Origin of the sequence: Paenibacillus sp. HGF5 (assembly GCF_000204455.1) — a bacterium.
GTDB classification, from domain to species: Bacteria; Bacillota; Bacilli; order Paenibacillales; family Paenibacillaceae; genus Paenibacillus_AQ; species Paenibacillus_AQ lautus_A.
The window spans coordinates 1-99,642 of the sequence record NZ_AEXS01000038.1 but is presented as its reverse complement, the minus strand read 5'-3'; the positions used below and the strand labels follow the sequence as shown (position 1 = coordinate 99,642).

At 50.8% G+C, this 99,642-nt stretch carries 96 protein-coding genes, 1 tRNA gene and 1 pseudogene; 69 read left to right on the top strand and 29 right to left on the bottom strand.

Going from position 1 to position 99,642, the window contains the following annotated elements:
- The 4 genes and pseudogenes from HMPREF9412_RS07085 to HMPREF9412_RS07070 all read left to right on the top strand — a co-directional run.
- Window positions 1-458, top strand: a pseudogene (locus HMPREF9412_RS07085) (ABC transporter ATP-binding protein); the annotation flags it as partial.
- The gene (locus HMPREF9412_RS07080) at window positions 455-1,186 is read left to right on the top strand and encodes a hypothetical protein (protein WP_009590692.1); all 732 of its coding nucleotides are present in this window, start codon (window positions 455-457) and stop codon (window positions 1,184-1,186) included. The pseudogene HMPREF9412_RS07085 and the gene HMPREF9412_RS07080, both read left to right, overlap by 4 nt.
- Before the next feature lie 79 nt (window positions 1,187-1,265).
- Window positions 1,266-1,730, top strand: coding sequence for a hypothetical protein (locus tag HMPREF9412_RS07075; protein ID WP_009590626.1), 465 nt, complete (start codon window positions 1,266-1,268; stop codon window positions 1,728-1,730).
- Window positions 1,731-1,797: 67 nt separating this feature from the next.
- Window positions 1,798-2,724: an S-layer homology domain-containing protein gene (locus HMPREF9412_RS07070; protein ID WP_009590661.1), complete on the top strand. Its 927-nt coding sequence runs from the start codon at window positions 1,798-1,800 to the stop codon at window positions 2,722-2,724.
- Between the two features lie 199 nt (window positions 2,725-2,923).
- On the opposite strand, the gene HMPREF9412_RS07065 is transcribed toward HMPREF9412_RS07070, so the two are convergent.
- Together HMPREF9412_RS07065 and HMPREF9412_RS07060 are read right to left on the bottom strand one after the other, a co-directional pair.
- Complete coding sequence (locus HMPREF9412_RS07065; RefSeq protein ID WP_009590657.1) at window positions 2,924-5,029, bottom strand: ABC transporter ATP-binding protein; 2,106 nt, start codon at window positions 5,027-5,029, stop codon at window positions 2,924-2,926.
- On the bottom strand, window positions 5,030-6,787 hold the full coding sequence (locus HMPREF9412_RS07060) for an ABC transporter ATP-binding protein (protein ID WP_009590643.1): 1,758 nt from the start codon (window positions 6,785-6,787) through the stop codon (window positions 5,030-5,032).
- A 584-nt stretch (window positions 6,788-7,371) separates the two neighbouring features.
- Here HMPREF9412_RS07060 and HMPREF9412_RS07055 point away from each other — a divergent pair.
- Both HMPREF9412_RS07055 and HMPREF9412_RS07050 read left to right on the top strand, forming a co-directional pair.
- Window positions 7,372-7,677, top strand: coding sequence for a HesB/YadR/YfhF family protein (locus tag HMPREF9412_RS07055; protein ID WP_009590696.1), 306 nt, complete (start codon window positions 7,372-7,374; stop codon window positions 7,675-7,677).
- Window positions 7,678-7,723: 46 nt separating this feature from the next.
- Window positions 7,724-8,173 carry an NUDIX domain-containing protein gene (locus HMPREF9412_RS07050; protein ID WP_009590665.1) on the top strand — a complete coding sequence of 150 codons (450 nt, stop codon included), beginning with the start codon at window positions 7,724-7,726 and terminating at the stop codon, window positions 8,171-8,173.
- A 139-nt stretch (window positions 8,174-8,312) separates the two neighbouring features.
- Here HMPREF9412_RS07050 and HMPREF9412_RS07045 read toward each other — a convergent pair whose 3' ends face one another.
- Window positions 8,313-8,825, bottom strand: coding sequence for a hypothetical protein (locus tag HMPREF9412_RS07045; RefSeq protein WP_009590651.1), 513 nt, complete (start codon window positions 8,823-8,825; stop codon window positions 8,313-8,315).
- 250 nt (window positions 8,826-9,075) lie between these two features.
- Between HMPREF9412_RS07045 and HMPREF9412_RS07040 the strand changes: the two genes are divergently transcribed.
- On the top strand, window positions 9,076-10,821 hold the full coding sequence (locus HMPREF9412_RS07040; RefSeq protein ID WP_009590722.1) for an ABC transporter ATP-binding protein: 1,746 nt from the start codon (window positions 9,076-9,078) through the stop codon (window positions 10,819-10,821).
- A gap of 80 nt (window positions 10,822-10,901) precedes the next feature.
- Here HMPREF9412_RS07040 and HMPREF9412_RS07035 read toward each other — a convergent pair whose 3' ends face one another.
- The 7 genes from HMPREF9412_RS07035 to HMPREF9412_RS07005 all read right to left on the bottom strand — a co-directional run bounded on the left by HMPREF9412_RS07035 (window position 10,902) and on the right by HMPREF9412_RS07005 (window position 16,235).
- Window positions 10,902-12,194 (bottom strand): DUF6080 domain-containing protein, encoded by a 1,293-nt coding sequence (locus HMPREF9412_RS07035; protein ID WP_009590676.1) that lies wholly within the window; start codon window positions 12,192-12,194, stop codon window positions 10,902-10,904.
- Between the two features lie 60 nt (window positions 12,195-12,254).
- Window positions 12,255-12,575, bottom strand: coding sequence for an EamA family transporter (locus HMPREF9412_RS07030; protein WP_036671549.1), 321 nt, complete (start codon window positions 12,573-12,575; stop codon window positions 12,255-12,257).
- A complete protein-coding gene (locus tag HMPREF9412_RS07025) occupies window positions 12,565-12,906 on the bottom strand; it encodes an EamA family transporter (RefSeq protein WP_009590672.1) in 342 nt (113 codons plus the stop codon). Before HMPREF9412_RS07025 ends, HMPREF9412_RS07030 begins: the two co-directional genes overlap by 11 nt.
- On the bottom strand, window positions 12,894-13,526 hold the full coding sequence (locus HMPREF9412_RS07020; RefSeq protein WP_009590646.1) for an HAD-IB family hydrolase: 633 nt from the start codon (window positions 13,524-13,526) through the stop codon (window positions 12,894-12,896). The genes HMPREF9412_RS07025 and HMPREF9412_RS07020 overlap by 13 nt, the downstream gene beginning before the upstream one ends.
- A 29-nt stretch (window positions 13,527-13,555) precedes the next feature.
- A complete protein-coding gene (locus HMPREF9412_RS07015) occupies window positions 13,556-14,482 on the bottom strand; it encodes a decaprenyl-phosphate phosphoribosyltransferase (protein WP_175320745.1) in 927 nt (308 codons plus the stop codon).
- Window positions 14,483-14,685: 203 nt separating this feature from the next.
- The gene (locus HMPREF9412_RS07010) at window positions 14,686-15,129 is read right to left on the bottom strand and encodes a DUF441 domain-containing protein (RefSeq protein WP_009590654.1); all 444 of its coding nucleotides are present in this window, start codon (window positions 15,127-15,129) and stop codon (window positions 14,686-14,688) included.
- Window positions 15,130-15,257: 128 nt separating this feature from the next.
- On the bottom strand, window positions 15,258-16,235 hold the full coding sequence (locus tag HMPREF9412_RS07005) for a YpdA family putative bacillithiol disulfide reductase (RefSeq protein ID WP_009590683.1): 978 nt from the start codon (window positions 16,233-16,235) through the stop codon (window positions 15,258-15,260).
- A 219-nt stretch (window positions 16,236-16,454) separates the two neighbouring features.
- On the opposite strand from HMPREF9412_RS07005, the gene HMPREF9412_RS07000 reads away from it, so the two are divergent.
- Window positions 16,455-16,760: a DUF2087 domain-containing protein gene (locus HMPREF9412_RS07000; RefSeq protein ID WP_009590655.1), complete on the top strand. Its 306-nt coding sequence runs from the start codon at window positions 16,455-16,457 to the stop codon at window positions 16,758-16,760.
- Between the two features lie 88 nt (window positions 16,761-16,848).
- On the opposite strand, the gene HMPREF9412_RS06995 is transcribed toward HMPREF9412_RS07000, so the two are convergent.
- From HMPREF9412_RS06995 to HMPREF9412_RS06980, 4 genes are all read right to left on the bottom strand, one after another.
- Entirely contained in the window at window positions 16,849-17,475 is a 627-nt protein-coding gene (locus HMPREF9412_RS06995; RefSeq protein ID WP_009590690.1) for an FMN-dependent NADH-azoreductase, read from the bottom strand.
- 78 nt (window positions 17,476-17,553) lie between these two features.
- On the bottom strand, window positions 17,554-18,402 hold the full coding sequence (locus HMPREF9412_RS06990; protein ID WP_175320744.1) for a DUF4097 family beta strand repeat-containing protein: 849 nt from the start codon (window positions 18,400-18,402) through the stop codon (window positions 17,554-17,556).
- The gene (locus HMPREF9412_RS06985; RefSeq protein WP_009590652.1) at window positions 18,399-18,959 is read right to left on the bottom strand and encodes a DUF1700 domain-containing protein; all 561 of its coding nucleotides are present in this window, start codon (window positions 18,957-18,959) and stop codon (window positions 18,399-18,401) included. Before HMPREF9412_RS06985 ends, HMPREF9412_RS06990 begins: the two co-directional genes overlap by 4 nt.
- On the bottom strand, window positions 18,952-19,281 hold the full coding sequence (locus HMPREF9412_RS06980; protein WP_009590638.1) for a PadR family transcriptional regulator: 330 nt from the start codon (window positions 19,279-19,281) through the stop codon (window positions 18,952-18,954). Before HMPREF9412_RS06980 ends, HMPREF9412_RS06985 begins: the two co-directional genes overlap by 8 nt.
- Window positions 19,282-19,549: 268 nt before the next feature.
- On the opposite strand from HMPREF9412_RS06980, the gene HMPREF9412_RS33570 reads away from it, so the two are divergent.
- Window positions 19,550-19,684 carry a hypothetical protein gene (locus HMPREF9412_RS33570; protein ID WP_009590662.1) on the top strand — a complete coding sequence of 45 codons (135 nt, stop codon included), beginning with the start codon at window positions 19,550-19,552 and terminating at the stop codon, window positions 19,682-19,684.
- A gap of 38 nt (window positions 19,685-19,722) precedes the next feature.
- Here HMPREF9412_RS33570 and HMPREF9412_RS06975 read toward each other — a convergent pair whose 3' ends face one another.
- A complete protein-coding gene (locus HMPREF9412_RS06975) occupies window positions 19,723-19,962 on the bottom strand; it encodes a hypothetical protein (RefSeq protein ID WP_006211206.1) in 240 nt (79 codons plus the stop codon).
- 364 nt (window positions 19,963-20,326) lie between these two features.
- Between HMPREF9412_RS06975 and HMPREF9412_RS06970 the strand changes: the two genes are divergently transcribed.
- From HMPREF9412_RS06970 to HMPREF9412_RS06910, 13 genes are all read left to right on the top strand, one after another.
- Window positions 20,327-20,638: a hypothetical protein gene (locus HMPREF9412_RS06970; RefSeq protein ID WP_009590697.1), complete on the top strand. Its 312-nt coding sequence runs from the start codon at window positions 20,327-20,329 to the stop codon at window positions 20,636-20,638.
- A gap of 89 nt (window positions 20,639-20,727) precedes the next feature.
- Window positions 20,728-24,711, top strand: coding sequence for a type VII secretion protein EssC (gene essC / locus HMPREF9412_RS06965; RefSeq protein ID WP_009590679.1), 3,984 nt, complete (start codon window positions 20,728-20,730; stop codon window positions 24,709-24,711).
- A gap of 16 nt (window positions 24,712-24,727) precedes the next feature.
- Window positions 24,728-25,534, top strand: coding sequence for a hypothetical protein (locus tag HMPREF9412_RS06960; RefSeq protein ID WP_009590693.1), 807 nt, complete (start codon window positions 24,728-24,730; stop codon window positions 25,532-25,534).
- Between the two features lie 27 nt (window positions 25,535-25,561).
- Window positions 25,562-26,074 (top strand): WXG100 family type VII secretion target, encoded by a 513-nt coding sequence (locus HMPREF9412_RS06955; protein ID WP_009590694.1) that lies wholly within the window; start codon window positions 25,562-25,564, stop codon window positions 26,072-26,074.
- Between the two features lie 166 nt (window positions 26,075-26,240).
- Window positions 26,241-26,516 carry a WXG100 family type VII secretion target gene (locus HMPREF9412_RS06950; RefSeq protein WP_006211202.1) on the top strand — a complete coding sequence of 92 codons (276 nt, stop codon included), beginning with the start codon at window positions 26,241-26,243 and terminating at the stop codon, window positions 26,514-26,516.
- Window positions 26,517-26,705: 189 nt separating this feature from the next.
- Window positions 26,706-28,781 (top strand): membrane protein, encoded by a 2,076-nt coding sequence (locus HMPREF9412_RS06945; RefSeq protein ID WP_036671544.1) that lies wholly within the window; start codon window positions 26,706-26,708, stop codon window positions 28,779-28,781.
- 42 nt (window positions 28,782-28,823) lie between these two features.
- Window positions 28,824-29,576 carry a vWA domain-containing protein gene (locus HMPREF9412_RS06940; RefSeq protein ID WP_036661656.1) on the top strand — a complete coding sequence of 251 codons (753 nt, stop codon included), beginning with the start codon at window positions 28,824-28,826 and terminating at the stop codon, window positions 29,574-29,576.
- An 11-nt stretch (window positions 29,577-29,587) separates the two neighbouring features.
- The gene (locus HMPREF9412_RS06935; protein ID WP_036671541.1) at window positions 29,588-30,430 is read left to right on the top strand and encodes a hypothetical protein; all 843 of its coding nucleotides are present in this window, start codon (window positions 29,588-29,590) and stop codon (window positions 30,428-30,430) included.
- A 196-nt stretch (window positions 30,431-30,626) separates the two neighbouring features.
- Window positions 30,627-31,010 (top strand): GntR family transcriptional regulator, encoded by a 384-nt coding sequence (locus HMPREF9412_RS06930; protein WP_009590704.1) that lies wholly within the window; start codon window positions 30,627-30,629, stop codon window positions 31,008-31,010.
- Window positions 31,007-31,927, top strand: a complete 921-nt coding sequence (locus HMPREF9412_RS06925) for an ABC transporter ATP-binding protein (protein WP_009590673.1) — start codon at window positions 31,007-31,009, stop codon at window positions 31,925-31,927. The genes HMPREF9412_RS06930 and HMPREF9412_RS06925 overlap by 4 nt, the downstream gene beginning before the upstream one ends.
- Window positions 31,899-32,492, top strand: coding sequence for an ABC-2 transporter permease (locus tag HMPREF9412_RS06920; RefSeq protein ID WP_009590634.1), 594 nt, complete (start codon window positions 31,899-31,901; stop codon window positions 32,490-32,492). The genes HMPREF9412_RS06925 and HMPREF9412_RS06920 overlap by 29 nt, the downstream gene beginning before the upstream one ends.
- Before the next feature lie 113 nt (window positions 32,493-32,605).
- Window positions 32,606-33,403, top strand: a complete 798-nt coding sequence (locus HMPREF9412_RS06915) for an SDR family oxidoreductase (RefSeq protein ID WP_009590728.1) — start codon at window positions 32,606-32,608, stop codon at window positions 33,401-33,403.
- Window positions 33,404-33,515: 112 nt separating this feature from the next.
- Window positions 33,516-33,896: a DnaJ family domain-containing protein gene (locus tag HMPREF9412_RS06910; protein ID WP_009590658.1), complete on the top strand. Its 381-nt coding sequence runs from the start codon at window positions 33,516-33,518 to the stop codon at window positions 33,894-33,896.
- A gap of 69 nt (window positions 33,897-33,965) precedes the next feature.
- Here the strand turns inward: HMPREF9412_RS06910 and gluQRS are convergent, their stop codons facing one another.
- Complete coding sequence (gene gluQRS, locus HMPREF9412_RS06905; RefSeq protein WP_009590630.1) at window positions 33,966-34,943, bottom strand: tRNA glutamyl-Q(34) synthetase GluQRS; 978 nt, start codon at window positions 34,941-34,943, stop codon at window positions 33,966-33,968.
- A gap of 169 nt (window positions 34,944-35,112) precedes the next feature.
- Here gluQRS and hrpB point away from each other — a divergent pair, with 169 nt between their 5' ends.
- From hrpB to HMPREF9412_RS06870, 7 genes are all read left to right on the top strand, one after another.
- Complete coding sequence (hrpB, locus tag HMPREF9412_RS06900; RefSeq protein ID WP_009590720.1) at window positions 35,113-37,623, top strand: ATP-dependent helicase HrpB; 2,511 nt, start codon at window positions 35,113-35,115, stop codon at window positions 37,621-37,623.
- A gap of 78 nt (window positions 37,624-37,701) precedes the next feature.
- Window positions 37,702-38,253, top strand: a complete 552-nt coding sequence (locus HMPREF9412_RS06895; RefSeq protein ID WP_009590725.1) for a general stress protein — start codon at window positions 37,702-37,704, stop codon at window positions 38,251-38,253.
- Between the two features lie 286 nt (window positions 38,254-38,539).
- Window positions 38,540-39,736 (top strand): acyltransferase, encoded by a 1,197-nt coding sequence (locus tag HMPREF9412_RS06890; protein ID WP_009590678.1) that lies wholly within the window; start codon window positions 38,540-38,542, stop codon window positions 39,734-39,736.
- 322 nt (window positions 39,737-40,058) lie between these two features.
- Window positions 40,059-40,418 (top strand): helix-turn-helix transcriptional regulator, encoded by a 360-nt coding sequence (locus tag HMPREF9412_RS06885; RefSeq protein WP_009590710.1) that lies wholly within the window; start codon window positions 40,059-40,061, stop codon window positions 40,416-40,418.
- A 38-nt stretch (window positions 40,419-40,456) separates the two neighbouring features.
- Complete coding sequence (locus HMPREF9412_RS06880) at window positions 40,457-41,461, top strand: Gfo/Idh/MocA family protein (RefSeq protein ID WP_009590716.1); 1,005 nt, start codon at window positions 40,457-40,459, stop codon at window positions 41,459-41,461.
- Between the two features lie 189 nt (window positions 41,462-41,650).
- On the top strand, window positions 41,651-42,916 hold the full coding sequence (locus tag HMPREF9412_RS06875; RefSeq protein WP_009590702.1) for an MFS transporter: 1,266 nt from the start codon (window positions 41,651-41,653) through the stop codon (window positions 42,914-42,916).
- Between the two features lie 82 nt (window positions 42,917-42,998).
- Entirely contained in the window at window positions 42,999-43,559 is a 561-nt protein-coding gene (locus tag HMPREF9412_RS06870) for a winged helix-turn-helix domain-containing protein (protein WP_009590708.1), read from the top strand.
- A gap of 66 nt (window positions 43,560-43,625) precedes the next feature.
- On the opposite strand, the gene HMPREF9412_RS06865 is transcribed toward HMPREF9412_RS06870, so the two are convergent.
- A complete protein-coding gene (locus HMPREF9412_RS06865) occupies window positions 43,626-44,189 on the bottom strand; it encodes a TraR/DksA C4-type zinc finger protein (RefSeq protein WP_009590691.1) in 564 nt (187 codons plus the stop codon).
- A gap of 234 nt (window positions 44,190-44,423) precedes the next feature.
- Between HMPREF9412_RS06865 and HMPREF9412_RS06860 the strand changes: the two genes are divergently transcribed.
- Complete coding sequence (locus HMPREF9412_RS06860; protein ID WP_009590687.1) at window positions 44,424-44,801, top strand: DivIVA domain-containing protein; 378 nt, start codon at window positions 44,424-44,426, stop codon at window positions 44,799-44,801.
- A gap of 67 nt (window positions 44,802-44,868) precedes the next feature.
- Here HMPREF9412_RS06860 and HMPREF9412_RS06855 read toward each other — a convergent pair whose 3' ends face one another.
- Entirely contained in the window at window positions 44,869-45,369 is a 501-nt protein-coding gene (locus tag HMPREF9412_RS06855) for a cupin domain-containing protein (protein WP_009590724.1), read from the bottom strand.
- Between the two features lie 314 nt (window positions 45,370-45,683).
- Between HMPREF9412_RS06855 and HMPREF9412_RS06850 the strand changes: the two genes are divergently transcribed.
- The 4 genes from HMPREF9412_RS06850 (at window position 45,684) to nagE (ending at window position 51,860) form a co-directional block, all read left to right on the top strand.
- Window positions 45,684-48,365, top strand: coding sequence for a CHASE3 domain-containing protein (locus HMPREF9412_RS06850; protein ID WP_009590707.1), 2,682 nt, complete (start codon window positions 45,684-45,686; stop codon window positions 48,363-48,365).
- A gap of 279 nt (window positions 48,366-48,644) precedes the next feature.
- Window positions 48,645-49,532 carry a PRD domain-containing protein gene (locus tag HMPREF9412_RS06845; RefSeq protein ID WP_009590629.1) on the top strand — a complete coding sequence of 296 codons (888 nt, stop codon included), beginning with the start codon at window positions 48,645-48,647 and terminating at the stop codon, window positions 49,530-49,532.
- A gap of 1 nt (window position 49,533) precedes the next feature.
- A complete protein-coding gene (locus tag HMPREF9412_RS06840; RefSeq protein ID WP_009590645.1) occupies window positions 49,534-50,031 on the top strand; it encodes a PTS sugar transporter subunit IIA in 498 nt (165 codons plus the stop codon).
- A 359-nt stretch (window positions 50,032-50,390) separates the two neighbouring features.
- Window positions 50,391-51,860 carry an N-acetylglucosamine-specific PTS transporter subunit IIBC gene (gene nagE, locus HMPREF9412_RS06835; RefSeq protein ID WP_009590698.1) on the top strand — a complete coding sequence of 490 codons (1,470 nt, stop codon included), beginning with the start codon at window positions 50,391-50,393 and terminating at the stop codon, window positions 51,858-51,860.
- 78 nt (window positions 51,861-51,938) lie between these two features.
- Here the strand turns inward: nagE and HMPREF9412_RS06830 are convergent, their stop codons facing one another.
- The 3 genes from HMPREF9412_RS06830 to HMPREF9412_RS06820 are packed head-to-tail and all read right to left on the bottom strand — an operon-like array spanning window position 51,939 to window position 55,590.
- Window positions 51,939-53,078: a Ger(x)C family spore germination protein gene (locus HMPREF9412_RS06830; protein WP_009590647.1), complete on the bottom strand. Its 1,140-nt coding sequence runs from the start codon at window positions 53,076-53,078 to the stop codon at window positions 51,939-51,941.
- Window positions 53,075-54,481 carry a spore germination protein gene (locus tag HMPREF9412_RS06825; protein ID WP_009590659.1) on the bottom strand — a complete coding sequence of 469 codons (1,407 nt, stop codon included), beginning with the start codon at window positions 54,479-54,481 and terminating at the stop codon, window positions 53,075-53,077. The genes HMPREF9412_RS06830 and HMPREF9412_RS06825 overlap by 4 nt, the downstream gene beginning before the upstream one ends.
- Complete coding sequence (locus tag HMPREF9412_RS06820) at window positions 54,478-55,590, bottom strand: GerAB/ArcD/ProY family transporter (RefSeq protein WP_036671535.1); 1,113 nt, start codon at window positions 55,588-55,590, stop codon at window positions 54,478-54,480. The genes HMPREF9412_RS06825 and HMPREF9412_RS06820 overlap by 4 nt, the downstream gene beginning before the upstream one ends.
- Window positions 55,591-55,815: 225 nt before the next feature.
- On the opposite strand from HMPREF9412_RS06820, the gene HMPREF9412_RS06815 reads away from it, so the two are divergent.
- Window positions 55,816-57,204 (top strand): amino acid permease, encoded by a 1,389-nt coding sequence (locus tag HMPREF9412_RS06815; RefSeq protein ID WP_009590640.1) that lies wholly within the window; start codon window positions 55,816-55,818, stop codon window positions 57,202-57,204.
- Here HMPREF9412_RS06815 and HMPREF9412_RS06810 read toward each other — a convergent pair.
- Window positions 57,201-57,836 carry a LysE family transporter gene (locus HMPREF9412_RS06810; protein WP_009590653.1) on the bottom strand — a complete coding sequence of 212 codons (636 nt, stop codon included), beginning with the start codon at window positions 57,834-57,836 and terminating at the stop codon, window positions 57,201-57,203. The genes HMPREF9412_RS06815 and HMPREF9412_RS06810 overlap by 4 nt on opposite strands.
- 243 nt (window positions 57,837-58,079) lie before the next feature.
- On the opposite strand from HMPREF9412_RS06810, the gene HMPREF9412_RS06805 reads away from it, so the two are divergent.
- From HMPREF9412_RS06805 to odhB, 4 genes are all read left to right on the top strand, one after another.
- A complete protein-coding gene (locus tag HMPREF9412_RS06805) occupies window positions 58,080-58,589 on the top strand; it encodes a metallophosphoesterase family protein (protein WP_009590649.1) in 510 nt (169 codons plus the stop codon).
- 116 nt (window positions 58,590-58,705) lie between these two features.
- Window positions 58,706-59,605, top strand: coding sequence for a DUF72 domain-containing protein (locus HMPREF9412_RS06800; protein ID WP_139083892.1), 900 nt, complete (start codon window positions 58,706-58,708; stop codon window positions 59,603-59,605).
- Window positions 59,606-59,852: 247 nt separating this feature from the next.
- The gene (locus HMPREF9412_RS06795; protein WP_009590622.1) at window positions 59,853-62,729 is read left to right on the top strand and encodes a 2-oxoglutarate dehydrogenase E1 component; all 2,877 of its coding nucleotides are present in this window, start codon (window positions 59,853-59,855) and stop codon (window positions 62,727-62,729) included.
- Between the two features lie 5 nt (window positions 62,730-62,734).
- A complete protein-coding gene (odhB, locus tag HMPREF9412_RS06790) occupies window positions 62,735-64,009 on the top strand; it encodes a 2-oxoglutarate dehydrogenase complex dihydrolipoyllysine-residue succinyltransferase (protein ID WP_009590700.1) in 1,275 nt (424 codons plus the stop codon).
- A 77-nt stretch (window positions 64,010-64,086) separates the two neighbouring features.
- On the opposite strand, the gene HMPREF9412_RS32830 is transcribed toward odhB, so the two are convergent.
- A complete protein-coding gene (locus HMPREF9412_RS32830; protein WP_009590731.1) occupies window positions 64,087-64,254 on the bottom strand; it encodes a hypothetical protein in 168 nt (55 codons plus the stop codon).
- 174 nt (window positions 64,255-64,428) lie between these two features.
- Between HMPREF9412_RS32830 and HMPREF9412_RS06785 the strand changes: the two genes are divergently transcribed.
- The 3 genes from HMPREF9412_RS06785 (at window position 64,429) to HMPREF9412_RS06775 (ending at window position 66,892) form a co-directional block, all read left to right on the top strand.
- Entirely contained in the window at window positions 64,429-65,511 is a 1,083-nt protein-coding gene (locus tag HMPREF9412_RS06785) for a lactonase family protein (RefSeq protein ID WP_009590712.1), read from the top strand.
- 241 nt (window positions 65,512-65,752) lie between these two features.
- The gene (locus HMPREF9412_RS06780) at window positions 65,753-66,544 is read left to right on the top strand and encodes an SDR family oxidoreductase (RefSeq protein ID WP_009590730.1); all 792 of its coding nucleotides are present in this window, start codon (window positions 65,753-65,755) and stop codon (window positions 66,542-66,544) included.
- 99 nt (window positions 66,545-66,643) lie between these two features.
- Window positions 66,644-66,892, top strand: coding sequence for a DUF1450 domain-containing protein (locus HMPREF9412_RS06775; RefSeq protein WP_015736210.1), 249 nt, complete (start codon window positions 66,644-66,646; stop codon window positions 66,890-66,892).
- Between the two features lie 98 nt (window positions 66,893-66,990).
- Here HMPREF9412_RS06775 and trhO read toward each other — a convergent pair whose 3' ends face one another.
- Window positions 66,991-67,896 carry an oxygen-dependent tRNA uridine(34) hydroxylase TrhO gene (trhO, locus tag HMPREF9412_RS06770; protein WP_009590706.1) on the bottom strand — a complete coding sequence of 302 codons (906 nt, stop codon included), beginning with the start codon at window positions 67,894-67,896 and terminating at the stop codon, window positions 66,991-66,993.
- Window positions 67,897-68,096: 200 nt separating this feature from the next.
- Here trhO and HMPREF9412_RS06765 point away from each other — a divergent pair, with 200 nt between their 5' ends.
- The 9 genes from HMPREF9412_RS06765 to HMPREF9412_RS06725 all read left to right on the top strand — a co-directional run bounded on the left by HMPREF9412_RS06765 (window position 68,097) and on the right by HMPREF9412_RS06725 (window position 79,203).
- The gene (locus HMPREF9412_RS06765; protein ID WP_009590714.1) at window positions 68,097-68,735 is read left to right on the top strand and encodes an SGNH/GDSL hydrolase family protein; all 639 of its coding nucleotides are present in this window, start codon (window positions 68,097-68,099) and stop codon (window positions 68,733-68,735) included.
- Window positions 68,736-69,018: 283 nt separating this feature from the next.
- A complete protein-coding gene (locus HMPREF9412_RS06760; protein WP_036671557.1) occupies window positions 69,019-70,059 on the top strand; it encodes an ABC transporter substrate-binding protein in 1,041 nt (346 codons plus the stop codon).
- Between the two features lie 60 nt (window positions 70,060-70,119).
- Entirely contained in the window at window positions 70,120-71,040 is a 921-nt protein-coding gene (locus HMPREF9412_RS06755; protein WP_009590699.1) for an ABC transporter permease, read from the top strand.
- Window positions 71,040-71,834: an ABC transporter ATP-binding protein gene (locus tag HMPREF9412_RS06750; RefSeq protein WP_009590664.1), complete on the top strand. Its 795-nt coding sequence runs from the start codon at window positions 71,040-71,042 to the stop codon at window positions 71,832-71,834. Before HMPREF9412_RS06755 ends, HMPREF9412_RS06750 begins: the two co-directional genes overlap by 1 nt.
- Window positions 71,835-72,137: 303 nt before the next feature.
- Window positions 72,138-73,526, top strand: coding sequence for a helix-turn-helix domain-containing protein (locus tag HMPREF9412_RS06745; protein ID WP_009590688.1), 1,389 nt, complete (start codon window positions 72,138-72,140; stop codon window positions 73,524-73,526).
- Window positions 73,527-73,828: 302 nt separating this feature from the next.
- The gene (locus HMPREF9412_RS06740) at window positions 73,829-75,208 is read left to right on the top strand and encodes a helix-turn-helix domain-containing protein (protein WP_009590726.1); all 1,380 of its coding nucleotides are present in this window, start codon (window positions 73,829-73,831) and stop codon (window positions 75,206-75,208) included.
- A gap of 421 nt (window positions 75,209-75,629) precedes the next feature.
- Entirely contained in the window at window positions 75,630-76,583 is a 954-nt protein-coding gene (locus HMPREF9412_RS06735) for a CynX/NimT family MFS transporter (protein WP_254664012.1), read from the top strand.
- A gap of 286 nt (window positions 76,584-76,869) precedes the next feature.
- Entirely contained in the window at window positions 76,870-78,099 is a 1,230-nt protein-coding gene (locus HMPREF9412_RS06730) for a chromate transporter (protein WP_009590732.1), read from the top strand.
- Window positions 78,100-78,270: 171 nt separating this feature from the next.
- Window positions 78,271-79,203: an NAD(P)/FAD-dependent oxidoreductase gene (locus HMPREF9412_RS06725; RefSeq protein ID WP_009590648.1), complete on the top strand. Its 933-nt coding sequence runs from the start codon at window positions 78,271-78,273 to the stop codon at window positions 79,201-79,203.
- Window positions 79,204-79,366: 163 nt separating this feature from the next.
- Here the strand turns inward: HMPREF9412_RS06725 and HMPREF9412_RS06720 are convergent, their stop codons facing one another.
- Window positions 79,367-79,669: a hypothetical protein gene (locus HMPREF9412_RS06720; RefSeq protein ID WP_009590635.1), complete on the bottom strand. Its 303-nt coding sequence runs from the start codon at window positions 79,667-79,669 to the stop codon at window positions 79,367-79,369.
- Window positions 79,670-79,817: 148 nt separating this feature from the next.
- Between HMPREF9412_RS06720 and HMPREF9412_RS06715 the strand changes: the two genes are divergently transcribed.
- The 8 genes from HMPREF9412_RS06715 (at window position 79,818) to HMPREF9412_RS06680 (ending at window position 88,601) form a co-directional block, all read left to right on the top strand.
- Entirely contained in the window at window positions 79,818-80,204 is a 387-nt protein-coding gene (locus HMPREF9412_RS06715; RefSeq protein WP_009590632.1) for an antibiotic biosynthesis monooxygenase family protein, read from the top strand.
- A gap of 224 nt (window positions 80,205-80,428) precedes the next feature.
- Window positions 80,429-81,409 carry an AAA family ATPase gene (locus HMPREF9412_RS06710; RefSeq protein ID WP_009590729.1) on the top strand — a complete coding sequence of 327 codons (981 nt, stop codon included), beginning with the start codon at window positions 80,429-80,431 and terminating at the stop codon, window positions 81,407-81,409.
- 12 nt (window positions 81,410-81,421) lie between these two features.
- The gene (locus tag HMPREF9412_RS06705) at window positions 81,422-82,528 is read left to right on the top strand and encodes a DUF58 domain-containing protein (protein WP_009590621.1); all 1,107 of its coding nucleotides are present in this window, start codon (window positions 81,422-81,424) and stop codon (window positions 82,526-82,528) included.
- Window positions 82,525-83,829 (top strand): DUF4129 domain-containing protein, encoded by a 1,305-nt coding sequence (locus HMPREF9412_RS06700; RefSeq protein ID WP_009590639.1) that lies wholly within the window; start codon window positions 82,525-82,527, stop codon window positions 83,827-83,829. Before HMPREF9412_RS06705 ends, HMPREF9412_RS06700 begins: the two co-directional genes overlap by 4 nt.
- 12 nt (window positions 83,830-83,841) lie before the next feature.
- The gene (pulA, locus tag HMPREF9412_RS06695) at window positions 83,842-85,794 is read left to right on the top strand and encodes a type I pullulanase (RefSeq protein WP_009590624.1); all 1,953 of its coding nucleotides are present in this window, start codon (window positions 83,842-83,844) and stop codon (window positions 85,792-85,794) included.
- A gap of 100 nt (window positions 85,795-85,894) precedes the next feature.
- Window positions 85,895-87,499, top strand: a complete 1,605-nt coding sequence (locus HMPREF9412_RS06690) for an S-layer homology domain-containing protein (RefSeq protein ID WP_009590666.1) — start codon at window positions 85,895-85,897, stop codon at window positions 87,497-87,499.
- A gap of 128 nt (window positions 87,500-87,627) precedes the next feature.
- Entirely contained in the window at window positions 87,628-88,083 is a 456-nt protein-coding gene (locus HMPREF9412_RS06685; protein ID WP_009590671.1) for a RidA family protein, read from the top strand.
- 2 nt (window positions 88,084-88,085) lie between these two features.
- Window positions 88,086-88,601 carry a GNAT family N-acetyltransferase gene (locus HMPREF9412_RS06680; protein WP_009590718.1) on the top strand — a complete coding sequence of 172 codons (516 nt, stop codon included), beginning with the start codon at window positions 88,086-88,088 and terminating at the stop codon, window positions 88,599-88,601.
- Window positions 88,602-88,644: 43 nt separating this feature from the next.
- Here the strand turns inward: HMPREF9412_RS06680 and HMPREF9412_RS06675 are convergent, their stop codons facing one another.
- On the bottom strand, window positions 88,645-89,496 hold the full coding sequence (locus tag HMPREF9412_RS06675; protein ID WP_009590677.1) for an alpha/beta hydrolase family protein: 852 nt from the start codon (window positions 89,494-89,496) through the stop codon (window positions 88,645-88,647).
- A gap of 194 nt (window positions 89,497-89,690) precedes the next feature.
- Between HMPREF9412_RS06675 and HMPREF9412_RS06670 the strand changes: the two genes are divergently transcribed.
- The 9 genes from HMPREF9412_RS06670 to HMPREF9412_RS06630 all read left to right on the top strand — a co-directional run bounded on the left by HMPREF9412_RS06670 (window position 89,691) and on the right by HMPREF9412_RS06630 (window position 94,825).
- Window positions 89,691-89,763 (top strand) — tRNA-His (locus HMPREF9412_RS06670).
- Between the two features lie 128 nt (window positions 89,764-89,891).
- The gene (locus tag HMPREF9412_RS06665; RefSeq protein ID WP_009590668.1) at window positions 89,892-90,152 is read left to right on the top strand and encodes a YqkE family protein; all 261 of its coding nucleotides are present in this window, start codon (window positions 89,892-89,894) and stop codon (window positions 90,150-90,152) included.
- 135 nt (window positions 90,153-90,287) lie between these two features.
- Complete coding sequence (locus HMPREF9412_RS06660) at window positions 90,288-90,869, top strand: AAA family ATPase (protein WP_009590685.1); 582 nt, start codon at window positions 90,288-90,290, stop codon at window positions 90,867-90,869.
- Window positions 90,870-91,001: 132 nt separating this feature from the next.
- On the top strand, window positions 91,002-91,721 hold the full coding sequence (locus HMPREF9412_RS06655; protein WP_009590684.1) for a DsbA family oxidoreductase: 720 nt from the start codon (window positions 91,002-91,004) through the stop codon (window positions 91,719-91,721).
- Window positions 91,722-91,824: 103 nt separating this feature from the next.
- Entirely contained in the window at window positions 91,825-92,652 is an 828-nt protein-coding gene (locus HMPREF9412_RS06650) for a GNAT family N-acetyltransferase (RefSeq protein WP_009590723.1), read from the top strand.
- Between the two features lie 18 nt (window positions 92,653-92,670).
- A complete protein-coding gene (locus tag HMPREF9412_RS06645) occupies window positions 92,671-93,270 on the top strand; it encodes a DUF4269 domain-containing protein (RefSeq protein WP_009590680.1) in 600 nt (199 codons plus the stop codon).
- Window positions 93,263-93,733 (top strand): DinB family protein, encoded by a 471-nt coding sequence (locus tag HMPREF9412_RS06640; RefSeq protein WP_009590689.1) that lies wholly within the window; start codon window positions 93,263-93,265, stop codon window positions 93,731-93,733. Before HMPREF9412_RS06645 ends, HMPREF9412_RS06640 begins: the two co-directional genes overlap by 8 nt.
- A gap of 25 nt (window positions 93,734-93,758) precedes the next feature.
- Window positions 93,759-94,403: a TVP38/TMEM64 family protein gene (locus HMPREF9412_RS06635; protein ID WP_083829912.1), complete on the top strand. Its 645-nt coding sequence runs from the start codon at window positions 93,759-93,761 to the stop codon at window positions 94,401-94,403.
- A gap of 104 nt (window positions 94,404-94,507) precedes the next feature.
- A complete protein-coding gene (locus HMPREF9412_RS06630) occupies window positions 94,508-94,825 on the top strand; it encodes a hypothetical protein (RefSeq protein WP_009590644.1) in 318 nt (105 codons plus the stop codon).
- 104 nt (window positions 94,826-94,929) lie between these two features.
- Here the strand turns inward: HMPREF9412_RS06630 and HMPREF9412_RS06625 are convergent, their stop codons facing one another.
- Genes HMPREF9412_RS06625 through HMPREF9412_RS06615 form a run of 3 tightly spaced genes read right to left on the bottom strand, consistent with a single transcriptional unit; the run spans window position 94,930 to window position 98,400 of the window.
- Complete coding sequence (locus HMPREF9412_RS06625) at window positions 94,930-96,954, bottom strand: CotH kinase family protein (protein ID WP_009590636.1); 2,025 nt, start codon at window positions 96,952-96,954, stop codon at window positions 94,930-94,932.
- A gap of 18 nt (window positions 96,955-96,972) precedes the next feature.
- Window positions 96,973-97,683: a DUF4956 domain-containing protein gene (locus HMPREF9412_RS06620; RefSeq protein ID WP_009590663.1), complete on the bottom strand. Its 711-nt coding sequence runs from the start codon at window positions 97,681-97,683 to the stop codon at window positions 96,973-96,975.
- A gap of 3 nt (window positions 97,684-97,686) precedes the next feature.
- Window positions 97,687-98,400, bottom strand: a complete 714-nt coding sequence (locus tag HMPREF9412_RS06615; protein WP_009590686.1) for a polyphosphate polymerase domain-containing protein — start codon at window positions 98,398-98,400, stop codon at window positions 97,687-97,689.
- A gap of 267 nt (window positions 98,401-98,667) precedes the next feature.
- On the opposite strand from HMPREF9412_RS06615, the gene HMPREF9412_RS06610 reads away from it, so the two are divergent.
- Window positions 98,668-99,642 (top strand): histidine kinase N-terminal 7TM domain-containing protein (locus tag HMPREF9412_RS06610; RefSeq protein ID WP_009590670.1); only part of this gene is annotated, 975 nt, incomplete at its 3' end.

Below are 99,642 nucleotides of genomic sequence, written 5' to 3'. Positions count from 1 at the left end.
TTCTGGATGAGCCGCTTTCGGGATTGGACGAGTCCTCCCAGATGGAGATGATCGGCATTCTGACCGAGATCAAAAGACAAGGAACGGCTATCGTGATGTCCGTTCACGAGCCGCTGCTTATTGCTTCGCTGGCTGACCGGGAGACGCGGCTGCGGCAGGGGCGGATCGAGCGGGACGGATTGCTTGAAAGGAGTCCGCATTTAGAGCGGATGAAGCTGGAATTCACGCGCGTTTCGCCAGACAACATGCTGGAGCTTGAACGCCGCCCCGGGTTTCTCTATTGGATATCCAGAGGCAACCCGGCATCGATGATGGTTACGCGGCAGGCAACGGACGACATGCTGCTGGATATTTTGCAGTCTGGCGGTTCGCTGATACGGCTTGAGCCTTGGCGCGGGGAGATGAAAGAGCCCGATCACCCCGGTTCGGGCAAGCCTATGGAGGGGGAGGGAGCATGATGGGATCCCTGATTCGTTACTTGCTTGCCAGTTACACAAGATCTTATCGATACTTCGCTCCGATTGCATTCATGCTGATCTCGGTGGTGTTCCTCTACTCCTACCGGCCTAACCCGATCATGGACAGTTATGCCGTGACGGCAGCCTTTCTGTTTGTCGGCTCAGCTTGGCTGGGGTTGAATTTCCACAATCACGATCAAGGGCGTCAAACGATGCTCCTTATTGTTCACAGCGGCAAGGCCCTACGATTTTATGCTGCCCAATATATCACGGTAAGTCTTCTGTCCATCCTATTCAGTGCATTCGCTGTCCTTTATCCCGTCGTGTTCGGGATGTTCGATAAGCCGATTACATTCTACGAGCTTGCACTTGGTTATGTGGGACATGCCGCAATGTCCTTGCTGGGCATTTCGCTGTCCTTATTCTTTCAGTTCGGCTTCATGGAGAACCAGGGAAGAGCGGCAGGGTTACTATTCATCGTGATCATTGTTTCCTTGGCCGGTCAATCCATTGTCCAGTTCGATCATGCTTATTGGGGAGTCATCCCTTACTTGCTGCCGCCTGTCTCCGTCATGATGGACCTGTTCATGCATGCCGACGAGCGGTCACCGGCCGTCAAACTCCTGACAATCGCCTATTCCTTCATCTACGGATTTATTTTACTGGCTGTTTATCTATGGACGGCCTCCCGCAAGGATGCAGCCTCCATGATCCGAAAAGTAGGTTGAAGTAGGAGGAGTCTTCCTTTACCATAGGAATATACACAAATAGAAACGGTAAAGACAGCCAATACTAGAGGAGGATACCATGAAACAAACTCGACTGCTGGACAGTGACCACTCCAAAGAGCTGTTTGCCTATTTCGGATTAGCGGTGTATTATTCACAGGCCCTTGAGCAGCAGCTCGCGAATTTGTTGATGCTGATCAAGCTTTCTCAAGGAAATGTGCCTTCAGAGGAAGATTTCACCGAATTATATCAGCGGAAACTAAGCAGCTCCCTGGGCCAGCTGGTCCATGAGATCCAGCATTACTTTCCGTTCTCCGAGGAAGAGACGCTTCAATTAAAAGAAGTATGGAAGCAGCGAAACTATATCGTTCATGATTATTTCAAAGAACGGATCCATGAGACGTTTAGCCCGGCCGGCCGTTCCCGAATGATACGGGAGCTGACGGCATTTAAGGACCAAGCCCAAGCGCTGGAGCAGAAGCTTCAGGGTTACTCCCGCGAGATGTACGTAAAGCTGGGCCTGGATAGCGAAAAAAGCGTGTAGAAGAAAATGCGCTTCAGATGAAACATATTCCAGCACCTCTGCGTCAGGAATAATAGGAGGTGTAACTATGAAAAAAACAACCAAATTATTAACCGCTATGCTTGTCACTTCGTCATTGCTCGGTGCCGGCGCCGCCTCTGCTTTTACGGATATACAAGAGGAGAAGCCATTGCAAATGGTGAAGGAACTGCAATCGAAAGGGATTATCCAGGGCATCAGCGCCGACAAATTCGCTCCGTCCAAGACGATAACGACCGCTCAGGCAGTGCAGATGGTCGTGAATGCAGCCGGCCTGGAGGTGCAGCCGAACTTTACGGGCCGCTCGTTCGACAGTGTTCCGAAGGATGCTTGGTTTGCCGAAGCCGTGAACATTGCGGCTCAGAACGGATTGTCGGTATCCGCGGACATGAAATGGAATGAGCCGATCACGCGAGAAGGGTTCGCGACATTGCTCTCGGAAGCGATTCAGAAGACCGGGAATTATCCCGTGATCATGATGTATTTGCATGTGGCCGACGAGGATCTGATGAAAGAGGAGAGCCGCGGGGCCGTGCAATTCCTGCTGTTAACCAAAATCGCGAAGCTGGACGCGAACGACAAGTTCCATCCGACGAAGAGTTTATCGCGAATCGAAGCGGCAGAGCTCGTATACAATTCCATTCGATTCATTGAGGAGCATCAAAAGAACATGATACCCGAAAAGCCGGACCAATCTGAACCGGATGTAAGCACAAGCGTCGTCAAGGTGGACGAATCGCAGAATAAAGTCACGGTAACCAAGGAAGATCTGCCGAATCCGGGTTATGGCATTAAAATTACTTCGGTCGACTATGTTAGCGACACCGAAGCCGTAATCTACTTCAAGGTTGTGCAACCCGATCCGGACAAAATGTACCCGCAAGTCATCTCAAAATCGTCCGATGACGTACTCGTGCCGTCCAAGTACACCAAAATCACGGTCAAAGCAGCCGGTACTCTTGATTCGGCAAAGTAATTCTTGTTATGTACCTGCAGAATACGATGTAAAAAAGAAGGCTGTCCCCAAGCGAATGTTACATTCGACAGGGGACAGCCTTTTTAAAGTGTCAGAAAGTATAAACTTACAAGCCTGGACCTTCCGGATATCGCAAGAAAAACTACGATTTAACCGCGGTCTGTCTTCATATGACTGCGTTAGCTTCGCCTTACGTGGTCTATAAATGCCCTCCGGCCAAGTTGCTGTTGGAAGCGGCCAGCACCGTTTCCTTATTCTCTGGAACCGAAGCCGAGCTTCCTTGCTGGAGCTGGTACATTTTAAAGTACCTTCCGCCCAAGGCCATCAATTCGTCATGGGAACCCTGTTCCACGATTTCTCCGCGGTGAAGAACCAGAATCTGATCGGCGCTGCGGATCGTGGATAAGCGGTGAGCGATGATAAACGTTGTACGTCCACGCTTCAGAACCTCCAGCGCGTCTTGGATCAAGGCTTCCGTTTCCGTATCGATGTTAGCGGTGGCCTCATCAAGGATCAGTATGGCCGGGTTGAACGCCAATGCACGGGCAAACGAGATCAACTGGCGCTGACCGGCGGAAAGCGTGCTGCCTTTCTCCAGCACCGGCTCATCAAAGCCTTGCGGCAGATGGGCCAGGAGCCGATCTGCACCTACGTCGCGAAGGGCCTGCTCTACCTGTTCCCGGGTAATGTCCGGATCGCCCAGGCTGACGTTGGATGCAATGGTGCCGGTGAACAGGTACGGATCCTGAAGCACGATTCCCATATGCTTGCGGAGCCACTGCTTCGGAATATCGGTGACAGGCTGACCGTCAATCGTGATGGTGCCTTTTTGCGGGTCGTAGAAACGGAACAGCAGATTGATGATGGAGCTTTTGCCCGAGCCCGTATGCCCGACAAGCGCAACCGTCTGTCCTTGCTTCGCTTCAAACGAAATGTTCTTCAGCACGTAGTCCTTCTTGTAAGCGAACGATACGTCCTGAAACTCCACATTCCCCAAATATCGCGGCATGGAGCCGTCCGTTACTTTTTCGCCCGTTTCATCCATCAGCTCGAATACCCGCTTGGCGGAGACGATGGAGGTATCGAGCGCGGCCAGCTGGTTGACCATGCCCGTAATCGGCTGGAACATGCGGCCGAGCAGATCGACGAAGGCGTACAGCACGCCGATCGAAACGATCCCGGCACCGTTCAGCGATGCCGAACCGAAATACCAGAGCACGACCACAAAGGAAACGTTACGCAGCACATTGACCAGGTTGTGCGTGGTGAAGGAGTTCAGATTCAGCATTTTGTTCTGATGGGCCATGTAATCCGCGTTTAGTGCCTCGAACTCGTCCTGGGTCGCTTTTTGGCGGCGGAATACACGGATGATAGCCATACCCTGTATGGATTCATTGATAATGGCGTTGATCTCGCTCAGACGGGAGCGGATAACCGTATTGTATTTGGTTGCGAATTTACGGTACAGGATGGTCCATACAATCAGCATCGGGATGACAAACAAACTGATCAAGCCCAGTCTGACGTCCAGAAGGAACAGGGCGACATAAACACCCGTGATATAGACGGCGCCGGAGCTGAAGTTGGATAAAACCGCAACGAACAGGTCCTTAACCGCTTCGGTGTCATTCGTTACCCGGGAAACGACTTTGCCAGCCGGCAGATTATCGAAGAAGTTGACGGGCAAGCGCTGTATATGGGCATATACATCGGTACGCAGCTTCTGGATGACCCGATTGGCTGCCGATTGGAGCCAGTACGTTCTGCCGAATACCGTTATCATGGAGATCAGAAGGCAGATCAGGAACAGGCCGACGAGTTTATAAATGCTGGGCAGCTCGGGTTTGTAAAATTCAAACAGCTGTTCCTTGGTTAATTTGACGGCCGGGTATTGCAGCTCTTCCGAGACGTAGGAAATCGTCAATACGCCATTCTGGAAGGAACGGTTTCCCTCGGTTCGGGTTACCGGCTCATCAATGAAATAGAAGCTGCGGCCTGCCTGAACGAGGCGCACTTCCTGACCTCGCGTCTCACTTTCCTGAAAGCGATCCTCACGTTTATAATAAGTTCCATTATAGGATGCGGCACCCTGAGCCTGCGTCGTCTCATAATAGGGACGCTCGATGCCCAGGATATGCTCGTCGATCATCGTTTTCGCGATGAAGGGTCCTGCCAGCTCGGCGGCAACGCCGATGGCCAGCAGAATCAGGGCGGTGATGAAGGTGCCCTTAGCCGTTAAGGCATAACGGAAGAGCCGTTTGGCAATTCCGGATTCATTCGAGATGGTTGTATCGCTTGGAGTCAATTAAGACACCTCCTCCGAGGTCAGATTGTTTTCCACCTGCTGGCGTTCGAATTGCTCGCGGTACCAGCCGCCGAGTTCCAGCAGTTCGTCATGGGTTCCCTGCTCCGTGATTCGGCCGTCCTCCAAGACAACGATTAGATCGGCATGCTGGACCGCCGAGAGGCGATGGGTGGAGATCAGGGTCGTTTTACCGGCGCGCTTGCTCCGGATATTATCGATGATTCTGGCTTCCGTCCGGGCATCTACCGCGGACAAGGAATCGTCCAGAATCAGGATTTCAGGGTCGCCGATGAAAGCCCGGGCCAGGGATACCCGCTGTTTTTGCCCGCCGGACAGCGCCACGCCTTTTTCGCCGACAATGGTATCAAGACCATCGGACAGGGTGACCAGATCGCGGTCAAACGCAGCGGTCGTAATCGCCTCCATGATCAATTCGTCGCTGGCATCCTTCTTGCCGAATTGGATGTTCTGGCGCACCGTCTTGGAGAACAGGATCTGCTCCTGCGGCACATACCCGACCCAGCTGTGGAGCTGATCGGTCGCGAGCCTCTCCATCGGCACGCCGGATATGAGGATATCCCCGGTTCCGGTAGGATATTCATGCAGTAGCTGCTTCAGCAGCGTCGATTTGCCGCTGCCCGTGCGTCCTACAACGCCCAGCGTCTGCCCTTTTTGCAGCGTAAAGCTGATATTTTGCAAATTTTCGATCGTTGATGTCGGGTAACGGAAGGTGACATCCTTAAATTGAATCGTGTCTGGAACCTTCACGTCTACGGGGTCTGCGACGTCGGCAACATCCGGCGGCGTCTTCAAGGTTTCGTTGACCCGATCCAGCGATGCGTTACCCCGCTGCATGATATTGATCAATTCCCCGATCGCAAACATCGGCCAAATCATCATCCCGAGGTACATATTGAACGATACGAGATCTCCGAGCGTGATTTGATTTTGGAACACGAGGTACACCCCGTAGGCCAAACCGATGACGTAGCTGAGACCGATGGAAAAATTGATGGTCGGCTCGAATAAGGCATCCACTTTGGCAACCGCCAGATTTTTACGATATACGTCATCCGTAATATCCTGGAAGCGCTGCTGATCGGCGCGTTCCTGCACATAAGCGCGGATGACGCGCACGCCGGCTACGGATTCCAGCACCTGGTCGTTCATGTCTCCGAAGGCATCTTGAGCCAGCGTATAGCGCTTATGAATGGCTCTTCCGTAGATCACCATGCCAATGGCAATGATCGGCATCGGCAGAATCGCAGCCAGCGTCAGCTTCCAGCTGACGATGAAGCCCATGGCGAACAGGACGACAATCAAGTAGATGGTGGAGTCCGTCATGACGAGCATGCCGAAGCCGGCGGTTGCAGCCACGGAGCGAAGGTCATTCGTCGCTTTGGCCATCAGGTCCCCGGTACGGTTGCGCTCGAAAAACGGAGGAAGCATCCGCAGCAAATGGTTCATGTACCGGGTACGGAGAAGGCGTTCCACGAGGTTTGCGCCTCCGAATAATCGGTGCATCCATATGTACGTGGCACAATAAACGACAGCAACAATGCCGAGAATCATGAGCAGGTATTGGACGAGGGACGCCCAGGTTATGGAACTGCTGACGATATCGTCAATCGCGTTTCCGAGCAGGAGCGGCGGCAGAAGCTCAACCAATCCGCAAAAGATGAGCAGCGCCAGGCCGATCAAATAACGTTTTTTCTCACGCTTGAAAAACCAGCCTAAATTTTTAAGTACGGCAAACACATTATCCCTTCCTTTCATATCGTTCTGGCATCATATCATCCACAAAAACCAAAAAAAGCACATCATCCGACGACGGACGATATGCTTCATTAATTTTGAACTTATCATACGCACGGTGATCATGACTTCCGCGCAAAGGTCAGCTGCTTCGTTCTAATTCATTCCGACAACGAACGAACGAGGCTTGATGATGATGAGACAGCACCAGCGGGGAGTCGATCCATATTGAATTGTAGGGAATGATGATCCAGATGATCTTTATCCATCGCAAACAATTTCAGCATGTCACTCACCCTTTCTTCGTCATTTTACATTTTATTCAAATCGATCTCGTATGGACTGAATTTTATCACCATGAACTGGAATGTGTCAAACTTATTTTTTTGGATCCTCGCGAGTCATTCTTGTAGTGAAGGAAGGCCGGAACCTTATGTCACTATTTAATTATCAAAATGATTTGTATCCTAGCGTGCGTATGCGTTATGATAATATTGCAGCTAAATTTGGATACCGTCCCTATGATCTCCGGTCTGCCAAATAGATAGGGATCAACATAAAATAACGTCTAAGGAGGTGCACGACACATGCAAATTCAAGTCAGCGATCAGGCAGCACGTTGGTACAAGAAGGAACTTGACCTTCAAGCCGGCACGTTCGTTCGCTTCTTTCCACGCTATAGCTCAGGCGGCGGGCTCCATCCCGGCTTTTCGCTCGGTATTTCGGTAGAAGAGCCAAGGGAAGCGGGACTGACGGAGCGTTCGGAAGAGGTAACTTTCTATATGGAAGAGCAGGATCTGTGGTATTTGAAAGGGTATACGCTACGCGTGAAATATGAGGAATCCTTGGATGACATTTCGTATATTTATGAAGAAGAGGGCGCAGTAAATTAACCTGATGAGAGACTGCAGCGCCATCTAGGGAAAGGAGGTTCCCAAGATGAGCGTATATCACCGTGATATTCGCCAGTATATCGGCAAACGTTCGGTGGTCCGTGTGAAAGCGGCGGTGCTTGTGCTGAACGATAACGGAGAGATTCTGCTCCTGAAACGTCAGAACAGGGACGAGTGGGGACTTCCGATCGGAAACCTGAAGCCCGGCGAAGCTCTTGAAGACACAGCCTCCAGAGAGCTGTGGGAAGAGAGCGGCCTGACCGCGGACGATATGCGACTCTTGGACCTTGTATCAGGTCCGGAGTATATGAAGAAGCAGCTTGGTGGAGATGAGGTATATTATGTAATCGGCGTTTACGCGGCAACCGGTCTGCACAGCGCCATTCATTTGTCTCCGAATACGGAAGTATCTCTTAAATATTTTGATTTCCAGGCATTGCCCGCTATGGATGCGATCACGATCCGCTTGCTGGATAAGATAAAAAAGAAGAGCTGAGGCTCGTTCGTGGCGGCAGATGTGCATGCTTTAAATTCCCCGCACGGGGAATTTTTTTCGGTCAACATGAGGAGTCCCTGCCCCATTCAAACCGGGGAAGGGACTCCTTTTGCCTTGTGTAAGCATGTACACAGGATACTTACGGCTGCCCGGATAACGGGACCTCCAGTGCAAAGTCAAAATCGTCGATATCATAGACCTGTACGGGAAGAGCGCTTTCAACGATGCGCTGAATCAACTCGTATTGATCCGTCAATATGGGAGCCTCCGCTTTTTGGGAAGCCAGCAGCAGTTCGGTCTCAATGGGATCGAAGGACTCTCCGTACGGTGCGGTGTCCATGGTGTTCATGACCGAGACCCGAGTGGTTTCGCTAACGGGAATGGTCGGGCTTTTGGACCAGGGAACCTGGAGGGCCCGCTCGATTTTCTTTTTGTTCAGCGGCTCTTCGAAATACGATATCAATTCGCCGATCTTTATTTTGACGTGCTGGTCATCAGCACTGCTATTCATGAGATGTTCCTCCGTTGTATGAAGCTCATATAATTCCAAAATCGTGGTATATGGAATGATGTATTCGACGGGTTTGGGTGGTACTAACAGCTGACCGTAAATGGCCAGCATGACCGCCTCCGTCACGAAAATTCTGGTCATGACTAAATCCTCCTGCAGACATGATACATTTCATGAGTTTAGAACTAATAAAGCATTGAAGCTCTCAAATGTCAACTGCTCTTCGTCTGTCACAAGATGGATGTCCCTTGAGAAAGACCTCCATCGTTGTACCTTTACTGAAGGCAGACAGTGTTTAGAAGGGCGTTTTTCTTGCGATTATCGAAGGAGTTCACCTTCGCAGAAAACGTTGTGCATTCTATAATCTGAAGAAAGGGGCTGTGATTCACCTTTGAAGTCATGGAAAATCTATTATCCGTTCGTTAAGCCGTATATGAAGTGGATCATTCTCACCCTCATCATCGGCATGATCAAATTCGCGATCCCGTTATTGCTGCCCATGATCATGAAATATGTCGTGGATGATCTGCTGATCAATCAGCAGATGAGCATCGAGCAGAAAATCCAGGATCTGATGTGGATTCTTGGAGGGACGCTGGTGCTGTTTGTCATCGTTCGCGGTCCGGTGGAATACCTGCGGCAGTATTTTGCGCAGTTCATTACGAGCCGTATTTTGTTTGATATGCGTAACCGACTGTATGCGCATCTGCAGCGGTTGTCCCTTCGTTACTACCAGAATACCAAGGTAGGCGAGGCAATATCGCGTTTTATCAATGATGTGGAGCAATCGAAAAACCTGGTGGAAGTCGGTATGATGAACATCTGGCTGGATATGTTCACACTGCTGTTCGTATTAGTGGTCATGTTCTTCATGAATCCCGTTTTGACGCTGGTTGCCATCTCGATTCTGCCTCTCTACGGACTAGCGGTGAACTTACTCTATAAACGGCTTAAGCGCTTGACCAAAGACCGGTCGCAGGCTCTCGCGGGCATTCAGGCATACCTGCATGAGCGGATTCAAGGGATCTCGGTCATCCGAAGCTTTACCCTGGAGCGTTATGACCAGAAGAAATTCGAAGGCATCAACGGAAATTTCCTGAATAAAGCGATGGCCCAGACGCGCTGGAATGCGCTGACCTTCTCGGTGATTAACACGCTGACCGATATTGCGCCTATTCTGGTTATCGGGTACGGGGGCTACCGGGTGATCCAGGGAGATCTGACATTAGGCACGTTTGTTGCCTTCTTCGGTTATCTCGACAGGTTGTATGCGCCTCTTCGCCGCCTGATTAACTCTTCAACGGTGCTGACGCAGGCCTCAGCGTCGCTGGAGCGGGTCAAGGAGCTTATGGACGAGCCGTATGACATCGTGGACCGTCCGAATGCCAAAACGCTCAAGACCGCGGGACAGATCGAATTCGACCGTGTTTCCTTCAAATACAATGACGCTGCGGGATGGGTGCTTCAAGATATTAACCTGACCATTCAGCAGGGACAGACGATTGCGTTCGTCGGCATGAGCGGCGGCGGCAAATCGTCCCTGATCGGACTGATTCCGAGATTCTACGATGTGCAGCAGGGCGCTGTGAAGATTAACGGCCACGATGTCAGGGATTTGACGCTGGACAGCCTGCGCGGATCGGTGGGCATGGTCCTGCAGGACAACTTCCTCTTTAGCGGCACCGTCCGTGAAAATATTCTGTTCGGCAATCCGGAGGCGGATGAAGCTGCGATCGTCGCCGCTGCCCAAGCCGCCAATGCCCATGACTTCATTACCCAGCTGCCGCAAGGCTATGACACGGAAGTAGGCGAACGCGGCGTCAAGCTGTCGGGAGGTCAGAAGCAAAGACTGGCGATCGCCCGCGTCTTTCTCAAGGATCCGGACATTCTGGTGCTGGATGAGGCGACCTCGGCGCTGGATTTGGAGTCCGAGCATCTGATCCAGCAGGCGCTGCAATCCTTATCCAATAACCGCACCACATTGATCGTCGCCCATCGTCTTTCGACCATAACGCACGCCGATCAAATCGTTGTGCTGGAGAATGGAAGAATTACGGAGCAGGGCACGCACGGCGAGCTGATGACTCTGGATGGAAGCTATGCCAGACTGTACAACGTGCAGCATTTGGAGACTTAATTACAGGAAAGACCCGTCCTTCTTAGGCATGGCATTCGGCCATGCTTCAGGGGACGGGTCTTTTGATATGTTTACCAGTCTTATTTCTCGATATGTTTGAACACCGTGTCATAGGTCGTCTGAATATAGTCCAGAGACTGACCGTGCAGCACGATATTGTTGACCAGCGTGATGAGCAGGAACAGCGCCATGACGCCGGTGAGGACTTGTTGAAGCCGGAGGCTCTTCGTTTTGGCAATGAACAGAGCAGCAAGCACGAACAGCGCAAACAGATAATGTCCTGCGTAGAGGTAGAGATCGTAAGCATATGTGGCCAATCCGAACCCCACGATGATGTGCAGCAGAATGGCAAACAGAATATAGATGGAAAATGCCCAGGTATCGCGGGAACGGATGCCCTTGATGAAGGACAGAACAGCCAGGAGCAGTACCCCGATCCCGACGATATGGACATGGATCGGATACGGTTTGGCCAGATCTGTCACGAACGCTGCGATTCCCGGATCGATCATGGCAAGCTCAGGCGACAGGATCGGGCTTACAAACAGCATGTAGAAGACCCGGGAATGATGCTCCCATGAGAAGGGCGAAACATAGCTGAGCGCACCGTTCTGCACGCTTGAAAACACGTTCGCGATCCATGACCTACCGGAGAACAGCAAGTGCTGAAGCAGGGTGACGATCACCACCATCCCCAGAAAAATCAGCATAATGATGATAAACCTTTTGAACGTATCCATTCGGCGTCGATCGAACAGGCTGATCAGCAGCGCTCCCGCGAACGTTGCCACATTCGTGGACGTGATCCCGAAATTAATCAGGGCCAGGGAGGCACTCGGCATGACGGCATACCGGTCCTCCAACCGGCTGTAGTGCAAATAAGCGGCCGACAGAATGATCATGAATTGGGCATACGCGTATGAATCCGGAATGAATGCCGTGAACAGCGAATATGAGCTGATACCGAAGAAAGCCGCCGTTACGAAGGACAGCAGCCAGCCGGCTCCGCTTCGCCGAACGATGTAATAAACCAAGGCTGCACTAAAGGCGTTCAAGACGGATTGAATCAGAAGATAAGGGAGGTTGGAGCTCCCGATCATCGTTGTTAGCGGACTCGTCAGAAAATTAATGAACGGATGGATGATCGAAATATTTTCCGGTCCATACTCCATCGAGGGGTCGAAGTTAAATAGATTCAGCGTAAAGGGCGCACCGTAGAAGGGACTGTGAGGCATCAATTCGGCTGCGTGATCCTTGATGTATGTCACAAAGGGAAGGTTCATGAACACATACCATAAGGCAAGGCAGACGCTTAGCCCGACCGCCGTGTAATTATCTTTTCGATTTCCAAATAAATAACTGAAAAAATTCATGTTTTTCGTTCCACCAATCTATCCGTGATATGTATTGAAATTCGGCCTGGCGGCATTCGTTTACCAGATCAGCAGCAGCAATCCGGATATGATAAAGGCAACGCCGGCGATTTTTCGAATGCCGATGGTTTCCTTGAACACCAGTTTGGCAAATAGCAGCGCCCACAGGAACGTAAGGGCATTGGCCGGCATCACCAGCGTATACGGAAGTTTCCCAAGCAGGTAAATGTTTAACAAGGCACCTAATCCGTAGCTAAGAAAACCGATCAGCAGCAGCTTGATCCGTTTGCCCGCGGTATATCCTTTGAAGAATACGCTGCCCAGCGAGCCCAGCAAGGTCATTAGGAGCAGAAGCAAGTACGGCAACACGTCACTTTTCATAGGAGGTTAATGTCACCCCGATTCCAAGCAGGGCCACGGCGGCCAGCTTTTTCAAGGTTAACGGCTCATCCAGAAAGAACTCCCCATAAAACAAAGCCACGATATAGCTGATGCACATCAGGGGATAAGCGACGGACAGCTTCTCCAGGGAAAACGATTTGATCATGAGGATGGCTCCCAGGCCGTAACAGACAAATCCGATTCCCATATACACCAAATTGGCGTGTCCCCATTTCCAGAACAGCTGGCCGGTCGCCGTCAAAAAAGCCGACAGGATCATAAACAGCTTGCCTAAGTGGCGCGGGGCGCTCTGCGCTTTTACTTGTTCCATGTTAATCCCTCGCATCCATGGGCGGACTTTTGATTGATCAAATATTTGTGCTTAACAAGCCGAAACATCGGCAGATCGGATAAGGAATCGGAGTACGCGCAGGAAGTGTCGTAATCAATGGCCAGCCGCTGCTCGCTTAAGTATTGCCGAATCCGGTTCACTTTCTCCTCCCCCTTGCAGTTGTTTCCTTCAATCATCGACGTGAAACGCCCATCCCGAACGGATAATTTGGTGGCAATGACCGCGTCGACGCAGGGCAGCTCCGCAAAGTATCTCATGTAAGCGTCGGGGGACGCGGTTACGAGCAGGACATGATAGCCCTCGCTTTTCTTCAGTTGCATTTCCTTCAGGGCATCCGGGAAGATGGCAGGCTTCAATTCCGTTTCGTAAAAATGCTTCAGGTCGGCGTCATCCAGATGGCGCATCGCATGAAAATAAGCGCTTTTTGCCTTTTCGGCTTCCAGGAGACGGAGCTTGTAGAGCAGGGAATGCAGCACGACTTTCAGGATGACCGGTGTCGTGGAAGGGTGTTTTCGTATGCCGTACTTCAAAAATTGGAACATGGAGTCCGTATGGATGACCGTTTTGTCGATGTCAAAAATAGCGAATTTCTGATTCATAAAATTTCCCTCAATTGCCGTTTTTTTAATTACTCAAAATAGATCAATATTCCGATAACGCTGATGACATAGAGGATCACGGTGACCAGGATGTGCGAGTCCTCCAGGAGCACCCGGTCCGGGGCTCCGCCCTTTTTCTCGATATGAATCAGATAAAGATATCGGAACATCCCGTAGATGACGAGCGGAATGGTCCACATAAGATGAACGGTCCTGCCTGACGTAAAGGTAAAGAGCGAATAACTGATGATGTTTGCCGTTGTGACGATGCTGCTCATCTGGTCGAGCAGATCAAACGAGTATTGATCAAGGACCTTGCGGTGAGAGCCCTTGTCATGCTGCAGCAGATGAAGCTCATGCCGTCTCTTGCCGATCGCCAGGAAGAGCGATAGCAGCATGGTACATAAAAGGAACCAGGGCGTGAACGGGACGTGAATGACGAGCCCGCCTGCGATGGCGCGCAGCACAAACCCGGCCGCGATAATCATGATGTCGATGATGACAACATGTTTCAGCCGGAAGGAATAAGCTACGTTCATGGCAAAATAGAGCAGCAGTAATGCGGTAAACAGCGGATTGAGCAGATAAGAGACGGCCAGCGAAGCGATCAGCAGCAGTATGCCGAACACGACAGCCAGCTTAGGCGGGAGTGCTCCCGAGGCCATGGGCCGGTATTTCTTCACCGGATGGTTGCGATCCGCTTCGCGATCGGCATAATCGTTCACAATGTAGACGCAGCCCGAAACGAAGGACAGCAGGAAGAAACCGATCAAGGTTTCAACAAGCGACCCCGGATTTACCGTTTCAAACGAGAAGAGGGGGGCTGCAAATATTAACAAATTTTTGGTCCATTGCTTCGGCCTTAGCTGCCTGAAGAGCAGCATGGGAAGCTGCTTTAACGGGGCAGCGGCCGATTCGGTATTCGTTGAAGACAATTGTGTTACCTCCTGATACATCCTAATTCGTAGGGAAATACGGGAAAAGCCGTTAAAATACGATAGCTATCATACCATAAAATAGACTATATATGGTAACGTCCCGTCCGGCATGGTACTTAAATATAGAACAAATAAACCTCCCTTAAGGTTCATGAAACCGGCAGGGAGGTTTTTGGCCTTTATCCTATTTACCTATAAAATATCCTTTGCGCCGTGAGACTTCACGATTTGCCGATAAGTAAGGAAAGCAGGCCGGCTGCAATGAGCGGCCCGACGGGCACGCCGCGGAATAGGGCTACCCCGAGCACGGTGCCGACGAGCAGGCCGGCGACTACCGTAGGGTTGCTGCCCATCAGCGTGGCTCCGCGTCCGCCCAGATAGGCGACAAGCATGCCGACGGCGATGGCCAGAAGCGACTTCCAATTCAGGAAGGATTCACCGATCGTTTGGAGACTCATTTTGCCGCTTGCCAGCGGAGACATTACGCCAATGGTGAGAATTATGATGCCGAGGGTCAGCCCGTATTTCTCAAGCCATGGGAAGGCTTGCTGGAAGCCGGTGACGCGGATGAGCAGCAATGTCAGCATGGCTATGGTCACGGCGGAATTGCTGCTGATAATGCCCAGGCCCGCCATTGCCAGCAGAATGAGCGAGGTAACGTCCAATGGAGATCACTCCTTATGATTTAGATATCAGAAGGTATGAATGACCGATGAGCAAGCCTTCCTGATATCGTAAAAAACATCAATTACAAGCGGGTTGTCTTCCGGGAATATACGCTGAAAGACGTTGGTTACACCTTTGTGCCCAGATGCTCCGCGATCAATCGGCCGTGCAGCCTGCCGGTTTCAATGAACACCTCATTGGCATTACGGCCGGACGCAATTACGCCGGCGACGTACAGTCCCGGAACATTGGTCTCCATCGTATCCGGATTATAGAGAGGTTTCTCCATATCTTCATCAAGCTGGACGCCGGAAGAGGCGAGCAGTTTGCGATCGGGACGGAACCCGGTCAATGCCAATACAAAGTCGTTTTCGATGATCGATTCTTGTCCCTGATTCGAAAGGACGGTAATGGAAGACTCCGCGATTTGAACGACGCGGGAGTTGAGATGAAGCTGGATATGCCCTTTTTGAACCATGCTGTCGAACAGGGGCCGAACCCAAGGTTTAATGTTCTGCGAGACTTCCTCGCCCCGATAGACCATCGTAACCTCGGCCCCGACACGGATCAGCTCCATGGCTGCATCCACCGCGGAATTGCTGCCGCCGATGATCGCTGTTTTCATGCCGGCATAAGGATGGGCTTCCCTGAAATAATGGGTTACTTTCTCCAAGTCTTCACCAGGAATGCCAATATAATTCGGATGATCAAAATAACCCGTAGCAATGACTACGTGTTTGGCTTGTCGAAGGGTCTCTTCACCGCCGCGGCGCCGCGTCTTTACCTGAAAGCTGCCGTCAGGCTGCTTGGTTATGGTGAGGGCTTCTTCGTATGGGGAGATATTCAGGTTGAAATGTTTGGCGACCCGACGATAATAGGCCAGCGCCTCGTGCCGGTACGGTTTGTCATTCGATATGGCGAACGGAACTTCTCCGATTTCAAGCATTTCAGCCGTACTGAAAAACTGCATATGGGTCGGATAGAGATAAATGGAATGGACTACGTTGTGTTTATCAATGATCTCGCAGCTGAGGCCCTGGCGGCCGCACTCAATGGCAGCTGCTAGACCGCATGGGCCTGCGCCGATAATTAAGACGTCGAGCATGATGAACCTCCTTATGTATTAACCTTACGCTATCTATCAGCATTATAATCCTACAGCAAATATCGCGATAAATCCAGAATGCAGGAGATCGCACTCCCGCCCCAGCGGGCCTGATGCAGAAAGAGATTGACAAACAATTGTAATTTAATTAATATCTAATTAGATTGATATTAAATTAGAAATTCGTTAAATTGTTTGCCGAAAAAGGAGGAGTCCATCATGGAACAGACTGCCCGAGAAGCCTACAAAGCATCCGTTCTTCGCAGTTTTATTGCTAAGGACGGATCCTTGCGGTCCATCCCGGCACAGTATAAAAAGAAGCTGGTCATCTTGGAATTTTTGGTGGAGCAGCTAGAGGCGGGGAGGGAATATCCGGAAAAGGACATCAATGCGTTTATCAAGCGCTATCACGAGGATTATGCGACGATTCGGCGAGAATTTATCAATCATCGATATATGAGCCGGGATCAGGAAATCTATATTCTTAACCCGCGCGAGGAATGGACGCAGTGGGATGCGCTTTAAACGAAAGCAAAAAAAGCTGCCTTCACTGATTTGGTCAGTGAAGGCAGCTTTTTCGAAGTGCTATAAGAGTGAATACGTATAAGTTCAATTAAAATCCGGCAGCGGCCTTTTTAACAAGCTCAAGACCGTTCTGAACGATCATTTCCGCTTCGTCAGGGAACTGGTTGTGGCCTTCGATGATGAGGGTTTCGATATCCTGCACGCCCCATTGACGAAGATTGCCCATAACGAAGTTGACAGCCATCTCTGCTGCAGCCATAGGACCTTCGGAATAATTGCCGCCGCGTGCATTCAGGATGACGACTTTTTTGCCGGTCACGAGACCTACCACGCCTTGCGGTGTATATTTAAACGTTTTGCCTGCTTGGTTCAGGTAATCGATATAGGTATGAAGAACGGCAGGGACGGTCATGTTCCACAGTGGGAAAGCCAGCACGATTTTGTCTGCGGCAAGGAACTGGTCAAGATATTTGCTGACATTGGCAGCAGCCGCTTGCTCTTCAGGAGTAGCTTCCAAACCCTTGGCGGCTTTGAACATACCGTTGATGGCTGTTCCGTCGTAATATGGAAGATTCTCTGCGAACAGGTCAAGCTCCGTGATTTGATCTTCCGGATGGCTTGCTTTGAAGGATTCCAGAAACTCATGGTACATTTTTACGCTGACCGATTGTTCGATCGCTCTGTTGTTTGCTTTGATGAATAGTACATTCGACATGTATGAAGACTCTCCTTGTTGTATAGTTTACTTTATAAATTATAGTATATTTCATTTCTATCGTTTGTCAACAATGCCTTAGTGTACGATATCGATATGGCCGGAGTAGGTTTCCACTTGGATGGTATCGGTTGTTTCCTTCAATGACTCTGGCGCCGATATCGATCCGGTGAGCGACTTAAGGTCATAGAAACCGCGGAATGAAGGGTCAGGCTGCACTTTCACGTTGCCTGATCTGCACAGGATATTCACCGACGAAACGCCGAGCAATCCTACGTTTACATTGCCGGAAGTGACCTCGATGTCCAGGGGGCCTTCCATATCTTTCAATTCGACGTTTCCTGAATGATTGACGAGTTGAGTGGAGGCCTGAATGTCGGAGCCGCGAATACTGCCCGAAATGTTCTCTACGTTCAACTGGTCAGCTACGATTCCGTTAATGTTGATGTTGCCTGACTTTACGGAAATGGCAATCGACTTGGACGAAGCGCCGCTTACCTGGATGTTATCGGAGAACGTTGATAAATCGAGGTCCTCGAGTTTCGTGTTTGAAGGAAGGACAATGGTTATTCTCCCTTTCGGCGAATGAAAGTTCACGCTCATAAACTGAAAAGAATCAGAAGTACTCAGATCTAATTCGATTTCTTGGCCTACAGGCTCAAAAGCTTCAAGAATATCGACATGCTCCGGCTTTAACTTGCCGTCAAAAGCGATATACCCGTTAGCATCGGCGCTATCCTCGAAAGCGAAGCTGATATTCATGCTGCTGGTAATTTTTAATTTCTTCAAATTCACGGCATCCTGCAGATCCCATCGGTTCTGATAGCTGACCAGCTCTTCCCCGAATTTAAACTTGTTTGCGGCCATGCCGATGATTCCTACCAATATAAGTGCGATTGCTAAGCTGAACAACCATTTTCTGTTCACAGTGCGTCACGACCCTTCAACAAACGTGTATTCCATCTGGAGTACCTCAAGGTTAATGATAACAAACCGACCATGGCCGAGCGTGTGCCATAACCGAGGAAGATGCCGATTCCGATCAAGGAGATCGATAAGAATAATTTAGCCGGATAAAACGTTCCATTCAGGATGTAATCGAGCAGAACGAGCACCGGGCTCAGCAAGGTTGCCAGGGCTCCCAGAGCGATGGCGACGCCACCGGACCATAATGCCGCAAGGAACGGGACGGTCACTAATGCACAGAAGAACAAACCGGTTCCTACCGCATATTTGCCTATGGCAGACGGCCTTCTGACCGCCGCGGGAGCAGGCATTTCCATATCCACGTACCGGTCGCCTAACGCTTCCTTCGCCATTTCAAAAGGATCTCCCAGTTCCCGGGCAATCTCCTCTTCGGAACGCCCATTCTGCATGCCGATGACAAAATGGGACTCTACATCCTGAATGAATTCCCGGCGTTCCCCCGGAGGAAGCGCGGCAAGGCGAGATTCCAAAATCGAAATAAACTGTTTTTTAGTCATACAAATTCCCTTCCTCTATCAAATTGGTCACGTTGCTTACAAATGCTTGCCATTCCTTCACCATAGATCGCATATAGATCACTCCGCTGTCCGTCAGCTTATAATATTTACGGGGGGGACCCTCGCTCGATTCCTGGAGGTAGGTGGTGCAGTAGCCTTCATTAACAAGCCGGCGAAGGAGGGGGTACAAGGCGCCTTCGGCTACCTCGATATGCCGGGAAACGGCTTGAGCCAGCTCGTAGCCATATTGGTCCTTGCGATGGATCAGCACAAGCACGCAGAGTTCAAGAACGCCCTTTTTGAATTGAATACTGACATTCATACGGCGATACCTCCTTTCGTAAGTCCATGTTCATGCTGTTATCACGAGGTAGTAATTAATATTCAGTAGTGGTCTACAATAAGATATCATTTAGTACTGAATAATGCAAGGTACTGATCATAAAATGGGTACAGCATCAAAAATCGTCGAACCGTGAGAAGCTTTGTATAACGGCGGAAGTCTCGTTTAATCTTGAAAAGGCACGGTTAATAGAAGTTATCAGAACATAGGGTCGTTTTTCCAAGACAAGAATGGAGGGATGAACAGTATGTCCATCGATCGGTTTATATTAAAAAAGCTGAGTAATTGCCAGGAGATCACAACGCGGAGAAATCTCGTGAAATTGTTCCAGATCCGAATTCAGCGGGCGCAGATAGCCGAGGATCGTTATTACGGGGTATAATGGAGACAAACAAAAAAAAGGGCTACCCCTCTTTTATATTAAAAGAGAGATAGCGCAAGAGAGTCGTTTTCGCTTTTGCTGTGTAGAATTGCCTCGGATCCCTCGATTTCAATGCTGATGAGGGAGTTGAGGCATTTTTGCAGCGCCTTTTTGCCGGTTTGGATTTTATGGTCAAGCGCGCTGGTTAGCAGTTTCAATACCTTTTGAACCGGCTGCTTGCTATCCGTAGTAAAATAAACGGGAACCGGCTTGTTTTGGAACATGATCAGTGTTTTCATATCAATCACCTCACGAAAGTTTTTTCATGATATTTGCATTATAAATTGCCAATCTTAAAATAACCTTAAATTCATAGAATTAATCAGCATCATTTTTATGAGCGTGACATTTTTGTGAACGACGGGATTTTACTGACGGAAAACCCGGATTTACCCTATAATCAATACATAAATAGTTCCTCGGAACCAACAAATCCGCATCAGAAATAGGAAATAGGAAATATGACACAAATTGACAGAACTGTCCGTGGAATGATATTATTACAATAATGTAACTATTTTTTGCAACTATTGAAATAGGTGATTGGGCTTTCAATATGGAATAAACATAGGATTACCATCTTGAGGAAGGCAGGTTGACCAGATGATACTCACCGTGATCAGCGGTCGAAACGAAGATGATTGGTTTGATATCGACGTACCCGATGAATGCTCCATTGAACGGTTGAACGAGCTGCTGGGATTACGTCTTTTTCGCGAACCCTCGAGTGAAGGAATTCAATATATATTAGAAGCGAAGTTCCCGGAAGGCTTGTGGTTTACGGTAGGCGGCCACTCTAACCTGGTTGAAGCGGGATTGAGGGAAGGCTCCTACGTACGTTTGCAGCGGGCATTCTCGACAACCACCGATGAAGCTCCTGTCTATGGCAGAAGATCGTTGTTTCAAGAGAGCTGATATTGGGTAAGTAACCCATTGGTTTTGACTGAAACAGCAAAATACATAATTGTACATTTCAGATGCTTTGGATTAGGAGGAAGTGACATATGAACGTGTTGTACCAACGTTCGCCGCGCATTAGACCGGCTTTACCGAATGAAGACTTGGAGATTCTGAGACCCCCGTCCGAACCAAGCAAACCGTCGTTCTCGATGATTGCCATCATCATTCCGATTATTATGACGGCGGCGACGATCGGTTTCTATGTCTATATGAACGTAAGCGGTAAAATGGGGAATCCCAATTACATGATGTTCCAGATGCTCTCCATCTTTATGATGCTGACATCCTACACGCTGCCGTTCTTCATGTATTTAAGCAACAAGAAGACCTATCAGAAGAACCTGGCCGAACGCAATCAGAAGTACCGGGCTCAGCTTGATCTGCATCGGGAAGAACTGAAGGAGCGGCAGGAGGATCAGGTCCATATTCTGTTTGACATCCATGGGGATCCGGACGTCTGTTATAACGTTGTGAAGAACCGGAGCAGCAGCTTGTGGGAACGTTCCCCGGAAGATAAGGACTTTTTGGAGATTTGCGTGGGCAAGGGGGAGGTTCCGTTTCACATTAACGTGAAGCCTCCCCGTGCGGACGGGTATGATAAGGACCCGTTAATCGAAGCGGCCGAATTGCTGTCATCCGAGTTCCAGACGGTCGACGATGCCTCTATTGCACTGCCGTTATTTGAATCCAAGGTCATCGGGATCGTCGGCGGAAGAGAACGCGTATTAAACATGCTTCGCGTCATGATGGCCCAAACCGCCGTCAGGCACTCGCCTGACGAAGTGAAAATCGCCGCCTTCTACGAAGAGAGGGAAGCGAGCGAATGGCAGTGGCTGCGGTGGCTGCCCCATACGTGGGATGATGACCGTTCCAGCCGCTATCTTGCGGATCGGAGGAGCAATGCGCATCAGCTTGCTGATGAAATATTTACCCATTTATACCGGCGTAAAAACAATCGCTCCGAACATGGAAAAAAATCGATTGAGACGCCGGCTTACGTCGTGATCCTATCCGCAGCCCAATTGATTGAGGAAGAACCTCTGCTGCCTCTGTTGATGGAAGATGCCGATGCGGCTGACGCCGTCACCATCATCTTGTCCGACCGGAAAGAAAGCTTGCCGATGCACTGCCAGCTTATCGTCGAAGTCGATCGGGAGCAGGCGGCGTACACGATTAAGAAACCGGACGGCACCGTCTCCAAGCAATCCTTCCAATCCCATCATATCAGCAGGGAACAGATCGAAGCATTGGCCCGGTATATGGCGCCGATTCGGCTAAAGCGGTCTTCTGCATCCGATATTCCTAGCGTTTTGGCACTATTCGAGATGATGGATATTCAGAAAATCAACGATTTGGATGTTTATAAACGCTGGCAGCAGAACCGATATCCGGATTCATTGCCCGTTCCCATGGGTGTGCGAGCGGGCGGAAAGAAGATTAATTTGAATCTTCATGATAAAATAGAGCGTCAAGGTCATGGTCCGCATGGCCTGATCGCGGGAACGACCGGTTCCGGGAAAAGCGAGGTTATCCAATCCATCGTGGCTTCCCTGGCATCGGAGTTTCACCCTCATGATTTGGCATTCATGCTAATCGACTATAAGGGCGGCGGCATGTCCAATACGTTTGTGAACCTTCCGCACGTCGTGGGCACCATAACGAATTTGGACAACAATCTGATCGAGCGGGCGAAGGTGTCGCTCAAAGCCGAATTGGTCCGCCGCCAGAAAATATTGAACGATGCGGGAAACCTGCAGCACATTGACGAGTATTACAAGCTGCTGCGCAATCGCCATGGCGAGCCGCTCCCGCATCTCGTCATTATCATTGACGAATTTGCACAGCTGAAGAAAGATCAGCCGGAATTTATGGATGAATTGATCAGCATCGCCGCAATCGGGCGAACGCTGGGTGTCCATTTGATCTTGGCGACGCAGAAGCCGGCCGGCGTCGTGGACGATAAAATTTGGAGTAACTCGCGCTTCCGCATCTGTCTTCGGGTACAAAGCGAAGGCGACAGCCGCGACATGCTGAAGATTCCGAATGCAGCCTGGATCAACAAGCCCGGACGAGGCTACTTCCAGGTGGGCAGCGATGAAGTGTTTGAAGAAATGCAATTTGCTTGGAGCGGCGCTCCTTACGTTGAAGAGAAGGATACGCCTGGCGCTGTCTCCATCCGCGAGGTCCGGATCAACGGGAAGACGGAACCGCTGCTTGCGTCGACTCCGTCCCTGGGAGCGCATCTGGAAGTGCCCAAACAGCTGCAGGTGTTTATCGACCATGTAGCGGAAGTGGCCAAGGCGCAAGGGATTGAGCGGCTGCAGGGGCCTTGGCTTCCACCGCTTCCGGAGAGCCTGGATTTGGAGTCAGTGCAATCCGGCATCGAGCAGCCGGTAACGTTCGGCGATTCGGCACTCGTGTCTTATGTCGGAATGGTTGACGATTTGCCTAACCAATGCCAGAAGCCGCTGGTGCTCAATCTGGAGCAAGGCCACTGGGCCGTATATGGGATGCCCGGGCTCGGAAAGACGACCTTTATTCAAACGATGCTTATGTCTTTGGTGAGTCGATATACCCCGGACTTTTGGCATGGATATATCGTGGACATGGGCCGGATGATGCGGGACTTTGCAGGACTGCCGCATATCGGGGGAGTCATGACCGCAGAGGAAGATGATCGGATCAAGCGCCTGTTCCGTTTTCTTGCGAAAACGGCCGCTGTGCGCAAAGACATGATCGCCGAGGCCGGCGTGAAGACCGTTGCTTCCTACCGACGTGGCAGCACGGTGACGGTTCCGCAGCTGGTCGTGGTTATTGACGGTTATCTGAACTTTAGGAATTCCTATCCGGACGAGAATGATATGCTGGAATATCTGCTGCGGGAAGGCGGCAGTCTGGGCATCACGTTTATCATCACGGCGAACCGGATTTCGGATATGTTCGAGAAGGTCCGGAGCAATATCTCGCAAGCGGTATCGTACGAGCTTGCCGATCCGGCCGACTATTATTACGCGGTGGGTCGTCCCACGAGAGCCCCGAGCCAGCTTCCGCCAGGAAGAGGACTGGTCAAAGGCCAGGTGCCTCCGCTTGAATTCCAGACCGCACTTCCGGCTTCCGGCCAGGAGGAGGGGGACCGTTCGGCAGCGCTTCGCGACATGATTCGGGTACACCATGAATCATGGCATGGCGAGGAAGCCCCGCGGATCGAATCGCTGCCGGACAAGATTCCGCTCCATCAGCTGCTTAAGGTGAAAAAGCCTTATGAAGCGGCCGCAACGGTGAAGTATCAGGTGCCCGTCGGGGTGGCTACGGATGATCTGACTCCTTTTGCGATCAATCTCGAGGATGGGCCTCATTTTATCGTGGCCAGTCCGATGGAAGGCGGTAAGACGTCGTTCCTTCTTAGCTGGATGCTATCGCTCGCATATCATACTTCTCCGGATGAGCTGGAGATCTATACGGTGGATACGCGCTATGGAAGCAGCGGCCTGAGCCGGATGAACCATCTCCCGCATGTCCGCGGCCACGCGGAGAACGAGGAGGATCTGGGGCCGCTCATTACGAGCCTTTATGAGCGGGTTCAGACCCGGTCGAAGGAGAGCGAGGACCCGGCCATCCTGCTTATGATTGATGATGCCGACGTACTCAGCAAGCAGCTTTCGGATTTCACCTTGAAGGACCAGCTCTCGGCCATCGTCAGACAGGGAAGGGACCGCAGGGTTCATGTCGTCATTGCCGGCGTGCCGGCGGATTTCCCTACGTATGGCGTCGACTGGTTTACCGATATCAAGGCTGCTCAAAACGGATTTTTATTCGGGACCTTGGATTCCAACGATTTATCGTTCTTCCGGATTCCTTTTTCCGAATCTTCTAATAGTCCTGGAGGACTAAAAATACTTCCGCCGGGACAGGGGTACTACGTAAAACGTAAATTTTCCAGAATAAAAGGCGCAGTTCCGTTCGATGAGGAATGGAACGCCCAAAGATGGGTCACAGAAATTCGCGACCGATGGCATGTTGTAGTTTGAGGGGAGGTGGCTCATAATGTTGACAATTCATGCTTCCAAACAAGAAACGATCACGCTGAATGACAAGGAATTTTTCTTCTTGGCTGGAATTATCGGATCGGACCGATTACTTGGTGTTGAAGATCCTTTTGTAGGATATTTAACGGAAGAAATCGCGGTTGAGTGGGAGAAAACCAAACAATCGCTCCTAAGCAAGCAATATTTGATTCAAGAGGAAGGCGGGGAATTGTCGATTCCACCCGAAGTCTTCTCACGAGTGGCTATTGCCGGTCTTGCGGAACGGGCGTGCTGGTTGAAATATGAAAATCAGGATTCGGCGTTTGAAGGATATTTGCATGTTACTGACGAACGGGTAATACAAGTATGCAGAAGCGATGAAGACAACCGGTGTTACATGCTTAGCGAACTCGGTACCATCGAACAAACCTGCGATCAACTGGTGCAGGATCTGGCCCTCAGCGACCAAAACTGGGGAGATATTCCGGCTCTGTTGCTTAGCCGGAAGGAATTCGGCGATATCTACACCTCGGTTACCGAGCATAATTGCGACGATATCGGCGATCGTTTGGCCAGATTGACGGACGATGTGGAAGGTTCAATCGCTTTGGCGAAATGCATGAAGAACAAGGTATCTTCGGGGGAACTCCAGCTGTCGATTTGGAACGGTATCAGCTGGGAAAGTCAAAATGCAGCATTTATAGTGAACGAGTCCATGAATTGGCTGCTGCGTATGAGCCTGGAGGGAGACCAGGACTGGCTAACCGCAGCGCCAGCGACCAAAGAGCAGTTTCGTCATATGTTACTCATGTGGCTGAAACAGTAACAGAGCCTGTATGAAAGGTGAGGACCAATGCGTATTTCTGTCGAGCCGGAGTCTCTCCGGACGTTAAGCCGTCAGCTGCAGCATAGTGGCGATGAATATTTAGCGATAACGAGAACGCTCAACCAAGCCATGGAATCCCTTGTTTGGGAGACGTCTCTCAAAGCGGCGGTTATTGATGAATGGCAGTCTGCCCGGAGTCTTGGAGAGCATCTGGGAGCTCTTCTTGCTCAGCTGGGCAAGCATCTTCAAAGCAAAGCCGATCAATTTCAAGAAACGGATCATCAATACCATACGATTTTGGAGCATGCTATCGTAAGCACCGTATCACCGACGGCTCTGTTTGCCGCTTCCGGGATGGATGGGCGCTCGTCCATACTTCCGGAATATGGTAACTCCGGCACGGTTATATCGAACCCGAGTTCGGCAGCCGCAGCCGTGGGCATGACCAGCGGAGACAACGGGGGAACGGCTAAACAGGCCGCATTAGCCGGGCAGAGCTGGACCTTTACCGATCCGTCTTCGTTTGGGATTGCCAACTAAATCCCTATCCCATTTGGGAAATTCGGGAAATTCGGGATGGAAAATGTTTCAAATTGGGACGTATAGGGTAACTCGAAATTAGGTCTGAGGACATTTTGATAAACCGAGTCTTCTGGGCTAAGATGTCAAGTGTCACCAGAAAACGAATTTCAAGGAGGTTACATAAATGGCAGGACGTATTTTAATTACGCCAGAACAAGTGGAGCAAGTAGCGAACCAATTTAAACAGAGCGGTGATCAAAGTCAGCAAATCGTTAATAGCCTGACGCAATCGATCAACGGAATGGAAGGTCAATGGGATGGTATGACGAAGCAGCGCTTCTTCCAGGAATTCCAGGAAGCAAGCCGCTTGATGAACTCCTTCGTACAAACGCTTGACAGCATCAGCAATGAGCTGAAGGCGATCGCTCAGAAATTCCGTATGGCTGACGAATCCCGTTAATATCATTCGGAGACTTTTGCTTTCTGATGCATTATAATAGTTTAATAGGCAAAATAAACCGGGTGGTAGGTAACCCGGTTTTCTTGCAATTTTGGATATTTAGAATGTAGTTAATCGTGAATCAATCGCGGTTCTATCGGTTAATAGAGTTATATAGCAAGGTAATGGAGTTAAGAGAGGGTGAAGTTCATGACATTTCAGCCAAACCCGGGCGATGGGATCGTTGTTAATGGAACGGCTTATACGGTAGGACAGCATCCGGCTGCACCGGGCGTAGCTTATGCCCAGGCAGGGAGGCAAGGGATCGTCTATCAGCTGATTCCCGTGAATGGGGAGCTGCACGAAGCCAAAGCACTAAAAGTGTTTTTTCCTAAGTTCAGAATTCCGGCTATGGTTTATCAATCCGAGCATATGGGGAATTATCGCGAGATACCGGGTTTGCAGGTAAGCAGTCGAGAGGTGCTCACTCCCGAAAGAAACGGAGATTTGATAGCGGAATATCCGGATTTGCTCTACGCGGTCATCATGCCATGGATTCATGGATGTACTTGGTTTGACGTTATAAGCGATCAGCGTAATCTGGGACGTTCCGAAAGCCTGATGCTGGCCAAGGCTTTGGCAGCCATCGGCTCAAGCATGGAGCAGCGCGGATTGGCGCATTGCGATCTGTCTGCGCCCAATGTCATGCTTCCGTTTTTTTCGGAAGTGAAGCTGCCGGAAGGCGCTGCCGCCGTGGAGCTTGTCGATGTCGAGCAGATGTACAGTCCAAAAATGGACCGTCCCGACGTTTTGCTCGCCGGCTCGCCGGGATATGCGGCGCATCGAACGGTGCACAGCGGGTTATGGAGCGCGTATGCCGATCGTTTTGCAGGGGCCGTCATCATTGCCGAGATGCTGGGGTGGAGCGATCCGGCTATCGTGAATCGGGCATGGGGCGAAAGCTATTTTGATCAGCATGAAATGCAGACTCCGTGCGAACGTTATTTTTTGCTTAAAAAATCGCTGGGTCAGCGTTGGGGCACACGGATCTCGGATCTGTTCGGCAGAGCTTGGGACAGTCAGGATTTGAGCAGCTGCCCTACCTTTGGCGAGTGGCTCATCGCTTTATCCTCGGTTAGTGAGGAAGAAGTGGTGGAAGAAGCACCGGCTGCCACTGCCGCTGCTGCTGCGGCTGCCCAGGATGACGATTCGGATGAATCCGGCTCTGAACGTTCCCGGGAGGTGCCTGCAGACATCATGGCATCGCTTGGAATCGAGCCGGGCACGCGAGAGGTTAACGACAATGTGGTAGGACGCTTGTTTCATCAGGCGCGCGACTTGGAGAAGGCAGGCAATCTTTCCGGAGCATTGGAGATATTCCGTTCGGCGTATCACTTCGTCAAGAAGGACAGTCCGCTTGAAGTGGAGCTCGCCGCCGCCATACAGGGACTGGAGGAGCAGCTGCGCCCCGCTGAAGAATCATCCAACAAAGGGATTAAAGCCTTGTTGTCATCCCGCAAATTCATGCTCTCCACCGCTGCGGCCATCGTGATCCTGGCGGGTTCCGCGATTACGGTCAATCAAATTCTGGCTGAGAAGGCCGAGAACCGCCAGATGGATGCCCAGCGTTTAGCGGAGCAGCAGGCCCAGGAGAAAGAAGAGGCTGCGCGCAAGCAGGAGGAAGAAGCGCAGAAGCAGCAGGAGGAGGCTGCAAAGAAGGAAGCGGAGGCCAAAAAAGCCGAAGAGGAACGCTTGAAGGCGGAAGAGGCGAAGAAGGCCGAGGAAGCCGAGTTGGCGCGCAAGGAGCAGGAGAAATCCGAGCTTCAGGCAAAGTATGATAAGCAGGCGAAGTATGAAGCTTATCTGGCATCGCTTGAGGAGAAAAAGAAGAAGCAGGCGCTGCAGGAGAAATATGATAATCAGGCAAAATACGAGGCGTATTTAGCCCAGCAGGAAGAGAAGAAGAAAAGGCAGGCTCAGGAAGAGGCAGCGGCCAAGGCGGAAGCGGAACGACAGGCTCAAGCGCGGGCTGCTCAGCAAGCGCAAGCCGCCCAGCTTCAGAAGCAGCGGTCCCAAAACGTTGTCGAACTGGTTGCCTTATATAACAAGGCATATAATGCGCAGGTTGCCGGCAACAAGGACCGCGCGAAGAATGCCGCGCGTGAATTCATAGCGCTGTATAACAAGGACAAATCCTATTACAAAACGGTTGGCAAAATGAGCAGCCGCCTTAACAATCTGCAGCAATTCATCAGTGACGACAGCCACTGGATACCTAAACTGTAAAGAAGTAAACATGACAAATTGCAGGGGTGAATGTTATTCACGATGAACTATACCATTCAAGCATCACAGCGCACGCCAGCGCTCATTATATATCTGATTGATATCAGCGCGTCCATGAATATGCTGATGGAGGATCGCAGAAGGATTGATGTTGTTTACGAAGCGTTATCCTTAGCCATTCGGCAAATGGTGTTTCGTTCCACCAAGGGGAACCGGCTGACGCCGAGGTACCGGATCGCCATTCTTGCATACAGCGATGACGTATATGATTTGTTAAACGGGATCAAGGGCATTGACGAAATTGCGGCGATCGGCTCGCTTCCAGATTTGACGCCGAAGCGGTTCTCCGATTCGGCCAAAGCGTTTCTTCAGGCCGAGAAAATTCTGCAATCGGAGATTCCCAACATGCAGGATTGCCCTGCGCCGCTCGTATGCCATATGACGGATGGCGTGGCCACGGGAGAGGATCCGGAACCGATTGCCCGCCGTATCATGAATATGAGCGTTCCGGACGGAAACGTACTGGTGGAGAATATTTTCATCTCCGACCATCTGATGAACCAGCCGATCTCCGAACCACGCCGCTGGAAGGGGATATTGGCTGATACGCAGCTTGAGGATGAACACGCGCGCAAACTCAAGATGATGTCTTCCGTTCTTCCCGAGAGCTATCGAGAAATGCTGGTTGAGGCGGATTATCAGCTGAGTCCGGGGGCCTTGATGATGCTCCCTGGCACATGCTCCGAGCTGGTGTCCATCGGATTCCAGATGTCAGCCGCCACGCCGGTAAGGTAAGAGGTCACAGCATGAAGCGATCATACGCTAGAAGCATGGAAACGTTGGGGATTCGCAAGCGGAAGGCTCAAACAGCGTCGTTTTATTACGAGAGCAAGCAGACCGGGGAAGAGCCGCTTACGAAGATTAGGGATTTGTTCACATGTCGTTATGCGTATGGCAGAGCGGCAGAATCCGTCATGCTCTCCGAGACGGGTCAGGATTTCATTGCATTGAAAATGGATGAAGAGGTCTGCCATTTTGTATTGTGTGACGGCGTCGGCTTGAGTTACCGAGGCGATGTGGCTTCGCGCCTGCTCGGTCAGGGCTTGATGAACTGGCTGGATACGGTTGAAGAGCCCACGTCCTCATCGCTGGAGCGCAAGCTGAAGGGACTAACGCATGAAGCAGATCGGGAAATGCGGACGCATTCGCTGAGCTCCGAAACCCCCAAGCTTCTGCGTGAAGTGCTGGAGGAGAAGCAGCGCAAGGGAAGCGAAGCCATGTACATATGCGGACGCATCGAGCGGTCAACGGGTTTTCGTCGAAAAGGAAGGCTGTGGCTTGCCTGGCAGGGAGACTCCAGGGTACGATTATGGCGTCAGCAGGACGAGATTACTTCAATATTCGGAGACCGCTTCCGAACGGCCGAACGCTGGTCTTCCCGCACCGGACCGATCGGAGGCAGTCCTCACGTGTTTACGTGCAAGCTGGAACCGGAGACCGGTTATCGCCTTCAATTATACAGCGACGGGCTTACGGATCTGGACCCGATGAAGGAGCCGATTCCCGATGAGCAAGTACAAGTATTAATGAATGCCCGCCATACAGGCGGTCTGGAAGATGACGCTTCCTTTCTGGAGATCGTATGGTAGTACAGAAATGACCGATTATATCGCGAGCCGGACCTATGAGGTCCGGCTTTTTTTACTTGGATTCGAAAATAAACGGAATTGACGCGGCATTATTTAATGTATATATTGTATATATACAATGAATACTTTATATACACATCATCAACATACTGAACCCTAATATCAGGCACAGAAAAGGCGGTGAAATATTATTGCGATGATTCAGATTATTCTATCCCATTCCAGCGGCGAGCCGATTTACTTGCAAATTGAAAGACAGATCCGGCAGAGCATCATGCGCGGAGAGATGAAGCCGGGAGAGCCGCTTCCTTCTATCCGGCAGCTAGCCAAGGACTTGGGAATCAGCGTTATTACGACGAAGAGGGCATACAGCGAGCTGGAAGCGGTCGGCTTGATCGAGTCGATGGTAGGCAGAGGCTCCTTCGTATCGGGAGGCAATCAGGATATGATTCGGGAGCAGCGCCTGCGCCTGATCGAAGATAAAATCAGGGATATTCTCGAGGAATGTCGAAGCATTCCTATAGAGGCCGAGGAATTGATCGAGATGATCCATACAATAAACAAGGAGGAATCCGAATGAAGCATGTAGACGGAATACAGGATCAGGATCAACCTGCAATGCAAATCAACCATCTGAGCAAGAAATATCCATCGTTTGCGCTGAACGACATTTCCCTTCTTATCCCTAAGGGATACATTACCGGATTGATCGGCCCCAACGGAGCCGGCAAAAGCACGCTTATCCGCTCCATCATGGGGATGGTTGTCCCGGATTCAGGCCAGATCGCCGTGAATGGCCGGCGGCTTCGCTCGGACGATGCAAGTTATAAGGAAGAGATCGGTTTTGTTTCGGACGAGAATATTTTTTATGAGTATTTAACGCTGAATCAAATTATCCGCATGACGTCCCCTTTTTATAAGCGCTGGAACAGCACCAGAATGGATCAGCTGATGCAGATGTTCGAGCTTCCCGGCAGAAAGAAACTAAAGGATTGCTCGAAAGGCATGAAAATGAAATTTTCCATTGCGATGGCCATGGCTCATGATCCGCGAATATTGATTTTAGATGAGCCGACAGCGGGTCTTGATCCGGTATTTCGCAGAGAGCTGCTGCAATTGCTGAGCGATTTTATACAGGATGAGAACCGGACGATCCTGTTCTCAACGCATAATACGGATGATCTGGATCGAATAGCGGATTACATCACCTTTATTCACCGGGGTCGCATCGTGTTCAGTGAAGGCAAGGATGAAATTATCGACAAATATGTCATTGTCAAAGGCAGCAGCGACCTGTTGGATCCGGATGTCCGCAAGCAGTTTACCGGCCTCAAGGAAACGCCGTACGGGTTCGAGGCTCTCTCGGCAAACCGGGAATCCGCGCACAAGCTGTTCGGAGACAGCGTGTTATACGAGCGGCCTGCCCTGGAGGATATTATGTATTACACTTCGAAAGGAGACACTGTTCATGAGTCATATCGTTCCCCTCATTCATAAGGATTGGATGGTCATCCGAAAATATGCTTGGCTCTTTGCGATCTGGCTGGCGTTGTTTTCGTTTGGCAATGCCGTCGGCATCCTAGGTTATATGGTGGCCGGGATGATGATCATCGTCATTTCGAATACCGATTTGCATCCTTTCCATAAATATTCCATGAGTTTGCCTATACCGCGCCGGGACATTGTGTTGAGCAAGTATGTCTCTTCCCTCTTGTTTATGTTGATCGGGTTATTGGCGGGTTTCCTGGTCCAAATCGCTTATATCTGGTTAGGCGGGGATGGAGAAGGCGCTGTTCTTTATCAAAATATTGTGTCCGGCATTTCCTTGATCCTGTTTATTGCCGTTTACTATCCTCTCTATTATTGGCTGGGGCCCAAGGGCGGACAAACGCTGAAGCTGGTGCTGGTAGCGGTGTTGTTCGCGATTACGATGGCTATCAATACGCTGTGGTCGGATGGCCTGCAAACGGATTATCTTTGGTATGGACTCGGCATATCCTGCCTGGTGGTTTTCGCTTCATATCAGCTCTCAACCTATATCTTTTCGCGAACGGACGTGTAAGTCCAATCGGATCTTGCAAAAAATTAGAAATCATGATTATAAAACAACTCCTTTTGGGTAATCTTGTGACAGATGAACGCATAACGGATAACGACAAAAGGAGCGTGTTGGACATGAATGAAGGACACGGACGTTTTCATGGGAGAACGGCGATCATTACCGGTGCCGGATCAGGCATCGGAAAGGCGGCTGCCATTCAGCTGGCGAAGGAAGGCGCGAATGTGGCCTTATTCGATCTGTTGGATGATCGGACCCATCAAGCGGAATCGGAGATCAACTCCATTCGCGAAGGGGCGGCCAGAGCATTCGACGTAGATACAACCGATCCCGACAGGGTGGAAAAGGCAGTCCTTGAAACGGTGGAGATATTTGGCGGCGTCGATATTGTATTTGCCAATGCAGGGATCAACGGCGTCATGACGCCGATCGATGAAATGAAGCTGGAGGAATGGGCCAAGACGCTGAACGTAAATTTGAACGGGACGTTCCTGACGGTCAAATATGCAATTCCGCATCTCAAGAAGAGGGGGCAGGGCAGCATCATCATTACGAGCTCCGTCAATGGCACTCGAACCTTCTCCAACTTTGGCATGAGCGCCTACAGCACAACCAAAGCGGGACAGGTCGCTTTTGCGAAGATGGCTGCGCTGGAGCTGGCTCAATTCAAGATCAGAGTCAATGTGATTTGTCCCGGCGCGATATCCACCAACATCGACCAAAGCACGAAGAAGCAAGGGGATCTGGAGGAAATCGTGATACCGGTTGAATATCCGGAAGGAAGTCAGCCGCTGGCAGACGGGCCGGGGACGCCGGAAGAGGTCGCCGATTTGGTGGCGTTTCTCGCTTCCGACCAGTCGAGACATATTACAGGGGCACAGATATTCATAGATGGAGCGGAATCGCTGTTGTAATGTTGAAAGGGATCGGATGACCTGCGTGTGATCCCCTACATTTAGAACTTGGAATATCCCGCGGGCTGATTTATGATGAGAGGACGAAGGAACAGGAGGAGGCTGGATTTACATGAGCATCTTTTCCAGATTGGCTGAGCAGAAGATCGAGGAAGCGATCCGCAACGGAGAATTCGATAACCTGCCTCTTGCCGGCAAAAAACTCCCGATCGACGATCTTTCGCACATCCCGGAAGATTTGAGGATGTCCTACCGCATCATGAAAAACGCGGGTTACGTTCCTGAAGAAGTAACGCTTCGGAAGGAATGCGTCCAGCTCTATGATTTGCTCGGCGCTACCCGAAACGAGGGCGAGCAGGAGCAGCTCAAACGTAAGCTCAATGAAAAGCACCTTAGGCTGCAGTTGCTGCTGGAACAGCGGGGGTTAAGCGGTAACAGCGCGTTTACGCAGTATGAGTCCAAGGTCAGGGAACGATTAACCGGTAAGGAATAACGGAACAGCGCCAGTCTTTCTTCTCGCCACGAGAATGAAAGGGCTGGCGCTGATTGTTTTTCGCTAAAGTTAAAGCTCGAACAGCCGGTTTTTGACAGGATCCGAAATTTTTATGGGGAATGAAGAAACTTTCGATAAATCAAAAACAGGGATCAATTCCGCAGGAGTTGCTGCTTCCGGGTGATCCAGGAGGCCGGCTGTCCATGCCAGCCAGCCGGTTAAGCGTTCCGGCGCGATGCCCTGGCCGCGTAGAAAGGAGAGGCTGAGCCCCCGGGTTCGCTTGGCCAGCCGTTTGCCCTCCGCATCCACCATCAGCGGTGTGTGCGCAAACTGCGGCGGCTGATAGGACAGCGCTTCATACAATAGCAGCTGACGAGGGGTGGAGTCCAGAAGATCAGCTCCTCGGAGCACATGGGTTATGCCCATTAGCGCATCATCCGCCACCACCGCGAGTTGATACGAAATGATATCGTCGGCTCTCCTCACGACAAAATCTCCGCCGTCGGATAGTCGGTAACGCTGAACCCCGGCAATGCCGTCAACAAAGGAAACGATTCTGTGCGGCACCTTCATGCGCAGCGAAGGTTTCTTATGAATCTCTTTCAGCGCAGCTTCCTCCCGGGTCAGCTCTCGGCAGGTTCCCGGATAGCGAAAGCCCTCCGATGCAATGCCATGCGGTGCGCTGGCTGCCGCCGTTATATCCGCCCGGCTGCAATAGCAGGGGTACAGCATATTCGATTCCTTCAGTTTGGCGATTTCCCGTTCGTACAATGCGTGGCGAGCAGCCTGATGATACGGCCCGTAGGCTCCGCCAACGCCGGGGCCTTCATCCCAATCCAATCCGAGCCATTCCAGATCTCTCATGATCTCGTCTGCGAGCTCTTGGCGGGAACGCTGCACATCGATATCTTCGATTCGGAGTATATATTGACCGTTCATACTCCTCATTTGCAGCCATCCAAGCAAAGCGGTCAATGCATTGCCGATATGCATCTTGCCTGATGGCGTAGGGGCAAAGCGGCCGCGAAATGTGGCTTGCTGCTCCATACATTTCACCTTCCGACTAATTGAATCTTGATGTTTCACAGGAATGCTATTCATATTGTAGCGCATATGCATCGATTCTCGCCAGCCAATGGCCTACTTGACGTAAATCGGCTGTTTAATATAATTAAGGGATTATATTGATATTCGATAGGATGACGGAGAGATATCCATGACTGAACTACCGATTCACCGAGTATTACCACAATTGAAAAAGGCTTTATCGACAGGAACTCATGCCGTGTTGATCGCTGAACCGGGTGCAGGTAAGACGACGCAAGTGCCGCTTGCTTTTCTGAATGAACCTTGGCTTGCCGGCAAACGGATCATCATGCTGGAGCCCAGAAGGATTGCGGCCCGCTCAGCGGCGGGATTTATGGCGGCCTCATTGGGAGAAGCGATAGGAGAAACGATCGGGTACCGGGTCCGGATGGACAGCAAGATCGGACGGGACACTCGGATCGAGGTCGTCACGGAAGGCGTTTTGACGCGGATGCTGCAGGCTGATCCGGAATTGACCGGCATCGGCATGATTATATTTGACGAATTTCATGAGCGGAATTTGCAGGCCGATGCCGGACTGGCTTTTGCGATGGAATCCCAAGCGGTCCTGCGGGAAGATTTAAGGCTGCTGGTCATGTCCGCTACCCTTGAGGCGGAGCCGGTTGCGAAGCTTCTTGGAGACGCACCGGTCATCGTCAGCGAAGGGCGTGCTTTTCCGGTAACGACTCACTATCTGCGCTCGTTCCCTCTGGATGAGATACATAAAGGTGCCGCTATCGCCATTACGCGCGCGCTCGCCGAACAGGAAGGCGATATACTCGTATTTTTGCCAGGTGCTCGTGAAATCAGGCGGACCGCGAATGAATTATTAAGAACGGGCTTAAATCCAGAAGTCGTCATTCGTGAATTATACAGCGCCCTTCCGGCGGAGAAGCAGGATGAAGCCATAAAACGAGATGTGAACGGGCGGCGTAAAATTGTACTGTCCACAAGCATCGCGGAGAGCAGCATTACCATTCAGGGGATCAAGACCGTCGTGGACAGCGGTTTTATTCGCACAGAGGTATTCTCTCCAAGAACGGGACTGCCGCAATTGATCACGAGACGGCTGTCCAGAGCGTCTGCCGATCAGAGAAGGGGCAGGGCAGGCCGCGTCTCGGCCGGCGTGTGCTATCGCTTGTGGAGTGAGGAAGAGCACCGCCATCTGCCGGAGAGTACCATTCCGGCGATCCGCGAATCCGATCTTGCGCCGCTGGCCTTGGAATTGGCCGTATGGGGTGCGCGTGATCCGGAGCAGCTCGCTTGGCTTGACGCGCCGCCTCGGCTGGCCTATGCGCAAGGTCAAGCGTTATTGAAGCAGCTTTCGGCTCTGGATGATACGGGCAGCATCACCCGGAATGGCCGTGAGATGGCGCTGCTTGGAGTTCATCCGAGGCTGGCTCACATGCTGCTGAAGGCACAGGAAATCGGCGAGGCCTCGCTGGCCATCCGAATCGCCGTTCTGCTTCAGGAGCGCGATATACTGAGCCGAAGCGAAGCGCTTCGGGACCAGGATTTGCGTTCGCGCGTGGAACGGCTTCTCTTGTTTGAACAGCATGGACAGCGATCCGCCCAGCAGGACACGGTGAACGAAGCCGTGCTGCAGCGGATGAAACAAGAGATTCGGAAGCTCCACGCCCAGCTGAATATCGAATATGCAGCTGACGGTGACCTGAACCTCTGCGGCCTGCTGCTGTCGTTTGCCTATCCGGATCGGATCGCGAAGAACAGGGGAGGCAGCGGGTTTCTCATGCGCAGCGGCAGGGGCGTGAAGTTGGCTGCGGTTCAGCCTATGAGCCGTGCCAGGTACATTGTGGCCGCATCCGTAGACGATCAAGGGGCAGACGGGAATATCCAGCTAGCTTCCGAAATGGACGAAGCCTGGCTTGAGCAGTATTATCTTGACGAGATGGAACAGCAGAAAGAAGTCGCTTGGGATACAGCTTCCGGCAGCATCAGGGCCAGGCAGAAGCTGATGCTGGGAGCCATCGTGATCAAGGAACAAGCCTATCCCAATCCGACAGGGGAGGAAATAGCGCGCGCCTTGCTGCAAGGGATCAGGCAGGAGGGCCTTGGCTTATTTCAGTGGAGCAAGGCGGCCGTGCAGCTGAGAGAACGGATGGCCTTTATGTTCCGGCACGAAGCCGAAGGGGATTGGCCGGATGTATCGGACGAAGGATTGCTGGATCGCGCGGAAGCGTGGCTGCTTCCTTATTTGGACGGGCTGAGGAATCGTAATGATATCAGGCGACTGGCACCCGGAACGCTCTTGGAACATATGCTCAGCTGGGAGCAGAAGCAGCAGCTTCAAAAAGAAGCCCCGACGCATATCAAGGTGCCGAGCGGGTCGCAGATCCCGATCAACTACAGCAACCCTGAACAGCCGTTTCTGGCCGTTCGTCTGCAGGAGATGTTCGGGATGCGGGACACGCCGCGCATTGCCGGCGGGCGCGTTGCGCTGACCTTACATTTGTTGTCGCCTGCGCAGAGACCGGTCCAGGTTACCTCTGATCTGTCGAGCTTTTGGGCAAACGGGTATTACGAGGTAAAAAAGGATCTAAAGGGTAGATATCCTAAGCATTATTGGCCTGATGATCCGCTGGAGGCGATTGCAACAAATCGGACCAGACCCAAGGCATAACAAGGCAGCGCCACGTTTAATTTCCCCTCCCGTCGGGTAATGTTAAATATGAACGACCACCGATGAGGAGGGTTTATCATGGAGAAGAAAGTTGTTGGGGTATTTCGTTCGGAACAGGAGGCCGCTCAAGCTATAGAGCAGCTGCAGCGGCACGGAATTCCGAACGATGCCATTTCCATTATAGCGAAGGACAAACGCGAGGCGGACATGATAGCTGAGCAGACGGGAACGATGGCTCCCGAAGGAGTAGCTGCGGGTGCAGCAACAGGCGGCATACTTGGAGGCACGGCAGGATTGCTGGCTGGACTGGGAGCCCTCGCCATTCCCGGCATCGGCCCGATTCTTGCGGCCGGACCGATAGCAGCGACCCTTACGGGCGCAGCAGTCGGTGCGGGAGCCGGCGGGCTGGTCGGAGGTTTTATCGGCCTTGGCATCCCGGAAGATGAGGCGAAGGAATATGAGTCCTATGTCGAGCAGGGACGGATTCTCGTCATGGTTGACGCCGATCAAGAGAATACCGGCATTTACGATATATTCCGCGATTACGATTACAGAAACGAGGGGCGATACGGTGCGGTTGATCCAGACCGGAACGACACACTGCCGCCGCGAGGAACTACGCTGCTGTAAGGAGCGTGAACCGGTTCCGATTCGGAACCGGTTTTTTTGTGGTCAGAAAAGTAACCCTTCGTCATTTGTGCCTCCGAGATATTCGTTAGAAAAGAGGTCTCTACCTGCGGCAAGTCTTCCGTGAACGCATGCCGATAGTAGTTTTTCATTATATACATAATCATACGGATGAATGCGAGGTATGGAGCCAGCCGTCATGCCCAGTAAATAATTGGATTAGCCCGTCACGGGAGAAGTCCCTTACAATGAGGTTGATTCATATGAAGCCAGATGAAGGGGGAGCAGTATGTCCAAACAAAGAATTCCGGAAATCGAGCGCCTCCGAGGAATGGCCTTCCTGGCTGTGGTTTTGCAGCATTCCATCGCGCATTATTCGGTCGCGCCGGGGATGACGTCAAACGATGGCCTGATGATGGGCTTCCTTCTGATGGCGACGAAATTCGCTGTGCCCGTCTTTATTTTTATTACCGGCATGGTGTTGTTTTATAATGATAAAGGCGGTTTGCAATACGGCAGGTTCATCAAAAGACGATTCGGCGACATTTATGTTCCTTTTGCCGTATGGACCCTGATCACATTATTAATCAATCATAAGTTTAATCCCGCATGGATCGGGGACTGGAAATATCTTGGGGAAGTATGGTTAACCGGAAAAGCCAGCTCGCATTTTTGGTATATTATTATGCTGTTCCAATTTTATTTGCTGTATCCACTCTTCAGATCCGCCATACTAGGAATCAAGGAACGATGCGGCGTACGGACGCAGCTTACGATACTGGTTCTTTCTGGGCTGCTGTACGTGGGCTTGACGGGAGTTATCAATGATATCGGGCACTTGATGGGAAGTTTGAGCATACCGGTGTGGAGCGAGCTGTTCACAACCTATGCGGATCGGAATGCACTTTATTATTTCTTCTATTTTGCGCTTGGGGCAGCAGCCGGTTTATATCATGCCTCTTGGATAAAATGGCTCAAGAAGGCCCGACCGGCCATATGGCTGGTCTTTGCATTTACGTTCGGCTGGATGCTCATGCAGGCCGTGAATGAAATCCGTTCAGCGGAGAATGGAGCGATCACGTTCTATTCCTTGTCGCTGCTGCGGCCGATGATGGCGCTTTTCCTGATTAGCTCCATCATGGTCATGTACGATACGGCCGGCTGGATTACCCGCCATGCCGGAGCGCGGACGAATGCGCTCCTAACCTCCATTGGCGTCTATTCGTACGGTGCTTACCTGATGCATTTATTAACGCTCCGGATAAGCTATGCAGTCGACGGGTATCTGCTGATCGGCATGCCATCTCTGGTGAGGATCCTTTCTTCATGGATCATCAGCGTGGCGATAGCGTACGCCGCAACTCGCCTGCTTGCAAAGCTGCCGTTCGGAAAATGGCTCGTCGGCATCGCGGGTCCACGGAACCCTCGCTCTATTCGGCCATACGGCAAATCGCATCCATCCGCCGGGACAACCACCGGCATGTGAAAACAAAATGAAGCCCACCCTTTAGGGTGGGCTTTTTCATGGGCTCGCGCCATCGTTCCTAAGACCCAAACGAACCAAACGACCGAACCAACAACAGGTGAAAAACTAAACACTATACAATTACAACATATGAAAAATTCACAACAGAAAAAGCATGGGCATCCCTGCCTCATTCCCATGCGACCATCACCTGCCAACGTTTCAATCCACGCCTTCTTGGTTTAAAAAGAGAAGGATGCTTCCTATTGTGCAAACTGGGAAACTGTGGGTTATAATAAGGTATATTATGGGACAAGTAGCTCGTGAAGGAGGAGGCGTCCGAATGGCATTTATGATCGCGCAGCGCGCTTTTATCAAAGTTTATCTTATTACCATGGTGGAGCAGCAGCGCGGATATGGATATCAGATGCTCGAAGAACTTCGGCAGGAATTCAAGAGCCATGGATATTCGCCGCCGCAAAGCGAAATCTATCGTGCTCTGCATGAATTGGTGCAGGAGGGGGTTCTATACCGTACCAAACAGCTTAAAGGAAACGATCCGCGGGTCGATTTCCAGGAAATCGTACTTTATCATTTTACTGACGAAGGTGCCGAGAAGGCCAAACTCTATAAAAAACAGGTTAAGACCGATTTGGATCGATGCTTGGGGATCCTTCATAAAGCCGTAAACGACAATTATTAAAAATCGATCCGGAATGCAGCCAAAGGAGGAATGACCTCGTGAGCAAGAAACTGCGCTTTGGGATTATGAGTACCGCTCGTATTGCAAGAAATTCAATGATACCCGGCATATTGAAATCGGAACGCTGTGAGGTTGGGGCCGTAGCAAGCCGCAATGCCGATAAAGCCAGGGAGCTCGCGGAACGATACCATATTAAAACATACTATGGTTCTTATGATGAGCTTCTGGCGGACCCTGACATTGATGCGGTGTATATTCCGTTGCCGAATCACCTGCATAAACCTTGGACCATCAAAGCCGCTGAGGCCGGAAAGCATGTTCTGTGCGAGAAACCGGCGGCCCTGACGGAAACGGATGTCCGTGAGATGGCTGAGGCAGCCAAAGCACACAACGTGCTGTTCGCCGAAGCCTTCATGTACCGCTACCATCCGAAGCACGCGCGTGTACGCGAAATCATCGAAAGCGGCGAAATCGGCCAGCTTCGCGGAATACACGGGTCGTTCACCTTCAACAATGCGGAGGATAAAAGCAATGTCCGCTACAGCAAGGATATGGGCGGAGGTTCGATCTACGACGTGGGATGTTATCCCATCTCGGCGGCGAGAATGATATACGGACAGGAGCCTAAAGCCGTGACGGCCCACGCTTTTTTCTCCGAGGAGCATGACGGCGTAGACATGATGGTCCATGGAATGATGGAATTTGACAATGGACTGGGCCTGACATTCGACTGTGGCATGTGGACCTACTCCAGATGCTCGTTAGAGATTGCGGGAACCGACGGCAGGATTGAGCTGCCCTCCGCCTTCGGCTGGGAGAGAATGGAGGATATGGCCCAGATATTCGTTCATACGGCCAAGGGAACCCGCGAGGAGAAAGTGGGGATATACAACCATTTTGCCCTGCAAGCGGATGCCATGGCTGCTGCCGTGATGGATGGCGCGCCATTGCCATACGGTCCGGATGATGCCATCAGCAATATCAGAGCCATCGAAGCATGCCTTCAAGCAGCGAGATCTTCTTCACGGGTGGAAATTAAATAAAGCTACGCTATCAAATATAAACGTTAGACCTTAAATCGCCAACATGGCGATTTATTTTTTTTTGCCTATTGCATTCCTCTTCAAAATCATTAAAATAAACTTAACGTTAAAAAATATTTAACGTAATTATAATTTTAACGAACAAAAAAGTTTAATGAAACCATTTCATAACGAAGAGGAGAAAGAAACATGCAAAATGCCGCCGTTTTGGAAAAACAAGGCTTTGGCCAACTGTTGAAAATCCGCCCGTACCTGATTTATTTATCTGCTCAAGCCATTACCCGATTAGGGGATTCCTTGGATTCCATCGCTTACAGCTGGATGGTTTATATGCTCACAGGCTCAGAGCTGTTAATGGGGACCTTGTTCGCTTTTAACTTTCTGCCGGGATTGCTTTTCAGTTTGTTTACGGGAACCTTTGTAGACCGCTGGCCTAAGAAAAGAGTCCTCGCCTTAACCTACCTCAGCCGCGGCATCGTGGTGTCTCTGACGGCCTTTTTGTATGCGATCGGTTCTCTTGAAGTCTGGCATCTGTTTGTCTTCACGTTCCTGAATTCAACGCTCGAATGTTTCTCCAGACCCGCCGAAACCTCCATCGTTCCCCGGCTGCTCCCCAAGGAACAGCTGCTCGCGGGCAATTCTTTCTCTACATCCGTGAGCCGCAGCGCCGAATTAATCGGTCTGTCCATTGCCGGAGCCCTAATCGCCTTGATCGGAATTTCGGGAACGATCCTGATCGATGCCGTGACGTTTCTAATCGCCGCGGTTATTATCGCCTTTATGCCGAATCCCGAAGCGGCCGAACAGGCCGAATTCCCTGGACCGGTGTCCGAGAAAGAAAGAACGGTGCTCGGCGACATCAAAGAAGCGCTTCTGTTTGTGAAGCAGCATTCGCTGCTTCTCATTACGACGATTCTGGCGATGATCAATAATTTCTGCTTGGCACCGTTGAACGTGCTGCAGCCGGTCTACGTCAAGGAGACGTTGGGTGCCGGAGCGGGAGGTCTGAGCGTAATGGGAACGGCGCTTCTGATCGGTATGATTTGCAGCGGGCTATGGATTGGTCGCTACGGTAAGAGTTTCAAAAAGAGCACCTTGATCATGTCAGGATCGATCATGCTCGGGATCGGATATTTTGCTTTAGGGATTCCAGGGCATCTCCCGGCGTGGCGCGTGGAGTCCGCGGCGGTCTGCATGTTCGCTGCCGGTTTTGCCGTCTCCATGCTGAATGCCCCGATCTCGACGTATCTGATGGAAGTAACGCCGCGGCATATGCTGGGCAGAATTGGCGCCCTGATGACGGTATTGTGCACGGCTGCAATTCCTGTCGGAAGCCTGATAACGGGACTTGTTGCAGAGCATCAATCCCCTCCCGTGCTCTTCTCGTTGATGGGATTCGTCATGCTGGTGCCCGTGCTGTTCCTGATTCGAAAGAAGAGTTTCCGTGCCATCTGAATCCGTCGTCGTTTTTGTAATTTCGTCATTCTCGGCCTATAATGAGAAGGTGAAAAATTAACGTGAAGCTGAGGTGTACGGTGTGGAAACGAAGGAATTGACTACACTGGAAGAGATCAAAATATATTCAGATCCATATCGGCTCCAGATTTTGAATGTATTAAACAAGATGGATCGTCCGGCAACCGTAAAGGAGGTTGCGGACAAGATCGGGGATGTGCCTGCGAAGGTTCATTATCATATGAAGAAGCTGGAGCGGATCGGCCTGGTCAAGATCGTATCCACCAAAGAAATCAACGGAATTATCGCTAAATATTACGAGCCTTTTGTCGGTACGGTAAAGATCAAGCGAGGGGCGGATTCCGACGAGCCGGTCATCAAGGAATTGATTCGGTCCGAAACGAACAAATTATTATCCGAGCTGTTCGACCAGAATCGAGACCGTTTCTTTAAAAATATGAGCCAGGATGGCGAAGCGACGTCCATGTTGACCAATACCACCTTGTATATGAGCGAAGATGAAGCGCGCGAGTTATTTGTTGAGCTGGATAAAATGCTGACCCCTTATAAAAAGAAGCGAGGGGAAGAGTACGACGAATACGAGTTTTTTGCTTCCAATGTTCGGAACCATAAAGAATCTTGATTATGCAAAAAAAGCTGGTACCCAAGCATCAGGTACCAGCTTTCCCTTCTAATTTGCCAAATCAATTCATACATTCTTCTTATAATCGTCTTGTCCTGGTTTAATGGACATGCCGGGCGATGTGGAGGTTCCGTAATCTTCCACGGCATCCCAGGCGCCGGCGTCATCAAATTTACCGTCGGCTGCTTGGCGGTTGACGCCGGCGCCTGATGGGGGCGGGGTCATGACATCCTCTTCAACCGGACGGTTGTCGTTGATGTCTTTTCGCGGAGTATGTTCGAGGCAATAGGCCGTATAAGGCAAAGCTTCCAGCCGTTCATACGGAATTTCCCGTCCGCATTCGGCGCAGGTTCCGTATTCGCCTTGGTCCATACGCTGCAGGGCAGCATCAATCTGCTCCAATTCACGCTCGAGCGTCTCCTGAATGGCCAAGTCCCGACCGCGTTCGAAAACTTCGGTGCCCACGTCAGCGGGATGGTTGTCGGCAGCGCTCAGCTCTCCCGTGGAGTCTCGCAGGGAAAGATCCTTGTTGGTGTCTTCCCGGGACACCAATTGATTTTCCAACCGTTCTTTATCACTGAGCAACCGTTGTCTTAGTTCACTGTATTGTTGTTTTGTCATGCTGGTCATAGGAATAGTCGCTCCTCTCTGGGTTATGTGCACAATAGAACTTCTTATGTAAATTCAATACCCGAAAAGGATTGGTAACAATCACATGAAGGATGGGAATGACGGCCTGCCGTTTTTGGAACATTCTCCAAAAAAGCCCCGGAGTGTTTTAATCACGGTGCTTAATATGATATAAACAATGATAGAGAGAAGGCTAAGAAGAAGGGCTGCACCAATATTTGGAGGTAAATCATTATGGATGAACACATGAAACGCCGATTGGATAAACAGAAAAAGCTTTTTCGGCAGCTAGGCATTCAACTGGACGCTTTGTCTATCCATGAAAAGAATTTTTCGAATAAACTGCGGGGTTACGATCAGGAGGAAGTGGATTCCTTTCTGGACGAAGTGATCCAAGATTATGAGCGGTTCTATGCCACCATCTCCGATCTGATGGATAAATGGCAGGAGCAGCAGATCACCATTCGCGATCTGAGGGCTGGCGTTAAGCCGGAAGCTGAGCGTCCGGCACTGAATCCCGAAGAGATCGAAGAGACGGTGGCGAAGCTGGAAGCCGACTTGCGGCTTCTGAAGAAGCAGATCCGCCCTGAACAAAGATTCTATATTGATTAATGCCATACGATGCGAGCGATATCATTACATAAGAAGTGTCCCAGCAACAAGAACCACACGTGGCCGATCACCGGCTGCGTGTGGTTTTGTTGTTAGGTTGCCCGGTTTTGAGCCACGGCGGCCCCGGAATGGGCATTTCCGAAGTCTCGCTCTCGATCCTGTCTTGAAGCGGGACGGGCGTAAGGAGTGTCTTCGTGGAAAGCTGCTTGTTCGGGTCGTCGCCTTCAAAGGCATCTTTTTCGTAAAGCGAAAAAGGCCATAAAGGTGCAAGGTCGATTTGGTGCGGATGCCCGGTTCGATAGATCAAGAGCAGGATCGTCCCGTGGGATAGCGATGTAATCCAGTGGCACCAACCGATCGGGGCATGCACCACCTGACCGGGTACGGCTTGAAACACGAGATTTCGGTGACTTTCCGGATCCACCAGGGAATAACTGATGTCTCCTTGAATGATGTAACACAATTCATCGGTATCCGGATGGCCGTGAGGCGGGAGGCCCTCACCGCGGCCGAGATGGATTTCCGACATGAACATGCCCTGTAGAAGGGGCAGCTCCAGGGACGACACGTTCGCTGCTCCTCGACCGGCAGTACGTTCAGCCTGTTTCCTGGAATGATATACATGCCTTGTCAACGCAGTGTCTCCGCAAACGCTGTTACGTTCCTCATATGAGCGGTCCTCCTTTTTTAGCTGGAATATATCAAAAGTGTACAAGCACGTCCCCTAACAATATATGCCCAAACGTGTATAAATCTGACTGCCTACGACTAAAGAATCATTGATGACATGAAAACTGGTTTTGCTTGTAAACCATTTTCATAACAATTACTATGAGAATATGAGCAGACTTATACAGATCGAAAATAAGGGAGGTTAGCCGTTTGTCTAACAACCTGAAATTCAACATCCGCAGCAAGATTGTCATCGGCTATTTATTGATATTAATGTGTCTTGGAGCTTTTCTCTGGATTGTTTCCGACCGTATCTCTTCCCTGCAGCAAGAGGCGGATTTTATAGAGAAACATGATATCGAAGTACATAATCTCACGCATGAAATCGAGAAGAATATGCTGGAGATGGAAACCGGCCAGAGAGGGTACGTCATCACGGGCGATGAAACCTACCTGGAGCCCTTCAACCAAGCGCTGTCGTCCTGGCAGATCAATTATAACAAGCTGTACAAGCTTGTGAGCGATAACTCGGAGCAAGCCAATCATCTGGAAAATATTAAGGAGAATATCAAGGAGTGGATTACCAACGCCGGACAGCCTGCGGTTCAACTCATGCAGCTCGGACAAGATGAAGAGGCTCTTCATTTCTTTATTAACGATCCCGGAAAGCAAGCGATGAATTCGATTCATGAGCTGTTCCTCTCTTTTCGAAGCAAGGAACGGGAACTGACAACGAGCAGAATCGAAGAAATGAAGGAAAGCAATGCCCGTTTATTGAACACGATGTATCTGTTATGGGCCGGTGCGGCACTGATCACCATATGTGCGGCTTGGGTCATTTCGAAAAGCATCGTAAAGCCGATCAACCAAGTGACCAACGTCATCTCCGATATTGTCAATGGAGGGAATATATCCCAACGCATCCATGTGCATTCCAATGACGAGGTCCGCCAGTTGGCCGATACAACCAACGAACTGCTCGCACAGGTTGGCAGGCAGAACTGGGCCAAGGATCATGTCTCGGTCATGTCGACGATTCTTCAATCGTCCGATCGCGTGGAGACGGCCGTGCAATTCTTCATTCATAAGCTGGCTTTGATCATGAAGCTTCCGTATGGGGCGGTGTTTATTACCCGGTCAGGATCGGAACTGGTTAAGGCTGCTGCTTTTGCCGACCCGGACGGCGAGCCTTGGAACAAGGTCCGGGATCGTTTCCTGCCGGGCGAAGGTTTGGTGGGGCAGTGCATGCTGGAGCAGCGTATGATCATACTGGACGATATACCGCCCAACTATGTGCGGATCGAATCGGGACTCGGCGATGCCGAGCCTTCCACGCTGCTGCTGGCACCCGTGATGTTCGAGGGACAAGTTCTCGGCGTGATCGAGTTGGCCAAATTCCAACCCTTCGATGAGCTGGAGATTCAGCTCATCGAACAGTTGAATTTCCAGCTTGGAGTGACCTTGAATTCGATTCAAAGCAAAATGGAGATCCAGCAGCTGTATCATGAATCCCAAACGCTGAATGAGGAGCTGCAGAGCCAAACCGAAGAGCTGCAAGCTCAGACCGAGGAGCTTCAGACCCACTCCGTGGAAATGCATTTGCTGAATGAACGGTTGGGAGCTCAAAAGGAAGCAGCTCTGATTGCAGCCAGCGAATTGGAAAAATACGCGAAAGAGCTGGAGAAGAGCTCCAAATATAAATCGCAGTTCCTGGCCAATATGTCCCATGAGCTGCGGACGCCGCTGAACAGCATGCTCATCCTCTCCCAGATTCTAGCTGAGAATAAGCAGGGGAACCTGACGGAGGAAGAGCAGCATTATGCTACCGTCATTCATAATTCCGGCAGTGAATTGTTGAATTTGATCAATGACATCCTGGATCTGTCCAAGGTCGAGGCAGGTAAGATGCAGATCGAAATGGACTTGGTGAACTTGACGGAGCTGCCGGAACTGATGCAAGGATACTTCTCCAAAAGCGCGGAATCCAAAAATCTGGAATTTGATATCGAGATGTCGGATGACCTCCCCGACATGATGTACAGCGATGGGATGCGCCTTCATCAAATTCTGCGCAACCTGCTCTCCAATGCGATTAAGTTTACGGAGAGCGGCAGCGTGAAGCTGCGGGTAAAGAAAATGAATTCGATTGTCACTTCGGATTTCATTATCAGCGGCGATGTCATTGCGTTTTCCGTTGAGGATACCGGCATCGGGATTGCGGCAGAGCACCTACAGCCGATCTTCGAAGCATTCCAGCAAGGTGAAGAAACCACGGCGAGAAAATTCGGAGGCACGGGTCTCGGCTTATCGATATCGCTGCATTTAGCCAAATTGCTTGGCGGGTATATAACCGTGGAGAGCGAGGAAGGGATCGGCAGCACCTTTATCTTATATTTGCCGCTCGTAACGGAGGGCGGTGAAGCCGACAGCCTGTTTATGCTGCCCGAAGTAGCTGCCACCGCAAGCGACAACAACTTGAACGATATCCGGATGGAAGAGTACGAACAGGAGGAGCTTAGCCGGTTGGAGAACAAGACCGTATTGATTGTCGACGATGATATACGGAATGTGTACGCATTGACCAATGCGCTGGAGAAACTCCAGCTGACCGTGCATACAGCCCAGAACGGCTTTGAGTGCTTGGAGCTGTTAAGCAAGCATCCATCGATTGACGCGGTATTGCTGGATACGGTCATGCCTGAAATGGACGGCGTCGAAACGATGAAGCGGATTCGGGAGAACCCGGAGTGGAGCGATCTGCCTCTGATCGTCATGAGCTCGAATGCGATGAGGGATTCGGATCAATTTCTTGGAGACGGTGCGAACGGATACCTTCACAAGCCGCTCCAAATCCGCGAGGTCATCCATATGCTTCAGAAATGGATAGGGTAATAAGGGAGCAGGTCAAAATCCGGGAATGACGGCGCGTATGCGCTGGTTCTTACAAGAGCATGTCGTAAGTTGACGAATACAAGCGGGTTGTTTTATGATGGAATCATAGCTGAAACATAAAACGGCGTGTTACCTAAAACAGGGCATGAGCCAAGAAGAGACATCTTTTTATAGGGGGTCTTTTCTTGGCTTTTTCAATGTTCATGCGGTGGGAGTATTTCTTCGTATATGAATCCTATGGCGGAACACTGTTTAAACTTAAAGGAAAGGGGGAAGTTAATGAGCGGGATCGAGTTGTTTACAGTCGTTCGTGTTATTGGTAACAATGTCGTGATGGTTACTGGCGGTAAAAAAGAATCGGAATACGTTATCTTAGGTAAAGGCATCGGCTTCGGCGCAAAAATAGGCGGCACGATCGCTTCGGACGATAAGCGGATTGAAAAGCTGTTCAGGCTGGAGGATCGGGAACAGTGGAGCCAAGCTCACCATCTGCTGGAAGAATTTGATCCGCAGGTGATGGAGATTACGGATCAGATACTGAATCTCATCGGACAGGAATTTCCGGGCACATTAAATGATAAGGTATACTTGGCGCTTCCAAGCCATATCCAGTTTACGATTTACAGAATCCGCAAAGGCATGGATATTATTAATCCTTTCCTTGAAGAAACCCGCATCAGCTTCCCAAAAGAATATGATATTGCAGCCAAGGCAGCGGAATTGATCGGCAAGACCTTCGATATAGAGGTTCCTGAGGATGAGATTGGCTTCTTGACCTACCATGTGTATTCGGCCGTAAGTCATGTACCCGTTGGCCATCTGGTCAAGGCATCGAACGTAGTGGGAAGCCTGGTGAGGTATATTGAAGAGGAGCGGCAGGTGGTCTTTGACCGGGGAAGCATGGATTATGTTCGTCTGCTCATGCATTTAAGGTTCTCGGTAGATCGCATCTTGAATCAGGAAATCCATGTGGATAATCCGTTCGCGGAACAGATCCGCTCCAAATTCACGCAGGAATACGGTTTGGCAACACGCCTAGCAGGCATGATGGAGAAAGAACTTGGCAAGAAAGTGCCCGAAGCAGAGATCTGCTTTCTAGCTATGCATTTATACCGGCTCTTTACAGGCCGACTACAGCAAAAGAATCAACCCAGGGAGGAATCTTAATATGTTTGATCGTTGGAAAAAGAAAAAAACAGCTACCGTCATTCAACTCACAGCCCCATTGTCGGGTAAAGCCGTGCCTTTGTCGCAAGTGCCCGATGAGGCATTTGCTGCTGGACATATGGGCCAAGGAATTGCCATCGAGCCTTCCGCAGGCAAATTAATCGCGCCTTTTGACGGGACCGTTGCGCATGTCATCAAGTCCAAGCATGCCGTCATGCTGGAGGATCCAGCAACCGGTCTGCAGTATCTGTTCCATATCGGGATTAACACGGTCGGTTTGAAGGGTGAAGGCTTTACAAGCCATGTTCAAGCCGGTGATCAGGTGAAGACGGGTCAGACGCTCATCGAGTTCGACATGGCAGCGATCCAGGCCGCCGGTTATCCGACGATTACGCCGATTATCGTAACCAATGCGGATGAAGTGGCTTCCAAGGTGGACGGTCAGATCGGTAATGTCGTGTCCGGCCAAAATCCTGTTTTGACCATTGAAATGAAATAATTCAATTCTATAGGCGATTGATTGAAATATTGGTTATTGACAAAACAGGAAGCCGTGAATTAAGATAACAACATCAAATGAATACGTTTTAAGGCGTGTTACCATAAACATGGGCATGAGCCAAGAAGAAACGGACTATTTAATGTATAGTCGCCGTTCTTCTTGGCTTTTTTTGTTGGCTTAGAAATGATGATGGCATCCATGCCGCCTTAAAATGATGAACACATGAGCTCGCAAGGAGGAGGATTTCTGAGGTTTTTCTGTTCCGGAGTGAATGGGAATAAATGGTTATTATGTCGGCGCATTATGTAAACGTTTTCAGTAAAAGCTAAATTATTGAAGTTGAAAGGATGATTGACATGCTGGCTAAATTGCAAAAGCTGGGTAAATCCCTTATGCTGCCGGTGGCCACTTTGCCTGCGGCAGGTATCTTGCAGGGGCTTGGATTGATCGACTATCAAAAAGATATACCTTTGGGAGCTCTCGGAGCTTTTCTGAATCAATATGTAACTCCGTTCATGACATCCGGCGCGCTAGCCATTCTGGATAATCTGCCGATTATTTTTGCGATCGGCGTTGCGATCGGATTCGCAGGGGACGCCGTTGCGGGTCTCTCCGCGCTTATCGGTTATATGGTGCTTACAAGAGTGCTGGCGCAGGTGCCGCTGCAAATGCCGTTCATACCGGATGACGTGAAGCTGAATATGGGCGTTCTTGGCGGGTTCTTTGTCGGCCTGTGGTCCGCTTACCTGTATAACAAATTCCACAACATTAAAATGCCGGATTGGTTGGGCTTCTTCGCGGGTAAACGCTTCGTTCCGATTATCACGGCAGCCTCCACGATGGTGCTCGCGGTGTTGATCGGCATGATTTGGAGCCCGATCCAGGATGGCATTTCCGCCTTCGGCAACTGGGTTGTCGGTCTTGGAGGCATCGGATCGTTCATTTTCGGTACGGCCAACCGCTTGCTGATCCCTCTGGGTCTGCATCACGTATTAAACTCCATCGCCTGGTTCCAGATCGGCGATTACACGAATGCCGCGGGCGAAGTCGTTCACGGCGACCTGTGGCGTTTCTTTGCGGGAGACCCGACGGCGGGTATGTTCATGTCCGGTTTCTTCCCGATCATGATGTTTGCGATGCCGGCTGCGGCGCTGGCCTTCATGCATACCGCCAAGCCGTCCAAACGCAAGCTTGTCGGCTCCATCTTTATCGGTTCGGCAGTGGCTTCGTTCCTGACCGGTATCACTGAACCGCTTGAATTCGCATTTATGTTCATTGCCCCGGTATTGTATGTAGTCCATGCGATTTTGACAGGCCTTTCCGGATTGATCATGTATGTCCTGGATGTACATTTGGGCTTCTCGTTCTCGGCGGGCCTGATCGACTACCTGGTGAATCTGAAGCTGTCTACCAATGCGTGGCTGCTCCTGCCGGTAGGCTTGGCTTTCGGAGTCGTGTACTATCTGCTGTTCAGAATCCTCATTGTCAAGCTGAACTTGAAAACGCCTGGACGCGAGGAGGATGACGAAGAGGATACGGTTTCTGACGATGGCGATACAGCTGCCCCGGCTCCATCCGGCACGGTATCCAATGAGTCCAAGGCGGCCAAGGTTCTGCAAAACATCGGCGGCGAGGATAATATTACCAGCATCGATGCTTGCATCACACGCCTGCGTCTCGTGGTTAAAGACGAGAAGGCGGTTAAAGATTCGGAGTTGAAAAAATTAGGCGCATCCGGTGTTATGCGTCTGGGTCAAGGCGCGGTTCAGGTCGTATTCGGACCGCAGGCGGAATCCATTAAAGATGAAATCAAAAAGATGATGTAAATGTGGCAGCATCTGCTACTAACGAGAGAAACCCTGTGCTTTTCCAAGCACAGGGTTTCTCATTTTTGCTCAAGTTCATTATCGGTTCAGGCTTTTTCGCTGTCCCCAGTATCGGATGTTGACATCAACATCAATCTCGAGTGCCGTTTCGTCGTAGATATCCTTTTTCTCTTCCGCTAATTTCTTCCAAAGTATCGGATCGACTCGGTACAATTGGAGGCATAGCTCATAGGGATCCGCGTGAATCAATGCTGCTTTGCGGAAGGTGTTCTGCAATTCCTTACGCAGGGTATCTTCCGTTGATCGCTTCATTTCTTTAATCCCTACCTGCTTGTATACATTCTGCACTGTCCCTATGACATTCAGCTTGATCCGATAAGACGCATCATCTGGCTTGCGGATCACTTCAATGGTGGATTGGGGCTTCTCGAGCCGGATGCTCCCGACTGCTTCGCCGTTCGCCTGAACGACGACGGCAGCGTGAGTATTATTCGATGCTAACCAGCGGGTCCCCAGCAGATCGGATCGAGGGAGCCAGCCCATCAATTCCTTGTTCTTGATCAGAAAGCCGCCGTTGACTTCCAGAATCGGATGCTGCTTCAGATTTTCCGACCAGTTCTGCGTCGAAATATGAAGGGAGGGCAGCATCACGGTGGCTGCTTTTTCCCGGTAGAGACGAATAAAGTTCACGAATTGGATCGGGCGTATAAACGAGAATTGGACATAGCTGTCCCTGGGTTCATGAAGCAGCGAATGCAGGGGGGAGAGCTGAAAGAACGGTGATACCGTAAAGAGATCCTCCATCTTATCCTTGGTGCCGTAAACCCATTTCGTATACCGGATTTCCTGCGAACGGTTGGTCAAGTCGAACACTTGGGACAACTGCTCAGGTTTTAACACCGCTTCCGTAAGCACCAAAGCCGTCACATGACCCCAGGAGACCCGCTGCTGACTCGAGGTGTACAGATCAATGAGGGCTTCAGTCAACGTGCTGCCGGTTCCCCGGCCAATCCAAATGGGAGCTTGCTCCGTTTGTTTGCCGGATTCTTGTTTGGCAATCGTCGCGAAGTCAAGCATCTGCACATAGATGATATATTTCTCGTCCTTATAATCGACGCCAAGCGCCGTGATATAGTTGATATCCTGCACTTCTTTGTTGTCCCAGCAGCCTGTGAGCAGCAGAGACGTCAGGCATACGAGTATCCATACCCGCTTCATAACGCGCCGCCCTTTTTCCGTTTTCCCGGAAACCGCATGAGATTGCCCAGGATTTTGGATTTGGAGAAGGGGGAGAAGGGGGCAAGGTACGGCTGTCCGAAAGGATTATGGTTTGCTGCATATTGTACGATCAAGAAGACCGATATGAAGAAACCGAATAACCCGAACATTGAGGATAGGGCAAGGACAAAGAAGCGGAAGATCGTCTGACTGACAACAAAATCCTGATTGGAATGGGTAGATCCCGCAACAAAGGAGAGCGCAGCGACGACAGTCATTGTCGGCGAGAAGAAACCGCCCCGAATGGCCGCATCTCCGATAATGATACCGGAAACCACCGTAATGGTTGACGCGATCGGAGAAGGCATCTGCATGCCGGCCTCTCTCAGCAGACTGAGCAGAAACAGGATGATCAGCATCTCAAACCCGGTCGGGATCGGAAGGCCGAGCCTGGTATTCGCAACCGTCGCCAGCAGCGGAAAAGGGATTTGATCCTGGTGAAAGGCTAATAGCGTTATATAGAAGCCGGGAAGGAAAATGGAAATCAGGAACCCGACCATTCTTAGAATTCGCCAAGGCATAACGAAATAGAACGGCATTTGAGGGTCTTCAGCAGCGAACAGCAGCTGCATGAAGCTCGCAGGCGCAATCAATAAGACGGGACTTCCCTGCATAATAATGACCAAACGGCCGCGGGTCAGAGAGTCGTATGCCAGATCCGTCCGCCCGGTGTAGTCAAACATGGGGAGCACGCTGAACCTGTACGGAGTCAGATGCTCCACAAGTTCACCGATCCCTACGGGAGGATCCCCGGTGTAATGGGTTAGCTTGTCCACGATGGCCGTGACCGTCTCCGGAATGACCTTGTCCTTTAAATACATGATGCCGACGGTGGTTTTGCTTTTATCGCCCAGCTTAAAGGAGGAATAGACAAGTCCCGGTGACTTCAGCCGTTTGCGAATAAGCGATACATTGATATCCAATTCCTCGACAAACCCGTCGCGAGGTCCTTTGACCGAGGTTTCCGTGGCGCTTTCTTCCGGCGTTCGGCCGATGGTTTTGCCGGCGCTGTACGAATACAATTTATCGTCCTTGGGGAAGTACAAGGCAATGTAGCCGGAATAAACAATGTCATCGACGGACTCCATTTCGGCATCGGCGATATCCAGCGTAAGATAATATTCAAGGCTGGTCGGGTCAAACGAATGCTTTTGAGAAACGGAAGTATTCCATTCCTTGCTGATGACAGGCAAAAAGACCTCGGACAACACTTTCGAATCGCACATCATCGGGCTGTAAACCATAATCGCCCACGGCTCGGCATCCATTCCCGGATAGGACGTTATATGGACGTCATCGGAATCGGCATAACGATCGCGAAGCTGCTGTTCGGTTATGTTCATTGCGGTGTTTCTCCTTTCGTGGTACTGGCGTCCTGCGGCTCCTGCTGCTGGGGTTTACGGATCAGGAAGAACAACAGGAGGCTTAGGATGGTGATATAAACGGCGGATGCGGGCAAGAAATAGTCGGCCATGGCATAATACATTTTCAAATTGCTGATCGGCGAAGCGCACAGAATGACGAGCAGCGTGGAGACGGCTAATACGCCAACGCTCTGCCTGGACTTGGGAAGAAGGGTTTCGCAGAGCAAAAAAATCGAAATGGAAATGGAAATATAAGCTCCGCTAAGCCATTGGAAAATGGATAAAAAATCGACGTGCTCCACGAATTTGCCCAGCTTGACGAGGCGCCATTGTTCATAGGCAGGATATCGCTGAAACTTCATTTCTTCCGGACCAAATTCGGCAATGCCGCCGATCGTGGGTCCAAACGTGAGGAAGATGAGAACCAGATGGATGAGCAGGATTGTAAGGAAGCCGGGCTTTTTCTGCAGGTGAGGCCGCAGAAACAAGATCAGGATAAATTGGGACAGCCCACCGAACATGGTCGGGATTCCACTGAGCACCGGCATGAAGCCTTCCTCCAGGACAGGCAGCAAGAAACTGTAATTTTTCACCTTCAGGTTGGACACGGACACGAATATGCCCAGCAAGACGACGCAAGGCAGCAAGATGCCGGCGGAAACGCCGATGGTTCTGATCCCGTGGTTAATGCTGATAAGGCACAGCATCATGAGCACGAATGCGGTCGCGATGACAGGGGTTTGGACCATGTAGGTCGATTTCGTCCAATCGATGACTTCCTTCAAGGTATAGAAGGCGAAAGCGAAGAAATACAAACCGGACATGCCCATCGCAAGCATGCGAGCCGACTTGCCGCTGCTTTCGTCCAACGCTTGCTTGATCGAACGGCTGCCGACTTTTTTGATGATTCCATAAACAAGCAGAACCCAGGGCATGAATAACACGGCCGACACCAGAATGGTGATCCAGGCATCCCGTCCGGACTTCTCCAGAAGCACAGGGATGATCATGACATGATTGGTCAAACCTGCCGTGAGCATCATAATCATAAACGCCTGGTTCGTCGGTATACCGCGAGCTGATGACATATATGGTCCCCCCAATTCTGCTTTCTTCCGTTTATACTTCTCGGGGAACAGCCAAAATATGCGAGAACATCCATCCCCGGGCTGCATAAGCCCCTTGCTTGACTTCTCTTCATGAACTGTAAAGACATTTTTAGGCTGGGCGGCACGGTACATAAATCACGGAGAATCCCTTCATAATAAGGAAAGTTTTGAACGAACACATCACATTATCCGGAGGACATAACCGTGAACAGAGGAGCGAAGACGGAGGCAGGGAAAGTAAAGGGAAATCTGAGGTGGTGGCAGCTATCGCTGCTGGGGGTTGCATCAACGATCGGCACGGGGTATTTTCTCGGATCCGCGCTGGGTATCCGGCTGGGCGGCCCGGCTTTTCTTCTTTCTATTATATTGGCGGCGACGGCCACCTACTTCGTGTTTGATGTGTTGGCGCGAATGACGGCGGAGGATCCGCAAAAAGGCTCGTTCCGAACCTATGCCAAAAAAGCCTACGGCCGGTGGGCAGGCTTCTCAACAGGGTGGATGTACTGGTGCTCCGAAGTGTTGATTATGGGAAGCCAGATGACGGCACTGGCGATATTCTCCCGCTTTTGGTTTCCTGGCGTTCCGATGTGGATATTCGCATCAGGTTATGCCGTACTGGGGCTTTTTGTCATATGGATCGGCACCAAGGGCTTCGACCGCCTGGAGAATGTGCTGGCTGTTATTAAGATCGCTGCCATCGTCATGTTTCTTGTCATTGCCGCCGCCGCATGGATGGGATGGTTGAAAGGCGGGACAAAGCCTCAAGTTCCCGGCAGCATGAATGCCTTATTTCCGACGGGTGGAAAAGGCGTGTGGTCGTCCTTGATCTTTGCGTTTTATGCTTTCGGCGGAATTGAAGTCATGGGAGTCATGGCCGTCCGCTTGAAGAATCCAAAGGAAGCGCCGAAATCGGGCAAGGTGATGATTCTCCTGCTGTCCATCGTATATGTACTGTCTATTGGGATGGCCGTGATGATGGTAGCCTGGAATCGATTCTCTACGACGAAAAGCCCCTTCGTTGTGGCGCTTAGCTCGTATCAGCTGCCTTTTATCCCCCATATATTCAATGCGGTCTTAATCATTGCCGGATTCTCGACAATGGTTGCGTCGCTGTATGCCGTAACTACCATGCTGGTAACATTATCCGAGGATAAGGATGCGCCCAAGTTCTTTTCCAGAAAAATGTTTAAGCGGGATACGCCCATCTTCTCCCTTTCCCTAACTGCCGCCGGGTTGATTGTATCCATCGTGCTGTCTCTGCTCATGCCCGGCAAGATTTACGAGTATCTGACAACTGCGGCAGGCCTTATGCTGCTGTACAACTGGTTTTTTATCCTGATATCGGCAGGCCGGCTGATGGAGCTTTCGGGGTGGGGCAAGGTCAAAAGATACATCGGAATGCTCCTCATAGCGGCTGCCGTCAGCGGAACCGCCTTGCACCCGACGAGTCGGCCGGGACTCTGGATCAGTCTCGGGTTCATACTGCTAATCGGACTGGTCGTATTATGCATGCGCTCCGTGTGGAAGAAATCCGGACAGGGCCGTGCGATGGAGAGGGAAAAGCGCAAGCTTAGCCCCAAACCGGCCCGTTAGAATACGAGCGGATAAAGTAATGCCAGAGCTCGAATTCCGAAATAAACACCAAACACGATTAGCGAGATCCCGGAAAGCACCGAAATGAGAGAAAGCGCCCGCTCGTTTAAATATCGGCGGAATACGCTGCCGAGCGCGGCCATGAACAAGTCCCACAGCACGACCCCGGCGATGACGGCAACGCTGTAGAGAAACAGGTTCCCGGACCCTTCATCCGCAGCCGTTTTGACCAGGATGGAACCGTAGATGCCGAGCCAGAACAGAATCGTCATCGGATTCGAGACGGACATGAGAAACCCGGAGAGCGTGCTTTTCCATAACGAATCATCGCTTTTTTCTTGACTGATCGTCACTTTATTGGCGTTCAGGATGCTTTCCAGCCCGGAATAGATAAGGACAAAAGCGCCGAACAGCCAGAGGAATGTCTGCATGAACGGCGTATTCAGAAAATGAACAACGCCGAGATAGACGAGGACCATATACAGGATATCCGCAAGGACCGCACCAATGCCAAACAGCCAAGCATGCCAGAACCCTTTCTTGATCCCCTTATCAAGCTGCGCCGCATTAATCGGACCAACGGGGGCTGATAGGGAAAGGCCAAGGATCATGTAGCTAATTAGAATACTCATCAACTTCCACCTCTCGTCTGGAACATGGATAACACAGCTTGTACCTGCTTGCTCGTACATTGTATTCGGCAGGCGGACAAACTAAAACTGGATTGGGAATTTTTTCTGCCTTAAAAAAAGACGTGAAAAACCGCGCAGCTCCCTGCGCGGTTTTATTTGATTTCGTTTATTTGGTAGGATATAGATGAATGTCAGATGGCTGGTATTACAGCATTACATAACCATAAGAAGAGGTGCATCCCAATGAGTCGCCCATATCGGATTACGGTATTGTCAGACACCCATATGCCCAAAAAGGCAAAGGAACTGCCAGACCCGCTGCTTGAAGATTTAAAGCATTCGGATCTTATTCTTCACGCAGGAGACTGGTCCAATTGGGAATTGTATGAGCAGTTAAGTCAATATGCTCCCGTGGAGGGCGTGGCCGGGAATGTTGACGACGACCGGATTGTGGAACACTTTGGATATAAAAGACTGGTTGAAATCGAAGGCAAGCGTATCGGGATTGTACATGGGCACGGTCAAGGCGGAACGACGCCTTCCCGAGCCAGAAAAGCTTTTGCGGACACGGAGGTGGACTGCATCTTGTTCGGCCACTCCCATATCCCCTTTAATGAGAATGTACAGGGGGTTCTGCTCTTCAATCCCGGTTCCGCTACGGATAAAAGGCGGCAGCCCCGCTATTCGCATGGAAGGTTCGAGATCCTGGACGGAAACCTGGAAGCCCATCATGTTTTTTATGATCGGAAGTGAACGAAATCAAGGCATTGGTAAAATCAGTATGGGGCTGCCTGCTTTTGAAATCACCCGGATCAGGTTAATTAATAGAAGTCCCCGATATGGTAAATCATGTGGATGAGAGGATTGTTATGTCAAAGGAAGATAAACAAAAAGATGTGATTCAGGTAGGTTTGTCCGGGTGGGGAGATCATGACAAGCTGTATGACGAAGGGGCAAGGCCTGCAGATAAACTCGAAATGTACAGCAGGCATTTTCCCATCGTAGAGATGGACAATTCGTTCTATGCCATACCCTCGCCGGAACAAATGTCAAGATGGGCGGCAGCCGTCCCGGACCATTTCGGTTTTATTGTAAAGGCCTATCAGGGCATGACAGGACATGCCCGCGGACAGGGCAAGGACAGATACCCCAGCATAAAAGCGATGTTCGATCATTTGCTTGCATCGGTCGAAGAATTGCGAGCGGCGGACAAATTAAGGACCGTGCTTTTCCAATACCCGCCATGGTTTGGTTGCGAACGCAAGCATGTGGACACTCTGAAGCGTACGCGGGAATGGATGAAGGACGTTCCGATAGCCTTGGAGTTTCGCCATCAGAGCTGGTATGGGCCGGAGTTTCGCGAGAAGACCCTCGAATTTATGCGAAGCGAGGGTTGGATCCACAGCATAGCCGACGAGCCGCAAGCCGGTATCGGATCGGTGCCGGTCGTGCTTGAGACATCGGGCACGGAGGCCGTGATGATCCGGATGCACGGACGAAACGCCGATGGGTGGCATTCCAGCGGTCAGCCCAACTGGCGAGAGGTCCGGTATTTGTACCGTTACAGTCCGGAAGAATTGGAACAGCTGAGAGGATGGATAGAGCAATTGCTAAAGAAAGCGAAGCAGTGCTGGATCATCTTCAACAACAATTCGGGAGGCGATGCTTCCGACAACGCCAAACAGCTTCTTCAACTGCTGGGGATGGACACCGGCCCCGAGCCGCTGCGGCAGATGGATTGGCTGGAAGAGGATATTTTTACCGAATAAATGGGTTTAAATGGAACCTTATACAAGGAACTGGTGAATGAGCGGACAAATCGTCAAAAAATTGACGCAAATTCATCTGTTTCTGAGATCATTATTATATATAAAGGGTATTTTCGGTATTGAGGCCAAGTGTATTATAATGTAATCGTAAGAAAACGTTTATTTAATGTAAAATGTAGTATGCAAAATGTAAAATTAGAAATTCCGTCCTTGAGCAATCAAAATAATCTGACGGAGGGAGTCAGCGATGAAGACCCTTGACAGAATGACAGAGGGACCATGGCAGAAATATCACGGTCCGAACTTGGGGTACATTCAAGATCAGTATGAGAAGTTTTTGCAAGACCCGCAATCTGTGGAGCCAGGATACCGCGAGCTGTTCGCCAGCTGGGGACCGCCTCCATCTTTGGAAAACAATGAAAAGAAAGCGGATTCGCAGGGACAAGGAGTAAGCTACGACCCGCAATTGATGAAAAAAGGGGTAGCTGCCGGCAAACTGGTGTGGAACATTAGAACCTACGGTCATCTGGCCGCAGACATTGATCCGATTGGAATCGGAAACGAAGCCGACACGCGTCTGCTTCAACCGGAAAGCTACCAACTCAGCCAAGCGGATTTGGCCGCCCTGCCTGCAGAGATCGTCTGGGAGGAGGCTCCTGGCGATATCAAGAACGGCTTAGAGGCAATCCAGCGGCTGTTGCAACTATATACAGGCTCCATTGCCTATGAATTTAGCCACGTCCACGATGAAGAAGAACGCAAGTGGCTCAACCAGCAGGCCGAATCAGGCCACTACTTGACCGACATGAGCGTTGAAGAGCGCAGGGGACTGTTGAAAAAGCTGCTCGAAGCCGAGCAGTTCGAGGAATTCCTGCATCGCACGTTCGTAGGCGCGAAGCGCTTCTCGGTTGAGGGCAACGAGGCACTCGTGCCGCTGCTCGACGAGATCGTTCGCCAAATGGCCGAAGCGGATGTCAACTCCATTCTCGTGGGTATGGCGCACCGCGGACGTTTGAACGTTCTGGCTCATGTATTGGGCAAGGATTACGGCAAGATTTTCTCGGAGTTCATGCACTCTCCGAATAAACATTTGGTGCCGTCCGAAGGCTCCATGGGCATCAACTACGGCTGGACGGGCGACGTGAAGTACCATTTGGGCGCGGACCGTTACCTGAAGAAGGATGAAGCCCGGCAGGTTCGGATCACGCTTGCAAACAATCCGAGTCACCTGGAATACGTCAATCCGGTAGTAGAGGGCTTTGCTCGTGCCGCCCAGGAGGATCGCAGCGAAGCGGGTTATCCGAAGCATGATGTGAACAAAGCGCTGAGCATTCAGATTCATGGCGATTCCGCGTTCCCTGGCGAAGGCATCGTGCCGGAAACCTTAAACTTCAATAAACTGCCGGCGTATCGTACGGGCGGATCGATTCACATCATCGTGAACAACCGCATCGGATTCACGACGGAAGGCAAGGATTCCAGATCGACCCATTATGCGAGCGATTTGGCAAAAGGTTATGAGATTCCGATTATCCACGTGAACGCGGATGATCCGGAAGCGTGTATCGCAGTGGCCCGTCTTGCCAGCGATTACCGAAACAAGTTCAAGAAGAGCATTCTGATCGATCTTGTCGGCTACCGGAAATATGGCCACAACGAGACGGACGATCCGGAAACGACCCAGCCGCTGATCTACCAGAAGGTGAAGAACCATCCAACCGTCAGCACGATTTATATGAAGAAACTGGTGGATGGAAACATTCTGACCCAAGAACAAGTGGACGGCTTGAAGAACGGCGTCGTGGAGGTCTTGAAGAACTCTTACGAGAACGTGAAGACGAAGGATCCGGTTGATCAGATTCTGCTCGGATTGAACCCTACGGACGGCAAATCCAAGACGGAAGCCGCGACGAATGTATCTGCAGAGGTGCTGCGCGGCATTAATCGCGAGCTCCTGCAGTGGCCTGAAGGCTTTACGGTATATCCGAAGCTTCAACGGATCCTCGAGCGGCGCAGCAACTCGCTTGACGAGGGCGAGAAGGTGGACTGGGGTCATGCCGAAACGCTGGCCTTCGCTACGATTCTTGCTGACGGCAAGCCGATCCGGATCACGGGACAGGATGCCGAACGTGCAACGTTTGCCCATCGAAACCTGGTGCTTCACGATGCGGTTAACGGAGAAACCTTCTGCCCGCTGCACCGGCTGCCGCAAGCCAAGGCATCGTTCGCGATCCATAACAGCCCGCTGACCGAAGCTGCGGTCGTTGGATTTGAATATGGCTACAATGTGTACTCTCCCGAGACTTTGGTGATCTGGGAAGCGCAGTACGGCGATTTCGTCAACTGTGCACAGGTGATCATCGACCAGTTCATTACGGCGGGCCGTTCGAAGTGGAGACAGAAGTCCAGCTTGGTGATGCTGCTTCCTCACGGCTATGAAGGAAACGGCCCAGAGCACTCCAGTGCCAGATTGGAACGCTTCCTCCAGCTGAGCGGCGAGGATAACTGGACGGTTGCGAATCTGACTTCGGCCGCCCAATATTTCCACCTGCTGCGCAAACAGGCTTCCATGACCAACACGGACGATGCCAAGCCGCTGGTGGTTATGGCTCCGAAGAGCTTGATACGTAACCCGCGTGTCGCGTCGCCTGTGAACGCGTTTAGCGAGGGCGGTTTCCAGAAGGTAATGGAACAGCCGGGTCTAGGTCAAACACCTAAGAAGGTGGAACGCCTTGTACTGTGCTCGGGGAAAATCGCGATCGACTTGGAAGACGCGCTGGATAAGCAGAAGGGTGAGGACCAATCCTGGATCCACATTCTTCGTGTGGAACAGCTGTATCCTTTCCCTAAAGAAGAAATTTCCCGTGTGATGCAGAAGTATCCGAACCTGAAAGAGATTCTGTGGGTTCAGGAAGAGCCTCAGAACATGGGCGGCTGGAGCTTTATGGAGCCGAGAATTCGTGAAATTGCACCTAAAGGCACAGAGGTCCGTTACAGCGGACGTCCTGAGCGTTCGAGCCCTGCTAGCGGATATCAGGATGTTCATGCTTATGAGCAACAGACCATCATTTCTTTTGCCCTTAATCGTAAAACTATAAATCAAGAGATCTCATTGGGGAGGTAGCGGCTGTGAGCGAAATTACTGTACCAGCTATGGGCGAATCCATCACCGAAGGAACGATATTCAAATGGCACGTAAAAGAAGGGGATAGCGTCAACATCGGTGATGTGCTGCTCGAGTTAGAAACGGATAAGGTTAATCTTGAAATTAGCGCAGAGTCTGAAGGCGTTGTGGAAAAAATCCTTCGTCAAGAAGGGGAGAACGTAACGATCGGCGAAGTGATCGGTCAAATTTCTCCGCAGGAAGGCGTTGCAAGCGCATCGGCGCCGAAGGCGGCTGAAGCTCCTGACTCCGTGCAAACGGAAGCTGCTTCGGCACCCGCCGCAGAAGCACCGAAACCGCAAGCTCCGGTACCGGCTCAGAACGAGGAAGGAGCAGGTCTGACTGCATCGCCATCCGCACGCAAACTGGCTCGTGAACGCGGGATTGATCTGGACCAGGTACAGGGCCGCGACCCGATCGGTCGGATTTACCATGATGATGTGAAGAATCATAACGAAGCTAAGCCGTCTGCTGCGCCTAGCAAGCCGGCAGCTTCAACGCCTGCACCGGCAGCACAAGCACCTGCTGCCGAGTATGGCAAACCGGTTGAACGTACCCGCATGTCCCGCCGTCGTCAAACGATTGCGAATCGTTTGGTCGAAGCGCAGCATACGGCTGCCATGCTGACGACCTTCAATGAGGTCGATATGACCGCGATCCTGGACGTGCGCAAGCGTCGTAAGCAAGCATTCCAAGAGAAGCATGACGTAGGGCTCGGTTTCATGTCCTTCTTCACCAAAGCGGTCGTGGGTGCGTTGAAGAGATTCCCGCATCTGAACGCCGAGATCGACGGCGACGATATCGTCGTGAAGAAATTCTATGATATCGGTATTGCGGTATCCGCCAAAGAAGGGCTTGTCGTTCCGGTCGTTCGCGATGCCGATCGTCTTGGTTTTGCCGAGATTGAGAAGGAAATCGGCAATCTGGCTGCCAAAGCCCGCAATAACGCGCTGTCCTTGTCTGAGCTGCAAGGCGGTACGTTTACGATTACGAATGGCGGCGTCTTCGGCTCGCTGTTGTCTACGCCGATCCTGAATACGCCTCAGGTGGGTATCCTCGGCATGCACAAAATCCAGCTTCGCCCGGTAGCGATTGATGCTGAACGCATGGAAAATCGTCCGATGATGTACATCGCATTGTCTTACGATCATCGGATCGTTGACGGTTCCGAGGCGGTTCGCTTCCTGGTAACCGTGAAAGAGCTCCTCGAAGATCCGGAGTCGCTGCTGCTGGAAGGATAATCATCCAAGCCAAAGAGACTCACCTATATAAGAAGGCCGCATGGCAGTGTCCATGCGGCCTTTCTTATGTTGCACGATTATGATTTGGACTGGTTTTTATCGTCTGGATCGGGAAGATCCCGGGGATTCCAATTCTCAGCCTGAGGCTCCACATCCTGATGGTTCTTCACCTTGTCGCGTTGTTCCTGGGAGTCGTTCTCCGTGTCCTGATGATTGCGTACTTTTTCGCTGTTCGGTTGTTTCATGGGAATACCTCCTTCAATCAATGTAATACATACATACCCGGTATGGCAAAAGACAAACAGGCTGCAAACGGCAAGTCATTTGATTTTCATCAGGGTTGAAGTTAACATGGTAACTGAAAGCATCACTACATAGGACATGAAATGATAGATATACGAGAGGAGAGATCGGATTTTATGGCGAATCCATCACAGCGTACACTGCTGTTTACAGGTGCGTATGCGGAAGATCATCAAAGCGGGGTATGTGTTTATGAATTTAACGAGGACAGCGGCGAACTGAAGCTGCTTGATGAAGTATCCGGCATTAAGAATCCCACTTTCTTGAACGTCGATCCGGATAACGGACGTTTGTATGCTATCGGCGAAATTGCAGATCAAGGCGGCAAAGCAGCCGAGGTCATCAGCTTTGAAATTGACCCTGTGGCAGGCAAACTGACCGAAATGAATCGTACCCGCAGTGTCAGCAGCTCCACTTGCCACATTCAGCGTGATGAATCCAGCAAGTATCTGATTGTTTCGAGTTATCATGGAGGCCTGGTAGGTCTTCATTCGATCGATGAGAATGGACAAGCCGGCAAGCTGCTGGATGAGAAGAAACATGCGGATCTCGTGACAGTGCGCGAAGATCAGCAATCCAGAGCGCACTCGGCGTTTTACAGTCCGGATGGTCGATATGTGTTCGTACAGGACTTGGGATTGGACAAGATTCTCGCCTACACGGTAAATGAGAATAAGCAAGAGCTGAGCTTTCACGGCGAAACCCAGCTGGACGCGGGCGTAGGACCCCGTCATTTGGCTTTCCATCCAAGCGGTGCCTATGCTTATGTCATCAACGAGCTGAATTCGAGTGTCACGGTGCTTCGCTACGATCAAGAAGCGGGACGTTTAGAGGTGCTGGAAACGGTATCGACACTGCCTGCGGATTTTGACGGGGAGAGCTATTGTGCCGAAATCGCCGTATCCGCAGATGGCAAAACGGTATACGGATCGAATCGCGGACACGACAGCATTGTAGTATTTAACGTGCATGAAGATACCGGTCGTTTAAGTCCGGTTCAATATATTTCGACGGAGGGCGGCCATCCGCGTCATTTTACGCTCATGCCGGGGGGGAAATACCTCATCGTTGCCAATCGGGACGGGAATAACCTGGTATTGTTTAACGTGAATCCGGAAGACGGAAAGCTTGATTTCACCGGATATACGGTTTCGCAATCCAAACCGGTATGCGTAAAGCCAGCGGTATTCCAACGATAGGCCTGGAAGACCCGCTCCTCTCATAGGAAATGAATGCAAAGAGATCGTTCTTACGGCTCGTGTGGTAAGGTGTTACCATGTGAGGCGGGGGACGATTTCTTTTTTTGTATCGGGTTAGGCATTACCGCTGGGATATGCTTGCTTGCTGCTTGCTGCATGGCAGGCTCGGATTGCCAAGATTCAGATACGGACTCGTTGGGTTATCTATAATCATGAAAACTTAATCGAGGAGGTTGTGGCAATGACAACAAATCAACGTTTGGATGGTAAAGTAGCCATCGTTACCGGTGCTGGTTCCGGAATCGGCCGGGCCGCAGCCCTTCTTATGGCAGAGCAAGGAGCTAAACTCCTGTTGATCGACATCGATCGTGAACGCGTAGAGAAAGTGAAGAAGACCATAGAAGATGGCGGGGGCGAAGTGCTCACGGGCAACTGCGATATTTCCAAAGCGGAATCGATGAAGGATTGCTTCAGTCAAGCCGCCGAGCAGTGGGGAAAGATTGATATCGTATTTGCGAATGCCGGTATTAATGGGACCAAGGCTCCGATCGAGATCATGGAGCTGGATGAATGGGATGCTACCATTAATACGAACTTGAGAGGAACGTTTGCTACGGTAAAATACGCGATTCCTTATTTAAAGGATCATGGCGGCAGCATCATCATTACGAGCTCCATTAACGGAAACCGGGTATTTACCGGGTTTGGTTTCTCCGCATACAGCACCACGAAGGCGGGACAGGTGGCTTTCATGAAGATGGCGGCGCTGGAGCTCGCCCGCTACAAAATCCGGGTGAACGCCATATGCCCAGGCGCGATTGCAACGAATATTGATGAGAGCACCATTGCGAAGCCGGAGCTGGACGAGGTGACGATTCCGATTGAATACCCTGAGGGAGACCAGCCGTTGGCGGACGGACCGGGACAGCCATCACAGGTTGCCCAGCTCGTAGCCTTTCTAGCATCGGATGATGCTTCCCATATTACCGGTACTGAAATTTATATCGATGGTGCGGAATCCCTCATCCATTGATCAAATTGATCAAACCCTACGATCGATTTGACAAATTCATGCGTTTTCCTCATAATGAATGAACGAATTGTCAAATGAATAGTGGTGATAAAGATGGGGATGGGGATTGTTGTTGTGGAAATATGCGACAGCAACTTGATGAGTGCTTTGGAACTTGAGCATCTTGAGGAATTGTATCCCGAAATCGCTGTCCTGCGGGCGGATTGCATGAATCTTTGCGGTCTATGCAAGCTGCGGCCATATGCACTGGTGAATGGTAAACGTGTATTCGCGGCAACGACGGAAGAATGCGTCGAGAAGATCAAAGCTGCTATCGAAGCTGAATTGGCTGTTTTCCACGATATTTAATACGTCTGGATGCAGACGAGAACGTATAGTAAAAGGGCAAGGGCGAGTGATTCGCGTCTTGCCCTTTCGTTTGGTTATTGATATATGCCTTGATTGGATTAGGAAGCATTGTGGCTCGCAGCCACAATTTCTTCGCACTCCGCGGAGCAGCAGCCATGATGAAGCTCCTCACACTCTTCGCAGCACACATGCTGCAGGTGGCAAGCGTCATTATCGCAGTTGATATACCGATCTTCGGGCTTTCCGCAATGGTGGCATTTGCCCACGATAACATCCTCGTCCGTTTGATTGATCGGAACGGAAATGCGCTCATCAAATACATAACATTTTCCGTCGAAGAGACGGCCCTGTACTTCAGGATCTTTCCCGTAGGTGACAATGCCGCCCTCAAGCTGGGCAACGTCTTTGAAGCCTTCCTTGAGCATAAAGCCGGTCAGCTTCTCGCAGCGGATGCCCCCTGTGCAGTAAGTCAGGATGGTTTTATCCTTGTGCTCGCTCAGGTTCTCGCGAATCCATTCCGGAAACTCCCGGAAGGATTGGACCTCTGGTCTTATCGCATTGCGGAAATGACCGATGTCGTACTCATAATCATTCCGTCCGTCGATGACGATGACATCATCACGCTGCAAGTGTTCAAAGAATTCCTGGGGCGATAGGCGTTTTCCGCTGACCACGTTAGGGTCGAGTTCATCCTCGACACGGAACGTAACGAGTTCTTCGCGGTGACGGACAAACATCTTTTTGAAGGCATGCCCTTCGGATGGGTCAATCTTAAACACCATATCCGCAAATAGCGGATTGGCGTGCATATCCTGCATATATTGCTCAGTCTGTTCAACCGTACCGGATACCGTGCCATTGATGCCTTCGGAGGCAACCAGGATGCGTCCTTTGAGCCCGAGATCTTTGCAGTATTGCAGATGCTCGTCTTTGAACGCTTCAGGGTCCGGGATTTGAACAAATTTATAATAGAGAAGGATCTGATAGTTCTGTTGCTCTGACATGATTTAATCACCTGTTCTTTTTAAGATTCAGCCATACGTATACCTATAGAATTGTAGTGAATTCATTCCACATAGTCAACTTAAATGTATAGAAAGTTTGCCATGATATGTGAATTTAAGGGGTTTCACGAATGCTTGAAAGCGGTTATGATGAAGGGGTGAGCAGGTGAACACTTTCATTATTGGAGGCGTTGAACAGCATGGTACATATCGAGCAAAATGCACTCGTATTGTTTCAAGGCGACAGCATCACCGATTGCGGGCGAAATTACGAGGAGTCGGACAGTTTGGGGCATGGATACGCGCTGATGGCTGCTGCCCGGCTTGGTATGGAGCTGCCTTTGAAAAGGCTGCGTTTTGTAAACCGGGGAATCAGCGGCAACCGGGTCGTCGATCTGCGGGGGCGCTGGGAGGAAGATTGCATCGATCTGGATCCGACATGGGTATCCGTCCTGGTCGGCATCAATGAAACCGGCAGGAGGTTTAATCGCGGCGAAACCACGTCCGTGGAAGCTTATTATGAAGGCTACAGGGAGCTGCTAATCCAAACCCGCGAGTTGACCGGCGCGAGTTTCATTCTCATGGAGCCCTTCCTGCTGCCCGTTACGGAAGCGAAGAAGGAATGGCGAGAAGATCTGGACCCAAAAATTCAGGCCGTTCGCGAATTGTCGCGCGAATTTGAAACCTTGTACGTTCCGCTCGACGGCATATTCGCTGCAGCCAGCGCCAAGATTGAGATGAGTTATTGGGCGCCTGATGGCGTGCATCCATCGCCGGCAGGGCATGCTCTTATGGCAGATGCTTGGCTTGCGACCATGCAGGGCCGTTCCATTCTGTAGAGGTTATTTTAAGATTTTTTCTACTATATAAATAGGGTTTCGTTATACTGGCATCCCCGGAGTCGTATGACATCCGGGGATGTTCTTTATGGAAAGCATCCTCCCTTAGAAAATCTTGATTGACGAATACAATTGGGTACATATAAAATGTTCATAATAGACCGTTGTTCAATAGGAACGACTTATTTTTTGACTTTAATGCTTTCGTCTATGAAAGCGGGGAAGCGTTGTCGCTTTATGTAGAAAATTATTGAAGCGGTTAATAAAAGAGAGGGGATTCATGATGAAGAGAAAAATGTGGTTATCACTTACACTCTCTGCGCTGCTGGTTACGGCAGTAGGCTGCGGGGACAAGCCGGAAGGCGGCGGTACGACTCAAACGGGCAGCGGCGGAGATGCCGAGAAGAAATCCTACAGCATCGCGATTTCGCAGATCGTTGAGCATCCATCCTTGGATGCAACGCGGGAAGGCATTCTGGCGGCTTTGAAGGAAGCCGGAATTTCCGAGGAAGACAATACGCTGAAGATTGATTACAACAATGCACAAGGTGACCCGGCGAACAACCTCTCGATCGGACAGAAGTTGAAGGATACGAAAGCGGATCTGGTGATCGCTATCGCAACCCCGTCTGCGCAGGCAGTGGCTGAGAACGTGAAGGAGAAGCCGGTGCTGTTCGCAGCGGTGACCGATCCGATAGACGCGAAGCTGGTGAGCGACTTGCAGAAGCCGGGCGGCAACGTCACCGGTGCATCGGATACCAACCCGGAGGCAGCTAAACAGTTGATGGATTTCATCAGCACCAACTTCCCGAATGTGAAGAAGATCGGCCTTGTCATTAATGAAGGGGAAGCCAATGCAGTGGTGATGGCAAAGACGGCTGAAGAGGCGCTCGCCGAGCATGGCATCGAGCTGGTGAAGGCGGCTGTCACAAACACTTCGGAAGTGAAGCAGGCGGCAGAGTCGTTAGTCGGCAAGGTCGATGCTTACTATATTACCTTGGATAATGTTGTGGTCAGCGGCGTGGATGCCATTATCCAAACGGCACAAAAGAATAAAATTCCGTTCTTCTCCAGCGACCGCGATACGGTGGAGAAGGGGGCTTTTGCAACCGTTGGCTTTAAGTACTACGACCACGGCTATCAGGTTGGACAAATGGCCGTAGAGATCCTGAAAAACGGCAAGAATCCGGCGGACATGGAAGTAACGAAGCCGGATAAGCTGGATCTGATCCTGAACACGAAGGTTGCGGCTGACTATGGTATTGAAGTGACCGACGCCATGAAACAGGAAGTCAAGGACCCGGACAACAACATCATCGAGTAACGGTAAGGCGCGGAGATAACAGCCCGCGCCTTACTTCTTAATTCTTAAGGAGGTCATGACATGCTGGATTTCGTGTTGAGGCTGGATGGTCCGATTGAATTGGGGCTTTTGTATGCGCTGATGGCACTTGGCGTGTATATTACGTTCCGGATTCTGGATTTTCCGGATCTGACGGTAGATGGAAGTTTTACGACAGGCGCGGCGATTGCGGCGATTCTGATTACCAACGGTGTGAACCCATGGCTTGCCACGCTTGCCGCATTTGCCGGAGGTATGTTAGCCGGTATCTGTACGGGCCTGCTGCACACCAAGGGTAAAATCAACGGTTTACTCTCGGGCATTATTATGATGATTGCGCTGTATTCGATCAATATGAGGATTATGGGTAAGCCTAATATTTCGTTGAGCCAGGAAGCGAATATCTTCGGATCGATCGATCCGATTTATATTATGTTAGTGATTGTGATCATCGGCAAGCTGATGCTGGATGCATTCTTCCGTACGGATCTAGGTCTTGCCCTGCGTGCGACAGGGGATAACAAGCGGATGATCCGCAGCTTTGGTGCGAATACGGACACCACAACCATTCTGGGCCTCAGCATCTCGAACGGGCTTGTGGCCCTATCCGGGGCCGTGGTTGCCCAGCAGTCCAGTTTTGCCGACATCAGCTCCGGCATCGGGATGATTGTGATCGGTCTGGCATCCGTTATTATCGGCGAAGCCGTTCTTGGGACCGGCTCGGTATTCCGGACGACGTTGGCTGTCGTCTGCGGTTCGATTATCTATCGGATTGTCGTTGCCGCTGCTTATGAGATTCCATGGCTCGAAGCTTCGGATTTAAAATTGATCACGGCGATCATCGTCATTATCGCTCTCGTGGTTCCGACCATCAACCGGGCGATGAAGCAGCGTTCACAGGCACGGAGGCGCTCAACCGAGCTGTTAGCTACGCAAGGGAAGACCAAAGGAGGTGCGCTCTGATGCTGGAAATGAACCATGTGTCCAAGCTGTTTAACCCGGGGACGGTGGATGAGAAGATCGCTTTGATGGACGTCAACCTTCACTTGAAGCCGGGGGATTTCGTGACGGTTATCGGAAGTAATGGTGCGGGCAAATCCACGCTGATGAATATCATTTCCGGGGTAATGAAGCCGGACGCGGGTGAAGTGCGCATTGACGGCACTTCGATCGGCCATCTGCCGGAATTCCGTCGCAGCCGCTGGATCGGCCGGGTATTTCAGGATCCGATGGCGGGCACGGCGCCGCATATGACCATTGAAGAGAATCTGGCGATGGCATATCGTCGCGGCCAATCCCGCGGGCTAAGCATAGGCGTCACAGCATCCAAGCGGGCCGGCTTCCGCAAACATCTAGAGCGGCTTGGCATTGGACTTGAGGATCGGCTCCGAGCCAAAGTAGGTATGCTGTCAGGAGGGGAGCGTCAAGCGTTAAGTTTGCTGATGGCAACCTTTACGCAGCCGCAAATCCTGCTGCTCGATGAACATACGGCAGCGCTCGATCCGGCTCGTGCGGAGCTGATTACCCGAATAACCGATGACATCGTACGCGATATGAAGCTGACCACGCTCATGGTCACACATAACATGGAGCAAGCCATCCGTCTTGGCAATCGTCTCATTATGATGGATAAGGGGCGCATCATTCTGGATGTGGATGAAGAGCGCAAGAAATCCCTGACCGTGGAGCAGCTGCTTGGGGAATTTGAGCAGATTAGCGGCCATAAGCTGTCCGATGATCGTTTGGTTCTGGGGTAAAATTCTACTTCTAGACAAGGAATCTTTGGACCCTGAAGATTGATTAGAATGTTCTTCATAGAATTCAGCAAATAAAAGCGCTTCCGAAAATTTCGGAGCGCTTTTTCTCATCGTGTCATTTCATTTGACGATATATAAATAGAACAAGATTTGCAAGGGAATTGGCATTTTTAAATCTTATTGGGTATTTTATGTAAAAAAATGACGTAAATAAGTATTGACCGCTGGAATATTAATCAATATGATTACTGTATAGAGAAATATACTAATATTTGGGTTCTGATCCTGGAGGGTGGTGTTAGCTTGGAAATGACAGCCACGATTCGCGAACAAATGGAAGGATTTCTACATAAGAACGAAATGACGATTAATCGGTTTGCTGAAATATCGGAGGTCAACAGCGGCACACTCAGCAATATTCTGAATGGGAACCGCCCGATTTCCATGCAGCAGTTGGACCGAATTACGTCAGGCATGGGTCTGGAGGAGGGTTATTTCTACGAGTTGTACATAGATGAATGTATTTTTCATGCCACGCCGGATTGGCGTCGATTGGGACCGTTTCTTCACCGGTGCGCGGAACTGGGGAAGCTGGACTGTTTGGACAAGGCTGTCCGAATGACGATGGATAATATTTCCTACTCCCCGCTGCTCTTTGAAACAGCCGAGGTTTTTTTCAAAGAGGGAAAGCATGAGGCGGCCGTGCTGCTCTACAGGAGCGTGGCTGAGAGCGAAAGATTCCAGCATTCGGAGCGGCTGGCCCTTTGCCAGTATCGGTTGTTTACGCTTGGGCTTACGGATGATCAGGAAATGAATTCGCGGGCTGCAGTATACTTCGAACCTTATATTGATCGTTTAGATGAAGTTTATCAATTGGATGCGCTAGTTGATTTGATCAATGTAAATGGATCTATTCATCGTTGGGATAAAGTTGAGGAATTCGCTGAGCTAATGCTGCATAAAGCAATGATTGAGTTTAAGTATATTGAGACAAAAAATCATATTGAAGTAAAGAGGAAGAATCCACTTATTTTTTATATACTATACGGACATTTATCATTAGAATATAGCTACAGTGAGCGTGGAGAATACGATAAGGCACTATATTATGTATCACAATATGCTGATCCTTCATGGGGTAATAACGCTAATAATGAAGAACTACAAATTATTAACCAGTTTAAAGAGTGGGCAGTTGCAAACAAATATGTGTACCAGTTAATGGTCGGGCAAGCTGAAGTCCTTTCTGAGTATATGGAATTCGTCTCGACTCGCGAAGACGAGATTTTTGTGGCTTTGTGTAACATAATGATAGCGGCCAATCGACATAAATTTCAGGTAGATCATATTTTGGAAGATTACAATGATTATTTAATCTATAAGCAACAACGAAATCGAATAGGCAAAGTTAGTAATCAAGTAACATTAGAGAGACATACGCGTTTATTGGCCGAATTAGGGATCTACTATATAAATTCGGAACAATATGATAAAGGAATAGAATTTATATTGGAAAGTTTGGGAAGTTCCATTACAATAAATAGTAACAATGGCATGCTAAGATGCATGGGGTTATTTGAACAGTATCGTCATTTTTCATCATTAGAATCACAAAAAAGGTATACTAATTTAGTTAGCGAGGTGCAAAAATTAAATGAGAAAAAAATTGGTTTCTCTATTAGTTATGTTTAGTATCGTTTGGACAATTGCAGTTCCAGCTTTAACGATTCATGCTGACAATAACGAACAAATAGCGGTATTTTCAACTTTAACTCATGGATTTGGATCTGGCGGTACATAATTATCTTAAACTCGAATAGGTGGGCCATAGTAAGATGCTTCCGATTCCTCGGAGGCGTCTTTTATTGTATCTTATAGAAATATTTTAGGTATGTTAAGTTCATCTACTATTGACCTAAAGAATGTAAAATAATAGCATGAAATTAATTAATTACAAAACTAATATTTGGTTTTCCATCTGGGGGTGTGGTTACTTGGAGACGACAGCCACGATTCGCGGAGAAATAGTAAGATATTTGCAGAATCATCGTATGACGATTAACCAATTTGCGAGGATATCCGGCATCAACAGCGGAACACTTAGTAATATCTTGAATGGTAATCGTCCCATGTCCATGCACCAGTTAGACCGGATTACCGAAGGTATGGGTCTGGAAGAGGGGCACTTCTACAATCTTTACATAACGGAAAGTATTTTCCACACCACTCCGGATTGGCGGAGACTGAGGCCTTTTCTTAAGCGATGTGCTGAACTGGATAAATTGGACTGTTTGCATAGAACTGCACGAATGACGTTGGAAAATATCAATTACGTACCAATGCTTTTCGAAATGGCGGAAGAATTGTTCATCGAGGAAAAGCATAAAGCGGCTGCGTTATTATACGAATGCGTAGCCGAATGCGAAAAATTGCAGTATTCCGAACGGTTAGCACTTTGCCAATATCGATTATTCTTAATCAGGTTAGGTGAGAACCAAGAGGAAAATTTACAAGCTGCCGTATATTTCGAGCCTTATATTGATAGGTTGGATGAAATGTATCAGTTGGATGCGTATGTTAAGCTTATTAATCTGAATATATCTTTGCAGCGTATGGATAAAATCGAAGCTCTTGCCAAAAGAATGGAACATCATGCCAGAATTCATTATCAGCAAAATAGGAGCTGGTTCGAGGGAAGTGGAAATCCAAGGAAGCCCCTTATTTTTTATATTTTGTATTCATATTTAATTCAGGCATATTTATATCAAGAGCGTGGGGATTACGATAATGCATTCTACTACGTATCATTGTATGAAAAACCAGACTGGATAACTAACGCCAGTAATGAAGAATCCCTCATTATGAATCAATTCAAAGAATGGGCTGAAGCAAATCGCTATATGTTTAGTTTAATGAGCGGACAACCAGGTGCCCTACATCAGTATGTAGATTACGTTGAATCGAGAGAAAATGAGATCTTTCTTGCTCTATGCAATATCATGGTCGCAGCCAATCGTTATCAACTTCATGTTGATCCGATTTTGGACCGTTTTAAAGAGCATTTGCATTATAGATCGCAGCAAAATGAGCTTGGAAAGATAAGCGATCAGGTCACAATAAACCGTTACACCCGCCTTCTCGCCGAGTTAGGGATATACTATTTGAATGCCAAACAGTATGATCACGGTTTATCCTATATCCTGGACAGTCTCGAGTATTCGATCAGAATCAAAAGCGATAACGGGATGCTGCGGTGCATGGGGATCTTTGAGCAGTTCCGCCATGCTGCAACCGAGGATATCCTGAACCGGTATAATGAATTGATTCGCGATGTCCAAAAATTATCCGTGTATGCCTGGAGCCCGGTTGTGTAGGGCTCTTCGGTGCGTCCATGCGTTATTACATGACATTGCCGCCAGGGTGTTGACCTCCCGGGGCTATGGCCTAAAGTCCGGGTTTGTGATAAACTCGGATAAGTTTATTTTTACATATCGGATGAAAAGTAAGGAGTCCATGTCATGACATCAAGAACATCGATAGATCCAAACACCAATTCCACAGGGCGCACATGGTTGATCTTTGCAGGCATTATCCTTATTGCCATTAACCTCAGGGCGGCGATCACTTCGGTAGGTCCGCTGATCGGAATTATTCGAGAGGATACGGGAATTTCGAACACATTGGCAGGCATGCTGACAACGCTGCCACTATTAGCCTTTGCTTTACTGTCGCCGATGGCGCCGGCCATGGCCAAAAAAGTGGGGACTGGAGACAACCCTTCTGCTGAGTATGGTCGTGCTGACTTTCGGCATCGGCATACGCTCGATATCGTCTCCCTACACGCTGTTGATAGGTACCGCCTTTCTAGGTATGGCCATAGCCGTAGGGAACGTGCTGCTCCCGAGTCTGGTCAAGCGGGACTTCCCGCGCCATATCGGTTTGATGACAGGCACCTACTCTGCCTCGATGAACCTGCTCGCCGCGATTGCCTCGGGGGTCAGCATTCCGCTGGCTACCCAAGCCGGGCTTGGTTGGCAGGGCTCCCTGTTAATTTGGGGATCCTTGTCCATATTGGCGATGATCGTATGGCTGATCCAGCGCCGCAGTTCCGGAAAAACCGCTGAGGTCAGTTCTGCTGCTTCGAAGCAGCAGAGCGTGCTGAAGTCGCCGCTTGCTTGGTATATTACTTTATTTATGGGGCTTCAATCGTTTACGTTCTACGTGAACATCTCATGGCTGCCCGAGATTCTGAGAAGCCAAGGCATGGATTACAGCGCCGCAGGATGGATGCTCTCGATTCTCCAATTTGTCAGCCTGCCATTTTCCTTCATCATTCCTGTCCTGGCCGGCCGGAATCCGAACCAGCGTGTATTGGTAACGATCTCTGCATTGTCCATGCTGATCGGTTATGCCGGTTTGTTATCCGGCATGTCTTCGTTGAATCTCCTATGGGTGATGCTGGTAGGTATTTCGGGTGGGGCGAATTTCAGTTTGTCCCTGATGTTCTTCACCCTTCGTACCAAAACGGCCCACGAAGCCGCCGCGTTATCGGGTATGGCCCAGTCACTGGGTTATTTGCTGGCTGCCGTCGGTCCGATGCTGATCGGGTTCCTGCATGACGCAACGGGAGGATGGAAGGTGCCTCTGACGGTGCTGTCCGCTGTTGTCGTGGTGTTGTTCATCTTTGGTTTTGGGGCAGCGAAGCCAGGTTATCTGTCCGTTCCGGACGAAACGAAGACGGAGGCTTAAAGCTGCAGAAGTCAGCATCCGGTGATACATCTTGCTATAAGAACAATATGAAGAGCGATCCATGGAGATACTCCAGTTGGGTCGCTCTTTTTTAATGAATGTGCGGACTTTCGAACGATAGCACTCAAAGGTTCTGAAAATTTTACATTACGTTTACATAAATGGGTAGATTGATCATGAGAATATGGTATACTCTGAAATTTGATAAAGATGATCTGTATACTTAAGACTGAACGGGTTAAGAGTTCTATTACATTACACCAAGCAAACGGGGAGCGATGGTATCTTGAATCTACAGACAGATAAAGAGCAAACACAGTCTCAAGTTGGCAACAGCCAACCGTCTGGAAGGTGGCGTGCGCTCGGCGAAACCTGGTGGACTGCTCTGCAGCTGGGACTTACTTCATTTGGCGGGCCGATTGCCCATCTCGGATATTTCCACCAGACCTATGTACGGCGGAAACAATGGCTGGATGAGAAAAGCTATGCGGATCTGGTGGCTTTGGCCCAGTTCCTTCCCGGACCTGCCAGCAGCCAGGTAGGCATTGGCGTAGGGGTTATGAGAGCCGGACTCTGGGGCGGACTTGTCGCCTGGCTCGGCTTCACGCTGCCGTCCGTGCTCATGCTTATGATTTTTGCCTATCTCATGCAAACCTTCGATCCCGGCTCGGCAGGTTGGATTCAGGGGCTTAAAATCGTCGCCGTAGCCATCGTAGCGCAAGCGGTACTCGGAATGGCAGGAAAGCTGGCCTCAGGCCCTGTCCGGGCGGCTGTAGCGTTAATCGCCATGGCAGTCGTGCTGCTGTGGCAGAGTCCCGTGACTCAAGTGGCGGTGATCGCTCTCGCCGGCCTGTCGGGACTGTGGCTATTCAAGCGTCAAGCAAACGAAGAGGCAACACCCGTGATGAAAATGCCGATCGGACGGAGAGCCGGACTCTTTTGCCTGGGAGCGTTTGTCGTTCTGTTGGTAGGTCTCCCGCTCCTTAAAGGGATCACCGATAATGGATGGGTAGCCATTGTGGACAGCTTCTACCGTGCCGGATCGCTTGTATTCGGCGGAGGGCATGTCGTTCTTCCGCTGCTGGAGAGCGAGACGGTACTGAACGGATGGATGTCTAAAGAGGATTTTCTAACCGGTTACGGGGCGACACAAGCGGTACCTGGCCCGTTGTTTACATTTGCCGCTTATCTTGGGGTCCTGATTCAGGGAATACCCGGAGGCATCGTTGCCACGCTTGCCATCTTTTTGCCCGGATTTCTGCTCATTGTAGGAGCCATGCCATTCTGGAACGGTATCAGAAGAAACCCGAAGCTGCAGGGCATGCTGACAGGCATGAACGCGGCTGTGGTCGGAATTCTGCTGGCCGCTTTGTACCATCCCATATGGACTTCCTCCATCCACGGCCCGCTTGAATTTGTGATCGGCGCGGGACTGTTCGGGATGCTGATGTTCTGGAAGAGTCCCCCATGGCTTGTTGTCATCATTGGCGCATTAGCAGGACAGTTTCTCCTGTGAAGGCCTTATTGAATAGCCCTCGGCACGGTGTGCCGGGGGTTATTTGATTGATCAGGAGTAAATCGCATCGGATTGGTTAAATATTAGGGTGTATCTCTATTCGGGAAGCATGCGTTGATCACAAGAGTTTTCAGCTCTTAATTCGATACAGAAATGAGTGGATAAACCTACATGATGGACAGAGACGTGAAAGATTGCATTATTGTTGGCGGCGGAATTGCAGGTCTGCAGGCAGCTATACAACTGGGACGGTATTCGGCCTACGATGTACTGGTCATCGACCGGGGAACGGGGCGTTCCACCATCTGCAAGAGCTACCGCAACATACTAGGATGGCCGGAAGGGGTGTCCGGTGAAGAACTCAGACAGCGAGGGCGGAAGCAGGCGGAGGCCGTGGGCGTTACGTTTGCAGCCGATGATATACGGAAGGCCGAACGGGATGAAGCGAAGTGTTTTGTGTTAACCGGTAAAGACGGAACCAGGTACAGGGCAAAAAGCATGCTGCTTGCAACAGGCTTGATGGACCGCTTTCCCAAGCTGCCGGGCCTGATGTCTACGCTGGGCACCTCCGTTTTTGTATGTCCCGATTGCGACGGATATGAAATTCAGGATCGAAAAACCGTTGTGCTGGGATCGGGCGATCCCGGTGCCAGTATGGCCATTTTGTTATCCGAGCGGGCGAAGGAAATCATCTATGTCAATCATGAAGGACAGCCGGCTTCGTCCGAGAACATGACGCAGTTAGCGAATCTTGGGATTCCGTATATAGAGAAAAGAGTAACCGAAATTCAGGAGGAAGGAGGCATCCTATCGGCTGTTGTGCTGGAAGACGGCAGCATCATCCGCGCGGAGCGCGGTTTCATATCCTTTGGCGGGAACATGATCTTTTCCGAATTGGCCGAGCAGTTGGGGGCGGAATTGGAGCACAATCGGCATGTGAAGACCGATCCCCGATCCAAAATGACGAGCGTCGAACTGCTGTGGGCTGCAGGCGACCTGGGCGTCCATTCCGAATTAACCACCGTTGCCATGGGGGAAGGCGCAACGGCTGCGATCTGGATCCATAAAACGCTGAAGAAGATGTCAAGCCAAGCCGTAACATAATGTTAGGAGTCAGGCTGGAACATTCGCATGGTCCAGCCATGACATGATGACTAAAGAACCCGCCTGATCGGGCACGGGATGTAAGGGCGATACCGTGGATCAAGGCGGGTTTTCCGGTACTATGAGCGGATTGTCAACTTAATTCAAGTCGAGGGACTAGACGTTATGACAGACCGAATCTCGTGATATGATCTTCGAGTTTATATTTTTGCAGCAATTCCGTTTGCTTGGGACCGATCAGGTCAAAATGCGGATATGGCTGGCGGTGATGGATATACTGCGGATTTAATCCATTGGATATGCACCAGTCCTTCAGGCGCTGAATATCCGAGCAGCCTACTTTGGTTACGGTATGAAACTCCGGAAACCGCTTATCGTACCAATAATGGGTTAAAAACGCGATATCGCCATTGGCGACTTTCTGTTTCCATTGCTGTAATTCCTGCTTCGAGATGCCGAATGCCATGTTAGTCTCATCCTCATTCGTATATTCATTCTTCTCATTATACCAGCATATACTTGGACTGCACCTACTTGTTTTCATAGCCTGGTGCTGCGAAATCTGAAGCACTGCCTTACCGTTGATCGGATCGATGCGAAAGAGGGGGAACGTTATGATATTGGAATCTGCCATTCTTTATATTAAACCTGGGCTGGCAAGCGAATTCGAAAGTGCATTTCGGGAGGCTTCCGGCGTATTGCTATCCAAAAAGGGGTATGTAGGCCATGAACTTCACAAGTGCGTGGAGAACCGGGATGAATATATATTCCTTGTCCGCTGGAGCGGCATTAAGGATCACCTGATCGGCTTCCGCGGGCACCCGGACTATAAGAAATGGGCTGCCTCTCTGGAACCGTTTTATGCAAAGGGGCCTGAGGTTAAGCATTATATCGACATCCGGATCGACAGCCGCGAGCAGGCGGAATCGGAGCTGGCTAAACTGTTGATTCCGGAAAGCGGCTCGAATTCCACCGCAGAGGAGAACAGGCCGGCAGAGTAAAATAGGCTTCAACTTACCGGCTAATACAACACGGCATGGGTATCATCAGTGAAGGTGAATTCCCGGGAGCCGTCATTGGACGGCTTCTTGGCGTTTTTGGAAGAGACGCGCCCTGGTCAGTGAAGGCTTGGCCAAACTTGGCCAATCGGTCTTATTTTGTCCCGAATAACAGGAATTATGGGAGGTCGTGACGAACTTTGTTGTTAAGTAAAACTACATAAGGGGTGGTTACAATCATTACAGATTATCATGGCGTCCGCCGTCTTGCCGACGACATTCGGGCAAACGTTTCCAAAGTTATGGTAGGCAAGGAGCAGCTGATTGACAGATTGTTTATTGCCATGGTCACATCGGGTCATGTACTGCTGGAAGATGTTCCGGGAACCGGGAAGACGCTGTTGGCCAAATCCATCTCCAGGTCGATTGATTGCACGTTTAAGCGGGTACAGTTTACGCCGGATTTGCTGCCGTCCGATCTGAGCGGCATTTATTTCTATAATCAACAATCCGCGACGTTTGAATTCCGTCCCGGTCCGCTGTTCACCAATATCCTGCTCGCCGATGAAATCAACAGAGCGACGCCTCGTACGCAGTCCAGTCTGCTCGAGTGCATGGAGGAGCGCCAGATCAGCATCGACGGAGTAACCCATCAACTGAAAGAACCGTTTCTGGTCATCGCTACGCAGAACCCGTTGGAGCAGCAAGGAACGTTTCCGCTGCCGGAGGCACAGCTGGACCGATTTTTATTCAAATTGAACATGGGGTATCCTACCTCGGAGGAAAGCGTGAATATTTTGAAGCGATTCAAAGACGAACAGCCGCTGGAATCCCTGACGGCCATCGCAGCGTCCGACAGCATCGTACAAGCCAGGCATATCGTCAGCAAAGTACATGTCAGCGATGAGATGTTGGCTTATATCGTCGAACTTTCCGAGCATTCGAGACGGGATGAAGCCGTCGCCTCCGGCGTAAGCCCGAGGGGCTGCCAGGCATTATTGAAAGCGGTGCAGGTACAGGCCGTCCTGAACGGGAGAGAGTTTGTTACGCCTGATGACGTGAAGGAGCTCGCCGTGCCGACGTGGGCTCACCGCTTGAAGCTGCGGGGGACGCTCCACAACCGCGGCGGCGCGACTGCGTCAGAAGAAGTGATCGAACGATTGCTGCAGCAGGTTGCCGTACCGACAGAAGAAGGCATCTCGTCGTAGGGGGCGATGGCGATGGGAGCCTACTGGATATTGTTGATCGCTGCTGTGGTTGTAGTCGTGCAGGGCAAGATTTTCAAACGGACGGCACTCCAAAAGCTGAACTACAGCCGTTCCTTCAAGGTATCGACCTGCTATGAGGGAGATTCCGTGGAATTGATCGAAATCATCGAGAACCGTAAAGCGCTGCCGGTGCCCTGGCTTCGGGTAGAATCCCAGTTCCGCTCGGGCCTGGCGTTCGATAATCAATTGAACCTGGACATCAGCGAGGGGCAATTCAATCAGAACCATAAGAGCTTCTTCAGTCTGCTGCCTTGGACCAAGATCCTTCGAAGACATCGAATTACCGCGAAACGAAGAGGTTTGTACAAGCTGGGAACGGTATCGATGACGACAGGGGATCTGGTCGGCATGGAGTCGGTTGTCCAGAGCAAGACCCTGCCCGGCGGAATTATCGTGTATCCGATGCCGATGGATGCGTCGGACATGGAGCTGCCGGTTCAGACCTGGATGGGGGAGATGCTGGTCCGCAGATGGATCATGGAGGATCCGTTCCTGATATCGGGCGTCCGCGAATATCGGGACGGTGATCCGCTGAAGGATATCCAATGGAAAGCGACTGCACGGACGGGAACCCTGCAGGTTCACAGGCGGGATACGACCGCGGACAGCCGGCTCTTCATCTATTTGAATATTGAAGATCATGAGCAGATGTGGAGCAAGGCAACGCGTCCGGAGGCCATTGAGTATGGCATCCGCCTGGCAGCCGGCATTACGGCGCATTTATTGTCACAGGGCATGGAGATCGGAATGGGGACCAATGGAACCCTTGGCGAGGATTCAAACGATGAAGCATTTGTTCCGGTCGCAGGCGGCATGATGCAGCAGGAGCTGATATTCGAAATGCTGGCCAGACTGGAGCTGACCCGCCGGCTTTCTTTTCATGATTATTTGGCCCACGAGCTGTCGCGGCATGAAGAAGCTAAAGATATCCTCATTCTGAGCACTTACGTCAGTCCCAGGCTGGAAGAGATGTTTCAGCGATTCCGGGATAACGGGCACACGATCCAGGTATTCCTTCTTCGCGACGTGCCGTCTTCCGCGAAGGAGGTGTCCGCATGACCCGTCGAGGCTCCGGATTTATAAGGGCTTTTTGGCAGGGATTGGTGGAGTGCGTACTGTATTTCCCGGTGCTCTTCATTCCGGCATTCTATCTGCTGCCTGAATCGTACCGATGGATATGGCCCGCCCTGGTCTTAGGCGGGTACGTCATGGGCTACGCAGGTGCACATTGGTTCAACATGGATCGTCAGTTCAAAGCGTTCGTATGGGCTTGCCTGGTTTCCGTTGCTGTATCCGTTGCCTTTGTAGGGGTTGATATCACCCTTGCTTACGTTATCCCGCTGTTGTTTATTGCCAGTATTCGCGGAAGCCGAATGGAGCAGGTGAACTGGAATTTGATGTTCCCGGGAACATACTTCCTGATCGGGTTGATTCTGTACGGGGTCAGCAGCTTTTTTCTCAGTTTCATGGACTCCTTCCGCGGCGGAATATCGTCTCTGACCTGGATGGGAGCGGCTGCGTTAGGATTGACCCTGCTGATCGTCAACCGGCAATACGTGCTGGACGAAACGCTGCCGGGCAATGACCAGCCCGTGCTGGAACGGCGCGTGCTGCGCTACAATCGCTGGTTTATCATCATTTTGCTGGTCCTTATTGCGCTGGTCGCTTTTCTTCCGCAGCTGCAGCAGTGGGTCTCCGACATGGCGAGGGGGATCGCTGCCTGGATCTCCGGGTGGTTCAGTTCAGGTGCAGAGCAAGCGCCGGAGCCGCCTTCAATGTCGGAGCCTCCTCCCGAGATGCCGTTTCTCGATGAAGAAACCAAGCCGCCTAGCCAGTGGATGAAAGTCCTGGAGCAAGTGCTGATTTATGGCGTGTTCACCGTTATCGGGATCGGTATGCTATACGTTCTGTTCCGGTTTGGTAAAGTGCTGCCGAGTCTCTACAGAAAATTCTCCGCATGGATGAACAGGATGATGAACAGGCAGAACGTCCAGCCCCAACTGGGCTATGAGGACGAAGTGGAGAATATAGAGCATGACCCGGCATCCAAGCGGCTGCGACGGCTGTTGTCCGGCGTGCGTATCGGCGGAAGGCATCGGGAAGGAGAAGGCCCGGAACAGCTGAATGAGAAAATCCGACAAATGTATCGTTTGATACTTTCCCGAAGCATCAGGGAAGGCTATAATTGGAAAGCGTCACTTACACCGCGGGAGACCGAACACGATCTTAAGGAATGGGACGGACGGAAGGATCGTGTTCCGCAGTCCTTGATCGAGCTGTACGAGGAAGCCCGATATGGAAACCGTGCCATTACAAAAGAAGAAGTGGAAGGACTGCAACTTGACCGGAAGCCTAAATGAGGAGTGAACATCTTGTCGGTACAAAAAGAAAGCAACGCTGTTATTCACTACGGAGATCCCGCGGTAACCGGGGGCGTCTCCGTTTTTGATAAGGAATTTGACAAGCTATTTTATTATGACGGAACCGACCTGGGGTTAACCTACCAAGCCCAAGAGTCCAAGTTTCGCCTGTGGGCACCCACGGCTAGCGAGGCCTACGTGCTGCTGTACCCGGATTGGCAGACGTCAGAAGCACGGCGTTTCCCGATGTCGCGCGACGTGAAGGGAACCTGGCTGCTGAAAATAGAAGAGAATCTTCATGGGATGTTCTACACCTACCAGGTGCTAATCGGGGATCAATGGAATGAAGCAGTCGATCCCTACGCGGCTGCCGTAGGCGTCAATGGAGATCGGGCTTACATCGTGGATATGGCCCAAACCGACCCCGAGCGTTGGACAGACGAGAAACCGCCGTTCCAAAGCCCGCTGGATGCCGTTATCTATGAACTGCATGTTCGTGATTACACCATTCATCCGGACAGCGGAGTGGAGCTTAAGGGCAAGTTTAAAGGTCTGACGGAGACGGGTACCCGGGGGCCGGGAGGGATTCGTACAGGACTTGATCATATCGTTGAGCTGGGGGCCACGCACGTGGAACTGCTGCCGATTTATGATTTTGCAACGGAAAGCGTGGATGAGACCAGGCTGCATGAGCCTCAGTACAACTGGGGGTACGACCCGAAGAACTATAATGCTCCTGAAGGCTCGTATGCTACCGATCCGTATGTGCCGGAGGTTCGGATCCGTGAATTGAAGGAGCTGATTCAGACCTTCCATGAACAAGGCCTGCGGGTCATCATGGACGTGGTGTATAACCATGTTTATGACGGGTATTTGGTCAACTTTACGAAGCTGGTGCCGGGATATTATCTCCGCTACACGAAAGACGGCAAATTCTCCAACGGATCCGGGTGCGGCAATGACACGGCATCCGAGCGTCCGATGATGCGGAAGTTCATTGTGGAATCCGTCCTGCATTGGGTGAAGGAGTATCGGGTGGACGGTTTCCGCTTTGACCTGATGGGATTGCTGGATGTGCAGACGATGAATGAAATCCGTGCGCGCCTGGACGAAATCGATCCTTCCATCATGACGATCGGCGAAGGCTGGGTCATGAAAACCGAGCTGGACGAGAAGAAACGGGCGAATCAGCAGCAAGCGGCCTTGATGCCGCGAATCGCGCACTTTAACGATGGTTTCCGTGATGCAGTTAAAGGGGATATCTTTTATTTTGATTATAAAGGCTTTGTGAGCGGCGGCGTCGGATATCAAAACAAGGTGAAGCAAGGCATCGTGGGCGGCATTCCGTATTCCCAAGATATCAAGGCATTTGCTTCCGAGCCGGATCAGTGCGTGAATTATGTGGAGTGTCACGATAACCATACCCTTTGGGATAAAATCATGCTGTCTACGGATGGGGAGTCGGATGCCGTTCGCCGCGATATGCACCGGCTGTCATCGGCCATGATTCTTACCAGCCAAGGCATTCCTTTCCTGCACGCCGGCCAAGAGTATTATCGCTCCAAGAACGGTGTAGAGAACAGCTACAATGCCAGCGATGAGGTGAACCGGCTTGATTGGGGAATGGCATCGGAACACCAGGACGGGGTGAAGTACATCCAGCGGCTCGTTCAGCTGCGCAGGAATCATCCGGGGTTCAGAATGAGGGATGCAGCGTCGATCCGCAAGCATCTTCATTTCGAGCCGTGCCCGGAGCATGCCGTTGCTTTCACGCTTCGCGATCATGCGGGCGGCGACCCGGCAGAGCATATTTATGTGATCTATTATGCCGGACGCAAACCGTCTTCCCTGACGATACCCGAGCTGGGCGATTGGAAGGTTCTGTTTGGCGAAGAGCATGTGAAGGGATTGAGCCGGGATTCCCTTGTGGTCGAAGGTATAGGCGCGGTCGTTTTAACTTGTTAAATCCTTGACTGATGCCCACATTACCAAGAAATGCATAATGCCTGATTCTATCATCATCTGATATGCTGAGAATATCAGATGATAGAATCGAGGCGTCCCTTTGAAGAAATATATCCTGTCACTTTGTTTCCTTTTGTCTTTTACAGCATTTATAAGCCCCCTTCAGGCATCAGCAACTCAAGCTCCTAGCCCAACCGCTTTTCACGATATTTCGTCCAGCTTTGCAAAAGACGCGATTTACCGTCTGGCCAAGCGAGGCATCGTAAGCGGGGATGGCACAGGAGCTTTTTTGCCGCGAAATCCGGTTACGCGGGCCGAATTTATCGCTATGGTTGCCAGAATGCTGAACATGGAGCCTGTTCCGAACGATCTGCCCGCCTTTCAGGACGTATCCCGTTCAGCTTGGTACTACGGCTGGGTTCATGCAGGCCTTAACTTATCCATCGTGGAGGGGAACGGCTACAAGTTCTTTCCGAATGCTTCGATAACAAGACAGGAAGCCGCGGTCATCGTTATTCGTGCCATGAAGGATAGTGGATACGATAACGGATATACCGCCGGCTACTATACGGATTCGGAATCGATCGCGGCATGGGCTTGGCGTGCGGTCGGCCAAGCGACGAATACAGGCTGGCTGCAAGGAAGCCAAGGCCAATTCAGACCGCTGGACCCGATCACCCGGGAAGAAACGGCGATGCTGCTGGACAGGGTCCTTCAATCGGGAAACGTGAAATCCATGATCGACAGCCAGCCGGCCGCGAATATTCATATGGGCTGGTTGTACAATGGCTCGACCAAGCAATATATCTCCTATGCCAAACGGGCCGGGTTGAATGTGCTGGTGCCGCGGTGGTATTACATGGAGTCTAACGGGAAGCTTTCGGACAGCACCGACATCGAGCTGCTGAATTGGGCTCGTAACAATGGCCGGCAGGTGTGGGCTATGGTGGGCAACCGCGCGAATGCGGAAGGAACCCACCAGGTTCTAAGCAGTCCGCAGTCCCGGAAGTCTGTCGTAGACAGCATCGCTGCGAGCGTATCCCGCTACCGATTGGATGGGATCAATATCGATTTTGAGAACGTCATGCCTGAGGACAGGCAGAATCTGACGGCCTTCATCACGCAGTTATCCACGGAAATGAAACGGCTTGGAGCCAAGTTATCCATTGATGTTTCACCTGATCTGAATACGGATTGGACGGCTGCCTTCGATTATCAGGCGCTTGGCAGTCAAGTGGACTATATGGTGCTCATGAGTTATGACCAGCACTGGGGCGGTTCGCCGAAAGCGGGCTCCGTATCCTCTCTGCCATGGAGCGAATCCGCGCTGAGCAAGCTGCTGACCCAAGTGCCGGCTAAGAAGAGCATCATTGCGTATCCGCTTTATACGAGGGATTGGCAGATTGCTTCATCGGTGTCCTCGTCGGATATCGGTTTGATTGAACAGGGACATCGCATCCGTCTGACCCAGGCTTCCTTAACTTGGAATGCCAGCGTGGCGCAATATGAAGCAGCTTATAGCAGCAGAGGCATCCAGCATCGCATATGGACCGAGGATTCCCGCTCCCTGTCATGGAAACATCTCATGGCCGCCAAATACCGAATTGCCGGGTATGCCTATTGGTATCCGGGAGCAGAAACGACGGACGTGTGGCAGGCGATTGACAATGCGGAGCGTTATGCTTCGTATTCGTTCCGGATCTAAGAGCAGACAGGTTACACCCAAGACCAATCCCGATGAATGGGGTTGGTCTTTTTTTGCTTGTAAAACGGTTATTCCGTGATACAATAATTGAAATTTAATTTGAATGATTTTCCTTTAGGAGTGATCAAATGACCGTTTGTGCGGAGGAACGTTTACAGCAACTGGGCATCAGCTTGCCAGAAGCCGGATTGCCGGCAGCCAAGTATGCCAACTACGTCATCGTGAACGGGTTGATGTATGTTTCCGGCAAGGGACCATCCGGGCAGCCAAGGGGCAAATTGGGCGAGCATTACACAACGGAGCAGGGATACGAATATGCCCGGTTGACCGGAATCGAAGTCTTGGCCGTATTGAAGGAAGGCCTGGGATCGCTTGATAAAGTGAAGCGGGTGGTTAAGGTTCAGGGCTTCATTAACGCAACAACCGATTACGAAGAGCATCATATGGTGTTGAATGGTTTCTCGGACTTGATGCTTGAGGTGTTCGGGGATCAAGGGATCCACGCCAGATCCGTATTCGGCGCGGTATCCTTGCGGGACCAGCTGCCTGTCATTGTGGATTCGATTTTTCAAGTGGAGGGATAGCCTTGACGTTAGCATTAAGGGAGCTGCTGGAGAAGGAGGATGAGAGTCTTCTGCTTATGGTCCAGGAGATTGGTACCGGCGAGAACGGCTTTGTTAACGGCTTAAATAGCAGCAGCATGGAGGAGTTCTCCTCCAAGGTCCGTCGCAATTACGAAATGGCACGAAGCATCAATCTGCCGGATGAGTATGTTCCCCAGACGATTTATTGGCTGTATCATACCGGCAAGCCTGTAGGTTACGGCAAGCTCAGACACCGCTTGAATGAGAAGCTGTTGGAGTCAGGGGGGCATATCGGGTATGTCATCAGGCCGTCGGAGCGGGGGAAAGGATATGGCAAACAGATGCTGGCGGGGCTCGTTAAGAAAGCCTGTGAAAAGAACATAAGCCGGGTCCTTCTAACCTGCGATGAAACCAATCTGGCTTCCCGTCGCATCATAGAATGGAACCATGGTGAACTCAGTTCTATTGCGGACGGGAATTGCAAATACTGGATCGATACGGCTGCTAGGCTGGAATAGGGGTGTAGATACCGATCATCATGAGCTTTAGATTAATTACGCCTTAACTTCGCTTCAACCAGTCGAACATCCGGTTGATCGCCGCGGCATGCTGCGGCGGCGGGAAATGATGTCCCAGCCCTTCGTACAGGTGGGCTTCTGGCTGGTGTCCCAGTTCTTGAAGCTTGTCCAGCATCCGGAAGCTGTGTTCAACCAGGACCTGCTCGTCCCGCGTACCATGCACAATCAGGACAGGACATCGGATTCGATCCGCATAGTAAATCGGGGATCGAAGAAGGTATCGTTCTGGAAACTTGGTCGGCGTACCGCCAATGACGCGTTTCATCATTCTGCGCAGATCGATCCGTTCCTCGTAGGTCTGCGCCAGGTCGGAAACGCCGCTCCATAGAATCATTTTGGATACATGAGATGACCGGGCGGCTGCCACGGCAGCATTGATCGCCCCGCGGGAGAAGCCCAGCAGATGCATACGGCTGTTGTCTATCCATGGAATGCGGGATAACCATTCCAAGGCTGTGATCACATCCATCGTATCGGCGCCTCCAAACTCATCCCTGCCCTCGCTGCCTTCGTTTCCGCGATAGGCCGGAGCAAACACGGCATAGCCTTGCGCCGCGAATTCTTCGACCCACTTCAACCTGACCGCGCCGATCCGGCCTATGCCTCCGCGGCAATACAGGACCAGCGGAAGCTTAGATTCGATCGAGCCGGAGGCTCCTTCCGGAACAGGCTCCTTATTCAAGGAGCATGCAAGCGTGCCGGTTATCGTAACGCCGGGAATGGCGTCGACCGCTTCGGACATTTTCTGGCTGCGATTAGGGGACAATTGCGGCGGCAGACCCAGATATCCTTTCACATGCAATCCCTCTGAGACGTAATCGATATGATAGATCATGGATGTCTTACCCCCTATGCTGAAATCATCATGTAGCAGCGTATGTGGACTCTTGGTCAGACGACGGAGTTCAAGTAAGTATAGTATTTACTCGTCGTTGAAATCAAGGGGCGATGTAAGAAATTACAATTTGCCAAACGGCTGAATATCTGATATATTATGATCTCGGGCATGATGACATGTCCATTGTCATGGCGGTCGTGGCGAAGGGGTTAACGCACCGGATTGTGGCTCCGGCATTCGTGGGTTCAAGTCCCATCGATCGCCCTTAAGTAAGTATACATAACGAGAAGGAGAGCCGAGAGGCTCTCCTTTTTCGTAAATCCTCCTCAATAGATACGGATGTCAGACGACATTTAAGATGGTATAATGGATTGAAATCGAGGTGAGTATTTATGGCAAAAAAGAAACGAACGGCCCCGGCGCCGCGAACGGAAACTGCCGATAAACCCGCAACGCTAAAAGATATGCTGGACCCTCAAGTTTTGGCAAAGCTGAAGGCGACAACCGATTCCTTAAAGGCCTCTGAAGCCGAGCGGCTGGAGAAGGAGCGGCAGGAACGGGAAGCTGCACGCAAGGCGGAACAGAAGCGTCGCGATAACGATTTTGAATATCTGCTGGAACACAGCGAGATGGATTGGAAAAAGTACAAATGACAGGCGGCGGCACGCTGTCTGTTTTTTAATATAGCTATCAGATAAGGATAGGTTTAACAAACCAGGCCTATCTGGTAATGCAATAAACGATTGAAGTCTACACAGTGGAACCAAATGCGGAGGAAGAACGAAAACATGAATCATGGCCGTGCTATAAGGATCGGAATAGGCGGGGGGACGGGCAGCGGCAAAACGACGCTAAGCCTCCAACTCAAGGAGAAGCTTGTCGAGTATCGGGTGGCGCTCTTTCATATGGACAAATATTATAAGTCCGTCAGACCTATGTCTAAAGCGCCCTTTACGAATACAATCTTTGAGGATTTTAACCATCCGGACGCCGTCAACATCCAGCGTCTGACCGATGAGATAGAACAAGCCGCCCGTTGCGGTGACCATGATGTCATCGTCATTGAAGGGTTTCTTCTGTATCAATTCGAGGATCTTCGAAACTCCCTGGATCTGAAGCTGTTCGTCGACTGTCCCGCGGATGAAAGAATGCTTCGAAGAAACCGGCGGTTCATGGAGAAGGGTCATCGCGAGGAAAGCGTGATACAGGAATATTTGCAGCTTGTGCGATACAGGCATGATCAATATGTCGAGCCTACCCGTTGGCATGCGGATTTGGTGATGAACGGCTCCTTGGAGGGGAAGCTTGGCTGTGCGGTTGTGATGGACTGGATTCAGGCCAGGATACAAGATAGCAGGAAGCATCGCTGAAGGCTGTGTACCGTGAGCTCATATCAGGGATTACCGTGCAGTATTGCCGTTTTCATATGTAGTGTTGATATCAGGGCGAAAGCGGGTTACAATTAGTAAGTTAGTATTCCTGCTCGCTAGGAGGCGAATGAAATGAAAGTTGAAATTTGGTCGGATTTTATGTGTCCGTTCTGTTATATTGGAAAGCGCCGGTTCGAATCGGCATTGGAGCAGTTCCCTCATAAGGATCAGGTTGAAGTGGTATATCGCAGCTTTGAGCTTGATCCGAATGCGTCGTATAAGCCCGGGGTTTCCATGGACGAGTTATTGGCGGCGAAATACGGCATGAGCATAGAGCAGGCCAAGGCAGCTAATGCCAACGTGACTCAACAAGCGGCCAGTGTTGGACTTACCTACCACATGGATCGCGTGATACCGGCCAATTCATTTGATGCTCACCGACTGGTTCATTTTGCTGCGCAGCATGGTAAAATGAAAGACATGACGGAGCGGCTGTTCCGCGCCTATTTCACGGATGCCGAGAATCTGGAAGATAAGAACCTGCTCGCCGATCTGGCGGCGGAGGTCGGACTGGAGCGGGAGCAGGCTACGGCGGTGCTTGAAAGCGATGCTTTCCAATCCGAGGTACGGGCAGATGAAGCCGCAGCGACGAATCTTGGAATTCGGGGAGTGCCGTTCTTCGTGCTGGGAGGCAAATATGCCGTGTCCGGCGCACAACCGCTGGAAGTTTTCACGGATGCACTGGACAAAGCCTATCGTGAAGCGAATCCCCTAGTCATGGTGAACGAGTCCGACAGCAACGACGGCATGTGTGCCGACGGATCTTGCGATCTGCCGGGCAGCGCGAAATAAACCATACACAGCAAGCCTAGAGCCCGAAGCATCCGTACACGATCTTCGGGCTCTATTTATCAAGGATCTTGAAAATTGAATACATAAAGCATAGGAGGTAACCATGCTGCATCTTCCATCCGAGGAGCTAATCCATCGCATTCAGCGTTCAGAAACGGAGTATATGTATGATCGAATGCAAGCCATCGAAGGCCGGACCGGAAATCCCGAAGGGATTGAGATGGTTCGTTTCGGCCAAGCGCTGTGCTTGTACAGCAAAACGATGCCCTGGCTTTCTTTTAACACGGTCAAAGGACTCCGTTCGGAGAATCTGAAGGATCTGGACGCAATCATCGACTTCTATCATTCGCGGGACCGCAAATTCCAGTTCGAGATCGTGCCCGCCATGGTGAATCAGGCATTTCTCTCGGCGCTTGCCGATCGCGGATTCTTCCAATCCGCCTTTCATAATTCCATGTATATGAACCCGCAAGAACTGGTGGACATGTCGGATCACGGAATTGTGATCAAAACAATAGACAAAGACGAGTTTGAAGATTATGCTAAAGTTCATTGCCTGGGAACAGGACTGCCGGTGCAAGGGATCCCTTCCGTAGCATTGAACAATCGCGTATTGCATGCAAGACCGGGCTGGAGGTTCTATATGGCTTATGTGGATGAGCAGCCGGCTGCGGCCGGTGTCATGCATATAAACCATTCCACGGCTTCGCTTACATTTGCCGCTACGCTGCCGGAATACCGTAGACGGGGGCTGCATCAGGAGCTGCTTCGCAGAAGAATACGGGACGCGAAGCGGGAGGGATGCAATCTGGTTGTCGGTCAATGTGCCTTCTTATCCCAGAGCCATCGCGACATGGAAACCGTCGGCATGAAGCTGGGCTATGTTCGGACGACCTGGACCGAGCGTCAACCTGAAAGCTCAGCGGAGTAGGGCAGGTGGGAAACAGCGATGCAAGAAGAGTTGGATTTTTTAAACCTGGAGTATTTACGTCAAGGTACAGCCAAGCAGCAGCAGGCAGCTTTGGTTATAGATGAACTAGAACTATGGGAGCATTTGAAATCCTGCAGCCCTATACTGGTGGGCACGATCCCGATCGGGATTGACATCGCTTCAAGCGATCTCGATATCATATGTCATGTGACGGAGTTTGACCTGTTCGAGCGAGAACTCAGGGCGTCATACGACCGACTTGTTTCGGATTTCACATACTCTTTCCGAGGTGTGGGGAACGTAGAGCGAGCAGTAGCGCGATTTCGGTACAAAGGTTGGGAATTCGAGATTTTTGCCCAGCCGGTGCCTTCCATGAAGCAGAATGGTTACCGTCATATGGTAGTGGAATACAAGCTGTTGAAGCGGCTCGGCGAAGCTGCAAGGGAAACTATCATCGAGCTGAAGAGGGCGGGTTATAAGACGGAACCTGCCTTTGCGAAGCTGCTGCATATACCGGGCGATCCTTATGGGGAGCTGCTGGAGATGTATCGCTGGCCGGAGGAACGACTGGACGCTTATATCAAATCATATATGGACAAGGAGAATGTATATGAATGACAAACAGCAGCTGTTAAACGAGTATTCGGAATGGATCGGCAAGGTGAAGGAGTTCGGTGACCTGGAAGAGGGCTATTGGAATTCCCCGATTGCGGATGGGAAATGGACCGTGCGCGATGTAGTGTGCCATATCATGCGATGGGATGAGTATTTTTTTAATGAGGCGATCGCCAAAATCTCAACGGGAGATGCATTGACCGTCCGGCATCTGGATTATGACGTCTTCAATGAGGAGGCAAAGCAATATGCCAAAACGCTATCGACGGAAGCGCTGGTGGACCGGACGATAACCGCAAGGGAGCAGCTGATTCGGGCCATTGAAGAGCTGCCGGAAACGAAGTATGAGGAGCGGTACGCGGACGGAGACGGGCATCCCTTTGAAGTGGCGCAATTTATGAGGGATTTCATCTGGCACGATAATCACCATCTAGCTCAGCTGCATCAGGTGCTGCAAGTTGGTTAGTACAAGCAATACTTAGCGGAAATGGGTGAAGTCATTGAATGGCTACTTGGACATCATGTCTTATTTTACACAGAGCAATCTGGAATGGTTTCTTGACCAGTTTCGAGCCCTAGGCCCTCTGCCGGGCATACTGCTGACTTTCTTGAAATCCTTTGTTCCACCGATGCCCACGATCGTGATCGTTGGCGTTAATGCAGCGGTGTACGGGCTGTGGGCAGGATTCCTTTACTCCTGGATCGGAATGGTGGCGGGATGCTTGACGACGTTTCTCCTCGTGCGGAAAATATCCGGGACTCCCCTGATCGAACGCTGGGCGAAAAAACCGAAGGTTCAGCGCGGCATGCGCTGGATTCAGCGCAACGGCTTCAGTTATGTTTTTCTGCTGGGCATACTTCCCGTCGGGCCTTTTGTCGCTGTCAACGTGGCCGCCGGACTGGCAAGAATGAACGTCATGTCCTATCTCATGGCCGTAACCTTGGGCAAGGGCATTATGGTGTTTTGCGTTTCGTACATCGGGGCTAATCTCTCGGATTTTATGGCGGAGCCCTTCAAATTGCTCGGTGTCCTAGCCTTTATCTTGCTGTCCCTATGGGGCAGTCGGAAGCTGGATTCATACTTTGTAAGAAAACAATCGTTTCACGATCAAGAAGCTGAACTCAACTCCAATTGAGTTCCCAGTTCCTGATCGTTTACGGGAATGGATGCGGAGTCCTTGTATTTGCTGTATAATGGTAAAATCTCCAGTATCGGCATGAATGAAAGGAGGAAGCATTTATGACCAAATTGGCCTCATCCATTCTGGAAATCATTCGAATGATGATCATGATGATGATCGTGACAGCGGTTCTGGGCAGCATGGAGCATCAGATCCTGAAGTCCTGGATTCCTTGGGAAGGGTTATATTTCCTGTTCCTGTTTGCGGGAAATGTATGTTGGTTCCTGGTCCTCTATCGCAATCGCCTGCAATTCAGCGGCTGGTATCGTTCGGCGGAGACGCAGCGCAAACTGTCCGGAAATGCAACGAGAACCATCGTAGCGCTTGGCGCGCTCCTCATCGCGACACCGGTTATTTTAACGTGGATAACTGCTTAGTAACTGCTTGATTATGTAACGGATATCGGCTAATAAACGATTTGCGTATATAAAAGGGACAGTTCCAAAGGTTGATGCCTTCGGAACTGTCCCTTGCTTGTTGATTACAATCTTTTTCGTTTATATAGAGTCACAAAAAGACATGAGAGCAGCAGCAGTACGAGGGAAACTCCTGCGTACAAGGCTTCCTGGGCTGCTTCGTTTGACCAATCGCCAGGCCGGCCCATTCCGCGTCCTCCCTGCATTTGACCGCCAAACTCACCGCCGAACCCGTTCCCCATCTGTCCTTGAGGGAAATCCGGCATCTGCCCTTGACCATTCTGAGTCTGCGCTTGCGGCATGGTCGGTTGATTGCCGCCTGTAGAGGGCTGGTTCGGAGATTGCGTTGAATCTGTAGAATTTTCCTCTGCGTTACTTTCCTCTGCATGACTTGTTGGATTAACGGCAGAAGCAGCATCCATCGCTGTTCTTTCGTCGGAACTGCTTGTGCCTGATCCAACCGCCAATATAATCGACGAGACAGATTCATCCACGTCAGGAGCGTCGCCAGAGCCTTCTCCAGTGCCGCTCGATGTAACATCCGCGTTGCCGGAAGCAGCAGAAGTAGCACCGTCGCTGTTGGCAGGCGTGTTTTCGCCAGAGATGTCTCCGCCCGGGGCGTCGTTAGGGACAACGATCCCAGTCCCGTCAGTCCCGCTGCCGTCTGTTCCATCCGGTGTCGTGCTTGTCCCGGTGCCGGTAGAACTCTCCGGGTCGGCATCATTGGAATTCGTACTGCCGTCAGGTACCATCCCGTTACCACCGGGTCGCACGCCGTCAGGCCTTAGACCTCCTCCGCCACCTGGCCCCATACCGCCGCCGCTGCCGCTTCCGTCGCCGGCGGAAGGGATCGTCCCATCCAGCTGCTGCTGGATATTATCCATGGACCCTTCCGCGAATGAGGTCAATGTCGGGAGAGATTGCTCGTACTCCTCATAGGAGTAGAACGGTCTGGGGTCTTGCTTGACGTGCTCGGATATCAATTCCTGCAATTGCGCTACCCGTTCCTCGAAATGATCCTGCTGCATGTATCCCTCCAGCATCTCCGACAGGATGGCATGGTAACGTTCCTTATATTCGTCAACCTCGAGCAGCTTGGCAATCAAGGGGCGTTCCGCCAAAGCACCCTGAGTGGGCTCGTCAATCAAGATGCCGGAGCCCCCAAACCCTCCGAACGCCATGTTATAATCCCAGGGCAGGACGGAGAAAATGCCGTTGTTCTCATACAGGTAGTAGTTCTGTTTGTTCATCCCCAGATAACTGTCCATATTGGAGGCAACGACGTTCAAGGCAACGTACTTGAGCACGTTATCCACATCCAGCACCTTCTCGTAATCGGTGCCGTTATTCAGCTCGTCGAGCATGTCGATCAATACATCGTCATTGGAGGACTTGGATTTCATGACAAGCCCGGTGTAGGAATCGGGGTCGCTGCCGAGCCAAGCGAGATCGCTGCCCGAGCCTGTCATCTCGGCTTTGTATAACGCGCCGTACGAATTATCGAAATGACGCTGCAGATAAGAATCGCCAATCTGTTCTATTGCGAGGTAGAACCCCCACAATTCATCGTTAACGTATACATTGACGTAAGAGAAGCCGGGTGTCGGCAGACCGACGGATTCCGCCAGCTCGTAGGTCAGGAATTCCCGCATATACGAGGCGTCGCTGTAGTTGTTGTTCAGATTGATTTTGCTGATCCCGTTCAAGGTTTGATTGAGATATTCATCAAAGGAGATCTTGAAGCTGTAGCGGTCGGAATCGGAATTGACCACGCTGCGCAGACTTAAATTGCCTTTGGTGCGAATGCCGACATGATCAAATTGCATGCCGTTGTAATTGACGGACGCTTCTTTGTATTCTTCAGCGCTGGCGTTGTCCAGCATATCCTGGAAATCCGCTTCGTCGATCGTGATTTTAACGTCAATGACCTTGTCCTTCGGAAAAACCGCGGAATCGACTTGCTCCTGCAGGCCATCGTTCTCAGAGCTTCCAGCCGTCCCGGCAACCTGTGTTGTCCATTGGCAGCCTGTGAGCAGAAGGATTATGGACAGCGCAAGGGACAGCAGGACTGTCGTTCTTTTCTTCATCATTTCTGACCACCGCCTGACTTAGGATACATAATCGCCGCTGTAACTGATCAGAACCGCATGTTGAACGCCCTGCAGCTGGGACAGCTTGTTCACGAATTGGCCTTCGGCATCGCGCAGCCGTACTTCCAGCGTCATCTCGATGCTGCCCGGCGTCACGGTTTTTTGCTTCAGGTTGTAACGCTTCACAGCCTGACCGACTTGTCCTTGAACGGCTTGCTCGGCCTGCTCGTTATCGCAATGGACGACCAGCAGGTAAGGGGTATCGACCGTCGCTTTCTTAATGAAGAAGAACAGGATAAGACCGACAACGACGGAGCCGATGGCAGCCAGCGTGTAGAACCCGGCTCCGGTTACGATCCCGGCAACCGCGGCCCAGAACAGGAAGATCAGATCGGTTGGGTCCTTGATGGGCGTGCGGAAACGGACGATGGAGAGCGCGCCGACCATACCGAGCGAGAGCACGAGATTCGAATTGATGGCAATGATGACAACGGCCGTGATCATCGTCATCCCGATCAGCGACACGTTAAAGCTCTTGGAATACAGAACGCCGCTGAAGACCCTTTTATAGAGCAGATAAATAAACAGCCCGATAACAAAGGCAACGGCGAGCGTGATCAAAATTTTGGCGATGCTGATGTCGGATACGAAATTTTCCATGACGGATTTTTTGACGATATCCGAAAAATTGGTGGTGTTCGTATTGCTTGATGTCGATGTGGTATTCATGAACTATTGATCCTCCCATGTGTTATATTTCAGAAATTTACGGCACATTACATATTTGGATGCCGATTGCCGGTTGAGGCCGTCCAGCTGCAGCGCGATTTTGATGTAATCCGGAATGTACTCGTCGTATTTGACCTCGAGTATGATCAGATTCTCATCGATCGCCCGGATCGGCAGCAGGTTCCGATTGAACAGTTCCGTGGAGTGCAGGCCGGTTCTCAGCTCCTTGTCAAACGTAATCCGCACATTTCCGTTAGCGCAGACGTAAGGCTCGCGGACATAATCGACAATGACCTTGGGCCGCAGCAGCTTATGCTTCATCTCGTGGTACAGCTCCATCATCAAAGGCTTATCCGGCTGATAGAGACAGTCGTATTGTCCGGCCATGATCTGATCGGTCATCTCCCTTGTGAGCGGTTCCTTCAGCTTGGCGATGTAATCCCGGAATTTGATTTTCTTCTCAAAATGGATCGTGTCATCGGCTACGTTATAAATACGGATTCGGTATTTCACCCGATCCCGGACGCCCGCCAGCTTCTCGTATAGGGCTTTATTATTGATATCATCAAAGTACAAGCTTCGAATGTGATATTCCCCGGCGGGTCCGGCATGCTGATCATAGGTCACCAGATTCTTCAATCGTTGGCGGATGATCCGATATTGGTGAAGATTCACGAAAAACTTCAGCTCGTTCCGGTATTTTAATGGGGTTGTCATGTTTCCACCTCGTTTCTCTCTGTCTTTCGTATGCTTGTTTGCTTACGAAATCTATCCTATCAATCGTTCCTGATATCTTTCTTAAGCGCGGCTGAATGTAAACTGAATGTTTTCGCAATGTAAAATGAAGGTATTGAAGAAAGAAACAATTTCATTTATCAGTGGTCTTTATTTCCTCGGCATGGGTAAGGAGGGAGGTCCCCCTGCTGGCGCAATCTATGGTAGGATGAAACTATATTCGGGAAGAGAATGGAACGATGCGTCTTGATGTATTATGTGTTCGCGCTTTGGAGTGCAGCGGCGGTGCTGCTGTTCAATCAGCCTCGAAGCGAGGTGAACCGCTGGGCGGCTTTTTTCCTGTGGAGTGCAGGGATCGGGGGGTTGACGGACTGGCTTGCGCCTTCCGGTTTTATTGCGGCCGCGTACGGGCCGTGGATTCAATTCCTCAACCATACCCTAACGCCTTACGGCGTGTTGATATTTTGCATGGTGTATACCGGCAGACCCCGGCACCATAGGAGAAAACGTGATCTCAAAATAGGCCTGCTGCTGCCTGTGTTCGCGATGCTGGTCCAGGTGCTCCTTACGAAAGATTACCGGATTCATTACGGATGGCTGTTCGTATGGACCGGCCCCTATTATGTGGCTGCATGCGCGCTGCTCATTGGAGCCTTATCCTCTGAGAAGAACCCGCGGAAACGCAAAAGCATGTGGATTACCACCTGGATTATGGTGCCAACCTTGCTCGGTGTGATGCTGTTGATAAATGTAGGGAATGTCATCTGGCCCGGTTACGATTCATTCCGGTACGTGTCCCTGTTTATTCTGTATTCGATGGGCGTTGCCGTCATCTGTACCTTTGTGTACGGCGTCCTGGGCGTTCGCCTGAAATTCGAGCGCGATCCGCTGGATCGCACGATGCAAGCGGTCAGCTCAGGTACAACGATGCTGAATCATACCATCAAGAACGAGGTCGGGAAAATCGCCATGAGCACCGATAACGTGAAACGGCTGCTGTCGCCGGATAACGAAACGGCCCTGGAGCAGCTTGATGTCATCGCTAACGCTTCCAAGCATTTGTTAGCGATGACAGGGCGCATGCAGCAGCAGATGAAGGCGTTTAAGCTGGTGGAACAGCCTGTCCGCGCGGATCAGCTGCTTGCTGAACTGCAGCTTCGCGAACAGGAACGGCTGCGCAGTCATGGCATCGAATTAAAGGTGCTGTGCACACAGCGTCCCTGG

Bases quoted from the DNA above. Each gene is read 5' to 3' on its own strand.
- HMPREF9412_RS06755 (WP_009590699.1), top strand. From the start codon at position 70,120: ATGCTGGATTTCGTGTTGAGGCTGGATGGTCCGATTGAATTGGGGCTT.
- HMPREF9412_RS06925 (WP_009590673.1), top strand. From the start codon at position 31,007: ATGAAGCATGTAGACGGAATACAGGATCAGGATCAACCTGCAATGCAA.
- HMPREF9412_RS07000 (WP_009590655.1), top strand. From the start codon at position 16,455: ATGGAACAGACTGCCCGAGAAGCCTACAAAGCATCCGTTCTTCGCAGT.
- trhO (WP_009590706.1), bottom strand. From the start codon at position 67,896: ATGTCAGAGCAACAGAACTATCAGATCCTTCTCTATTATAAATTTGTT.
- HMPREF9412_RS06725 (WP_009590648.1), top strand. From the start codon at position 78,271: ATGATGGACAGAGACGTGAAAGATTGCATTATTGTTGGCGGCGGAATT.
- HMPREF9412_RS06830 (WP_009590647.1), bottom strand. From the start codon at position 53,078: ATGAAGCGGGTATGGATACTCGTATGCCTGACGTCTCTGCTGCTCACA.
- HMPREF9412_RS07015 (WP_175320745.1), bottom strand. From the start codon at position 14,482: ATGTATCAGGAGGTAACACAATTGTCTTCAACGAATACCGAATCGGCC.
- HMPREF9412_RS06800 (WP_139083892.1), top strand. From the start codon at position 58,706: ATGTCAAAGGAAGATAAACAAAAAGATGTGATTCAGGTAGGTTTGTCC.
- HMPREF9412_RS07005 (WP_009590683.1), bottom strand. From the start codon at position 16,235: ATGCTCGACGTCTTAATTATCGGCGCAGGCCCATGCGGTCTAGCAGCT.
- HMPREF9412_RS06895 (WP_009590725.1), top strand. From the start codon at position 37,702: ATGGAGAAGAAAGTTGTTGGGGTATTTCGTTCGGAACAGGAGGCCGCT.
- HMPREF9412_RS07055 (WP_009590696.1), top strand. From the start codon at position 7,372: ATGCAAATTCAAGTCAGCGATCAGGCAGCACGTTGGTACAAGAAGGAA.
- HMPREF9412_RS07075 (WP_009590626.1), top strand. From the start codon at position 1,266: ATGAAACAAACTCGACTGCTGGACAGTGACCACTCCAAAGAGCTGTTT.
- HMPREF9412_RS06780 (WP_009590730.1), top strand. From the start codon at position 65,753: ATGACAACAAATCAACGTTTGGATGGTAAAGTAGCCATCGTTACCGGT.
- HMPREF9412_RS07035 (WP_009590676.1), bottom strand. From the start codon at position 12,194: ATGAATTTTTTCAGTTATTTATTTGGAAATCGAAAAGATAATTACACG.
- HMPREF9412_RS06785 (WP_009590712.1), top strand. From the start codon at position 64,429: ATGGCGAATCCATCACAGCGTACACTGCTGTTTACAGGTGCGTATGCG.
- HMPREF9412_RS06860 (WP_009590687.1), top strand. From the start codon at position 44,424: ATGGATGAACACATGAAACGCCGATTGGATAAACAGAAAAAGCTTTTT.
- HMPREF9412_RS06715 (WP_009590632.1), top strand. From the start codon at position 79,818: ATGATATTGGAATCTGCCATTCTTTATATTAAACCTGGGCTGGCAAGC.
- HMPREF9412_RS06995 (WP_009590690.1), bottom strand. From the start codon at position 17,475: ATGTCGAATGTACTATTCATCAAAGCAAACAACAGAGCGATCGAACAA.
- HMPREF9412_RS06795 (WP_009590622.1), top strand. From the start codon at position 59,853: ATGAAGACCCTTGACAGAATGACAGAGGGACCATGGCAGAAATATCAC.
- HMPREF9412_RS07025 (WP_009590672.1), bottom strand. From the start codon at position 12,906: ATGGAACAAGTAAAAGCGCAGAGCGCCCCGCGCCACTTAGGCAAGCTG.
- HMPREF9412_RS06945 (WP_036671544.1), top strand. From the start codon at position 26,706: ATGACATTTCAGCCAAACCCGGGCGATGGGATCGTTGTTAATGGAACG.
- HMPREF9412_RS06810 (WP_009590653.1), bottom strand. From the start codon at position 57,836: ATGAGTATTCTAATTAGCTACATGATCCTTGGCCTTTCCCTATCAGCC.
- HMPREF9412_RS07045 (WP_009590651.1), bottom strand. From the start codon at position 8,825: ATGACCAGAATTTTCGTGACGGAGGCGGTCATGCTGGCCATTTACGGT.
- HMPREF9412_RS06940 (WP_036661656.1), top strand. From the start codon at position 28,824: ATGAACTATACCATTCAAGCATCACAGCGCACGCCAGCGCTCATTATA.
- HMPREF9412_RS32830 (WP_009590731.1), bottom strand. From the start codon at position 64,254: ATGAAACAACCGAACAGCGAAAAAGTACGCAATCATCAGGACACGGAG.
- HMPREF9412_RS06640 (WP_009590689.1), top strand. From the start codon at position 93,263: ATGAATGACAAACAGCAGCTGTTAAACGAGTATTCGGAATGGATCGGC.
- HMPREF9412_RS06720 (WP_009590635.1), bottom strand. From the start codon at position 79,669: ATGGCATTCGGCATCTCGAAGCAGGAATTACAGCAATGGAAACAGAAA.
- HMPREF9412_RS06955 (WP_009590694.1), top strand. From the start codon at position 25,562: ATGCGTATTTCTGTCGAGCCGGAGTCTCTCCGGACGTTAAGCCGTCAG.
- HMPREF9412_RS06765 (WP_009590714.1), top strand. From the start codon at position 68,097: ATGGTACATATCGAGCAAAATGCACTCGTATTGTTTCAAGGCGACAGC.
- HMPREF9412_RS06620 (WP_009590663.1), bottom strand. From the start codon at position 97,683: ATGAATACCACATCGACATCAAGCAATACGAACACCACCAATTTTTCG.
- HMPREF9412_RS07070 (WP_009590661.1), top strand. From the start codon at position 1,798: ATGAAAAAAACAACCAAATTATTAACCGCTATGCTTGTCACTTCGTCA.
- HMPREF9412_RS06935 (WP_036671541.1), top strand. From the start codon at position 29,588: ATGAAGCGATCATACGCTAGAAGCATGGAAACGTTGGGGATTCGCAAG.
- HMPREF9412_RS06675 (WP_009590677.1), bottom strand. From the start codon at position 89,496: ATGATCTATCATATCGATTACGTCTCAGAGGGATTGCATGTGAAAGGA.
- HMPREF9412_RS06840 (WP_009590645.1), top strand. From the start codon at position 49,534: ATGTTTGATCGTTGGAAAAAGAAAAAAACAGCTACCGTCATTCAACTC.
- HMPREF9412_RS06660 (WP_009590685.1), top strand. From the start codon at position 90,288: ATGAATCATGGCCGTGCTATAAGGATCGGAATAGGCGGGGGGACGGGC.
- gluQRS (WP_009590630.1), bottom strand. From the start codon at position 34,943: ATGGAGCAGCAAGCCACATTTCGCGGCCGCTTTGCCCCTACGCCATCA.
- HMPREF9412_RS07050 (WP_009590665.1), top strand. From the start codon at position 7,724: ATGAGCGTATATCACCGTGATATTCGCCAGTATATCGGCAAACGTTCG.
- HMPREF9412_RS06920 (WP_009590634.1), top strand. From the start codon at position 31,899: ATGAGTCATATCGTTCCCCTCATTCATAAGGATTGGATGGTCATCCGA.
- HMPREF9412_RS06625 (WP_009590636.1), bottom strand. From the start codon at position 96,954: ATGATGAAGAAAAGAACGACAGTCCTGCTGTCCCTTGCGCTGTCCATA.
- HMPREF9412_RS06845 (WP_009590629.1), top strand. From the start codon at position 48,645: ATGAGCGGGATCGAGTTGTTTACAGTCGTTCGTGTTATTGGTAACAAT.
- HMPREF9412_RS07020 (WP_009590646.1), bottom strand. From the start codon at position 13,526: ATGAATCAGAAATTCGCTATTTTTGACATCGACAAAACGGTCATCCAT.
- HMPREF9412_RS06775 (WP_015736210.1), top strand. From the start codon at position 66,644: ATGGGGATTGTTGTTGTGGAAATATGCGACAGCAACTTGATGAGTGCT.
- HMPREF9412_RS06825 (WP_009590659.1), bottom strand. From the start codon at position 54,481: ATGAACATAACCGAACAGCAGCTTCGCGATCGTTATGCCGATTCCGAT.
- HMPREF9412_RS06980 (WP_009590638.1), bottom strand. From the start codon at position 19,281: ATGAATGTCAGTATTCAATTCAAAAAGGGCGTTCTTGAACTCTGCGTG.
- nagE (WP_009590698.1), top strand. From the start codon at position 50,391: ATGCTGGCTAAATTGCAAAAGCTGGGTAAATCCCTTATGCTGCCGGTG.
- hrpB (WP_009590720.1), top strand. From the start codon at position 35,113: ATGACTGAACTACCGATTCACCGAGTATTACCACAATTGAAAAAGGCT.
- HMPREF9412_RS06915 (WP_009590728.1), top strand. From the start codon at position 32,606: ATGAATGAAGGACACGGACGTTTTCATGGGAGAACGGCGATCATTACC.
- HMPREF9412_RS06960 (WP_009590693.1), top strand. From the start codon at position 24,728: ATGTTGACAATTCATGCTTCCAAACAAGAAACGATCACGCTGAATGAC.
- HMPREF9412_RS06615 (WP_009590686.1), bottom strand. From the start codon at position 98,400: ATGACAACCCCATTAAAATACCGGAACGAGCTGAAGTTTTTCGTGAAT.
- HMPREF9412_RS33570 (WP_009590662.1), top strand. From the start codon at position 19,550: ATGTCCATCGATCGGTTTATATTAAAAAAGCTGAGTAATTGCCAGGAG.
- HMPREF9412_RS06760 (WP_036671557.1), top strand. From the start codon at position 69,019: ATGAAGAGAAAAATGTGGTTATCACTTACACTCTCTGCGCTGCTGGTT.
- HMPREF9412_RS06970 (WP_009590697.1), top strand. From the start codon at position 20,327: ATGATACTCACCGTGATCAGCGGTCGAAACGAAGATGATTGGTTTGAT.
- HMPREF9412_RS06975 (WP_006211206.1), bottom strand. From the start codon at position 19,962: ATGAAAACACTGATCATGTTCCAAAACAAGCCGGTTCCCGTTTATTTT.
- HMPREF9412_RS07080 (WP_009590692.1), top strand. From the start codon at position 455: ATGATGGGATCCCTGATTCGTTACTTGCTTGCCAGTTACACAAGATCT.
- HMPREF9412_RS06985 (WP_009590652.1), bottom strand. From the start codon at position 18,959: ATGACTAAAAAACAGTTTATTTCGATTTTGGAATCTCGCCTTGCCGCG.
- HMPREF9412_RS07030 (WP_036671549.1), bottom strand. From the start codon at position 12,575: ATGAAAAGTGACGTGTTGCCGTACTTGCTTCTGCTCCTAATGACCTTG.
- HMPREF9412_RS06910 (WP_009590658.1), top strand. From the start codon at position 33,516: ATGAGCATCTTTTCCAGATTGGCTGAGCAGAAGATCGAGGAAGCGATC.
- HMPREF9412_RS06645 (WP_009590680.1), top strand. From the start codon at position 92,671: ATGCAAGAAGAGTTGGATTTTTTAAACCTGGAGTATTTACGTCAAGGT.
- HMPREF9412_RS06930 (WP_009590704.1), top strand. From the start codon at position 30,627: ATGATTCAGATTATTCTATCCCATTCCAGCGGCGAGCCGATTTACTTG.
- HMPREF9412_RS06820 (WP_036671535.1), bottom strand. From the start codon at position 55,590: ATGTCATCAGCTCGCGGTATACCGACGAACCAGGCGTTTATGATTATG.
- HMPREF9412_RS06750 (WP_009590664.1), top strand. From the start codon at position 71,040: ATGCTGGAAATGAACCATGTGTCCAAGCTGTTTAACCCGGGGACGGTG.
- HMPREF9412_RS06630 (WP_009590644.1), top strand. From the start codon at position 94,508: ATGACCAAATTGGCCTCATCCATTCTGGAAATCATTCGAATGATGATC.
- HMPREF9412_RS06705 (WP_009590621.1), top strand. From the start codon at position 81,422: ATGGGAGCCTACTGGATATTGTTGATCGCTGCTGTGGTTGTAGTCGTG.
- HMPREF9412_RS06885 (WP_009590710.1), top strand. From the start codon at position 40,059: ATGGCATTTATGATCGCGCAGCGCGCTTTTATCAAAGTTTATCTTATT.
- HMPREF9412_RS06700 (WP_009590639.1), top strand. From the start codon at position 82,525: ATGACCCGTCGAGGCTCCGGATTTATAAGGGCTTTTTGGCAGGGATTG.
- HMPREF9412_RS06665 (WP_009590668.1), top strand. From the start codon at position 89,892: ATGGCAAAAAAGAAACGAACGGCCCCGGCGCCGCGAACGGAAACTGCC.
- HMPREF9412_RS06805 (WP_009590649.1), top strand. From the start codon at position 58,080: ATGAGTCGCCCATATCGGATTACGGTATTGTCAGACACCCATATGCCC.
- HMPREF9412_RS06890 (WP_009590678.1), top strand. From the start codon at position 38,540: ATGTCCAAACAAAGAATTCCGGAAATCGAGCGCCTCCGAGGAATGGCC.
- HMPREF9412_RS06865 (WP_009590691.1), bottom strand. From the start codon at position 44,189: ATGACCAGCATGACAAAACAACAATACAGTGAACTAAGACAACGGTTG.
- HMPREF9412_RS06950 (WP_006211202.1), top strand. From the start codon at position 26,241: ATGGCAGGACGTATTTTAATTACGCCAGAACAAGTGGAGCAAGTAGCG.
- essC (WP_009590679.1), top strand. From the start codon at position 20,728: ATGAACGTGTTGTACCAACGTTCGCCGCGCATTAGACCGGCTTTACCG.
- HMPREF9412_RS06685 (WP_009590671.1), top strand. From the start codon at position 87,628: ATGACCGTTTGTGCGGAGGAACGTTTACAGCAACTGGGCATCAGCTTG.
- HMPREF9412_RS06875 (WP_009590702.1), top strand. From the start codon at position 41,651: ATGCAAAATGCCGCCGTTTTGGAAAAACAAGGCTTTGGCCAACTGTTG.
- HMPREF9412_RS06655 (WP_009590684.1), top strand. From the start codon at position 91,002: ATGAAAGTTGAAATTTGGTCGGATTTTATGTGTCCGTTCTGTTATATT.
- HMPREF9412_RS06650 (WP_009590723.1), top strand. From the start codon at position 91,825: ATGCTGCATCTTCCATCCGAGGAGCTAATCCATCGCATTCAGCGTTCA.